Source organism: Pseudomonas sp. AC252, assembly GCF_979258105.1.
This window is the reverse complement of record NZ_OZ409837.1, coordinates 1,139,769-1,251,970: the sequence shown is the minus strand read 5'-3', so window position 1 is coordinate 1,251,970 and position 112,202 is coordinate 1,139,769. Positions and strand designations below refer to the sequence as shown.

Here is a 112,202-nt window from a genome sequence, read left to right as displayed (position 1 = left end):
AGCACGTCCCAGTTCTCGTTAACGAAGACATGGTCGGCCACAAACTGGGCGAGTTCGCCGGTACCCGCAACTATCGCGGGCACGTGGCTGACAAGAAAGCCAAGCGTTAAGGGGTAAGGAAATGGAAGTAGCCGCTAAGTTGTCGGGCGCTCGAATCTCCGCCCAGAAAGCCCGCTTGGTCGCCGACCAGATCCGCGGGAAGAAGGTGGGCGAAGCGCTCAACCTGTTGGCTTTCAGCAGTAAGAAAGCCGCCGAGATCATGAAGAAAGTGCTGGAGTCGGCCGTAGCCAACGCCGAGCATAACGAAGGCGCAGACGTTGATGACCTGAAGGTCAGCACCGTTTTCGTCAACGAAGGGCGTTCGCTGAAGCGCATCATGCCACGTGCCAAAGGCCGTGCTGATCGCATCGTCAAGCGGTCTTGCCATATCACTGTCAAGGTTGCTGACAAGTAACGGAGTCGAAGAGATGGGTCAGAAAGTACATCCCATTGGCATTCGCCTGGGAATCGTCAAGGAGCACACCTCCGTCTGGTACGCAGACGGTCGGACTTATGCGGACTACTTGTTCGCAGATCTGAAAGTGCGTGAGTATCTCCAAGACAAACTAAAAAGCGCGTCCGTAAGCCGTATCGATATCCATCGTCCGGCCCAAACTGCACGCATCACCATCCACACCGCTCGTCCAGGTATCGTTATCGGGAAGAAAGGTGAAGATGTTGAGAAACTGCGTCAGGACCTGACCAAGCAAATGGGTGTGCCTGTGCACATCAATATCGAAGAGATCCGCAAGCCGGAGCTCGACGGTATGCTGGTTGCGCAGAGCGTAGCTCAGCAGCTGGAGCGTCGTGTAATGTTCCGTCGCGCTATGAAGCGCGCTGTACAGAACGCCATGCGCATTGGTGCCAAAGGCATCAAAATCCAAGTGAGCGGTCGTCTCGGCGGTGCTGAAATCGCACGTACTGAATGGTATCGCGAAGGTCGTGTGCCACTGCACACCCTGCGTGCCGACATCGACTATGCCAACTACGAAGCTCACACCACTTACGGTGTGATCGGTGTAAAGGTTTGGATCTTCAAAGGCGAAGTTATTGGTGGTCGCCAAGAAGAACTGAAACCACAAGCACCAGCGCCTCGTAAAAAAGCTGCTAAGTAAGGGGTACGCCAAATGTTGCAACCAAAGCGTACGAAGTTCCGCAAGCAGATGACCGGCCACAACCGTGGTCTGGCACTGCGCGGTAGCAAAGTCAGCTTCGGCGAGTTCGCGCTGAAGTCTGTTGCTCGTGGTCGTCTCACCGCTCGTCAGATCGAGTCAGCGCGTCGTGCTCTGACCCGTCACGTAAAACGTGGCGGCAAGATCTGGATCCGTGTATTCCCGGACAAGCCGATCTCCAAGAAACCTCTCGAGGTTCGTATGGGTAAAGGTAAGGGTAACGTGGAGTACTGGGTTGCCCAGATTCAGCCAGGCAAAGTCCTGTATGAAATCGAGGGTGTTTCTGAAGAGCTGGCGCGTGAGGCTTTCGCCCTGGCTGCTGCAAAGCTGCCGCTCGCCACCTCCTTTGTTAAACGGACGGTGATGTGATGAAAGCGAATGAACTTCGTGAAAAATCCGCACAGCAGCTGAACGAGCAACTGCTCGGCTTGCTGCGCGACCAGTTCAATCTGCGCATGCAGAAAGCAACTGGCCAGTTGGGGCAGTCTCATCTGCTCTCGCAAGTTAAGCGTGACATCGCTCGCGTGAAGACTGTGCTCAACCAGCAGGCAGGTAAGTGATCATGGCTGAAGCCGAAAAAACTGTCCGTACGCTGACTGGCCGTGTTGTCAGCGACAAGATGGACAAAACCATCACCGTTCTGATCGAGCGTCGCGTAAAGCACCCGATCTACGGTAAATACGTTAAGCGTTCGACTAAGCTGCACGCGCACGACGAAACCAATCAGTGCCACATCGGCGACAAAGTCACTATTCGTGAAACTCGTCCGATGGCCAAGACCAAGTCTTGGGCGCTAGTTGATGTTCTCGAACGCGCTGTGGAAGTCTAAGGGCTAGGGGTCGGAGAAATTATATGATTCAGACTCAATCCATGCTCGATGTGGCCGATAACAGCGGCGCTCGCCGTGTTATGTGCATCAAGGTGCTGGGTGGCTCCCATCGTCGTTACGCTGGTATCGGTGACATCATCAAAGTTACCGTGAAGGAAGCAATTCCTCGCGGTAAGGTGAAAAAAGGCCAAGTGATGACTGCTGTTGTAGTCCGCACTCGTCACGGCGTACGTCGTGCTGATGGCTCCATTATCCGCTTTGATGGCAACGCTGCTGTTCTTCTGAACAACAAGCAAGAGCCGATCGGCACCCGTATCTTTGGGCCAGTGACCCGTGAACTTCGTACTGAGAAGTTCATGAAGATCGTCTCGCTCGCCCCAGAAGTGCTGTAAGGAGATCCGACATGCAAAAGATTCGTCGTGACGACGAGATCATCGTGATCGCCGGCAAAGACAAAGGTAAGCGCGGTAAGGTGCTGAAGGTTCTTGCTGACAACCGTCTGGTTGTTGGTGGTCTGAACCTGGTCAAGCGTCATACCAAGCCTAACCCGATGTCGGGCGTACAGGGCGGTATCGTCGAGAAAGAAGCGCCACTGCACGCTTCCAACGTCGCCATCTTCAACGGCGAAACCAACAAGGCTGACCGCGTTGGTTTCAAAGTAGAAGACGGTAAGAAAATTCGTGTCTTCAAGTCGACCCAAAAAGCGGTTGATGCTTGAACACTGCTAGGTAGAAGACCATGGCACGACTAAAAGAGATTTACCGGAAGGAAATCGCTCCGAAACTTAAGGAAGAACTTAAGCTTTCGAACGTGATGGAAGTTCCGCGCGTTACCAAAATCACCCTGAACATGGGTCTGGGCGAAGCGATCGGCGACAAAAAAGTCATCGAGCACGCTGTTGCTGACCTGGAAAAGATCACCGGCCAGAAAGTCGTTGTGACCTACGCTCGTAAATCCATCGCTGGCTTCAAAGTCCGCGAAGGATGGCCGATCGGCGTCAAAGTGACCCTGCGCCGTGAGCGTATGTACGAGTTCCTGGATCGTCTGCTGTCGATCTCCCTGCCTCGGGTTCGCGACTTCCGCGGCCTGAATGCCAAGTCCTTCGATGGTCGTGGCAACTACAGCATGGGCGTGAAAGAGCAGATCATCTTCCCGGAAATTGACTACGACAAGATCGATGCTCTCCGCGGTCTGGACATTACCCTGACCACCACTGCCAAGAACGATGATGAAGGCCGCGCTCTGCTGCGTGCTTTCAAATTCCCGTTCCGCAACTGATTGGAGTAGGAAAATGGCCAAGAAGAGCATGAAGAACCGTGAGCTGAAGCGTCAGCTCACCGTTGCCAAGTACGCCACCAAGCGTGCAGCGCTGAAAGCTATCATCGTCGATCTGAACGCAAGTCCAGAAGCGCGTTGGGAAGCTACCGTAGCACTGCAGAAGCAACCACGTGACGCAAGCGCTTCGCGCATGCGTAACCGTTGCCGCCTGACTGGTCGTCCGCACGGCGTGTACCGCAAGTTCGGCCTCGGCCGTAACATGCTGCGTCAAGCCGCAATGCGTGGTGACGTGCCAGGTCTGGTTAAAGCCAGCTGGTAATAGTTGTCAAAGTCTCGATGTTCGGGTTCGCAAGAACCTGACCATCGGTGGCCTTGAATCTGAATCAAGCCCCTTTTGGGGCTTGATTCATTTCTGGGGTGTGTCTAGAATGACCGGCTCGCCTGAGCCCGTGTTTTTCTGCCCGGAAGTTCTCGGCGACAAGTAGTAGCCGCAAGGCTAATTTTTTGTATTAGGAGCGTCTAGCCCATGAGTATGCAGGACCCGTTAGCGGACATGCTAACTCGAATCCGTAATGCCCAGATGGCTGAAAAGTCTGTCGTAAGCATGCCGTCTTCCACGTTGAAGGCAGCTGTAGCAAAAGTCCTGAAGGACGAAGGTTACATCGCGGATTTTCAGATCACCACCGACGCCAAGCCGTCGCTGTCCATCTCGCTGAAGTACTTCGAAGGCCGTCCGGTTATCGAAGAAGTGAAGCGCGTTAGTCGTCCAGGCCTGCGTCAGTACAAGTCCGTTGAAGATCTGCCGAAAGTTCGTGGCGGTCTTGGCGTGTCTATCGTCTCCACCAACAAAGGTGTGATGACGGATCGTGCTGCGCGCGCTGCCGGTGTCGGCGGCGAAGTTCTTTGCACTGTGTTCTAAGGGGGATAAGCATGTCTCGCGTCGCTAAGAACCCCGTTAAGCTGCCAGCCGGTGTCGAAGTCAAATTCGCAGGCCAACAGCTTTCGGTGAAGGGTGCCAAGGGCACTCTTGAACTGAACATCCATTCGTCCGTTGAGATCGTTGAAGAAGCTGGTGAGCTGCGTTTCGCTGCTCGCAATGGCGATCAACAAACTCGCGCAATGGCCGGTACCACGCGTGCGTTGGTAAACAACATGGTCCAGGGCGTAAGCCAAGGCTTCGAGCGCAAGCTCCAGCTGGTCGGTGTTGGTTACAAAGCGCAAGCAAAAGGTCAGGTTCTGAACCTGGCTCTTGGCTTCTCGCACCCAGTGGATTACGAACTGCCGCAAGGCATCACCGCTGAGACTCCTAGCCAGACCGATATCCTGATCAAGGGCATCGACAAGCAGCTGGTAGGTCAAGTGGCCGCCGAGATCCGCGACTTCCGTCCACCAGAGCCGTACAAAGGCAAAGGTGTGCGCTACGCGGACGAAGTCGTCCGTCGTAAAGAAGCCAAGAAGAAGTAGGGCATAGCAAATGACCGACAAAAAAGTTACTCGACTGCGTCGCGCTCGCAAAGCACGCCTGAAAATGCACGAACTCGAAGTCGTGCGTCTCTGCGTGTTCCGCTCGTCGCAGCACATCTACGCCCAGGTCATCTCGGCCGACGGCAACAAGGTCCTGGCAAGTGCCTCGACTTTGGATAAAGAACTGCGTGATGGTGCCACTGGCAACATCGACGCGGCCACAAAGGTTGGCCAGCTGGTCGCTACGCGTGCTAAGGCCGCTGGCGTATCGCAAGTGGCTTTCGACCGCTCTGGCTTCAAGTACCACGGCCGCGTTAAAGCGCTGGCTGATGCTGCTCGTGAAGCTGGGCTGGAGTTCTAAGTTATGTCAAATAACGACCAAAAGCGCGACGAAGGCTACATCGAGAAGCTGGTTCAAGTTAACCGCGTAGCCAAAACCGTTAAAGGCGGCCGTATCTTCACTTTCACCGCGTTGACCGTGGTTGGTGATGGTAAAGGGCGTGTTGGCTTCGGCCGTGGCAAGTCACGTGAAGTGCCTGCTGCGATCCAGAAGGCAATGGAAGCTGCTCGCCGCAACATGATTCAAGTTGACCTGAACGGCACCACCCTGCAGTACGCAATGAAGTCCGCTCACGGCGCTTCGAAGGTGTACATGCAGCCTGCTTCTGAAGGTACCGGTATCATCGCTGGCGGCGCTATGCGTGCTGTCCTCGAAGTTGCTGGCGTTCAGAACGTTCTGGCCAAGTGCTACGGCTCGACTAACCCGGTAAACGTGGTTCACGCCACTTTCAAGGGTCTGAAGGCTATGCAGTCTCCTGAGTCCATCGCTGCCAAGCGTGGCCTGCGTGTTGAGGAGATCAAGTAATCATGGCTACCGTTAAAGTTACGCTGATCAAAAGCATGACCGGCCGCATCCCTAACCACAAACTGTGCGTTAAGGGTCTGGGTCTGCGTCGCATCGGTCACACTGTAGAAGTCCAGGATACTCCCGAGAATCGCGGGATGATCAACAAGGCTTACTACATGCTGCGTGTCGAGGGTTAATCGATGAAACTCAATGATCTGAGTCCAGCGCCGGGTTCCCGTCGCGAAAAGCATCGTCCGGGCCGTGGTATCGGTAGTGGTTTGGGCAAGACTGGTGGCCGTGGTCACAAAGGTCAGACCTCCCGCTCCGGTGGCACCATCGCTCCAGGCTTTGAAGGCGGTCAACAGCCGCTGCATCGTCGCCTGCCTAAGTTCGGTTTCGTTTCCCTGAAAGCCATGGATCGCGCAGAAGTGCGTTTGTCCGAACTGGCCAAAGTGGAAGGCGACGTCGTTACTGTGCAGTCCCTGAAAGATGCCAACGTGATCAACGTCAACGTACAGCGTGTGAAAATCATGCTGTCCGGTGAAGTGACTCGCGCTGTCACTATCGGCAAGGGAATCGGCGCCACCAAAGGTGCGCGTGCGGCTATCGAAGCAGCTGGCGGCAAGTTCGAGGAATAAATGGCTAAGCAAGGTGCTCTCTCTGCGCTCGGCAAAGGCGGTATGTCTGAACTCTGGGCTCGTCTGCGTTTTCTGTTCCTGGCGATTATCGTCTACCGAATAGGCGCACACATCCCGGTTCCAGGTATCAACCCGGACCGACTCGCAGACCTGTTTCGACAGAATGAGGGGACCATTCTTAGCTTGTTCAACATGTTCTCCGGCGGCGCGCTGGAACGGATGAGCATCTTTGCACTGGGGATCATGCCGTACATTTCGGCATCGATCATCATGCAACTGATGACCGCCGTCAGCCCGCAGCTGGAGCAGTTGAAGAAGGAAGGTGAAGCTGGCCGTCGCAAGATTAGCCAGTACACCCGCTACCTCACCGTCGCTCTCGCTCTGGTCCAGGCTATTGGCATGTCCATTGGTCTGGCCGGGCAGGGCGTCGCGTTCACTGGTGACTTTGGCTTCCATTTCGTCGCGGTAACCACATTTGTGGCTGGTGCGATGTTCATGATGTGGCTGGGTGAGCAGATTACTGAGCGTGGTGTTGGCAACGGTATCTCGATGTTGATTTTTTCGGGTATCGTCGCCGGTCTTCCGAGAGCAATCGGGCAGTCTTTCGAGTCTGCGCGTCAGGGTGATATCAACATCTTCGCCCTGGTTGCCATCGGTTTGCTGGCAGTAGCGATTATCGGTTTCGTGGTGTTCATTGAGCGTGGCCAGCGTCGTATCGCTGTTCACTACGCCAAGCGTCAGCAGGGCCGCAAGGTTTTTGCGGCGCAGACAAGCCACTTGCCGCTGAAGGTGAACATGGCCGGTGTTATTCCGGCTATTTTCGCGAGCAGCATTTTGCTGTTTCCGGCTTCGTTGGGTGCCTGGTTCGGTCAGTCTGAAGGTATGGGCTGGTTGCAGGACATCTCGCAGTCGATCGCTCCTGGTCAGCCGTTGAATATTCTGCTGTTTAGTGCAGGGATTATTTTCTTCTGCTTCTTCTATACGGCGTTGATGTTCAATCCGAAAGACGTAGCGGAAAACCTGAAGAAGTCCGGTGCCTTTATTCCGGGCATCCGTCCAGGTGAGCAGTCTGCGCGCTATATTGATGGCGTTCTGACCCGCTTGACCCTGTTCGGTGCTCTTTACATGACGGCCGTGTGCCTGTTGCCCCAATTCCTGGTGGTTGCAGCAAACGTTCCGTTCTACCTTGGCGGGACCTCGTTGCTGATCGTGGTCGTGGTTGTGATGGACTTCATGTCCCAAGTACAATCGCACCTCGTTTCGCACCAGTACGAATCCCTGATGAAGAAAGCCAACCTGAAGGGTTACGGCAGCGGCATGTTGCGCTGAGTACCCATAAGGTTCGAGGAGTTGGTGATGAAAGTTCGTGCATCGGTGAAAAAGCTGTGCCGTAACTGCAAGATTATTCGCCGCGAAGGTGTTGTTCGAGTAATTTGCAGCGCGGAACCGCGTCACAAACAGCGCCAAGGCTGAGTGTGATTGTGCTTCAAGCCCGGTAGCTAGTGCGCTACCGGGTTGATTATTTGTTATTACAGCGATATTATCTCGCGCCCTATTTCTTGGCTTCCGGGGCGTAGGTAGCTGTCAATTGGAGTCCCACTGAATGGCCCGTATTGCAGGCGTTAACATTCCAGATAACAAGCATACTGTTATCTCGCTGACCTACATCTATGGTGTTGGTCGCACTACTGCGCAGAAGATCTGTGCAGTGACTGGGGTAAACCCAGCAGCAAAGATCAAAGATCTGAGCGACGAGCAAATTGAACAGCTGCGTGGCGAAGTGGCGAAGTTCACCACTGAAGGTGACCTGCGTCGCGAAATCAACATGAAAATCAAGCGCTTGATGGACCTCGGTTGCTATCGCGGTCTGCGTCATCGTCGTGGTCTGCCAGTACGCGGTCAGCGTACCAAGACCAACGCGCGTACCCGTAAAGGTCCGCGTAAGCCGATCCGCAAGTAATCGCCCCAGCGAATCGACAGGAATTTAATCATGGCAAAACCTGCTGCTCGTCCTCGTAAAAAAGTTAAAAAGACAGTGGTTGATGGCATCGCCCACATCCATGCATCTTTTAACAACACCATCGTGACCATTACCGACCGTCAAGGTAACGCTCTTTCCTGGGCTACCTCCGGTGGTTCGGGTTTCCGCGGTTCCCGCAAGTCCACCCCGTTCGCTGCTCAAGTAGCTGCTGAGCGTGCTGGTCAAGCTGCGCTGGAATACGGCCTGAAAAACCTCGACGTCAACGTCAAGGGTCCAGGTCCAGGTCGTGAATCCGCAGTCCGCGCTTTGAACGGCTGTGGCTACAAGATCGCCAGCATCACCGACGTGACGCCAATCCCGCACAACGGGTGCCGTCCGCCGAAGAAGCGCCGCGTGTAATCCAGGAGATTGTAAAGAATGGCTCGTTACATTGGTCCAAAATGCAAACTCGCTCGTCGCGAAGGCACCGATCTCTTCCTGAAGAGCGGCGTGCGCGCGATCGAATCGAAGTGCAACATTGAAGCAGCACCTGGTATCCACGGCCAACGCCGCGGTCGCCAGTCCGACTACGGCACCCAACTGCGTGAAAAGCAGAAGGTCCGTCGTATCTACGGCGTTCTCGAGCGCCAGTTCAGCGGCTACTACAAAGAAGCTGCTGGCAAGAAAGGTGCAACCGGTGAAAACCTGCTGCAACTGCTCGAATGCCGTCTGGACAACGTTGTATACCGTATGGGCTTTGGTTCGACTCGTGCCGAATCCCGTCAACTGGTATCGCACAAGTCGATCAGCGTTAACGGTCAGACCGTAAACGTTCCGTCGTATCAGGTTCGTGCTGGTGACGTGGTTGCAGTTCGCGAGAAAGCAAAAAACCAACTTCGCATTGTCCAAGCTCTCGATCTGTGTGCCCAACGTGGCCGCGTAGAATGGGTAGAAGTAGACACTGAGAAGAAGTCGGGCGTTTTCAAGAACGTTCCTGCTCGCAGTGATCTGTCCGCCGACATCAACGAAAGCCTGATTGTCGAGCTCTACTCCAAGTAAGGGCTAGAAAATAGGTGCATCCATGCAGATTTCGGTAAATGAGTTCCTGACACCCCGCCACATTGATGTGCAGGTTGTCAGTCCAACCCGCGCCAAGATCACTCTCGAGCCTCTCGAGCGTGGTTTTGGCCACACCCTGGGCAACGCGCTGCGCCGCATCCTGTTGTCCTCAATGCCCGGCTGCGCAGTAGTCGAGGCCGAGATTGACGGTGTGCTCCACGAGTACAGCGCCATCGAAGGTGTACAGGAAGACGTAATTGAAATCCTGTTGAACCTTAAAGGTCTGGCCATCAAGCTGCACGGTCGTGACGAAGTTACGCTGACCTTGTCGAAGAAGGGTTCGGGGGTGGTTACCGCTGCCGATATTCAGCTGGATCATGATGTCGAGATCGTTAATCCCGATCACGTAATCGCTAACCTGGCGTCTAACGGCGCCCTGAACATGAAGCTCACCGTAGCTCGTGGTCGTGGTTATGAACCAGCCGACTCGCGTCAGAGCGATGAAGACGAAAGCCGCAGCATCGGTCGCTTGCAGCTTGACTCTTCGTTCAGCCCGGTTCGCCGTATCGCTTACGTGGTGGAAAACGCCCGTGTCGAACAGCGTACCAACCTGGACAAGCTGGTTATTGATCTGGAAACCAACGGTACCCTGGATCCTGAAGAGGCTATCCGTCGCGCTGCAACCATCCTGCAACAGCAGCTGGCTGCGTTCGTCGACCTCAAAGGTGAAAGTGAGCCGCTGGTTGTCGAGCAGGAAGACGAGATCGATCCGATCCTGCTTCGCCCGGTTGACGATCTGGAACTGACTGTACGTTCGGCTAACTGCCTTAAGGCGGAAAACATCTACTACATCGGCGACCTGATTCAGCGTACCGAAGTAGAGCTGTTGAAGACTCCGAACCTGGGCAAGAAATCCTTGACTGAAATCAAGGACGTTCTGGCCTCCCGCGGTCTGTCCCTCGGCATGCGCCTCGACAACTGGCCGCCTGCAAGTCTTAAGAAGGACGACAAGGCGACTGCCTGATCGTCGTAATCACCGAACGTAGTGTTTGGTAAGGAATGAACCATGCGTCATCGTAAAAGTGGTCGTCACCTGAGCCGCACCAGCTCGCACCGCAAGGCCATGTTCCAAAACATGGCGGTGTCGCTGTTCGAGCACGAGCTGATCAAAACTACTCTGCCAAAAGCCAAAGAACTGCGCCGCGTTGCCGAGCCGCTGATCACTCTGGCCAAGACAGACAGCCTGGCTAACCGCCGTCTGGCTTTCGACCGTACTCGTTCGAAAGCTATCGTTGGTAAGCTCTTCAACGACCTGGGCAAGCGTTACGCTACCCGTGAGGGTGGCTACCTGCGCATCCTCAAGTGCGGTTTCCGCGCTGGCGACAACGCGCCTATGGCGTACGTTGAGTTGGTTGATCGTGCTACTGCTGGCGAAGCTGTATCCGCCGAGTAAGACGTCAGTCTGAAACAAAGAACCGGGCCTAGTGCCCGGTTTTTTGTGCCTGGAAGAAATGCGCCGTCCGTACAAGTTTCTGACATGGTTGAACTGCCACTATGTGCCGGGAAAACATAATTAGTAATTATCTATCGATGCCTGCAAGTTAATGAATTTGTAGCTGTAACGTCGATGATCAATACTTCCCGCCAAGCCCATTAGCCGGCAGTTCAAGACTGACAGAGGAAGAAGACCGCATGAGCCAGACCAAGACGCTTACAACCGCCAGTGGCGCGCCAGTCGCTGACAACCAGAATTCCCGTTCCGCCGGCCCACGCGGTCCGCTGCTTCTCGACGATTTCCATCTGATCGAAAAACTCGCGCACTTCAACCGTGAAAACATTCCTGAGCGCCGTGTCCACGCTAAAGGCTCGGGCGCCTACGGCACGTTCACCGTTACCCGTGACATGACTGAATACACCAGTGCGAAGTTGTTCGAGTCGGTAGGCAAACAAACGCCAACCTTTCTGCGCTTTTCCACCGTAGGTGGCGAGCGTGGTTCGGCCGACACCGAGCGCGATCCGCGCGGCTTCGCCTTGAAGTTCTACACCGAGGAAGGCAATTGGGACATCGTCGGCAACAACACGCCAGTGTTCTTCATCCGCGATCCGCTGAAATTTCCTGACTTTATCCACACGCAAAAGCGTCTGCCGCAAAGCAACCTGAAAAGCGCGCAGATGATGTGGGATTTCTGGTCGCATTCGGCTGAAGCGCTGCACCAGGTCACCATTCTGTTCTCTGATCGCGGTATTCCTGACGGCTATCGCCATATGCATGGCTTCGGCAGTCACACTTACAGCCTGATCAACGCCAAAGGCGAGCGTCACTGGGTAAAGTGGCACTACAAGACTCAGCAAGGCATCAAGAACCTGGCGCCGGCCGAGGCCGCTCGTTTGGCCGGTACCGACCCGGACTATGCGCAGCGTGACCTGTTCGAGGCCATCGAGCGCGGTGAATTCCCGAAATGGCGCGTGTGCATTCAGATCATGACCGAAGCCCAGGCGGCGGCTCATTACGAGAACCCATTCGACGTGACCAAGACTTGGTCGCAGAAGGAGTTTCCGTTGATCGAAGTTGGTGAGCTGGAGTTGAATCGCAACCCGTTGAACTACTTCGCTGAAGTTGAACAGGCTGCATTTGGCCCGAGCAACATGGTGCCAGGTGTCGGTCTGTCGCCAGACCGCATGCTGCAAGGCCGTGTATTCGCCTACGCTGACGCGCACCGCTACCGTGTGGGCACCAATCACCAGCAATTGCCGGTAAACGCTCCGCGCAGCCCGGTGAATACTTATCAGCGTGACGGCTCCATGGCTTTCGGCAGCAACGGCGGCGCGGCGCCGAACTATGAACCGAACAGCTACGTTGAGTCGCCGAAACAAGCGCCACATTACGCTGAGCCAGCGCTGGCCTTGTGCGGTGCCGCTGATCGTTATGATCACCGGGAAGACACCGACTACTACAGCCATGCCGGTGCCTTGTTCCGCTTGATGAGCGATGAGCAGAGGGCGTTGCTGGTCAGCAACATCGCTGGTGCCATGGCAGGTGTTTCCAGCGATGTCGTCGATCGCCAGCTGCAACATTTCTACAAAGCCGATCCGGCGTATGGAGAAGCAATCGCAAAGCTGCTTAACGTACAGCTTAACGAAGTCTAAACGAGAAGCAGAACCGCCCTCATTTGGGCGGTTTTTGCGTTATTTGGCCTGCTTTTCTCAGAATATCTTCGCTTTTATTGCGCTTCGTGAGTGACCTTCCGGTCATGTTGGTTCAAACTACAGACTTTCAGGAAGGGAGATGTAGGGCGATGCAAGGCCACCCAGATGTAATCGATTACCTCAATACGTTGCTGACCGGCGAACTGGCCGCGCGTGATCAATATTTCGTTCATTCGCGGATGTATGAGGACTGGGGGTTCACCAAGCTCTACGAGCGCATCAACCACGAGATGGAAGAAGAAGCCGGCCACGCCGATGCATTGATGCGGCGGATTCTGATGCTCGAAGGTACGCCGCGCATGCGTCCGGATGATCTGGATGTCGGCACCACGGTGCCTTCGATGCTCGAAGCTGATCTGCGCCTCGAATACAAAGTCCGCGCTGCGCTGTGCAAAGGCATCGAGCTTTGCGAGCAACACAAGGACTACGTCAGCCGTGAGATTCTGCGGGTTCAACTCAATGACACCGAAGAAGATCACACCTACTGGCTGGAAAAGCAGCTGGGCCTGATCAAACTGATCGGTCTCGAGAACTACCTGCAATCCCACGCGTCCTGATTGCAACGGCTATAAAAAAGCCCCTGTCACTTCAACGGTGACAGGGGCTTTTTCATGCCTGGCGGTCAGGCCCGATCGCGGATCAGCAGCGGCTTGAGATAATGGCCGGTGTGAGATTGCTTCATCTCGGCCACTTCTTCCGGCGTACCGGTGGCGATGATCTGCCCGCCCTTGGAACCGCCTTCAGGACCGAGGTCCACCAGCCAGTCAGCGGTCTTGATCACATCAAGGTTGTGCTCGATCACCACCACGGTATTGCCGTGGTCGCGCAGGCGATGCAGAACGTCGAGCAATTGCTGGATATCGGCGAAGTGCAGGCCGGTGGTCGGTTCGTCGAGGATGTACAGAGTCTTGCCGGTATCGCGTTTGGACAGTTCTCGCGACAACTTGACTCGCTGTGCTTCACCACCGGACAAGGTCGTCGCCGACTGCCCCAGCTTGATGTACGACAGGCCAACATCCATCAACGTCTGCAGCTTGCGCGCCAGTGCCGGCACCGCGTCGAAGAACTCCCGCGCTTCCTCGATGGTCATTTCGAGGGTTTCGTGGATGCTCTTGCCCTTGTATTTGATCTCAAGGGTTTCGCGGTTGTAGCGCTTGCTCTTGCACACATCACAGGGCACATAGATGTCCGGCAGGAAGTGCATTTCCACCTTGATAAGGCCATCGCCCTGGCACGCTTCGCAGCGACCGCCCTTGACGTTGAACGAGAAACGCCCCGGGCCGTAACCACGGGAGCGCGACTCGGGCACGCCGGCAAACAGTTCGCGGATCGGTGTGAACAGCCCGGTGTAGGTCGCCGGGTTGGAACGCGGCGTACGGCCGATCGGGCTCTGGTCGATGTCGACGACTTTGTCGAGATGTTCCAGACCTTTGATGCTGTCATGCGCGGCGGCTTCCAGCGTGGTCGCACCGTTGAGTGCCGTTGCGCTCAGCGGGAACAGCGTGTTGTTGATCAGTGTCGATTTGCCAGAACCGGAGACGCCAGTCACGCAGGTCAGCAGGCCGATCGGGATGTCCAGATCGACATTGCGCAAGTTGTTGCCACGCGCACCTTTAAGCGAGAGGTTGAGCTTCTTGTTGCGCGGCGTGCGTTTGGCCGGCACTTCGATCTTCACCCGCCCGGACAGGTATTTGCCGGTCAGCGAGTCCGGGTGCGCCATGACTTCGTCCGGCGTGCCCTCGGCAACGATCTGCCCGCCGTGCACACCGGCGCCCGGGCCGATATCGACGACATAGTCAGCCAGACGAATCGCGTCTTCGTCGTGCTCGACCACGATCACCGTGTTGCCGATATCGCGCAAATGCTTGAGCGTGCCGAGCAGGCGGTCATTGTCGCGCTGATGCAGGCCAATGGACGGTTCGTCGAGGATATACAGAACGCCGACCAGGCCCGCGCCAATCTGGCTCGCGAGACGAATCCGTTGCGCCTCGCCACCGGACAAGGTGTCGGCGCTGCGATCCAGCGACAAATAGTCGAGGCCGACGTTGACCAGGAACTGCAGACGCTCGCGGATTTCCTTGAGGATCTTGTCGGCGATCTCGCCGCGGCGCCCGGTCATCTTCAGCGCGCCGAAATATTCGCAGGCATCGCCAATCGGCAGGTTGGTCACTGCTGGCAAGGTTTTCTCGCCAACCCAGACGTGCCGTGCTTCGCGGCGCAGACGCGTGCCACGGCAATCCGGGCAGGCCTGATGGCTGAGGAACTTGGCCAGCTCTTCGCGCACGCTCGCCGATTCGGTTTCGCGGTAACGGCGCTCCAGGTTCGGCACGATGCCCTCGAAAGGGTGCGAGCGTTTGACGATGTCGCCACGGTCGTTCAGGTATTTGAAGTCGACGTTCTGCGAGCCGCTGCCGTGCAGGATGAACTTCTGCTGCTCGGCGCTAAGGTCGTTGAATGGCTTGTCCAGACTGAACTTGTAGTGCGAGGCAAGTGAGCCGAGCATCTGGAAGTAATAAACGTTGCGCCGGTCCCAGCCGCGTATCGCGCCCTCGGCCAGTGTTAGCTCGCCATTGACCAGACGTTTGATATCAAAGAACTGCTTCACGCCCAGACCGTCGCAGGTCGGGCAGGCGCCGGCCGGGTTGTTGAAGGAAAACAGCTTGGGTTCCAGCTCGCTGATCGCGTGGCCGCAGATCGGGCAGGCGAAGCGTGCGGAGAAGATCATTTCTTCACCCGGCTCGTCGTCCATCGGTGCGACCAGGGCAATGCCGTCGGCGAGTTTCAGCGCGGTCTCGAAAGACTCGGCCAGACGTTGCTGCAGATCAGCGCGAACCTTGAAGCGGTCAACGATCACATCGATCGAATGCTTCTTCTGTTTATCCAGCTTCGGCAGCTCGTCGAGCTCGCAAATGCGTCCGTTGACCCGGGCGCGGACGAAACCTTGCGCACGCAATTCTTCGAAAACCGACAGGTGTTCGCCTTTGCGTTCGCGGATCACCGGCGCCAGCAGCATGAGTTTGCTGCCTTCTGGCTGCGCCAGCACCAGATCGACCATTTGGCTGACGGTCTGCGCCTCCAGTGGAATGTCGTGATCCGGGCAACGCGGTGTACCGACGCGGGCATAGAGCAAGCGCAGGTAGTCGTAGATTTCGGTGATGGTGCCGACCGTGGAACGCGGGTTGTGCGAGGTCGACTTCTGTTCGATGGAGATCGCCGGCGACAGGCCTTCGATGGTGTCGACGTCGGGTTTTTCCATCATCGACAGGAACTGCCGGGCATAGGCCGACAGCGATTCGACATAGCGGCGCTGACCTTCGGCATACAGCGTGTCGAACGCCAGGGACGACTTGCCGGATCCGGACAGGCCGGTGATGACGATCAGTTTGTCCCGTGGCAGGGTCAGGTCGATGTTCTTCAGGTTGTGGGTACGGGCCCCACGTATCAGGATCTTGTCCAAAGTGGCCTCGCTCGGCGGGCGTCGAAAACGTAGGAGTATACGGGCAAATACTGGATGGATGCACACTATCAAACGAAGGGCGTTTTGCCGTTCATGAAGAGAGTTTCATCTATACGCGTCATAGCGTCGCGATATACCCCGTCTTCCGATGGGACTGGTAGAATCGCCGCCGGTTCACACGAGGTTTTTCCATGCACGATCCCCACAGCGAACGCATGAGTGGCAGCGAGACCCGCGCGGCGAGCGGTCTGGCCCTGGTGTTCGCCTTCCGTATGCTTGGCATGTTCATGGTGTTGCCGGTGCTGGCGACCTATGGCATGGATCTGGCGGGAGCGACCCCGGCCCTGATCGGGCTGGCGATTGGCGCTTACGGCCTGACCCAGGCAATTTTCCAGATTCCGTTCGGCATCATTTCTGACCGCATCGGCCGCCGGCCAGTGATTTACCTCGGCCTGATCGTCTTCGCTCTCGGCAGTGTTCTGGCTTCCCAGGCCGATTCGATCTGGGGCGTGATCGCCGGGCGGATCCTGCAGGGCGCCGGGGCGATTTCTGCAGCGGTGATGGCGCTGCTGTCCGATCTGACCCGCGAACAGCATCGCACCAAAGCCATGGCGATGATCGGCATGACCATCGGCCTGTCGTTCGCCGTGGCCATGGTGGTCGGGCCGTTACTGACCAGCGCGTTCGGGCTGTCGGGGCTGTTCCTCGCCACCGGCGCCATGGCGCTGGTCGGTATCCTGATCATCATGTTCATGGTGCCGCAGTCCACCGGGCCGTTGCAGCACCGTGAGTCCGGCGTCGCCCGGCAGGCACTGATGCCGACGCTCAAGCACCCGGATCTGCTGCGCCTCGATCTGGGCATCTTCGTCTTGCATGCCATGTTGATGTCGAGCTTCGTCGCCTTGCCCCTGGCACTGGTGGAAAAAGCCGGCTTGCCCAAGGAGCAGCACTGGTGGGTTTACCTGACCGCGCTGCTGATTTCGTTCTTCGCCATGATCCCTTTCATCATCTATGGCGAGAAGCGACGCAAAATGAAACGAGTTTTGCTCGGTGCCGTCATGACACTAATGCTGACTGAACTATTCTTCTGGCAGTTCGGCGACAGCCTGCGCACTCTGGTGATCGGCACGGTGGTGTTTTTTACCGCGTTCAATCTGCTCGAGGCCTCGTTGCCGTCGCTGATCAGCAAGGTTTCACCGGCAGGCGGCAAGGGCACGGCCATGGGCGTGTACTCCACCAGCCAGTTCCTCGGTTCGGCACTCGGCGGGATACTCGGCGGCTGGTTGTTCCAGCATGGCGGTCTGTCGGTTGTGTTCCTTGGATGCGCCGCGCTGGCTGCACTTTGGCTGGCCTTTGCTGTTACCATGCGCGAACCTCCCTACGTGACGAGCCTGCGCTTGCCGTTGTCGCCCGAAGCGATCCGCGAAGCGGGTCTGGTCGAGCGCCTCAAGGCCCTGGTAGGGGTAACAGATGCAGTGATAGTCGCGGAAGAGGCGGCTGTTTACATCAAACTGGACAAAGAATTAGTGGATCGCACCACCCTCGAACGCCTGGTCAACAACCCGGCCGGGGCTGCGTGCGACGCTTAGGAGAACGTTATGGCCCGTGGGGTTAACAAAGTCATATTGGTCGGCACTTGCGGCCAGGATCCCGAAGTTCGCTACCTGCCTAACGGTAACGCCGTGACCAACCTGAGTCTGGCCACCAGCGAACAATGGACCGACAAGCAGACCGGTCAGAAGGTCGAGAAGACCGAATGGCACCGTGTGTCGATGTTCGGCAAGGTTGCCGAGATCGCCGGTGAATACCTGCGCAAGGGTTCGCAGGTGTACATCGAAGGCAAGCTGCAGACCCGCGAGTGGGAAAAGGACGGCATCAAGCGTTACACCACTGAAATCGTGGTCGACATGCAAGGCACCATGCAATTGCTCGGCGGCCGTCCACAACAGGGCGACCAACAAGGTGGCGGCAACAACTACCAGCAGCAGGCGCCACGTCAGCAGGCTCCACGCCCGCAGCAGTCGGCTCCGCAGCAGCGTTCGGCTCCGCCAGCGCCACAGCAGGCCGCACCGCAACCGGCTCCGGATTTCGACAGCTTCGATGACGATATTCCGTTCTGATTCGCCGCTGTAACCGCTTTAAATGAAAAGGCCCGTCGCTTGAGCGACGGGCCTTTTTTGTTCAGGAAATTCCTGGCTATTCACAATCTCCTGTGGGAGCGAGCCTGCTCGCGAATGCGTCAGATCAGTCGATGCACCTGTAACTGACAGGACGCTTTCGCGAGCAGGCTCGCTCCCACAAGGTAACTTCGTCTTAATCCAGAATCAGATGCGGCAGGAAGCGGCTGGAGTCCTTGGTTATCAGGCTATTGTCCTCACGCACACCAATCCCTGCCGCCTCATCTCCAATCACCCACGAGCCAATCAGCGTGTAGCTGTCGCCAAACTTCGGCAGCGGTGCGAACTCCTGCAGGATGAATGGCGCATCGGTGTAGGGCCCGTCCTCTTTGACGATCAGCCCCTCCGCTGTTTGCAGTTCGATATTGGCGCCCTCGCGGGAAAAGTACGGCTTGCGCACCCAGCCCTTCGGCACCGCACTCTGCGGATTCGGATCAAGGTGCGCGGCGAGCAGATTCGGATGTCCCTTGTGCAATTCCCACAGCAGCGGCAGCGCACCTTTGTTCGACAGAATCGCCTTCCACGCCGGTTCGAAAAACTGCGTGTCACACTCGGCGATCGCCGCGCCGAACGGTTCATGGAAGATGAATTCCCAGGCGTGCAGCTTGAACAGATGCGGGATCCAGCGATCTTGCAGATCGACGAAACGGCCCTCAGCCGTCAGGCCGATGTCTTCGATGTCGATGTGGCGTGATTCGATGCCGACCTTTTCCGCGATCAGCCGCAGGTAGTCGGTGGTGCCTTTGTCCTCGACCGAGTCCTTCATCGAGGCAAAGTAGAACGGCCGCTTCAACTGCAATTCGGCGAAGGCCCGATGCAGCTTGGTGTCGATGCTGTTGAACTGGTCGGCATGCCGGGGCAAGGTGCCGCGTTCGATGCATTGCTCCAGCCAGCCCCACTGAAACGCCGCCGCTTCATAGAGGCTGGTCGGTGTGTCGTAGTTGAGCTCCAACAGTTTCGCCGGCCCGCTCCCGCTGTAGGAAAAGTCCATACGACCGTACAGATGCGGATGACCTTCACGCCAAGAGGTGCGGATCATGTCGTAGTACGCCGCCGGGATACTCAGGCGATCAAGCAACTCCTCGCTGTTGACCACGCGATCAACCAGGTCCATGCACATCTCGTGCAGTTCGGTGGTCGGGTCTTCCAGATCGTTTTCGATCTGCGCGAGGCTGAACTGGTAGTAGGCGCTTTCGTCCCAGTACGGTTCGTCGTCGATGGTGTGGAACAGGAAACCGAGGCTTTCGGCGGTGTGTTTCCAGTCGGGGCGCTCGGCGCAGTGGATCTTTTTCATGTCAGCTGCTCGAGCGTCCGGAACTGCTGCCCCAGCCACCCCAACCGCTGCGGGCGCTGGACTGGCTGCCGAAACCGCCGCGCGAAGTCGACGACGCAACGTTCACCGGTTTGCTCTTGCTGCTTTCGTAATCCGCCTGGCTGCGCGAGGTTGTGTCAGCTCGGCGGTACTGCGTTGAGGTGTTGTACGGCTGGCGCGTTTCGCGATCACGGTAAACGCTGCGTTCGGCGTTGTTGCTCATGGCGTTGCCGATCAGCCAACCGGTCAGCCAGCCATTGCCGCCACCACCTGAGCCACCGGAATAGTGCGAGCCGCCGTGGCTTGCACTGCTGCTGGTGGTGTCGCCCGCCGGCATCTGCGCATTGGCAATGGCATCCAGATTTTGCGGCTCATCACCCTTCTGCGGCACTTTGAAACCGCCGAGTTTCGGCACGAAACGACCATCGGAATTTTTCTGACACCAGCCAGCGGCAAAGTCTGCGTCGCACTTGGCCTTGTCGGTGTAGGCCGGGGCGATGCGCCGATGTTCGTTCAGAGCGGCGACGTAGGCGCTGGAGCAGAGATCGGCGGCCACTTCGGCGTCGACACATTGTTCAACGCTCTGGAAATTGCGCGGCTGATCCAGCGCTGCTGCTTCACCGGAGATCGCCATCGCCACCGACGCGGCGAGGGACAACTGCACGTATTTGCTGCGTTTCATCGAGAGGCTTCCTGCCGGTCAGTGGGACGGGGTCATGCACGCGGCATTGAGCATACCGACGCTGATCGCCACGGCGGCGACATAAATGCCGGCGGCGACTTCGCCGTTGGCGATGCGCTGGGACGTGCCCTTGAGCACCAGCCCGGTAGCGACGAATGCCAGCAACTGCACAACGGCAGCGATGACAGCCCACAGCACGAAATCGAGCAGGTTGACCGAGTAGGCGATCACGTTGCTCGCCGGAATGGCGAAACCGATGATCGCCCCGGACAGGGCAATGGCGGCGGCAGTGTTGCCGGCACGGATCAGTTCGAATTCCTTGTGCGCGGTAATGCGCGTGTAGACGAATTGAAACAGCATGAACAGCAACACGGCGCCGATCAGGTAGACGACAAAACCGACCAGCGCGGTTTTGTTCAGGGAAACGGCCAAGACTTCCAGCATGAAAAACTTCCTTTTTAGATGGCGCTCAAATCAGTCGTGTACAGCGAGATGCCCAGCGAGGTGCTCAGGCTGACGGTGCCTTCTTCATCCTGTTCGACGGAGAACAGCAGCAGTTCGCGGCGATCGGTCAGGCCGGTGTCGCGGGCATACAGCATGGAGTGGTGCTTGATGGTGTAGGACTCGTCCGGGTTGACTACGTGTTCGGTCATCGGCACCAGTTCGGTCTGCTGCAGTTCGGTGCCCCATTCACGGGTGTATTCAACACCGTCGTGGGTGTAGGTCGGCAGACCGATCAGACTGTTCGGCCCGGCCAGACGCTGCAGTTCCGCATCACTGTTGACCGTCACGTAGCTGAGGTAATTGAACAGGGTGACCGACTCGACCTGATCGTCGCCGGTGACGTGGATCTGCACCCAGAAATCCTCGTCGTTCATGTAATAGCGGTGCAGTTTGTTGGACTGGCCGAGATCGACCCAACCGGCGCTCCACACCGCTTGATCGAATGGCACCCGCACCGAAGTCGAGCCTTCCAGCAGCAATGCCAGGGTCGTGTCGAAGCGCACGCCTTTGCCTTGTGCCATGCCCAGTGGACCGCTGGCGCCGGTGCTCGTTGGCGCAGCGGTCTGCCAATTGCTGGTGCCGAGCAAGTCTTTAAACCATCCCATGGGTACGTTCCTTGAAGCGGGTGGAGGTGTTCGGGGGTGAAAAAGTGGCGGTAGTGTAACGGGCGAAGCGGTGAACGACACGCCGCAAACCGTGTGGGAGCGAGCCTGCTCGCGAATGGGCCGTGTCAGTCACCATCAATTTTGACTGTCACGACGCTTTCGCGAGCAGGCTCGCTCCCACAAGTTACCGTTCAGTCATTACTGCGCGGACTTCTGCTTCAGCCGCTCAAGGATCGCGTTGGCGCTGCCTTCGTTCGGCGTGATGCCGGCGTCGCGCAGTTTGCGTTCCAGGTCGTTGCCGGTAGAGGCGTCGGCCAGTTCATCTGCGGCGTTCAGTTCGGCAGCGCGTTGCTGCTGCTTGGCTTGCAGGCGGTTCAGGGTGCCGACCGCAGTTTCCAGTTTGCCGTTGGCGCCGCCGCTGGCAATCGAGGCGCTGACCTGGGCTTTCTGCACGCTGTCGCGGGCCTTGGCCATGTCCACTTGCTGGCGCAGGCTCTTGATCCGCGATTCGGCTTTGCTGATGTCTTTGCGCATGTTGTCGGCGTAGGCGCCGAATTCATCGCTCAGTTTCTTCTCGGCAGCAAGGTCGTTGGTCAGGGTTGAAATCGCTTCGGCCACTTCCAGCGCCAGGTCTTCACGGCCGGCATTCAACGCGGCTACAGCCTTGGCTTCGAGGTCCTTGATCTTGGCGTCGTATTCGCTGACGCGGTCGGCGGCGAGTTTGTGCTTGGCCATGATCGTCACCAGTTCGCGGCGGGCATTGGACAGCGCGGTGTCGGCGTCGCGGATTTCCTGATCGAGGATGCGCAGCGCCTGCTGGTCGGCGATGGCTTCGCCGACTTCATTGGCGCCGCCGCGCAGTGCGGTGAACAACTTGCTCCAGATGGACTGAGTCATTGGATATTCCCTGTTGATTACTTGAAGAAGTGTTCGAAGGCTTCGCTGGCGCGCTGCACGTTGTCGACCAGGGTTTTCACCTCGGTGACGACATTGGTCAGGCTCGAGTCGGCGCTGAGGGCGCCGAACATGTTGTAGACGGTCTGCCCGTTCGGCATCGACTCGATACCGATCGACGACAGCGGGAACATCTCGCGGCTGCGCAGCACGGCATCGTTGAACGCCTGGACGTTGCTGATCGAATCGATGTCCACCAGCACGGTGTCGACGATGATCTGCTGGCCGGCCAGGGCGATGTGAATCGGCAGGCCGCCGAATTCGTTCATTTCCAGCTTGATGCTCGGCTCGGAGCTCTGGATCAGGGACAGCGAAATCTCTTGGGAAGCCACCTCGTCCAGCGCCTTGAGGGCATTGAAGAGGCTGTCGATGGTCCAGTTGTTGCCTGCGCTCATGTATTTCTCCGACATGAAAGAGCCAGCCAGAATCGGTTGGCGTAGCTGTTGCTCCATTTGCTTGAGCAAGCTTCGGTTTTCCGGAAGCACCCAAGTTTCGTGTTTCACATAACCGGCGGCGGCCAGGCCTGCGCGCATCTGCTTCATGTAGAAGCTCGACGGTTTTTTCGCCGACGTCTTGGCACGCTCACCCCTGGGGCTGGCTGCGGCAGTCGTCTGAGTGCGGCTTGTCATGGCTGTTTTCCGGTTATGAACGTCTCACGCGTGGGCCACACTACAACCAATGCAAAGTGCCATCAATGACTCACGCGTGAGATTTTCATGACAGACGCAAAAAGGCCCGCAACGTGGCGGGCCAGTGAGTTGTGCAGTTGTTGCTAGGCGTTGCTGCTCAGGAACTGGTCAGTCGATACCACGTTGGCATAGGCGAAACCCAGCGCCGCCATGAAGGCTGCGTGCACCTGGGCGGCCGGCACCGTCAGGCCATTGAATTCCAGATCACGGCTGGCGCAGGCATCGTGAATCACTGTGACGCCGTAACCCATGTCCGCCGCCGCGCGGGTGATGCCATCGATGCACATATGGCTCATGCTGCCGGCCACCACCAGATCGGTAATGGCTTGTTCGTCGAGCACCGCTTTCAGTTCGGTCTCACGGAACGAGTTGACGAAGTGCTTGAGCACCACCGGCTCGTCGGCGCGGTTGAGCACTTTCGGATGCAGTTTCGCGCCCTCGGAGCCGGGAGTGAAAAACGGCGCATCGTCGGAGGTGAATTCATGCCGAATGTGCACCACCGGATCGCCCGCTTCGCGAAAGGCTGCGATCAGCTGAGCGGCGTTGTCGGCAGCGGCATCGGCACCGACCAGCGGCCACTTGCCTTGGGGGAAGTAGTCGTTCTGGATATCGACTACGATGAGCGCTTGCTTGGCCATGGGATTGTCCTCGAGGCAGTGATTGGTTGTGGCCTCAGTATCGGCGCTGGCCGAGGATTCGGGGATTGGCCGCACCGACAATAGACGGGGGAAAACTGACAATGGCTGCACAAAAAGCCGCGACTGCTGAACTGGGCGTGCTGATTTACCCCGGCGCGCAACTGGCGGCCGTGCACGGTCTGACTGATCTGTTCGCCGTGGCCAACCGCATCGCCGCCGACTATCAGGCAGTGCAATTGCCGTTGCTGCGAGTCAGTCACTGGCAGGTCGAGGGCGAGCAGCTGCCGACGCGGGTTTTCGACAGTCATCCCGGTGCGGAAGACGCTTTGCTCGCCGTGCTGATTCCGCCGTCCCTCGGCGGGTTCGATGCGGCGCAGATGACTCCGAGCCTGACGCAATGGCTGCGCGATCAACATGCCCGCGGCGCAACCCTTGGTGGTGTTTGCGTAGGCTCGTTGATGCTCGCTGAAAGCGGCTTGCTCGACGGTCGCAGCGCCACCACCCACTGGACCTCGGCACAGGCTTTTGCCGAGCGTTACCCGAAGATCAAACTGAAGGCCGACACGCCAATTGTCGACGACGGCGACCTGATCACCACGGCCGGGCTGATGGCCTGGTCGGAACTGGGACTGCGCCTGGTCGATCGCTTGCTCGGCCCGAGCATCGCCACCGCGACCGCGCGTTTTCTGGTGATGGAACACAGCGACAGCGCCAGTGAATGCGGGAGCAATTTCGCGCCCATCCTCAGCCATGGCGACGCGGCGATTCTCAAGGTCCAGCACTGGCTGCAAAGCACCGGGGCGACGGATGTTTCGCTGAACGCGATGGCCGAGCGCGCGGGCCTTGAAGAACGCACTTTCCTGCGCCGATTCCGCGCCGCCACAGGCTTGAAACCGACCGAGTATTGCCAGCATCTGCGGGTTGGCAAGGCGCGAGAAATGCTCGAATTCACCAATGGCACGATCGATCACATCGCCTGGACGGTGGGCTATCAGGATCCGGGTGCGTTTCGTGCGATTTTCAAGAAGATTACCGGGCTGGGGCCGAGTGAGTACCGGGGGCGGTTTGGTCTGACGCGGTAAGCTGAATCAATGAGCTTCCTGTGGGAGCGAGCTTGCTCGCGAATTCGGTGTGTCAGATGTATCAGCTTCGATTGACACCCCGCATTCGCGAGCAAGCTCGCTCCCACAATAAACTCTGCAAGGATGAGAGATCGTGCAATTTGCCGGAATTTTGCGCGCCGTCGTGCAGTTTGAAACAGGCGTGATGCCAGCACTTCAGGGGCAAACACCCGATTACCGGGCGGTCCGTGGGGATCGTTGATTGGCCTGATCTCTGCACTTTCCCTGAGTGAACCCATCGACTGATAAAAGGGGAACGCATGACCCCGACACCCAGCAAGAAAATCGTCGTTGCTCATTCGGTGCGTACCGAGGCACCGCAACATGAAGTCGAGACCAACAAGGCCCTGGCGCGCTGGCTGGCGCAAATCCTCGGTTGCAAATTCGGCGGCAGTTACGATCCGGCCAAACATCAGGGTCGCGAGCTGTATCTGCTGCCAACGCAAACCATTGTTGGCGCTGCCCACGCTCAAGCGCTGGGAATCAAAGGCCCCGATGACTTGTGGGGCGGTTACGTCGAATACGATTTCATCTGCACCAAAGCCATCAGCCACGGCTTGCGCAGCCATTTGGCGCACGCGCCGCAGGGCTGGTCGCCGCTGTTCTCGGAGCGGGTGCGCAACGTTGTGCTCGACGGTCTCAGCGTATTCGCCCTGGAAGATGCGCGGCCCGCCGCCGAGCATCTGCTGTACGCCGGGCCGATTCGCCTGAAGCCGGTTCATGCTTGCGCCGGGCGCGGTCAGGAAGTGGTCAAAAGCCTCGACGCGTTCGATGAGATCCTCGCGCGGCCCGAGGCGCAAAGCCTGTTCAGCGACGGCGTAGTGCTGGAGCAGGACTTGAGCAACGTCGTCACCCACAGCGTCGGCCAGTCGTTCATCGGCGGAAAGGTGTTGAGCTACTGCGGCGAGCAGTACTTGACCGAGGACGGCCAGGGCGAAGAGGTCTACGGCGGTTCGAATCTGCTGGTGGTGCAAGGGGGCTATGACCAATTGCTCGCGCTGGATCTGCCTGATCATGTGCGTCTGGCCATCGAACAGGCGCAGGTATTCGACAGCGCCGCCAACGAAGCCTACCCGCGCTTTTTCGCCTCGCGGCGCAATTACGATATCGCCCAAGGTCTCGACGCCAGCGGCAACCCGCGCAGCGGCGTGCTCGAACAATCCTGGCGCATGGGCGGCGCCAGCAGCGCTGAAGTGGCCGCGTTGCAAAGCTTCGTCAACGATCCACAGATGCGCGCCATCCGCGTGTCGTCGGTGGAAACCTATACCGATCAGGCGCTGCCGGCGGACGCCATCGAGGTCTATCGCGGCCCGGCGGAAAACAGCGCGTTTCTTCTCAAATACGTAACGGTCCAATCCTATGACGGCTAGAAGCGAAAGCATTCAAATCGACATCGATGACGAACAGATGAGCGGGACGTTTCTCAGTCCCAAATCGAAAGTCCCGGGGGTGTTGTTCGTTCACGGTTGGGGCGGCAGTCAGGAACGTGATCTGGAACGGGCCAAAGGCATCGCCGGCCTGGGTTGCGTTTGCCTGACCTTCGACTTGCGCGGGCACACCGGCGGCACCGGAATTCCGCTGACCCGCGTGACCCGTGAAGACAATCTGCGTGACTTGCTGGCGGCTTATGATCGCCTGTTGGCGCACCCGGCGCTGGATACCTCTGCGATCGCTGTGGTCGGCACCAGTTATGGCGGCTATCTGGCCTCGATCCTGACGTCATTGCGCCCGGTGCGCTGGCTGGCGCTGCGCGTGCCGGCGCTGTACCGCGACGAGCAATGGCACACGCCCAAGCGCGATCTGGATAAAGCCGATCTGCGTGACTACCGCAGCACGCTGGTACGCGCCGACAGCAATCGCGCCCTGCATGCCTGCTCGCAATTCACTGGCGACGTGCTGCTGGTGGAGTCGGAAACCGACGACTTCGTGCCGCACGCGACGATCATGAGTTACCGCGCCGCGTGTCAGCAGACTCACTCGTTGACGCACCGGATCATCGATGGCGCGGATCACGCCTTGAGTGATCCGGTGTCGCAGCAGGCCTATACCTCTATCCTGGTGGACTGGATTACCGAGATGGTGGTGGGGGAGCGGTTGAGCATTATCCAATCCAGATGATGTTTCGCATGTACCGGCCCCTTCGCGAGCAGGCTCGCTCCCACAGGTTGAGCGCATTTCAAATGTGGGAGCGAGCCTGCTCGCGAAAGGGCCATCAGCAGCAATGCATGGTCAGGAAGGTTTCTTCTCGATGCGCAACGCCTTGGCCTTGGCTTCCACCACCAGATACATCACCACCGTAATCAACAGCGGCAGCAGGAAATAAATCGCCCGATACGCCAGCAATCCCGCGACCAGACTGCCCCGCGATGCCTCATGTTGCAGCAACGCCACAAACACAGCTTCAAGCACACCCAGCCCCGCCGGAATGTGCGTGATGACCCCGGCAATCGCGCTGATCAACAGCACGCCCAGCACCAGCGGATAATCCAGTTTGCTTGGCAGCAGAGTGAAGATTACCGCCGCCATCAGTGACCAGTTCAACGCGCCCAAGAGCAATTGCAGGACCGCCATGCGCAGCGACGGCAGGTTGATTTCCACGCCGCGTATCGACCACTCGCGACGTTTGGAAAACTGGCACGCCGCCAGATACCCGGCGCTGACCAACAGCAACAACACACCCACCAGTTGCAGCGCATCACTGCTCAGTTTCCAGCCTGGCGGCATACGCACCAGACCGCTGCTGAACACCACGCCGGCGATGGTCATGTAGCCGAACCAGTTGGTCGCCAGGCTCAGGCCAAGAATCTTGGCGATGTTGCCCTTGCTCACGCCGAGCCGCGAATACAGGCGATAGCGCATGGCGATGCCGCCGACCCACGCGCTGAGATTGAGGTTGAAGGCGTAACTGATGATGCCCACCGGCAGGATCTGCTTCCAGGTCAGATCTTGCCGAATGTAAGTGCGGCCGATCAGGTCGAAACTGGCGTACACCAGAAAGCTCAGCAGGGTCAGGCTGGCGGCGATGATCAGTGTGCGCACTTTGAAATCGGCGAGGGTCTCCAGCACCTCGGTCCATTCGATGCGGGTGGCGAACATCGTCAACAGGACGATCAACGCGAGGAAAAACAGGAGGGTCAGCGGACGTTTCCAGCGGCTCCATTTCGACGGCGCCGCTGGTGCCGAATGGTTATCGGAGTGCACTTCGAAATGACTCATGGACGCGCACCTCGGAAAGGCTTCAGACGCGGTTTATGCGCCGGCAGCCAACCGGCCATGGCCGGGAAGTGCCGCAGGAAGTGGAACACCAGAAAGCCCACGGTCATGTGCCAGATGCGCCCACGCGGCAACAGCTTCGCGTCCATGGCTTTGCAGTGGTTCTGGCTGAGGTCTTCGAGACGCTCGTACAGGTGCTGATTGAACGCGCGATCGCGGATCAGTACGTTGGCTTCCAGATTCAAGGACAGGCTCAGCGGGTCCAGATTGCTCGAGCCGACGGTGCTCCAGTCATCGTCGACCAGCGCGACCTTGCCGTGCAGCGGGCGCTGGCAGTATTCGTGAATCTGCACGCCGGCACGCAGCAGATAATCGTAGGTCATGCGCGCTGCCAGTTTGGCGACGAGCATGTCCGGCTGGCCTTGCAGGATCAGCCGCACCTCGACGCCACGGCGCGCGGCGTTGCGGATCTCGCGCAGCAAACGGTAGCCGGGGAAGAAATAGGCGTTGGCGATGATCACCCGGCGCTTGGCCTTGCGCAGCACCTGCAGATAGACGTCTTCGATATCTGTGTTGTGTTGATCGTTGTCACGGAACACCAGGCGTACCTGGCCATCGTGATCGGTGAAGGCCATTTCCTCCAGACGCTGGCGCCGGCGTTGCCACCAGAACCGCGCGCGTCCGGGGCGACCGCTTTGCAGCAGGGCGAAGTGGTGGATATCGGCGACCACCGGGCCCTGGATTTCGACCGAGTAATCCTGCTTGGCTTCAGGGCCGAAGTCGGCCAGATGATCGCCGGAAAAATTGATCCCGCCGATGAACGCGATCAAACCGTCGACCACCACGATCTTGCGGTGCAAGCGGCGGAACCAGTTGGTGCGAATGCCCAGGTGCTTGGGCGCGGGATCGAAGATCTGCAAATGCACGCCGGCATCGCTGAGGGCCGACAGATAGCCGGTGCTCAGCTCGCCGCAGCCGAAGCCGTCGAGGCTGACCGTGGTGCGCACGCCGCGCTGGGCGGCTTCGATGAGGATCTGCTGCAACTCGGCGCCGACCTTGTCTTCGAAGACGATGAAGGTCTCCAGCAGGATCTCGCTCTTGGCCGCGCGCATCGCTTCGAACACGCGGGGGAAATATTCCTCGCCGTTCTCCAGCAGCTCTACGCGGTTGTTGCTGTGCCATTGATACTCGACGTCAACGTGGCCGGGTTCGCGCACCGGCGGGTTCAGCGTGACCGGGTCGACGGCGGATTTCTCCAGTGGCGCACTGTTCATAGTTCAATCTCCACCGATAACGGTGCGTGGTCGGAAAGATGGGACCAGGGCCGGTTGGTCAATACTTTTGGCCGGCTGGCCTTGAGGTTGCGCACGTAGATGCGGTCGAGTCGCAGCGCTGGCAGCCGCGCGGGAAAACTGCGCGCCGGTTTGCCGTGGTGTTCAGCGAACACTTCACGCAGGCCACAGGGCTTGAGCTGCGCATCGGCACGCTGGCGCCAGTCATTGAAATCACCGGCGACGATCACTGGCGCATCGTCGGGCAGTTCGGCAAGGCGTTGCATCAGCAAATCCAGTTGCGCATTGCGATGGCTCTCGCGCAGGCCCAGATGCACGCAGATCGCGTGCACTTCGGTGCCGTCACCGGGCAGGCGCAGCACGCAATGCAACAAGCCGCGGTTTTCATGGCCGCTGATCGACACGTCGAGGTTGTCGTGGCGGATGATCTGGAATTTCGACAGCAGCGCATTGCCGTGATCGCCCGCCGGGTACACCGCGTTGCGCCCGTAAGCGAACTGCGGCCAGAGGCTGTCGGCGAGGAACTCGTATTGCGGCATCGTCGGCCAGTTGTCGTAGCGTTTCGGATGCTGCTCGTGGGTGCCATGCACTTCCTGCAGAAACACCACGTCGGCGGCGACGCTGCGCACCGCCTCACGCAGCTCCGGCAGAATGAAACGCCGGTTCAGCGCAGTGAAGCCTTTGTGGGTGTTGACCGTCAGTACGGTGAAGGTGCGCACCGAGGGCGCAACCACGGAGCCTTCGTCGGTGAAACCGACCGGTTCGGGAATGCTCATGACAGAACTCCTTCTGCGGCAACTTGCCCGGGAGTCGTGGCCAGGTCTTTATCGAGGTCGAAGCGCTGCAACAGGTTGCGTGCGTCGTAGGGCGCGCGGACTTTGATGTCGTTGTCGAAGTAGCAGAACACTTCGCGCGATTTGCGTGCGCGGGGTTTCAGGCGTGGCGCTATCAGGTGGGCGTCCTCTGGCTGTTTACCGTGATGCCAGGCGTCGATACGCTCGGCCCAGCGCTTGAGCGCTTGTTCGGAATAACCGCTGGCGTAGAGCTCTTCGGCGCCGTGCAGGCGCAGGTAGACGAAGTCGCTGGTGAGGTCTTCGCGGTACGGCCATTTGCCGGCGGTGTCAGCGACCACCAGCGCCACGCTATGGCGCTTGAGCAGGCGTACGAACTCCGGGTCAATGAAACTTTCATGACGGATTTCCACTGCGTGGCGCAGCGGTTTTTTGCGCCAGACCTTGACGCTGGCGTGGCCGGGCAGATGCGAATCGTGCTGGCGGGCGAGGGCGGCTGCAGCCTCGGTATCGTGGGGCAGTTGCGCGAGAAACTGGTCGAAGCGCTCGGCGTCGAATTTGAAATTCGGCGGAAACTGCCAAAGGATCGGCCCGAGTTTTTCCTTCAGCTCCAGCACGCCCGAGGCAAAGAAATTCGCCAGCGGTTTTTCGATTTCGCGCAAACGGCGCACATGGGTGATGAAGCGCGGCGCCTTGACGCTGAACACGAAGTCATCGGGGGTTTCGGCGTACCACTGGGCGTAACGTTCAGGGCGTTGCAGGGCGTAGAACGATCCATTGATTTCGATGCTGTTGACTGCGCGGGAGGCGAACTGCAATTCGCGCTTCTGCGCCAGTCCCTTCGGGTAGAAATCCCCGCGCCACGGGGCGTAGCGCCAGCCTGAAATACCGATGTGAATCGTCGCCATCCCATCCTCCCGTAGAAAGTCCTCGTGTTGCCGATGTTCTGTGATGACTGCGGCGGGGGCGGGAAAGTTTCGGTGGTGTTACGGACGGTCGCGATTGGGAATTCCTTGCGACTCATTGTGGGAGCGAGCCTGCTCGCGAATACGGACTGTCGGTAAATGATCCGTTGACTGAGCCAGCGCTTTCGCGAGCAGGCTCGCTCCCACAGGGGCTGTGTGTGGCTCTGGTCGCTGAACTTGCCGCGCAATTACCGATCAGTTCCTTATCAGGGTCAGCCACGGGAGATCGGAGTTTTGCGCCATTTCAGGATCGCCATTGTGCTGGGAGCGCTGCTGTGCTTCAGCGTCAACATATCGCAAGCCGCCGCGCTGCCGGGCGTTCCAGCTCCCGCTGAGACGGCGGAAAAACCTGCCGAACCGGAGCCGCTGGTGCAGGGCGGTCTGCTCGGGGCGATCAGTACGAGCATTGACGATGTGCAAGAAAAACTCGATCTCAACGAACACTTGGTCGACGCCTGGCGTTTGCGCGCCGATCGCGCGGCGGATGAGGTCGACAGGCTGGTCAAGCAGCCATCGAACCGCTCGGGCTGGAGCGTGGCCGGGGATTTCCTCACGTTGTCGGGCGTCTGGCTGGGCAGTTTCGCCCTGCTGACGGTGCTCGGCAGTTTGCTGGCCAAGCGTCTGCGTGAGGGGCGCTGGCTGCGCACCCGCCAGCGCAGTCAGGATCTGCTCGGCTACGTGCTGCCGTTCACCGTGCCGGCGCTGATCTGCCTGCCGCTGACGCTGTATGTCAGCCATTTTCTGCAAGGTTCGGTGGGGCGGGCGCTGGCGCTGTGTCTGGCTTACGCCACCAGCAGCGGGATTTTTTCCACGTCGATGTTGCTGTGCGTGGTGGTGATGTTCAACGTCGGCCACAAGCGCACCGCCGCGCTAATCATCCGCGAATACTGCCCGCGCCCGCTGTTCCTGATCGGCTTTCTCGCCGCCCTAAGCGATGCCCTGACCAGCCCGCAGATCGCCCGGCAACTGGGCGGTAATATCACCAGCAGTATCGCCGTGTTCACCGGGCTGATCGCCTCGGTGATTTTCGGCTTGCTGGTGATTCGCCTGCGCCGGCCGGTGGCGCACCTGATCCGCAATCGCCCGTTGACCCAGCGTTTGAAACAACCGTCGCTGCAGGAGTCGCTGCGGATATTTTCCGGGCTGTGGTATTGGCCGATCGTGCTGATGGTGCTGGTCTCGGCGGTCAGCCTGATCGGCATCGGCGAGGACAATCAGAAAGCCCTGCGCTGCGCCTTGTTCACCACCGTGCTGCTGATCGCCACGGTGTTTCTCAGCACGGTGTTGCAGCACCTGTTCAAGTCGCGCAAGGCTGAGGCGATCCAGCGCAGCAGTGCCTACAAGGAACGCTTTCTCAGCCTGTTGCATGCGTTGCTGCGGATCGTCATGGCGATTGTGTTCATCGATATTCTCGGGCGGATCTGGGGCGTGTCGTTGCTCGATTTCGCTCAGAGCAGCACGGTCGGCCGGGCGATCAGCAATGCCTTGAGCAGCATCGGCCTGATCTTTTTGGTGACGTGGCTGCTGTGGGTGGTGCTCGACACGGCGATTCAGGAAGCGCTGAAGCCACCGGTCAGCAAACGCGGAGCACGCCAGCCGAGCACACGGGTGAAAACCATCCTGCCGCTGTTGCGCAACGCGATCAAAATCATCCTCGTGGTGATCTGCGCGATCACCACCATGGCCAATCTCGGCATCAACGTCGCGCCGCTATTGGCCGGTGCGGGGGTGGTCGGTCTGGCCATCGGCTTCGGTTCGCAGCAACTGGTGCAGGACGTGATTACAGGCCTGTTCATCATCATCGAAGACACCCTGTCGATCGGCGACTGGGTGGTGCTCGATTCCGGCCATGCCGGCACCGTGGAAGGCCTGACCATTCGCACCTTGCGCCTGCGTGACGGCAAGGGTTTTGTGCACTCGGTGCCGTTCGGCCAGATCAAGGCCGTGACCAACCAATCACGCCAGTTCGCCTTCGCATTTTTCTCGGTGCAGTTCACTTACGACACCGACGTCGACAAGGCCATCGAGCTGATCCGCGAGGCCGGCGATTCGATCCGCGAAGACCCGTTCCTCAAGTACAACCTGCAAGGGCCGCTGGATGTGTTCGGGGTGGACAAGATGGACCTCAACGGCGTGGTGTTGACGGCGCAATTTCGCACGGTGTCCGGTGGGCAATATGCGGTGAGCCGCGCGTTCAACCAGCGCTTGAAGAAGCTTGTGGATAACACCCCGAACGTGCATTTTGCGCAGACTTATCCACAGCAGGTGCTGTTGCCGAAGCGGCAGGAGGAGGGGGCGGTGGTTGCGGCGGATATGCCTCAGGAGTCGCGGACCTGATCTGAATTATGCGTGCATGTCCCGGCCTCATCGCGGGCAAGCCCGCTCCCACATTGGTTTTGTGTACAACGCAAAAAACCCTGTGGGAGCGGGCTTGCCCGCGATGAGGCCAGAACAGACACCCTCAATTGCGGATGAGTTTCCTGCCTATCTGCTCAACGATCACCTGATCCCATTCCCCCCAGATCTGCGGCTTGCCCGCAACCATCGCCGCCACCGGCACCCCATCGCGATACACCAGCCGATTGCTCGCCAGCGCCGGTACTTTCGCACCCGGCAACAACGTCCCGGCCAGGTTCAATGGATCAACCCCGCACACCGCCACCAGGCTGCCGTCCTGCGGGCGTCGGCGTACTTCGCGCAGCAAGGGAATGGCTTCGGGCAAGGCAAACTGCTCGCCAGCCAGACCACTGACAAACCGCCCGCCACGAATCTCGCCCCGCGCCTCCAGGCGATGAAAGGTGCGCAGCAATTCCCGCCAGCTCGGCAGCCAGTCCGCTTCGCGTTCCAGCAAGCGCCAGAACACCACGCCGTAGCGGCGCAGCAGGGTCATGGCGACATGTTCGAGCGTCTCGGCGGCGTCGGCTGACGAACCTCGGCGCAGCAATGCCCAGCGCCCGGCATCGTCCATACCTCCGATAAACGCGCCGCGCCCGCGACGACTGCTGCGCTGCTGGCGTTTGCTCGCCGGGGTGATCAGCGCGCGCAGGCCGGCGAAGCTGTCGGCGTTCACCAAACCTGCTGCGACCAGTTCCTGCAGGGCGATTTCCAGTTCGCTGCGCAGCAGGCGCGCTTCGTGTATCAGCTCATCAAAAAACAACGCGCCTTGCTGACTCAGCGCCTCGAAGACTTTCTGTGTTTTCGGCGATAACTCGCTTACGGGCGTCTGTTCAGACAATGCACTCCACAAACCCACTTGGCCACGCGGCAGCAGCACAATCGGTGTACTGCGCAATGCCGAGCCGCCGACCTTCTGCCGCGCGCTGATGCGCGTCCACACCAGTTTGCCGTTGCGGCACAGGTCGTCCAGCCAGCTCGGCGAATAGTCCTTGAGGCGCGCCGGCAGGATGTCGCTGTCCCACGCCGAAGCTGCCGCCGGGTAGCCTTCGAACTGGCCGACAATCGCCGGCAACACCGCGCTGCCCTGACCTTGGGTGGCTGGCGTCAGATGCTGCCAGTCGAACAGAAAGCGCATGAAGTCCTGTAATGCCACCGGTTCGATTTCCCGGCGCAGGCGCTTGACCGTATAGCGATGGATGCGCGCCAGCAGATGGCGTTCGCACCATTCTTCTATTGCGCCGTTTGGCGTGAACTGGCCGCGCAACACATAACCTTCGCGTTCCAGTTGCGCGAGGGCCTGATTGACTTGCGCGGCTGGCAAGGCCAGCGGCTCGGCGATGGCCGGCAACGGGGTTGGCCCGAACGCACCGAGGCGGGCGCGAATCACTTCGACCAGCGCCTCATCGAATGTCCACGCCTCGTCGAAGCCGGGCAGTGCCACCGCCTCAGTCAGCAGCGTGGCCTGTGGATAAAGTGCCTGCAGGCAACTCAAGCGTTCGCGAGCCAGCCACAACTGATGCTCGGCGTCGATCTGCAACAGGCAGGCGCGGCCGCTGGCCATCAGCTTTTGCAGCCAGTCCGGCCAGCCCGGGTTGGCACGCGCTTCGGCGTCGCTGATGCCGGCGAGGCTCATCAGCGCCTCGTGCATTTCATCCATGGAATCGGGCGACGGCCAGGCTTCTTCGCGCACTGCGGTGATCGCGTCGGCATCGAGCGCGCCGAGGTCATCGGTCGACTGCGGATCGCTCCAGCGTCGATTGATCACCGCTTGCGTGCGGCGTTCCTCAAGCGGCGCGTCGTCGAGAAACGTGTAGGGTCGGGCGCTGAGGATTTCTGCCGCCAGCGGCGACGGCGCCGGTAAATCCCGGGCGATCAGGCGCACCTCGCCACGCTCCATGCGCCGCAGCAGGGTCAGCCAGCCTTCGCTGTCCATCGCTTCGTGCAGGCAATCGTCGAGGGTCTGTTCCACCAAGGGATGATCGGGGACTTCGCGCTCGCCGGCGAGGTTTTCCAAGCAGGCGATTTGATCGGGGAAGACGCTGGCGATGAGGTCTTCGCTTTTCATCCGTTGCAGTTGCGGAGCGACTTTGCGCCCGCCGGTAAAACGCGGCAACGCCAGCGCCACCCCGGCATTCCAGCGCCAGCGCACGCCGAACAATGGCGCATCAAGCACCGCTTGAATGAGCGTGTGTTCAGCGCTGTTGCTGTGCAGGTAACGCCAGACTTCATCGAGCTCGAAACTGTGGCTGGTCGAGAGCGACAAGACGATCGCGTCTTCGCTGGCAGCGGCCTGCAACTCGAAGTTGAAGGTGCGGCAGAAACGCTTGCGCAGGGCCAGGCCCCAAGCGCGGTTGATGCGGCTGCCGAACGGCGTGTGAATGATCAGTTGGGTGCCGCCGGACTCGTCGAAAAACCGCTCCATCAACAGCGTGTCCTGCGAGGGCAGGGCGCCGAGGGTTTGTCGTGCGCGCGCCAGATATTCGACCAGTTGCTCGGCGCTGGCGAGGTTGAGGCCGAGTGTAGTGGTCAGCCAGTCGAGCGCCGGTTGCAGATTGCCCGGGGTTGCGCTGAGCAGCTCATCCAGCTGCGCTTGCAGGCGCGCGGCGGCGGCCGACAATTCATCACTGCGCCCCGGCGCTTCGCCGAGCCAGAACGGAATGGTCGGCGGCATGCCCTGGGCATCCTCGACGCGCACCTTACCGCTCTCCACCCGCAGGATGCGGTACGAGGTATTGCCGAGCTGGAACACATCGCCGGCGATACTTTCCACGGCGAAGTCTTCGTTGACGCTGCCGATGTTCAAACCCTGGGGTTCGAGCAGCACGCTGTAGTCGGCGTTGTCCGGGATGGTGCCGCCGCTGGTCACGGCGGTCAGTTGCGCACCACGCCGGCCGCGCAAGGTGCGACTGACGGCGTCGCGGTGCAAGTAGGCGCTGCGGATGCCTTGGCGGCCGTTGTAGCCTTCGGCGAGCATGCTCAGCAGGGCCTGATAGTGTTTTTCGTCGAGATCGCGATAGGGCCAGGCACGGCGGAACATCGCCAGCAAGGCGTCCTCCGACCATTCCTGACAACTGACCTCGGCAATGATCTGCTGCGCCAGCACGTCCAGCGGTTTTTCCGGAATGTGCAGCGTATCGAGCTCGCCCCGGCGCACGCAGTCGAGCAGGGCGGCGCACTCGATCAGGTCGTCGCGGGTGGTGGCGAACAGACGACCCTTGGGCGTGCCGCCGACCTGGTGTCCGGAGCGACCAACCCTTTGCAGAAACGCGGCAATCGAACGCGGCGAACTGATCTGGCAGACCAGGTCGACTTCACCGATATCGATGCCCAGCTCCAGCGACGCGGTGGCGATCAGTACCTGCAACTCGCCACGCTTGAGGCGCTGTTCGGCGTCGAGGCGAAACTCTTTGGCGAGGCTGCCGTGGTGCGCCGCCACCGCCTGCTTGCCGAGGCGTTCGCTCAGATGGCGGCTGAGGCGCTCGGCAAGGCGTCGGGTGTTGACGAAAATCAGCGTGGTGCGGTGCTCGCGGGCGAGTTCGGCGAGGCGGTCATATACCAGTCCCCAGACATCAGTGGCCATCACCGCCGACAACGGCACCGGCGGCACTTCAATGCCCAGGTCTCGCGGGCGGGCGTGGCCGATGTCGACGATTTCGCAGGGGCGATCGTGACCGACCAGGAACTGCGCCACGGCTTCCACCGGTTTTTGCGTGGCGGACAGGCCGATGCGGGTCAGCGGTTCGGCGCACAGCGCTTGCAGGCGTTCAAGGCTCAAGGACAGATGACTGCCGCGCTTGCCGGCGGCCATCGCGTGGATTTCGTCGATGATCACCGTGCGCGTGGTGCCGAGCATCCTGCGCCCGGATTCCGAGCCAAGCAGCACGTACAGCGATTCCGGCGTGGTCACGAGAATGTGCGGCGCGATCTTGCGCATCGCGGCGCGGTCTTTCTGCGGCGTGTCGCCAGTGCGTACGGCGGTGGTGATGGTCAGCTCCGGCAGGCCCATTTCGCGCAACTGCGCCGTGATGCCAGCGAGCGGATTCTGCAGATTGATCTGAATGTCGTTGGACAGTGCCTTTAACGGCGAGACATAGACCACCAGGGTTTCAGCGGGCAGACCGTCAGGATGCTCCAGACCTCGGTGCACGAGCTCATCGAGCACGGCGAGGAACGCGGTCAGGGTCTTGCCCGAGCCGGTGGGCGCGGCGATCAGCGTCGACCGGCGCTGGCGAATCAACGGCCACGCACGCGCCTGAGCGGCGGTGACCGCCGGGAAAGTCTTGTTGAACCAGGCGCTGACGGCGGGGTGAAAGCCGGCCAGCGCGCTGTTGGCAGGGAGGGGCAGATTCATGACGGAAGTTATGCGGGCGGAGGCGGGAAGATGCAAGTACCGCCGGAGATCTCAGAGACAGTCAGGCCCTTATCGTCGGCAAGCCAACTCCCACAGGATTAATCCCTGGCACAAAACCTGTGGGAGCTGGCTTGCCAGCGATGAGGCCGGTTGCCTCAACACAAATCCCCGCATCTACACTTTACGGATGACGGTTGCGCACTAAACCCGCAAAATGCAACGATTCCGGCAATTATCGACGACGGTTCCACGAGCTCCGTCGCTAAAGCCATCGTTCCAATCAGACTGGGCCTGCTGACTCTATGCGAATGCGCCTTATGTTACTGGGCGGCGGAAATGCCCTTGGGCAGGCGCTGATTCGCCTCGGTGCGGAAGAAGACATCGGTTTCCTCGCCCCCCGCCCGCCCGAAAACGGCTGGGATGCCGCGAGCCTCACGCAACTGCTCGACGACACCCGTCCCGATGCGTTGATCAACCTCGCCTACTATTTCGACTGGTTCCAGGCCGAAAGCGTCAGCGAAAGCCGCATGACCGGCCAGGAACGCGCCATTGAGCGTCTGGCCGAGCTGTGCCAGCACCACAACATTGTTCTCGTGCAGCCGTCGAGCTATCGCGTGTTCGACGGCTCACGTGCTACGGCCTACAGCGAAAAAGACGAACCGGTGCCGCTGGGCCTGCGCGGTCAGGCCTTGTGGCGCATCGAGCAAAGTGTGCGCGCGACCTGCCCGCAGCATGTGCTGCTGCGTTTCGGCTGGCTGCTCGATGACAGCGCGGACGGCACCCTCGGACGCTTCCTCGCCCGTGCGGAAAAACCCGAAGAGTTGTTGCTGGCCGATGATCGTCGCGGTAATCCGACTCCGGTCGATGACGCCGCGCGAGTGATCATCTCCGTGCTCAAGCAACTCGACTGCGCCGCGCCGCTGTGGGGCACTTACCATTACGCCGGCCATGAAGCGACCACACCGCTGGCGCTGGGCCAGGCGATTCTCACCGAAGCACGCAGCCTGCATCCGCTAGCGATCGAAGCACCGACCGCGCAGGCCCACGCCGCGCGCCCGGACGCCGCCGAAGAACCGCAGCACGCGGTGCTGGCCTGCAAGAAAATTCTCCACACTTTCGGGATCAAGCCGCGCGCGTGGCGTGCGGCCCTCCCAGGCTTATTGGACAGGTTTTACCGACATGGCTGAAGGAACGGTTTTAATCACCGGCGGGGCCGGATTCATCGGCTCGCACCTGAGCGATGCCTTGCTCGCCAAGGGCTATGCGGTGCGTGTGCTCGACGACCTGTCGACCGGCAAGCGCAGCAACCTGCCGCTGGACAATCCCAAGGTTAAGCTGGTGGTCGGCGATGTCGCCGATGCCGCATTGGTCGCCCGCGCCATGCAAGGCTGCAGCGCTGTTGCGCATCTGGCGGCGGTGGCCTCGGTGCAGGCCTCGGTGGACGATCCGGTGAAAACCCATCAGAGCAATTTCATCGGCACCCTGAATGTCTGCGAAGCCATGCGCCTGACCGGGGTCAAGCGTGTGGTGTACGCCTCCAGCGCGGCGGTGTACGGCAACAATGGCGAGGGCGAGTCGATCGACGAAGACACGCCGAAGGCGCCATTGACTCCGTATGCCTCGGACAAACTGGCCGGTGAACAATATTTCGATTTCTACCGTCGCCAGCATGGCCTGGAACCGGCAATTTTTCGCTTCTTCAACATCTTCGGCCCACGCCAGGATCCGTCCTCGCCGTATTCCGGGGTGATCAGCATTTTCAGCGAACGCGCGTCGAAAGGTTTACCGATCACCGTGTTTGGCGATGGCGAGCAGACCCGGGATTTTCTTTATGTCGGTGATCTGGTCGATTTGCTGGTGCAGGCGCTTGAAAAACCTGAAGTGCAGGAAGGTGCGGTCAACGTCGGTTGGAATCAGGCGATGAGTCTGAAGCAGATGCTCGAAGCGTTGAAATCGGTAGTCGGTGAGCTGCCGCCCGTGAGCTACGGGCCGGCGCGTTCGGGCGATATCCGCCACTCGCGAGCGGATAACCGACGTTTGCTGCAGCGCTTCGAAATGCCGCCGCAGACGCCGATGAGTGTGGGCTTGGCGCGCTTGCTCGGGCGCGGATGAAACAAGCTTTCGGACATGAAAAAGGCGCCCTTCATAAGGCGCCTTTTTCACGGCCGGAATATCGCTATTCCTGTGGCGAAGGAATGTTATCCCCCGATCAACTGCGTACGGTCGTCGTCAGGTCTGAGCCTGCCCGTCACCAGGCCTCATTCACCACCACGTGAACGTTCGGTCAAAGTCAGCTTAGAACTTATAGCCCAGGCCGACCATGTAGATGAACGGATCGACATCCACATTCACCCGTGCACGGGTGCCCGGCGCGACGGCGTTGTTCTCGACGGTCGCGCGGGTGTCGATATCGATGTAGCGCACCTGGGCGTTGAGCATGATGTTGTCGGTGATCATGTAGTCGGCGCCGACCTGCCAGGCCAGGCCCCAGGAGTTTTTCGCCTTGAAGTTGCTGAAACCGTTGGCGCTGGCTTCGCTGCCGACGTGTTCGTCGTAGATCCAGGTGTAGTTGATGCCACCACCCACATACGGCTGGAAGGCCGATTTCGAATCCAGCGGGTAGTAGACGACGCTGAGGGTCGGCGGCAGGTGCTTCAGGGTGCCGAGCTTGCCGTTGGCGGCGGGCAGCGCGGTGCCCTTGAGCTTGACATCATGCTCGAACGGCGTGGCTGCCAGCAGTTCGATGCCGATGTTGTTGGTGAGCATGTAAGCGAAGTTCAGACCCAGTTGGGTGTCGCTGCTCATGGTCGCCTTGCCGCCCAGATTGGTGCCACTCAGCGGACCCTGATCGACCTTGACGCTGGAGCTGTCGGCCTTCGGGTTGACGGTGATCGCGCCAGCGCGCACAAGAATGTCACCGGCTTCGTGGGCGTGGGCGAGCGGGGCTGCGAGCGCGAGGGCAAACAGCGAGGCGCTGAGCAAGGACTTGTTCATGGGGGCTCCGAAAGGACATAAAAATTCGATGTCCTAGGGTACGAAGCCGTCTGATACGGTGTTTTGACTCAGCTCAATGAAACAGTGAAGGGGCGGGGTTTTGTGGAACCTTTGAGGGCCTATTCGCGAGCAGGCTCGCTCCCACCCTGGAATGTGATCACCTGTGGGAGCGAGCCTGCTCGCGAAGACGATAGACCAGCCAATACAAAACTACCGGGACTTACTCCGGCAGTTCATACGCATAAATCTTCTCCGCCTCCATCTGATACCCGGCATCGGCCAGTTCACTGCTCGAGGCTTTCACCTGCAACGGTCCTTCAACCCAATACGGCTGATACAGCTCATCGAGCTTCACACCGAGTTCGCTTTTCACGTGGACGATCTGGTTCGACGGCGGTGGCGGTACGTGGATGCAGGCTCCGAAATACGGCACCAGCAAGAAGTCGGTGGTGCGCCCCTCCTCGCTGACTTCCAGCGGCACGATGTAGCCGGGCAGGCGAATGTTCTGCCCGTCAAGGCTCTTCACTACCGGGGCATTGGGCATGTCCTGCTTCGCCGCTGGCGCGGACTCGGCGGAAAGCGCGTCGCCCATCTTCGACAGATCGTGCAGCGGGGTCATGTTGGGTACTTCCGGCGCGGCGTCCGGCGGGATCATTTCCGACCAGGTCAGGTCTTTCGGCGCTGCTGCCCACACGGGTAGAGCGACCAGCATCAGCAGCGCAAGCAGGGCGCGGGGCATGGTGAACATCCTCATAAACGGATCGACAGGCCATCGGCCAATGATTGGCGATACGCGCGCCAGGCCGGCACGCTGCCCATCAGCAGCGCGGCCGCCAGAATGCCACCGAGCAGCGTCCATTCATACTCGCTCGGCCATGCCAGTGGCAGGTACAAACCGTAATTGGCTTGCACGTACCCTTGCGCAGCGGCGATACCGACGTACAGCAACGCCAGCCCGGCAATCACCCCGGTCAGCGCCAGGGCGAACGCTTCCAGCACCAGCAGGCTTGCGATGTTCCACGGCCGTGCGCCCACCGAACGCAGTATCGCCATCTCCCGGCGACGCTCGTTGAGGCTGGTGAGAATCGCCGTGAGCATGCCGATCAACCCGGTCAGCACAACGAAAAGCGAAACCACGAACAGCGCTTTTTCAGCGGTGCTCATCAGGCTCCACAATTCCTGCAAGGCCACGCCCGGCAGAATCGCCAGCATCGGTTCGCCGCGGTATTCGTTGATCTCCCGCTGCAAGGCGAAGGTGGAAATCTTGCTGTTGAGGCCGAGCATGAACGCGGTGATCGCTTGCGGCGTCAGGTCCATGTTGCGCGCCTGATCGGCGCTGATCCGCCCATTGCCGCGCGCCGGCACACCGTTGTGCCAATCGATGTGAATCGCCTCCATACCGCCGAGGCTGATGTGCAACGTGCGGTCCACCGGGGTACCGGTGCGCTGGAGGATGCCGACCACGGTGAAGGGTTTGTCGTCGTGCTTGACCAGGCTGATCGCCGCCACGCCGTGGGCCAGTACCAGTTTGTCGCCGAGCTTGTAGTGCAGCGCTTCGGCGACTTCGGCGCCGAGCACCACTTCAAAAGGATCGGTCGCGAACGCGCGACCGTCGGCCAATGCCAAGTGCTGCTGGCGCCCGTATTGATAGTGCTCGAAGTAGGCTTCGGTGGTGCCCATTACGCGATAGCCGCGATGGGAGTCGCCGAGGGACATCGGGATTGCCCACTTCACTTTCGGATTGTTGGCGAAGTGTTCGAAGCTGTCCCAGCGAATGTTGTTGGTAGCGTTGCCGATGCGGAACACCGAATACAGCAGCAGGTTTACCGAACCGGAGCGGGCACCGACGATCAGGTCAGTGCCGCTGATGGTGCTGGCGAAACTCGCCTTGGCTTCGGTGCGCACGCGCTCGACGGCGAGCAGTAGACACACCGACAGGGCAATGGCGAAAGCGGTGAGCAATGCGGTGAAACGGCGGTTGGCCAGGCTGGCCATGGCCAGACGAAACAGATACATCTCAGACCTCGGCGGACGTGGCGGCGCGATTGAGTTCGGCCAGGGACAGATGACGGTCGAACAGCGGCGCCAGGCTCTGGTCGTGGCTGACGAACAACAGACTCGATCCGGCGTCGCGGCACTCGGCAAACAGCAGGCGAATGAAGTTCTCGCGGGCGTCGTAATCCAGTGCCGAGGTCGGTTCGTCGGCGATCACCAGTTCCGGTTGGCCGATCAACGCACGGGCGGCGGCGACCCGTTGTTGCTGGCCGATGGACAAGGAATCGGCGCGGCGACTGAGCAGGCTTTCGTCCTTCAGACCCAAGTGCGCGAGCAGGGTGGCGGCGGCCTGATCGACGCTGCCGTGGCGCTCTTTCGCTCGTTGCGCGCGCAGTTTCGAGAAGTGACACGGCAACTCAACGTTCTCGCGCACCGAGAGAAACGGCAGCAGGTTGAATTGCTGGAAAATGTAGCCGGTGTGATCGACACGGAAGGTGTCGCGGGCGCCAGCGGAGAGTTCGGTCAGCTCTTGGCCGAGGAGGCGAATGCTGCCGCGACCGGGCTTCTGCACTCCGCCGAGCAGGCCGAGCAGGGTGGTCTTGCCGCTGCCGCTGGGGCCTTTGAGAAACAGGGTTTCGCCGGCTTCCAGACGAAACGACGGAATGTCCAGCAGCGGCGGGTGACCGGGCCAGTTGAAGCCGAGGTCGGAAAGTTCGATGAGTGCTTGGGTCATGGCACCGATTTTCATGAGGTGAACACATAACCCTGTGGGAGCGAGCCTGCTCGCGAAAGCGCTGGGTCAGACACCCACATGTCAGCTGACACGCCGCCTTCGCGAGCAGGCTCGCTCCCACAGGGGATTTCGGTGGATCCTAGAATTTCAGCGCAGCCGACTTGGCCGTGACTTCCGTACCTTGCTGGCCGCTGGCGCTGATCAGTTGTACCTGAATCTTCTGCGTCGCCGGGAAGGTTTTGAAGATGTTCGCAAGATCCAGCGTGTTCAGCGCCCCCGGTGTGGCGCAGCTGAATTGGTAATGCGCATGGATCTCGCTGTGGTCGTGGTGATGCTCGTGACCGTCCTTGTCTGCCTCATCTTCGTCGTGATCATCGGCGTCCGGCTTGTCGCCGAACAGCGGACTTTCCAGTTCCTGGCTGACCACTTTGCAACCGGCCGCAGCGGGCAGACTGAACAGGGCCAATGGTTTTTCCAGCTGCGCCCGAGCGGCAGCGACTTTGGCCTTGTCGGCGTCCGACGTGGCCGCGTGTTCAAAACCCACCAGATTCATCGCCGGGCTTTCCAGCTCCAGCTCCAGGGTCTGACCATCGAGCGCGGCGTTCAGCCGACCCACGCCATGTTCGTGAGCGCCGAGGCTGCCGTGCTCATGATCATGATCGTGCTCATCAACCGCATGGGCAGCGGCCAGCGGCAACAGGGCAAACGGCAGAGCGAGCAACAGACGACGCATGACGGACTCCGAGAAAAATGAAAAGTTTGTTATGTAATCTTATAACGAAAGTGCGCAGAGTGTGCCCGTGCGTTTGAGATTGCGCAAGACATGGCTAAGCACCGCCCGGGATGAGTTCGCGGGCGGTGCTGGGATTGGATGTCATGCTTGCAGAATCAGAAGCCTGCGCCGGGATAGTCGAACCAATAGTGTCCCGAAAGAACATCGTTGATCAGATTTGCGTCGAGCACGCTCGGGGCATCGCGACTGAAACGCTGTCGCCAAGCCGGAAGCCACCAGTAGTTGATGGCTGTTCCGCGCGGAAATACCACCAGAGTCAGCACCTCCTTATCCATTTTGCCCTGCGTGTAGAGTTGATGACTGCGATCCATCAGGGCCATGTACTGGTCGATTGGCAGTCTGAACATCAGTGCGATGGTGAAGATTTTTTCACTCTGACTGAACGCAGGACTCTGCAGTACCCGCAATGCTTCGCAAGTGTGTGAATTCGGTTGACTCGCTATGCTCTGGCCTTCGGGGGTTGAAAGTATGTCGAAACGATCATCCATGTCTCGCCAGTCGGTCCGGCTATTGCGCTCAAAGTAATCACGAATAACAAGGGTCAGTGGACCTGCAGTTTCCCCGTCAGCGGGACAAGCCGAAAGATCGGCAGGCAACCAGATGCGCCATGCCACGATGAGCAAAAACGGAATTATGAGGAGGAGCGAATAAGGGCGTTTCATTACATGGTGCTGTGAGAAAAAGAACACTGTAGATGAATGCCCGATAACCGCCACACTGGACGACTTTACTTGGCGTTGCACAAGTCCCATGGGAGCATGCAGGTCAGAAAAATGCAGGAGCGAACTTGATGTTGCGGATACGCGGAACGGTCGGCGAGTTGCCGGTGGATTTGACGGTGGAGCTGGATGACAGCGATTGGGCGAGGCTGGGTTCCGCGCTAAGCGGGCAGGCGCCCATTGCGCAGTCTGAGGCGGTTGCGCCGGCTCCGGCGGCGAAGCCAGTGAGTCAGGACGATGCGCTGTGGCAGGTGGCCAAAGACTTGTTGCGCAACGCCGGGCAACTTAGCGGGCCGGATCTGCTCGATCAGTTGGAGGCGCTCACCGGCAGTGCGGCGGCGGGCAAGCGTTTGCTCGTGCGTTTGCGCCACAGTGCCGATGTGAAAGTGGCGAGCGGCGGGGATACGCCGCTCTATAGCTGGATCGGGTGAACCGCTAAAAATCGCAGCCTTCGGCAGCGCCTACCGAATCAGCGTTCATCCACAAAAACGCGGTGAACCCGATCCGATGTAGGAGCTGCGGCATCCTGCGATCTTTTGCTCTCAATAAAGCGCAGCAAACATCTTGCGGCGATACACCGTCACCAGCGGATGATCATTGCCCAGCAGTTCGAACACCTGCAGCAAGGTCTTGTGCGGCAGGCCTTCACCGTAGCTGCGGTTGCGGATGAACAGTTTGAGCAGGGCGTCCAGCGCCGCTTCGTATTGCTGGCGTGCCAGTTGCTGGATCGCCAGTTGATACACCGCTTCATCGTCCTGCGGATTTTGCGCCAGGCGGCTCTTCAGGTCGGCGGCGTCCGGCAGGTCGCGGGCGAGGCCGAGGAACTGGATCTGCGCCTTGGCCCCAGCGAGTGCGGCTTTGTGCTCATCGCTCTTGACCGCGTCGAGCACGGTTTGCGCTTCGCCCAGCTCACCGCGTTCGGTCAGGCAGCGTGCATAGAGGATCAGCGCCTTGGCGTTGGTATTGTCTTCACTGAGCAGGGTCACCAGCAACGCTTCCGCCTCGGCGAAGTGACCGTCGTCGAACATCGCCTGAGCCTGTTCGAACGGGTCGGCGGCGGCCGGCGGCGGCATTTGCACATGCGGTTCCAGCAGCGCGCGCACGGCGGATTCCGGTTGTGCGCCAGCAAAGCCGTCGACCGGCTGACCGTCCTTGAACAGCACCACGGTCGGCAGGCTGCGAATGCCGAAGCGGGCGACGATGTCCTGCTCGATGTCGCAGTTGACCTTGGCCAGCAGCAACTCGCCCTGATAGCTCTCGGCAATGCCTTGCAGCATCGGCATCAGCGCCTTGCACGGCGCACACCATTCGGCCCAGAAATCCACCAGCACCGGTTTGTTGAAGGAGGCTTCGATCACCGACTGGTCGAAATCGGCAGTCGTGGCGTCGAAGATATACGGCGTTTGCTGACTCATGGGGGATCTCGTCGAAGAAGCTTGGAATGGGGCAACTATACGGCTTGGTGGGGGGTGGCCGGAAGCGGGGCGGGTTCGAGAGCTGTGTTGCATGGGCGGACGCCTTCGCGAGCAGGCTCGCTCCCACAGGGGATCTATGAACGACACAGATCCAGTGTGGGAGCGGGCTTGCCCGCGAAGCTTTTAGCTAGCGCCGCGCATGGTAGAGGCTGACATGTCTGAATTCCTCAGGCTCGGCCAGATCCGGCAAGGTCATCGCTTCGAGCATTTCAATTCGCTCATACAACGGATGACGAAAATCCCGCACCCGTGAATCCGCCACCAGCGCCTCGCGTCCGCGACTGAGAAACGCGTCGAGCAGCGGCAAGTTCGCCCGGTCGTACAACACGTCGGCAACCAGAATCAGATCGAAACGATCGGCCTCGGCAAAGAAATCCGTCGAATAGCTCATCTGCACATCGTTGAGTTCGGCATTCGCCCGGCATGCGGCGATTGCCAACGGATCGAGATCGCAGGCCACCACTTCCAGCGCTCCGGCCTTCACCGCCGCGATCCCGGCAATCCCGGAGCCGGCGCCGAAATCCAGCACGCGCTTGCCGCGCACCCACTCTGGAAACTGCGCCAGATAACGCGCCACGGCCAAGCCGCTGGCCCAGCAAAAACTCCAATAGGGCGGTTCATGCAGGATGCGCTGGGTTTCTTCCCGGCTGAATTCGCGGGCCATGTTGTCGCCGTCGATCAACCACAGCTGCAAATCAGTGCCGGGCAACGCGCAGGCTTTCAGTCTGGCGTCGCCGAGCAATTCCCCCAAGGCCTGCTGCAGGTCGAGCGGTGCCTTCATGGCGCTTTGATGAATTGCAGTTGGCCCAACGCCTGAGTGGTTGGTTGCGTGATGGTCTGCGACGGCAGGTGCAGGATCAGTTGCCCGGACTGGCTGGCGCGACCGCGCAGCTCAACCCGTGCGCCGGCCGGAAATGCCTCGGGGTTGAAGCGCAGGTGGAACGGCAGGATCTGGTTGTTGCCGATCAGGCTGGAACTGGCGAGCAATTGTTGCGGGCGATCCTTTTCGTCGATCACCAGCAGCGCCAGTTCGACTTCGGCGCCGGCCGGCACGCCTTGCAGGGTGCCGCTCAGTTCGCGCTGATGCGCGGGCAGCGGGCCGAGTTCGGCGGCCTCTTTGGCTTTTTTCTGCGCCTGCTGCGGGGCGGGGCCCGGGGTTGGCGGTTGCGGCTTGGGTGCGTCGCTGCCACAGGCCACCAGCAGGCTGAAAAGACTGAGCAGAACGAGCGGACGTAACGGCATTGGAGGCTCCGGCAGAATGAATTCCATGGATCAGACGATCATGCCGTTCTGTATACCGCAAAGCCTATGGCTTGTCTTGCCACGGGGATGCGCTACCATGGCCCTCCCATTTTTTGTTGCCAGCCACCATGCACTGTCCCTTCTGCGGTGCCAACGACACCAAGGTCATCGACTCGCGTCTGGTCGCCGAGGGCGAACAGGTGCGCCGCCGGCGTGAATGCCTGGCCTGCGGCGAACGTTTCACGACGTTCGAGACGGCCGAACTGGTGTTGCCGCGCCTGATCAAAACCGACGGCAGCCGCCAACCGTTCGACGAAGAAAAACTCCGCGCCGGCATGCAACGCGCGCTGGAGAAACGTCCGGTCAGCGTCGAGCGCCTCGAATCCTCTCTGGTTCACATCAAGCACAAGCTGCGCGCCACCGGCGAACGCGAGGTCAAGTCCCTCGTGGTCGGCGAACTGGTAATGGCCGAGCTGCAAAAGCTTGATGAAGTCGCCTACATCCGCTTCGCTTCGGTGTACAAACGCTTCCAGGACCTCAATGAATTCCGCGAAGAGATCGACCGCCTCGCCCGCGAACCGGTGAAAGAATGACCACCGCCGCCGAGCAGGCGATCCTCGACGCGCATTTCATGGCCCGTGCGCTGGAACTGGCGCGCAAGGGCCACTACACCACCCATCCCAATCCACGAGTCGGTTGCGTGGTGGTGCGTGACGGCCAGATTGTCGGCGAAGGCTGGCATGAGCGCGCCGGCGAACCCCATGCCGAAGTCCACGCCTTGCGTGCCGCCGGCGAGCAGGCCCGGGGCGCCACGGCGTACGTGACCCTCGAGCCTTGCAGCCATCACGGGCGCACGCCGCCGTGCGCCGACGCCTTGGTGACCGCTGGCGTTGCCCGCGTCGTGGCGGCGATGCGTGATCCCAATCCGCAGGTCGCCGGGCGCGGTTTGCAGCGCTTGGCTGATGCCGGTATCGCCACTGAAAGTGGTGTGCTGGAGGCTGAGGCACGCAAGCTCAATCAAGGTTTTCTGAAGCGCATGGAGCATGGCTTGCCATTCGTGCGGGTCAAGCTGGCCATGAGCCTCGACGGTCGCACAGCGATGGAAAGCGGCGAGAGCCAGTGGATTACCGGCCCGGCGGCGCGTTCTGCGGTACAGCGTTTGCGCGCTGAGGCGGCGGTGGTACTGACTGGCGCCGACACGGTGCTGGCCGATGGTGCACGCTTGACCGTACGCGCGGACGAGCTTGGTCTGGACGGCGAGCAAACCGCGCTGGCCATGAGTCGCCCGCCACTGCGGGTGTTGATCGACGGCCGTCTGCGGGTGCCGCTGGATGCACCGTTTTTCAAGGCCGGGCCGGCGCTGGTCGCCACCTGTGTCGCGGTCGAAGAGCAATACGCCAATGGCCCGGAATGCCTGATCGTGCCGGGTGACGACGGCCAGGTCGATCTGCATCAATTACTCATCGAACTGGCTCATCGTGGCACCAACGAGGTGCTGATCGAGGCAGGCCCGCGTCTGGCCGGAGCCTTTGCGCAACTGGGGCTGGTCGACGAATTCGTGATCTTCATTGCCGGCAAGTTTCTCGGCTCCACGGCGCGTCCGCTGCTCGACTGGCCGCTGGCGCAGATGAAAGATGCGCCGGAACTGAAAATCACTGAAATCCGCGCGGTGGGCGATGACTGGCGAGTCACTGCGATCCCTGTCCCTGCAGCCCGCGTATAATTCCCGGCCATCGCGTTAGCGCTGGCCTCGTTCTCAAGGAGAACCGCATGTTCACCGGCATCATCGAATCCATCGGCAGTATCCGCGCACTGACCCCAAAGGGTGGTGATGTGCGGGTTCACGTCGCAACCGGCAAGCTCGACCTGAGCGACGTCAAACTCGGCGACAGCATCGCGGTCAACGGCGTTTGCCTGACCGCCGTCGAATTGCCGGGCGACGGCTTTGCCGCCGACGTCAGCCGCGAAACCCTTGATTGCACCGCCATGAATGACCTGAAAAGCGGCAGCCCGGTCAATCTGGAAAAAGCCCTGACCCCGACCACTCGCCTCGGCGGGCATCTGGTCAGCGGTCATGTCGATGGTGTCGGCGAAGTGGTATCGCGCAGCGACAATGCCCGCGCCGTGGAATTTCGCATCCGTGCGCCGAAAGAGCTGGCCAAGTACATCGCCCACAAGGGCTCGATCACCGTCGACGGCACCAGCCTGACCGTGAACGAAGTCGATGGCGCCGAATTCATGCTGACGATCATTCCGCATACCCTCAGCGAAACCATCATGGCTGCGTACAAGCCGGGCCGCCGGGTGAATCTGGAAGTCGATCTGCTGGCGCGTTATCTGGAACGTCTGCTGCTGGGTGACAAGGCCGCCGAGAAGACTGCCGGCAGCACGATCACCGAAAGCTTTCTGGCCCAAAACGGCTACCTCAAATAATTCAAAAGAAGGGGGTGCCTTGTGGCGCTCAATAGCATCGAAGAACTGGTTGAAGACATCCGCCAAGGCAAGATGGTCATCCTCATGGATGACGAAGACCGCGAGAACGAAGGCGACCTGATCATGGCCGCCGAATGCTGCCAGGCCGAACACATCAACTTCATGGCCAAGCACGCCCGTGGCCTGATCTGCATGCCGATGAGCCGCGAGCGCTGCGAGCTGTTGAAGCTGCCGCTGATGGCGCCGCGCAACGGTTCCGGTTTCGGCACCAAGTTCACCGTCTCGATCGAAGCCGCCGAAGGCGTGACCACCGGCATCTCCGCCGCCGATCGCGCGCGCACCGTACAAGCGGCTGCCGCCAAAGACGCCAAGGCTGAAGACATCGTCAGCCCGGGCCACATCTTCCCGCTGATGGCCCAGGCCGGCGGTACGCTCGCTCGCGCCGGCCACACCGAAGCCGCTTGCGATCTGGCGCGCATGGCCGGTTTCGAGCCGAGCGGGGTGATCTGCGAAGTGATGAACGACGACGGCACCATGTCCCGTCGCGCTGAACTCGAAGCTTTTGCCGCTGAACACAACATCAAGATCGGCACCATCGCCGACCTGATTCACTACCGGATGATCCACGAACGTACCGTTCAGCGGATTGCCGAGCAGCCGCTGGATAGCGAACTGGGCCAATTCAACCTGGTGACCTATCGTGATTCGGTGGAAGGCGACGTGCACATGGCCCTGACGCTGGGCACTGTCTGCGCCGAAGAGCCGACTCTGGTCCGGGTGCATAACATGGACCCGCTGCGCGACCTGCTGATGGTCAAGCAACCGGGCCGCTGGAGCCTGCGCGCCGCCATGGCTGCGGTCGCCGAGGCTGGCAGCGGTGTGGTGCTGCTGCTCGGGCACCCGCTTGATGGTGACGTGCTGCTGGCGCATATCCGTGAAACCGGTGAGCAGGCAGCGCCGAAAAAGCCGACCACCTACAGCATTGTCGGGGCCGGCTCGCAGATCCTGCGTGACCTGGGCGTGCGCAAAATGCGCTTGATGTCGGCACCGATGAAGTTCAATGCGATATCCGGTTTCGATCTGGAAGTTGTAGAATACGTGCCCTCCGAATAATGACCGGCTGTTTCCGGACTCCAATTCGCGGCAAATAATCACTGAGGGACGCGTAGCAGACGCGTCCCGGCTCTTTAAGAGAACTGACGAATGACCCTGAAGACCATCGAAGGTACCTTCATCGCCCCTAAAGGCCGCTACGCTCTGGTAGTGGGCCGTTTCAACAGCTTCGTGGTTGAAAGCCTGGTCAGCGGTGCCGTTGATGCCCTGGTTCGCCACGGCGTGAGCGAAAACGACATCACCATCATCCGCGCACCGGGCGCCTTCGAAATCCCGCTGGTTGCGCAGAAAGTTGCCCAGAAAGGCGAGTTCGCAGCCATCATCGCCCTCGGCGCGGTCATTCGTGGCGGTACTCCGCACTTCGAATACGTGGCTGGCGAGTGCACCAAAGGCCTGGCCCAAGTCTCCATGGAATTCGGCGTACCGGTCGCGTTCGGCGTGCTGACCGTGGACTCTATCGAGCAAGCCATCGAACGTTCCGGCACCAAGGCCGGTAACAAAGGTGCCGAAGCTGCCCTGTCCGCTCTGGAAATGGTCAGCCTGCTGGCGCAGTTGGAGGCCAAGTGATTAGCGACGAAAGCGATCGTTTCAACCCGCGCGATCCGAAACCTGCGGATGCCGGCAAGCCGTCGAAGAGCGTCAAGCGTCGCGAAGCCCGTCAGCTCGCGACTCAGGCGCTGTACCAGTGGCACATGGCCAAGCAATCGCTGAACGAGATCGAAGCGCAGTTTCGCGTTGATAACGATTTCACCGATGTCGACGGCGCCTACTTCCGTGAAATCCTTCACGGGGTTCCGCAGTTCAAGACCGAAATCGACACTGCCCTGACGCCTTGCCTGGACCTGACGATCGAAGAGCTGGACCCGGTTGAACTGGCGGTTCTGCGCCTGTCAACCTGGGAGCTGCTCAAGCGCGTCGACGTGCCGTACCGCGTTGTGATCAACGAAGGTATCGAACTGGCCAAAGTGTTCGGTTCGACCGACGGCCACAAGTTCGTCAACGGCGTGCTCGACAAGCTGGCCCCGCGCCTGCGTGAAGCTGAAGTGAAGGCGTTCAAGCGCTGATCGGCGCTTGAATACTTTTCTCGGCCATGGGCGAGTTTGAGCTGATCCGCAATTTCTTCGCCGCCGCGCCTTGTGCGCAGGGCGGCGAAGGCGTTGCTCTGGGGATCGGCGACGACTGCGCCTTGCTGGCGGTTCCCGTTGGGGAGCAGCTGGCGGTTTCTACCGATACGCTGGTGGCCGGTGTGCACTTCGCCGACCCCTGCGATCCGTTTCTGCTCGGTCAGCGCTCGCTGGCCGTCGCGGTCAGTGACCTGGCCGCCATGGGCGCCGCGCCCGTTGCCTTTACCCTTGCCTTGACCTTGCCGACGGTAACTGCCGATTGGCTGCAAGCCTATGCCCGTGGTTTGAACCGCATGGCGCAAAGCTGCGGCGTCGCGCTGGTCGGTGGCGACACCACGCGCGGGCCGTTGAGCCTGACGGTCACCGTGTTCGGCCGCGTACCCGCTGGCCAGGCCTTGACCCGCAGCGGCGCGCAGCCCGGTGATCTGCTTTGCGTCGGCGGCGAACTGGGCAATGCCGCCGGCGCCTTGCCGCTGGTATTGGCCCAACGTGATGCCGAAGCGCATATCGCCCAGCCGCTGTTCGATCATTACTGGTCGCCACAGCCGCAACTGGCCCTCGGTCAGGCCTTGCGGGGCAAAGCCACAGCGGCGCTGGACATCTCTGACGGCCTGCTCGCCGACTGCGGTCATATCGCGCTGGCGTCGAAGGTGCGACTTGAGATTGAACGCGAGCGTGTACCGTTGTCGGATGCTTTAGTCGCGTTTCTCGGTCAGCGCGGTGCCGAGCGTGCGGCATTGAGCGGTGGTGATGATTACGTACTGGCCTTCACCTTGCCGTCCGCCGGGTTGCCGGCACTGCTGGCCGACGGCTGGCCGATCCATGTGATCGGGCGCGTGGCGTCTGGCCAGGGCGTGGTACTGCTGGACCGCGACGGGCGCGACATCACTCCGCAGATTCGCGGCTACCAACATTTTCAGGAGACACCGTGACAGATCACCCGAAACAGGTCCCTGCCGAATTCGTGCCTCCGTCGGTCTGGCGCAATCCTTGGCATTTCCTCGCGTTCGGCTTCGGCTCCGGCACCCTGCCCAAGGCGCCGGGCACGTGGGGCTCACTGGTGGCGCTGCCGTTCATTCCGTTGTGGCAGATGCTGCCCGACTGGGGCTACTGGCTGATGCTCGGCATCACCATGCTGTTCGGCTTCTGGCTGTGCGGCAAAGTCGCTGACGATTTGCGTGTGCACGACCACGAAGGCATTGTCTGGGACGAAATGGTCGGCATGTGGATCACCCTGTGGCTGGTGCCGGAAGGCTGGTACTGGCTACTCGCGGGTTTTCTGGTATTCCGCTTCTTCGATATTCTCAAGCCGTGGCCGATCCGCTGGATCGACAAGCACGTGCATGGCGGCGTCGGCATCATGCTCGACGACGTGCTGGCCGGTGTGTTCGCCTGGCTGGCGATGCAAGGGCTGGTCTGGGTATTCGCCTGATTCGACTCACGTGAGGAAACACGCAATGCTGCGACGCGGGTTGGCCCTGCTGCTTCTGGCTCTGCTGGGCACGTTCGCCCAGGCGCAGGCCGCCGCGCCTGTGCCTGCGGTCATCCATCTGGCCAGCGAAGACTGGGAGGACTACACCGCTGCCGACGGCCATGGTCTGGCTTGGGACGTGTTACGCAAAGTGTACGAACCGGCCGGTGTGAAGCTGGATATCCGCACGGTGCCGTACACCCGTTCTATCGGCCTGGTGCAGTTGAAGGAAGTCGACGCATTGGTCGGCTCCTACCGCGACGAGGCCGAGCAGGTGCTGTACCCGAAGTGGAATTTCGATTCCGATCACGTCTACGCGCTCGGCCTGGCCAGCAGCCTGCCGCCGACCCAGGCGACTTTGGGCAAATATCGTCTGGCCTGGGTGCGCGGCTACCGCTACGACAACTACCTGCCGAATATCAAACGTTTCAACCAGATCGAACGGCGCACCGGTATTTTGTTGATGCTCAAACAGGGGCGCGCGGACTATTACATCGACGCGCTGACCGAAATTCAGGCCGTCATGCGCGACGCAGCGGATCCTGCGCAGTACCGTTATTCGCATCTGGCCGAATTGCCGCTGTTTCTCGGTTTCGCCGATACCCCACAGGCTCGGGCGTTGATGGCGCTGTATGACCGGCGCATGGCCGAACTGGTGCAGAGCGGAGAGTTGAAACCGATCTTCGAGAAGTGGCAGCAGCCGTATCCGTTTGACGCTAACTGAAGCCCAACACAAATCCCCTGTAGGAGTGAACCTGCTCGCGATAGCGGACTGACATTTAACAATGATGTCGCCTGATCAACCGCTATCGCGAGTAGGCTCACTCCTACAAGGGACCGATGCAGGGCAGTCTGTCATCAAACTTTTTGATGGTTATGCCCGATAATTCAGCCTAAGCGTCTACAGGAACCTGCTGTTACAATGCCGGCCTGCGAATTTTCAGTCTTCTAGATCAGGAGCACATCGGTGCCTGTCGTCTTCGTCGCCGCTTCCAAGCTGCCAACGCCTTTTGCGCAATTCACCATGCACGGCTTTCTCGATGAGAGCACCGGGCGTGAGCACGTCGTGCTCAGCCTCGGTGAAATTGCCGACGGCGCCCCGGTACTCGGTCGCCTGCATTCCGAATGCCTGACCGGCGATGCCTTGTTCAGCCAGCGCTGCGACTGCGGCTCGCAACTGGAAGCCGCGTTGCAGGCGATTGCCCGCGAAGGCCGTGGCGTGCTGCTGTACCTGCGTCAGGAAGGGCGCGGCATCGGTTTGTTGAACAAGATCCGCGCTTACGAGTTGCAGGACGGCGGCGCCGACACCGTGGAAGCCAACGAACGTCTGGGCTTCGCCGCCGATCAGCGCGACTACGCCATGTGCCTGCCGATGCTCGAACATCTGGGCGTGAAATCCCTGCGCCTGATGACCAACAACCCGCGCAAGGTCAAAGCGCTGACCGACATGGGCATCGTCGTCGCCGAGCGCGTGCCGCTGCACACCGGGCACAATCCGCACAACAAACTCTACCTGGCGACCAAGGCCAGCAAGCTCGACCACATGATGGGCAACGAACATCAGGGCGAGGTCGACCGCGCGTGACCCGCGGCCAGGTACGGCGGCGGTTGGCGGTGGCCTGGTGGCAATACCTGGCGCTGGCCCTGTTGCCGCTGTTCGTGCTCAACGCGTTGTTTGGCGAAGGCCAAGGCCTGCTGCCAGTGCTGGCGATGCCCTTGTTCATCGCCGGCGTCGCCTCGATGTTTGTCAGCCTGAAGTATTTCTCACGTTACAAACATGCACTGATTGCCACGCAAAAAGCCCTCGATACCGCCGATGAGCCCGCTGCCTGGATCGCCCTTGCGGCGCGTCGGCGTGCGGCGTTGCTGGTGGCGTCTTTGCCGGCATGGATTGGCGCACTGGCGGTATTCGTCGGCCTCGAAGCCGTGCCGTTGATGCTGCTGGCGCTGTCCACCGCCGTGCTGTTCTACCTCTACCGTATTCCGCGTCAACTCGGTTGATGCCTCGCCTGTGGCTGGCGGTTGTGCTGCTCGCCCTGAGCGGCCCGGTGCTGGCCGCATTGCGGGTGGTCAGCCTAGCCCCGTCGCTGTCTGAAATCGTCGTTGAGCTGGATTCCGCCGACCTGCTGGTCGGCGTGCTGGATGCCGGCGAGCGGCCGGCGGCGATTGCCGATGTTCCATCAGTAGGCCGCTATGGCCAGCTCGATATGGAGCGCTTGCTTAGCCTGAAACCGGATTTGTTGTTGCTCTGGCCCGGAAGTGTTGGCGCGGGGCCGCGTGATCAGCTCAAGCGCCTGAACATTCCCACCTTCGTCGCCGAACCGCACACTTTGACGCAACTCGCCGCGCAGATCGAAGCCATTGCCGAACAGCTCGGGCGTCCTGAACGTGGGGCGGAACGAGCGGCCGAATTGCGCAAGCAGCTGAATGATCTGCGCCAGCGTTATCGTCGTGATGAACCGCTGCGGGTGTTCTATCAGGTCTGGGACAAGCCGCTGTATACCGTCGGTGGCGGGCAGATCATCAGCGATGCGCTTGAGGTGTGCGGTGCGCGCAATGTGTTTGCCGACCTGAATCTGCCAGCGCCGCAGGTGAGTATCGAGGCAGTATTGCAGCGTGATCCCGAGACGATTGTCGCCGGTGATCAGGCGCAGCTTGAAGCGTGGAAGGCATGGCCGCAGGTGGCAGCAGTCAGGCAGGGGAGACTGCTATTGGTCACTGACAAAGGCCTCGAGCGACCGAGCGGGCAGATGATCAGCGCCACCGCCAAACTATGCCAATTGATCGCGCCGGATCGGTAGACCGCATCGCCTGTATTCGCGAGCAGGCTCGCTCCCACACTGGATTTGCGGTGAAAACAAAAGGTGTGGCCGCACTCAATCTACTGTGGGAGCGAGCCTGCTCGCGAAGAGGCCTGCCAACCAACACAAATCTCAGTTCAGAGTTCAGGGGTCCACGTCACCCCAAACATCCACGCCCGACCTTCCTCGCGATAGCCATACTGCGCGCCGTCATAGCTGTAATTCGCCCGGCTGTAACCCTTGTCCAGCAGGTTATCCACCTTCAGATCCAGCTTGATCTCACGATTGAGCGCCCAACTGCTGCGCAGCCCGAGCGTGCCGTAGCCGTCCAGCGACTGGGTGTTGTTCAAGTCATCGTAACTGCCGCTGACCAATTGCCAACTGGCGCCGAGCCCCAAGCGATCAAACTGCCGGTCGACATCCCAGCTGGCCGTGCGCCGCGCCCGTCGCGCCAGGGTATGCCCGGTATCGCGATCACGTGGATCGATGATCGCCACGCCAAGATTGCTCTGCCAGCCAAACAGCTCCTGCTTCAACGCTGCTTCAAAACCGTTGATGCGCGCTGACGCAACGTTCTGCGGGCGGGAGTTGCTGCCGAAGATGATCGCGTCTTCCAGGTCGGTGCGGTAAATCGAGGCTTCCAGCCGCGCGCTGTCGCTCAACTGGCTGCGCCATTGCAGTTCGTAGCTTTTCGAAGTTTCCGGTTTCAGGTCGGGATTGCTGAAATCCGGGTAGTACAGGTCGTTGAAGGTCGGCGCGCGGAAACCTTCGCTGTAGCTCAGCAGCACGTCGTTGTCCGGGTTCAGCGGCAGGGTGAAAGTGCCGCTCCAGGTGTTCTGGCTGCCGAACTGCTGGTTGTCGTCGTGGCGCAGGCCGATCTCGGTAGAGAAGCTGTCGGCCTGGTAGCGATGCTGGATGAACGCGGCGCGATTCCAGCGGCTGTCCTCGTCAAACGCAGTGCTGCTGTTGACCCGGTCTTCGTACCAGTCGCCGCCCAGAATCAGGCTGTTGCGCGCGTCCAGCGTCAGGTCGTTCTGCCAGTTCACCGAGTCGCGATAAGTGTTGAACACCGTTCGCTCGTCGCTGAGCTTGTCGAAGGTCTTTTCGCGGTTTTCGCTGTGGCCGAATTCAATGCGGGTTTTCCAGGTTTCGTTGACCCGCGCATCGACATAACTGCTGATGCTGCTGACATTGAAATCACTGTATGGCTGCTGTTGCACCGACTCGAACGTGGCCATGTCGAAGCGGCCGAACGGGTTGTCGAATTCGCTCCGGCCACGGTTATCCAGCAGATTGGCGCCGATTTCGATGTCTTCGGTCAGCGCGTGGCTGAGGCTCAGGCTCAGGGATTTGTTGCGGTAGGCGTCATGGTCGCCGTCGCTTGGATACGACTCGTGGGTACGGTCGATCCCGGCCGTTTCGTCGAGGCTGGCGCCGAGGTTGAAGCGGGTTTTGTCGTCGCCGCCGGACAGGCCGAGGCTGCGTTCCCATGTCTGCTGACTGCCAAAGCCCAGATGCAGGCGTGGCTGCAAGCCTTGCTCGGTGCCGCGCCGGGTGAAGATCTGGATCACCCCGCCAATCGCGTCGCTGCCGTAAATCACCGAGCGCGAACCGCGCAGCACTTCGATGCGCTCGATCTGCTCGATGTTCAGATGCTGCAGGTTGCTGTCGCCGGAGGTCGAGTTGCCGATGCGCTGGCCATCGACCAGCACCAGGCTCTGCGCCGATTGTGTGCCGCGAATGTAGATCCCCGGCAGACTGCCGCGCCCGCCGGTCTGCGCCACTTGCACGCCGGGCACGCGACGCAGCAGATCGGGCACGTCGCTGGGTTGCAGGCGATCAATGTCTTCGCGGGTGAAAACGGTGTTGGCGGCGCTGCTGTCGTTGCGCGCCTCGACCTGACGATTGGCGCTGATCAGCGTGTCCGGCAGCTTCAGCGCCTGATCGCGTTCGAAGGTGTCGGCGAGGGCGCTGGCGGTTGGCAGCAGGAGGAAGGGCAGGGCGAGGCGGAGGTTCATCGGTGGTCCGTGAGAAATTGCAGATGTACACAAATTTTATGCTTCCACAAAACACTGTGGGAGCGGGCTTGCCCGCGAAGAGGCCGGTACATTCAACATCGAGGTTGAATGTGCCGAAGCCTTCGCGGGCAAGCCCGCTCCCACAGGTATTGTGTGTTCAGCGAGTTAGCGGGCGAGCAATGCCAGGCGCTGGCGAATCGACGCTTCGATTCCGGCCTCATCCAGCCCGCATTCGGCGAGCATCTGCGCCGGTTTCGCATGCTCGACATAAATATCCGGCAAGCCCAGATGCAGCATCGACTTGAGGATGTTCTCGCGGGCGAGGAATTCGCTGACCGCGCCGCCGGCGCCGCCCATGATTGCGTTCTCTTCGATGGTCACCAGCAGCTCGTGGCTACCGGCGATCTCGCGCACCAGCGCTTCATCCAGCGGTTTGACGAAACGCATGTCGACCACGGTGGCATCGAGTTTCTCGGCGACTTTCAAGGCTTCGCTCAGTTGCACGCCGAACACCAGCATGGCGACCTTGCTGCCCTGACGACGAACGATGCCCTTGCCGATTTCGATCGCTTCGAGATCTTTTTCGATGACTGCATTCGGCCCGCTGCCACGCGGGTAACGCACCGCCGCCGGGCCGTTGTAGAGGTGGCCGGTGGTGAGCATCTTGCGCAGTTCGTTTTCATCGCTCGGGGTCATGATGACCATGCCCGGGATGCAGCGCAGGTACGACAGGTCGTAGCTGCCAGCGTGGGTCGGGCCGTCTTCGCCGACCAGACCGGCACGGTCGATGGCGAACAGCACGTCGAGGTTCTGCACCGCGACATCGTGCACCAACTGGTCGTAACCGCGTTGCAGGAACGTCGAGTAGATTGCCACCACCGGTTTCGCGCCTTCGCAGGCCATGCCGGCGGCGAACGTCACCGCGTGCTGCTCGGCAATCGCCACGTCGAAATAGCGCTCGGGGAAACGCTCGCTGAACGCCACCAGATCCGAGCCTTCCTTCATCGCCGGGGTGATCCCGACCAGACGCGCATCAGCCGCGGCCATGTCGCACAGCCACTCGCCGAACACTGCCGAATACTTCGGCCCGCTGGCGACTTTCGGCGCAGCGGCCGGGGCGTCCAGAGGTTCGAGTTTGGTGATGGCGTGATAACCGATCGGGTCGACTTCCGCCGGGGCGAAGCCTTTGCCTTTCTTGGTGACGATGTGCAGGAACTGCGGGCCTTTGAGGTCACGCATGTTGCGCAGCGTGGCGATCAGGGTCGGCAAGTCGTGGCCGTCGATCGGGCCGATGTAGTTCCAGCCCAGTTCTTCGAACAGGGTGCCGGGGACCAGCATGCCCTTGGCATATTCTTCGGTGCGACGGGCGATTTCCCGGGCGCCGGGCAGGCGCGAAAGGACTTTCTTGCTGCCCTCGCGCATGCTCGCGTAGGTGCGGCTGGACAGGATCTTCGCCAGATAATTCGACAACCCGCCGACGTTGCGCGAGATCGACATATCGTTGTCGTTGAGGATCACCAGCATGTTGGCGTTGACTTCCGGCGCATGGTTGAGCGCCTCGAAAGCCATGCCGGCGGTCAACGCGCCGTCGCCGATCACGGCGATGGCTTTGCGATCGCTATCCTGCAGGCGGGCGGCAATGGCCATGCCCAGCGCGGCACTGATCGAGGTGCTGGAGTGGCCGACGCCAAAGGTGTCGTACTCGCTCTCGGAGCGGCGCGGGAAGGCGGCAATGCCGTCCTTCTGACGCAGGCTGGCCATGCGCTCGCGGCGACCGGTGAGGATCTTGTGCGGATACGCCTGATGCCCGACGTCCCACAGCAGACGGTCGTCCGGGGTGTCAAAGACGTAATGCAACGCGATGGTCAGCTCGATTACGCCCAGGCCGGCACCGAAATGCCCACCGGTCTGGCCGACCGTGTAGAGCAATTCCAGGCGCAACTCATCGGCCAGGGTTTCCAGCTCGGCTTCGCCTAACCGGCGCAGGCCGTCCGGCGTGTTCGCACGGTCGAGCAGGGGCGTGGTCGGGCGCTTGCGGGGAATCTCATGAAACGTCGTGGGCATCAGGCGAATCGTTATAGGTATAAAAGATGCGGCAGTTTACCTGATGCATCGGCCCCTGCCCACGCGTTGGTCTTTTTGGCCGATACGCCGTCAGTTGCGCCGCTCGACGATATACCGGGCCAGCTCGCGCAACGGCTCGGCGGCCGCGTCAAACGGTCGCAGCGCCTGCAAGGCCTGATCGCGCAGTTCCAGAGCGTAGGCCTTGGCGGCGTCGAGGCCGAGCAGGGCCGGGTAGGTCGGCTTGTCGCGGGCAATGTCGGCGCCCTGGCGTTTGCCGAGGGTGGCGGTATCGCTTTCCACGTCGAGGATGTCGTCCTGCACCTGAAAGGCCAGACCGATGGCCTGTGCATAAGTCTGCAGGGCCTGTAGCTGATCGGGTTGGGCGTGGCCGCTGGCCAGGGCGCCGAGCCTGACGCTGACTTCAATCAGCGCGCCGGTCTTGTGCCGGTGCATTTGTTCGAGAGCTGTTTGATCGAGCTTGACACCGACCGACCCGAGGTCGATGGCCTGGCCACCGACCATGCCGGCCGGGCCGGCTGCATGGGCCAGCGCCGTGACCATCTGCAGACGGATTTCGCTGCTGCAATCGCTCAGACGCGGGTCGAGCAGCGCGCTGAAGGCCAGGCTCTGCAAGCCGTCACCGGCGAGGATCGCGCAGGCTTCGTCGAATTTCTTGTGGGTCGTCGGCTGGCCGCGACGCAGATCGTCGTCGTCCATCGCTGGCAAATCGTCATGCACCAGCGAATAGGCGTGGATCAATTCGACCGCACACGCCGCGCCACTGGCCTGTTCAGCCTGGCCACCGAGGGCTTCGCACGCGGCGTACGCCAGCAATGGGCGCACGCGTTTGCCGCCGTTCATCACGCTGTAGCGCATCGCTTCGTAGAGCCGCGCCAGTTCCGGCAGCGGCGCGTTGAACAGCGTCTCCAGCGCCGCGTTGACCCGGGCCTGACTGCTCGCCGAATACGCCGCGATCATTCTGGCTCATCCGCGTCGAAGGGTTCCTCGGCGAGCTCGCCATCGCGCTCCAGCAGCACCTGCACTTTCTGCTCGGCCTGGGCCAGCGCCGCCTGGCAGTCACGGGTCAGACCGATGCCCTGCTCGAAAGCGGTCAGCGAGTCTTCCAGCGACAATTCACCGTTCTCCAGACGCTCGACCAGTGTTTGCAGGTCGGCGAGGGATTGTTCGAAATCCAGTGCAGCTTTTTTGCGGGCCATGGCGGCAATTTCCGGTAGACGTTAAACCGGCGCGACACTAGCAGATAGGGGGTATGGGCAAATGAGACGCCCCACCCAAAGCCGCGCACATGACCCCGTGGCGAGGGGATTTATCCCCGCTGGGTTGCGTAGCAACCCTAAAACCAGACAACCGATACTCTCAGGAAAATCGAAGTCGCCGGTTTTACGACTGCTGCGCAGCCGAGCTGGGATAAATCCCCTTGTCACAAAGTTAATGAGAAGTTTCGGGGCTGAGGCTTATTCGGCTCATTTTATGAGCCGAATAACTTCGCTATTCGGCTCACGCCCTCTCGAAAGCGCAATTCCTACAGCAATCACACATGTATCCGATTGTTAAAAAACTGCCGAATCGCTAATCTTCGCGGCTTCTACGGCCCCGACAGTTGCGGGGCATTCAGACGAAACGCAGTTCACCGCTGTGAAGTACCGAGGATCGGGTGCGAGGTTTCGTTCAAGGCATGGCAGGAGGCGTCACATGCGTTCATTTCTTTTGCTGCTGATCGGCCTCGCCTGCGCGCCTGCGCTGTGGGCGGCGCCGACTGCGCAGTTGTCCGAGCCGGTCGGCGGCTGGCGTTATCACGGTTTGCTCGATCGTTCGGAAAATCCGCAGGTCGCCTACTCGACGCCGCCGATCGATCGCGGCATCCAGCGCAATCGCACGATGATCCAGGGCCAGCTCAAGGCTCTGGGGCACATGCGTCCTCCGCACAGCCTCGCCGTCAACGGTAATCCATTGAATCTGTACACCGACGACGATGGGCGTTTCGCCCGGCCCTACGCATTCGGCGCCGGTTCCAACAGCGTCGAAGTGATCAGCGCCGAAGGCCAGTCGCTCAAGCGCGTGCAATTTTATGAAGCAAATAATCTGCGCACGCCGGCGAAGATTCGTCTTGTCTTGGGATGGGACGACCCGAAAGCCGAACTGGATCTGCATATTGTCACCCCCGACGGTCAGCATGCGTTCTGGGCGCGGCCGGCGCTGAGCAATGGCGGCGGCCTCGACCCGGATGGCGTCGACGGCCCCGGCCCGGAAATGTTCACCATGACCGCGCCGCTGCGCGGCACGTATCTGGTCTACGTCAACTATTGGGGCAACTACGGCGATGGTGGCTATAACTTCGAGGAGACCAGCAATCAGAACGAGGTGATCACCTCGCAGATCACCCTGGTGCTCAACGAAAACACCGTCGACGAAAAACGCGAAACCTTCATCGTGCCCCTGCGGGCGATCGGTGATCTGTTGCTGGTCAAGACTTTCAACTATTAAGCATCCCGCCACGGATGAACTCGGATGTTGTGAACATGAGCGATAACACTGTGACTCCAACTGCCGCGACACCGGCGGCCAAACCTTCGCGGCGCTGGCCGCTGGTATTGCTCGGCCTGTGCCTGGTGGCCGGTGTCGCGGGCGGTTTCGGCTGGCTGCTGCTCAAGCCCAAAGCGCCGCCGGCGACACTTGCCAGTGACAAGCTCGGCCTCGGCCGTCCGGATGCCTTGCTCGAAACCCGTTCACTGAGCCAGTTGCCCAAGGACCTGCTGACGGTGCCGTTCCTCAAGGCCACGCTCACCGAGGATTTCGTTTTCTATTACGAAACCCACGCCGACCGACTTGGCCTGATCGGCAGCCTGCGGCGGATCATCTACGAGCATGACCTGAAGTTGCAGGACAGCCTGATCGAACAGCTTTTTGATCAACCGGCCGATGTTGCGCTGTGGCGTGGTGCGGATGGTCGCTTGAAGGATTTCCTGCTGGTGATGGATCGCGGCGGCTTGGCCAAGCTGCTCGAGCCATTGGCGAAAGTGGCGCTGGATGACACCCAGCTCAGCGTCTTCGGCAATCTCAAGGTCGGCAGCGACGAAGTGCCGCTGTATCAACTCAGCTACAACGCCAGCAAATCGCTGCTGTTCGCGTCGCGCGGTGACAAGCTGGTGGTGCTGTCCAATCCAGCCAAGTACTACGACCCGGAGAGCGGCGTCTCGGAAGAATCCGGCCGCGTCTCAGCGCAAGCGCTGGCGGCGTTGCTCAACGGTGAAAAACTCTTTCCGGAAGCGTTCGGCCTGCCAGCGAAGAGCCCGGAAACCAAACAGCGCCTGTCGGTCAATTCCAGCGTGTTCGCCATGGGCTATCAGCGCTTCATCCCGAATTTCGCCGGCCTGCGTTTCGACATGGACGACAAGGGCTGGCACAGCTATCTGGCCATGGATGAACTGGAAAACCAGCCGGACTTCGATTTCAAACCGGTCTGGCAGGCGATGCCGCTGGGGGCGAGCGCTTGCGTGACCCTGCCGGTGGCGGCCGAGCCGCAGAAACCGATATTGATGAAACTCGGTGCCGATGAAGCTGTTGCGCAAACGCTGACCGAACACGTCGCTGGCGCGGCCGGTCTGTGCTGGTACGCCGATTCGCGGCTGTACACGCCGTTGCTGGTTGCCAGTCTCAAAGACGAAGACAGCAGCAAGCTCGACGCTGATCTGGGCAACTTGTTCGGTTCGATGGTCGGCGCGTTCGAAGCCAACGTCGCCGAAAACGTATTCCCGGTGATCGACAAGCAGGAAGGCCAAAGCCACGTCTGGCAGCGTCAGGTCAGTTCCAGTTTCGGCCCGTACGCGGCGAAGACCGCCGAGAACCCGGAGGCGATTTCCGGCAAGGCGTTCATGAAAGTCAGCCTTGCCCGTCACGGCTCGACGCTGCTGTTTTCCCTCGACGACAAACTCGTCGACAAAGCCCTCGGCACCCTCGACAAGCGCTTCCCGCCGATGGCCGACGTGCTGCCTAAAGACGTGCTGATGCCGATCTACTTCGGCCCGGACGCGATGGCGCAACTGATGCAGCGCGAAACCCTCGACAGCCTGCCGCAGGACATGGAGCCAGTGTTCTACAACGCTGCGCAAACCTACCTGATGCCGAAACTGCGCACCCTCGGCGGCTACGGCAAATATGCCCTGACCCTGCCCGAAGGCAGCGAGCCCGACGGCCACTGGCAATGGCTGCCGCTGGAATGGAAGGCGCTGTGAACGCACTGATCCGCAGCCTCGGCCTGCTCGCGTTGCTGCTGAGCGCAGGCGCCCATGCGGTTGAGGCGCTAGCACTCGATCCGGCGCAATCACAAGTGTTTCGCGCCTGGTTTGTGCGTATTGCTCAAGAGCAATTGAGCCAGGGCCCGAGCCCGCGCTGGTATCAGCAGGACTGCGCGGGGCTGGTGCGCTTTGCCGCCAACGAAGCGCTGAAAGTCCATGACGACAAATGGCTGCGCAGCAATGGTCTGTCCAATCGCTATCTGCCGCCGGAACTGGCGCTGAGCGACGCGCAACGCAAACTCGCGCAACAGTGGCAGCAGGGCGGCGGCAAGATCGGGCCGTACGTCAACGCGATCAAACTGATTCAGTTCAACAGCCATCTGGTCGGCCGCGATATGTCGCAGGCGCGGCCCGGTGACCTGATGTTTTTCGATCAGGGCGACGACCAGCACCTGATGATCTGGATGGGCCGCTACATCGCCTATCACACCGGCACCACCACCCCCACTGACAACGGCATGCGTTCGGCAAGCCTGCAGCAACTCATGACATGGAAGGACACCCGATGGATACCCGACGCAGCCAACCCCAACTTCATCGGCGTCTATCGACTGAACTTTCTCTCCCAATGACCGGTGCCCGCATGTTGCGTATCTGTTCGCGAATTTCCTTGCTGTTGGCGTTGTTGCTACCGTTTACCTGCGTCAACGCCGAAGACTCGGTGGAACCGAGCAATTACACGCCGGTGGCCGGTGAGAGTTTCTTCCTGCTCGCCGACAGCAGTTTTGCCAGCGACGAGCCGGCGATGGTCCGCCTCGAAGCCCCGGGTCGTGACTACCGGCGTTTCCGCATGGAGCCGTACGGCGGCGCCGACATCCGCGTGTATCGCATCGACAAGCCGCTGGACTTTCTCAAGCGCCAGAAGAACCTGCACCGCGTCGTCAGTGACGGCCAGTTCAAGGGTGAAGGTTTGTCCAACACCCTCGCGTATCTGTGGGACAACTGGTACCGCAAATCCCGCCGGGTGATGCAGCGTGCGTTCTCTTACGAGTCGCGCAAGCAGGTCACCGAAGAAGTGCCTGAGCTGAAAATGGGCGAGGCCATGGCCGCGCCGACGCCGTACGACGCGCAGCCACAATTTGCCTTGATTCCGGGTTTGCCGGTGGTCAGCCAGTTTCGCTATCCGCTGTGGCAGGCCAAGCCGATCCAGCCACCGGCCGGGGTCAATCTGGCTGGGTCTTCGAGTGACTTTGTCAGCGTCGCACCGGGCAACGTGTACATCCCGTTGGGTAACCTGAAACCGGGGCTGTATCTGGTTGAAGCGCTGATCGGCAAGTACCGCGCGACCACCATGGTTTTCGTCTCCAACACCGTCGCGGTGAGCAAGATTGCCGGTGATGAGCTGCTGGTCTGGGCCGCACGCAAGCATGAAGGCAGCTCGGTGCCGAAGGTCAATGTGCTGTGGACCGATGGCCTCGGCGTGATGAGCAGCGGAGCTACCGATGCCGACGGTCTGCTGCGTCTGAAACACGTCAGCCCGGAGCGCTCGTTTGTCATCGGCGAGGACGAAGAAGGCGGCGTATTCGTCTCGGAAAACTTCTACTACGACAGTGAAATATACGACACCAAACTCTATGCCTTCACCGACCGGCCGCTGTATCGCCCGGGCGATTGGGTGTCGCTGAAAATCGTCGGTCGCGAGTTCAAGAATGCCCGTGATTCGGTGCTGCCGGGCGCGGCGGATGTCGGTGTCAGCGTGCTTGATGCCACGGGGACCGAACTGCAAACCCTCGATCTGAAGCTTGATTCGAAAGCAGGAACCCAGGGCCGTTTCCAGTTACCGGATAACGCCGTGGCCGGTGGTTACGAAATCCGCTTCAACTACAAAGATCAGGCCTACAGCAGTGCTTTCCGTGTGGCTGAGTACATAAAGCCGCACTTCGAAATCTCGCTGAATCTGGCCAAGCAGGATTACCGCACCGGTGAGCCGGTGAAAGGCAGTCTGGTGTTGCTCTACCCGGACGGCAAACCGGTGGCCAACGCGAAATTGAGCCTGAGCCTGCGTGCCCAGCAACTGTCGATGGTCGACAACGAGCTGCAATACCTCGGGCAATTCCCGGTGGAGCTGACCAGCACCGAACTGACCACCGACAGCAAGGGCAACGCAACCCTCGACCTGCCAGCCGCCGACAAGCCAAGCCGCTACATGCTCACCGTATTCGCCAGCGACGGCGCGGCGTATCGGGTCAAGACCACCAAGGAAATCCTCATCGACCGTGGTGCGGCAAGTTTTCGCTTGAGCGCACCGCAGCGTTTCAGCGCGGTCGGCGACAAGGTTGCCTTCAGCTACGCCAACGAGGGTGGCACTGAACAAAGCAAAGCCGTGACGCCGAGCAGCTACGCCTGGGTGCGCCTGGAGGACCAGAGCACTGGCGAAGGCAAACTCGCCGCAACGGATAAAGGCTTCAGCCTCGCCTTCGAGCGCCCGGGCACCTACAACCTGACGCTGAAGGATCAACACGGTCGCGTCCTCGGCGCCACCGGCCATTCGGTCACCGGCGACGGTGTGAAAGCGGTGCCGGGTACCGTGGAAATCGTCCTCGACAAGCCCGAGTACAAGGCGGGCGAAGAAGCGCTGGCGCTGATCACCTTCCCTGAGCCGGTCAGCGATGCACTGCTGTCGCTGGAGCGCGACAAGGTAGAAGCGACCGCGCTGTTGGCCAAGGGCGGCGACTGGCTGAAGCTGGAAAAACTCAGCGACACCCAATACCGCGCGCGCATTGCGGTGAAGGATAACTTCGCGCCGAACCTGACCTTCTCCGTGCTCTACACCAAGGGCGGTCAGTACAGCTTCCAGAACGCCGGGATCAAAGTGGTCGCGCCGCAAATCGACGTGGCGATCAGCACCGATAAAGCTGTGTATCTGCCGGGCGACACGGTGACGGTCGACCTGACCACGCAGTTCGCTGGCAAAGCCGTTCCGGCGCATCTGACGGTCAGCGTGGTCGATGAAATGGTCTACGCGCTGCAACCGGAAGTCGCGCCGGCCATCGACCAGTTCTTCTATCACCCACGGCGCAACAACGTGCGTACCAGTGCCAGCCTGTCGTTTATTAGTTACGACGTGGCGTTGCCGGGCAGCCCCGGCGCACCCGGTAAAGCCAATCGCAGCGAACGCGGCGTGAAAGTGCTCGAGCGTCCGCGCCGTGAAGATGTCGACACCGCTGCGTGGCAGCCGGAATTGTTGACCGGCGCCGACGGCAAAACCCGTTTCACCTTCAAAATGCCGGACTCGCTGACCCGCTGGCGCATCACCGCGCGGGCGATTGCCGATGACGGTCAGGTCGGGCAGAAGAAGCAGTTTGTCCGTTCGGAAAAACCGCTGTACCTGAAGTGGAGCGGGCCGAGCAAATTCCGCAAGGGCGATCAGCCGCAACTGGGGGTGTTTGCGTTCAGCCAGGCGGAGAAACCGGTCAAGGCTGAACTGGTGACTCACTATGCCGGTAACGAACAACGTCTGCCGGTGACTCTGAACAGCGGCATCAATTACCTGCCGCTGCCGGCGTTTGCCTTGGCCTCTGGCGAGTGGACGGCGGAGCTGGTGCAGGACGGCAAAATCGTCGATGCCCTGGCTGTGCGCTTGAGTGCCACCGGCGACGGCTGGCAGGTCACTCAGACGCAAAGCCTCGACGTGGCCAGCGGCGATACGCCGTTGAGTTTGCCGGCGGATGCCACGGATATTCGCCTGCGCCTGGATGACAGTCCGCAAGCGCTGTTCCGTTCCGCCCTCGACGATCTGCTCAGCTACCCGTACGGCGGCGTCGAGCAGACCGCCAGTCGCTTGTTGCCATTGAGCATCGCTTATCCATCGCTGGCCTCGAACCCGCAGACTCGCGATCGCTTGCGTCTGATCATGCAGAACAGTCGTCTGCGCCTGGTGCAAATGGCCGGACCGTCGGCCAGCTTCACCTGGTGGGGCTACGACGGCGAGCCGGATGCATTTCTCACCGCCTATGCCTATTACGCCGACTGGAACGCCAGCCGCGTACTCGAGCTGAACCTGCCGCCTGAGCACTGGCAGCGGGTACTCGAGGTGTACGCCAAGCAAGCGCCGAACACGCCGTTGCTGCAACGGGCGCTGATCCTGTCGTTTGCCAAACAGATGCAGTTGCCAGTGAACACGCTGCTCAGCGGTTTGATCGACGATTTGGTCAAGGCCGGTGAAGGCAGTGCCGAAACCTTGCTTGATGACGGCCAGGACAGTCTGGTAATGGGCGACCCGGCCTCGGCACTCGGTCTGGCGGCGGCGCGGGTACTCACTGCATCGTTGGCCACGCAGGCGAAAGTTGCTTTGCCGGAGGCGTTCAATCGGCAACTGGGCGCAGCGCAACGACGTCTGGCGACCAGTTCGCAGCCTTTTGTCGAAGCGCTGAACCTGTCGCTGCAACCGTTTGATCAGGCTCGCGCCACGGCATTGCTGCAACGCTTGCTGCCGCAGCAATCGACGCTGGAACGCGCACTGGCGCTAACCTGGCTGCAACGCAGCATCGCTCAGGCCTCGCCAACCATCGCGTTGATGCCGGGTGAGGGCTGGAAGAAAAACTACGGCGCCAGCGGCGAGATGTACTGGACATGGCAAGGCGCAACGCCGCTGCCGAATGTGCTGAGCGTGTCCGGCACGCAAGAGCGGCCGCTGCGTGCGGCGCTGAGCTTCCAGACTCAACAGCCGCAGGTCGATCCGATGGCCGTGACCATCACCCGGCGCCTGTTGCGTCTGGTGCCGGGCGACGAAGCGTTCACCTTCAAACTCGAGCCGGTCGGCACGAAGCCGCTGTCCAGCGACAGCCTGTACCTGGACGAGGTGATCCTCACCAGCAAGGCAGCGAAACCGCTGCGCTACGGCATGCTTGAAGTGCCGCTGCCACCGGGCGCGGATGTCGAGCGCACGACGTGGGGCATCAAGTTGCAGGGCAAGGACGGCACCGAACCGACCGCGCTGGAGAAGGCGCGTTTCGAACCGGGTCAGTTGGCATACGCGGTGCCGGTCGACGCGCTGAGTGGCGAGTTGCGCCTGCGTCATCTGGTGCGCTTCTCGCAGAAGGGCCAGTTCAATCTGCCACCGGTACGCTTCAAGCAAGTGTATGCACCGCAGCACCAGGCCCAGGAGGCGAAAGCCGCCCTCGGTCAGGTCACGGTCAACTGACATGCGCCGGCCGCTGTTGTGGCTGCTGATGTGTGTGATGCCTGCGCTGGCGACAGCGCAGGACGAGCCATTGCGCGTGGCCTATCAGGGCGAGTTGTTGTCGTTGAGTCAGACGCAACTGATCAAGCGCGAACCGTTGCCAGCGTCGCTGGATGCGCCGCTGGGCAGTCTGTGGAAGTTGTTCGTCTACGCGTGGCTGGTGGATACCGGTGCACGGGAACCGGCGTATGAATGTCGCGGGCAGTCCAAAGAAGAAGTTTATTGCTGCGCGGCGGGCGGCAGGATCGAGCGGGATCACGCACTGGTGAAGTCCTGCGGTTTGTATTTCGAACCGGCGCGGTTGGGCATCGCAGCGACGGATTGGCGAGCGTATTGGCAGGCGCGGCAGGCGCCGTCGTGGTTGCTCGATTTGCCAGCCGTGCAACCGGCAACAAGGGTTTCGGTTGCCGAGTTGTTGAGCGTTCTGGCGTTGCTGCCAGCGCAGGATCAGGCGCGCCGCGTGCTGCTCGATGTCGTACTGAATGCGGCGGACGGCAATGTCGTCGGCGAGTTGGGCGGGCGCCTGCGGGTGAAAACCTGGAGCTGGCTCGGCGACCAGGATGCACAATCGCGCCAGGGTGGATTCGCTGGCTGGAGCGCCGACGGCGCGCCGATCTGGGCGGGTGGACGCGGTACCAGTCAAATGGTCCTGCGTCATTACGCTCAGGTGCTGGCCAGCGTATTACCGACGGCTTGGCCAGCGGACGCAGGGCGCTGTGTGGAAGTCGGGCTGTTCTCGAAATACCCGGTTTCGAAAGTTCTGGCCGGGGATCGTGTTGCCACGTCCGGGCCATTGCGCGGCGACTACCGCGTCGAGTTCGCCAACGGCAACGCGCTGGATATCCACAGCGACGGCGAACTGTTTCTGCTCGACGACAAACTCGTCGCAAGGCTTGATCGCGAGGAGTATGTCGCTCGCGTCCTTGAGCGCGAAGCCAAACCGCAACCCGCCGAAGCCGCCAAAGCGCTGGCCGTAGCGATCCGCACCTATCTGCTGCAAAACGCCACGCGCAACGGCGATTGCCTGAGCATCGACGACAGCAGCAATCGCCAGCGCGTCGCCCCGCGTCCTGCTTCCGCCGAGTCGCGCAACATTGCGGCGTGGACGGCGGATCTGGTACTGGCCGGCAGCACCGTCACCTATCACTCCGACCAACCCGGTCCGGACAAACTCGCTTGGCAGCAAGCCGTCGAGCAAGCGAACGCCGGCCAGCGTTACGACGCGATTCTGCTGCACGCTTATCCGCGCGCCAGCCTCAGCCGCTGGGACAACCCGGTCGCCTCCTGCGAAGCATTGCCCGCCGCGCAAGACTGGCTGCAGAAACAGCGACGCGGCTGGCGTCCGAGGCTCGAAAGCGAAACCGGCTACAACGAAGTCAGCACGTTTGCCGTATGCAAACTCGCCTTCGGCCGGCCCTTCGTCGACCGCGAACGCCAGCGCATTTACGTGCGCGGCGTGCTGACCCTGCAGGATCGCCTCGACCTGACTCATGAATATCTGCACCTGGCCTTCGAAGCACACCCCCACGGCCAGGATGAAACCTACATCGAAGGGCTCGCCCGTCACCTTTTGCTGGAATAGACCATGACACTCCGTTATCCACAGGTCTTGCTGCTGCTCTGTGCCCTCAACGTGCTGCCGCAAGCGTTCGCCGCCGAGGGCGTCAAACTCGACACCCCGGTCGCCGGCTGGCGCAGCGGCGCGCCAGAAGGCGAGGGCGAGAGCTTTCGCCAGACCATCAACTACCCGGCCTCGTCGGTCAACACACCGCTTGGTCAGGCCAATACCGCCAGAATCAGCGGTCAGATCAAAGCCGTGCCGAAGAACGACGAACCCGGACGCCTGATCGTCAACGGCGTCAGCATGCCGCTGAAAATCGATCCAACCGGCGGATTTGATCGGCCGTTCTCCTTCCCCAACGGCAGCAACAGCGTCGAAGTGCGCAGCGCCGACGGCCAGCAACGCCACCGCACGCAGTTCCTCAACGCCCGCGGCGGCGCCACCCCGGCTAAATTGCGCGTCCTGCTGGCCTGGGACAGCGATGGTACCGACCTCGACCTGCACCTGATCACCCCCGACGGCGCCCACATCTGGTACGGCAACCGCAGCGCCGCCAACGGCGCCGCCCTGGACGTCGACGTCACCACCGGCTACGGTCCCGAAATCGCCGCCATGCCCGCGCCGATCAAGGGGCAGTATCTGGTGTACGTGAATTATTACGGCGGCGGGTATCGCGGAGATGACGAAGGAGGGGATGAAGCGGTGCAGGCGCTGACCACGGCGCAGGTGACGGTGATTACTGAAGAAGGCACGCCGAGCGAGAAGATGGAGACGTTTGTAGTGCCGATGCGGACAGCGGGGGAGCTGACGTTGGTGAAGTCGTTCAGTTATCCGTGAATTCCCGGCTAATTTGGAAAAACGCCGCAAAGCGCATTGCCCTGATAACCATGCACAATCGGCCCCAGCATCATGAACGGGCCGCAGGCGTAGAACGGCGACGGCACCGTTTGTTTTGAATAGAGCAAAACGGTTTCATCTCCAGATTCGTCGCTGCCAAAGGACTGCTCGGAGTACGACGTACACACGGGCAATTTCAGCGGAACAGGAATGATCAACGCCCAAACCGTGACGCCACACCATTCTCGGGTAGGCGCTGATTGCACGGTTCGGGTAATCGCTGGCGTGAGCGAACGAGCACTTAGAGCTTTGTACTCGTCAGTTCTGAGTGTGGTTTTCTCAGGCAACGCCACGATGGCACCGACGCAGCCTGAGAGATAAAAACTTATCGCAGCGATCAGGATGACCGGTCCAAGCAGCGTGAAACGAGGGGCGAATCGCATGTTTTAACTTCCTTGTGAAGCGCTTCGGAATTGTAGTGCCCAGCTTGTTCGATTCCTTCCAAGCGAGAGGCGTATCCTTTTTGCAGGCATTAAAAAGCCGGCTTGTGGCCGGCTTCTCGGGGACTGGCTTGGTTTATTTTTGGTAAACCGCGCCAGCCTTCAAAACGTACATCCGGATCTTGCGTCCGGCTGTGGGACTTGGTCAGACGTTGGTCTGCCGCGTCGGGCGTCATCCGAGCCGCTGGGCGGGTCGATGCGCGAATGTGGGGCGCAGGATACTGAGTTTTGCTCTGGATTCCCAGCCTCAAGTGCGGTTTAGAGCGACTGAAGCGGTACAAACTCGGGATTTGTATCGGTTGTCAGGGCCTCTTCGCGTGCAAGCCCGCTCCCACAGGTTCGAGTGAACTGTCATAGAAACGGCACCACCGGCCGGCGCTTGCCCAGTGTCGACCACCAGAACACCCAGCCAAGAATGTGAATCCGCTGCTCTTCGATCTGCGCCGGCCGGAAAACCTCGTCGGGATATTCGGCGCTGTTGTGGCTGCGCATGCGCAGGCCGTTGCCGGGCATGCGGTGCAGGTATTTGATGCGCAGCATGCCGTCGTGCTCTATGGCGTAGATTTCGCCGTCGACGACCTGGGTCAGGCCGCGGTCGATGGCGACGATAGAGCCGTCTTCGATGCGATCGGCCATGCTGTTGCCGATCATGTGCGCGCAGATGGCGTTGGCGTGCTGGATGTCGAGTTGATCGAGGTGGGCGCGGGGCAGGCGCAGGGATTGGTCGGGGTCGAGAATGACGTGGGTTTTGCCATCACCATTGGCGATCGGGGTTTCCTTGAAGAAGGCCAGATCGATGTCGCTGGGGTTGATGACGGTGTAGACGCCGCAGATCGACTGGGCGTCGAACGTGTCGCCATTACTGGCGGGTGGGTGCAGGCGCGGGACCTCCTTGACGCCTTCCCCGGTTTTCAGCCATTCACTATTGACCGACAACAGGCGTGAGACTTCTTCCATGCGATACGCCGGGACGCCCCGGGTGTACCAGTTATGAACGTTTTGGGCTTCCGTGCCCCAGAACCTTGCGAAATCCGTGGTGCTGATGTTCGCTGCTTCCAGGAGTGCCTTGAATCGTGGACCGCTAGTGTTCTTTCTCATAAACACGGAGTCTACGGCCGGACCAGAGCGGTTTGAATAAACCGGGCGTTCAAAAAAAGCCTGTATTTTGCGACGGGATGTAAGACGTGCTTGTGGGAAATTAAACAGATTAAAACTGCATGTAGGAATTTAAACGGTTTGTTTAGTCGGGCTTTTTCAAGAGGCCCTTACCCCAACCCTCTCCCGGAGGGAGAGGGGCCGACCAGGGTGTATTTCGAGTGACATCGACCTGAACAACCGAGTCGATTATGCAGACGCCAATAACAAAAAACCCCGGAAGTCCGGGGTTTTTTCAAGCGTCACGCAAAGCGCAATGGCTTAGCCCTTGTAGGCGGCAACCGACTTGGTGATCGCTTCGCGGGCAGCGTCTGCACCGGCCCAGCCTTCGATCTTGACCCACTTGCCCTTCTCGAGATCCTTGTAGTTCGCGAAGAAGTGCTCGATCTGCTGGATCAGCAGGGGTGGCAGGTCGGTATATTCCTTCACATCGACGTACAGCTGTGACAGCTTGTCGTGTGGCACTGCGATGACTTTGGCATCGCCGCCGCCGTCGTCGGTCATGTTCAGGATGCCGACCGGACGGGCGCGGATTACCGAGCCTGGCGCTACCGGGTAAGGGGTCACGACCAGCACGTCGAGGGGATCACCATCGTCAGCCAGGGTGTTCGGGATGTAACCGTAGTTGGCCGGGTAGAACATTGGGGTGGCCATGAAACGGTCAACGAACAGGCAATCGCTGTCTTTGTCGATTTCGTATTTGATCGGCGCGTGGTTGGCCGGGATCTCGATCGCGACGTAGATGTCGTTCGGCAGGTCTTTGCCAGCCGGAATCTTGCTGTAGCTCATTGGGCGTTGCCCCCGTAGTTGACCAAAAACACTTGGCCGGATTGACCAAAAAGTGGCGGCGATTATAGGCACATTCCTACGTCGACGCCACGTACCAGAAGTCGTGCAGAGCTTAGTCGTGCGCCCGATAGACCGGGTCTGTGGCTTGAAGTTGCCGCAGTCTGCCCAACGGATCCTGCCGGTAGAAAAGCTGCAGCTGCAAGTAGACCTGTGGATAAGCCTCATGCAGCAGATCCGGGGCGCTGAAGAAGTATTCGCTGGTGACGGCGAAGAACTCCGCCGGGTTCTCGGCGGCGTAGGGATCGATGGCGGTTTCGGCGTCTGGATCGTGATCGAGCTGGCAGTTGAGGTCGTCGTAGGCGGCCTGCATCACCGTGGCCCAGTCGCTGACGCGCATGTCGGCATGCAGCGGCGGCAGGCCGTTGGCGTCGCCGTTGAGCATGTCGAGCTTGTGCGCCAGCTCGTGGATCACCAGGTTGTAACCTTCCCAGCCACCGCTGGCCTGTACGCCGGGCCAGGCGAGAATCACCGGCCCCTGCTGCCAGGCTTCGCCGCTGTGTTCGCCATCCCACTCATGTTCGACGCCGCTGGCATCGCGATGGCGTTGCGGGCTGAGGAAGTCATCGGGGTATAGAACGATCTCGTGGAAGCCCTGATACCAGTTCAGATCGCCGAGATGCAGCAACGGCAACTGCGCCTGGGCGGCGAGCAGCAGGCGCTGTTCCTGATGCAGTTCGACGCCGGGCAGGGCGGTCAGGTGTTTGTCGTCGAGAAACAGCACACAGGCTTCGCGCAGCCACTGGTCTTCAGCCGCGCTGATGCCGTCGAGGAAGGAGAGTTGGTGGCGCACCCGTTGCCACAGGTCGTCGGCAATCGGGTGGCTGGCCAGGATGCGCCGGCGACGCCAGGCGCTCAGAGACCACATCGGATCAGTGCGATTGCACTTTGGTGCCGCCGAAACGGCTGCGCACCACGCCGATGATCATCGGCACCAGCGACAGCAGGATGATTGCCACCACCAGCAGCGAGAGGTTTTTCTTGATGAACGGCACGTTGCCGAAGAAGTAACCCAGAGTGACCAGACCGCCGACCCAGAGGATGGTGCCGAGCACGCTGAAGCCGAAGAAACGCGGGTACGGCATCCGCGCCACACCGGCAACGAACGGCGCGAAGGTGCGGATGATCGGCAGGAAGCGCGCCATGGTCACGGTCTTGCCGCCGTGCTTGTCATAGAAGTCGTGGGTTTTTTGCAGGTAATCGCGACGGAAGATTTTCGAGTTCGGGTTGCTGAACAGCTTCTCCCCGGCCGTGCGTCCGATCACGTAATTGGTGCTGTCGCCCATGATCGCCGCCAGCATCAGCAGGCCACCGAGCAGCACTGGATCCATGCCGCCGCCGGCCGCCACCGCGCCCGCGATGAACAGCAGCGAGTCGCCCGGCAGGAACGGCATCACCACCAGACCGGTTTCACAGAAGATCACCAGAAACAGGATGGCGTAAATCCATGGCCCATAGTTGTTCACCAGCAAATCGAGGTACACGTCGAGATGCAGGATAAGGTCGAGCGGGTTGAAATCCATGGGGGCACCTGTATGACGGCCCGACTCGGCAGGCCTGTGCGGATGACTTCGTGTAAGCCTACAGCGGGGTGTAGTTTTTCTTACAAGCCGGAAAGATCGGGATTATACGGTCTGACCGCTGAAAAGCGCGCCGGTTTTGTAGCGGGGAGTGTCGCGAAGTGAGCAATTGTCAGGGAAGGGGCGGCCGTGGCGAGGGAGCGAACTCCCTCATCACCGAAGCCGTTGGAGTCAGAGCTCGTCGCTGATCGGCAGTACGTAGTTCTTGAACTCGGTGTCTTCCTTGAAGCCGATCGATTCGTAGGTTTTCTGCGCCACTTCGTTGTTCGCGCTGGTCGAGACGCGCATGCGCACGGCCTGGGTTTCCTTGGCCATTTTCTTCGCAGTGCGGATCAGGTTGTCGGCGACCAGTTGCCGGCGCGCGTCTTCAGCAACGTAGATATCGTTGAGAATCCACACGCGTTTGAGAGACAGCGACGAAAAGCTCGGATATAGCTGGCAGAAGCCCATGAGTTTCTTGTCGTCATCGTCGGCCAGGGCCAGATAGATCACCGACTCTTTGCGGCGCAGGCGTTTTTCGAGGAACGCGCGGGAGGAATCCGGGTAAGGCAGGGAGCCGTAGAACTCGCGATATTTGACGAACAAAGGAGTCAGCAAATCCAGATGTTCGAGGGTCGCTTGAATAATCCGCATGATAGGTCTCGTCTTCAAGTGGCTGTCTTCAACTGCTCTGACGGCGATGGGAAACCCGGGCGGCCGTGCGTCGATCCTGCCTGAAAGCAGCGCAGAAAGGCAATGCGGAAACGGTTCAGGCTGGGGGTGGATCGAGCAGGAAGTTGCCTTTCATGTCGACAGCGTCGTCGGCCTCCAATGTGTGCAACTGAGCTTCATCCTTCAGATTGACCCCCGACAGCTGCCGCCGACAGGCCTCGCGCATCAGATACAGCAAGCGATGCGCCGCCATGCCGTAGCTCAAGCCTTCAAGCCGGACATTGGAAATGCAGTTGCGATACGCGTCGGTGAGGCCGACCTTCGGCGCATAGGTGAAATACAGCCCGAGGCTGTCCGGCGAACTCAGGCCCGGACGCTCGCCGATCAGCATCACCACCATTTTCGCCCCGAGCAACTGGCCGATCTCGTCACCGATGGCGACGCGACCCTGCTCGACCAGCACCACCGGCGCCACGGACCAGCCGTCGCCGCTCATCTGTTCTTCCAGGCGCGTCAGGAATGGCAGGGTGTGGCGGTGCACCGCCAGTGCCGACAGACCATCGGCGACGATCATCACTAGGTCGACCCCGCCTGGGTGGGCGCTGGCGTAGTCGCGCAAGGTCTGCGCCGACTCATCGCTGAGCTTGCGCCCCAGGTCCGGGCGTTGCAGATAGGTGTGTCGGTCCGGCGCGGCGCTTTGCAGCGCCAGGGTTTTCCGCCCGCGCTCGCTCAGTTGTGCGCTGATTTCGCTGTGATCGAAGGCCAGGTGCACGGCATCGCGGGCCTGGGCGTGGGCAAACTGAAAATCCAGCTGCGCCCGCGTCGGCAGACTGGTGCCGGTGCGGCCCAGGGCAATGCGCGCCGGGGTCAGGCGGCGCAGTTCCAGCCAGGGGTTTTGCGGATCGACCGGTGGTTTTTCCATAAGACTCATCCCAAGTGCGCCAAGGCCTGGCGGAACGCCGGCGGCAGGTTGTTGCCGAAGCGAACCTTGCCGTCCGCCTGCGTGAAGATGCCCATGTTCGCCAGCCACTGCTCGAACTCCGGCGCCGGTTTCAGGCCCAGGGTCTGGCGGGCGTACAAGGCGTCGTGAAACGAAGTGGTCTGGTAATTGAGCATGATGTCGTCGGAGCCGGGGATGCCCATGATGAAGTTGATCCCGGCGACGCCGAGCAACGTCAGCAGGGTGTCCATATCGTCCTGGTCGGCTTCGGCGTGGTTGGTGTAGCAGATGTCGCAGCCCATCGGCACGCCGAGCAACTTGCCGCAGAAATGATCTTCAAGGCCGGCGCGGATGATCTGCTTACCGTTGTAGAGATACTCCGGGCCGATAAATCCTACGACGGTGTTCACCAGGAACGGTTTGAAATGTCGCGCTACGGCGTAGGCCCTTGTCTCGCAGGTCTGTTGATCGACGCCGTGGTGGGCGTTGGCCGACAGCGCGCTGCCCTGACCGGTTTCGAAATACATCAGGTTCTGCCCGAGGGTGCCGCGCTTGAGACTGAGGCCGGCGTCGTAGCCTTCCTGCAAGACGTTGAGGTTGATGCCGAAACTGGCATTGGCAGCCTCAGTGCCGGCAATCGACTGGAACACCAGATCCAGCGGCACGCCACGGTTGATCGCCTCGATAGAAGTGGTGACGTGGGTCAGCACGCAGGCCTGGGTGGGAATATCGTAGCGCTGGATGATCGCGTCGAGCATCTCCAGCATCGCGCAGATCGAAGCGATGCTGTCGGTGGCCGGGTTGACCCCGATCATTGCATCGCCGTTGCCGTAGAGCAGGCCGTCGAGAATACTCGCGGCAATGCCGGACGGCTCGTCAGTCGGATGGTTGGGTTGCAGGCGGGTCGACAGGCGCCCGCGTAAACCGAGGGTGCCGCGAAATTGGGTGACCACGCGGATTTTCTGCGCGACCAGCACCAGGTCCTGCACGCGCATGATCTTCGACACGGCGGCGACCATTTCCGGGGTCAGGCCGGGGGCGAGGGCGCGCAGGCTGGTTTCTTCCGCCGCATCACTGAGCAGCCAGTCGCGAAAGCCGCCAACGGTGAGGTGGCTGACCACGGCGAAGGCTTGTTTGTCGTGGGTGTCGATGATCAGCCGAGTCACTTCATCGGCTTCGTAGGGAATCAGCGCTTCTTGCAGGAAGTGGGTGAGCGGGATGTCCGCCAGGGCCATTTGCGCGGCTACCCGTTCGCCGTCGTTGAGCGCGGCGATCTCGGCGAGAAAATCCCCGAGCGGGCGGGGCTGGCCTTGGCCATGACATCTTTGAGGCTGTCGAAGCGGTAAGTCTGCGCGCCGACCGTGTGAGCAAAACTGGCCATTCAGCGTTCTCCGTGACGGCGCAGAATGCGTCTGCGCCGTGGTTTTCGACAATCAGTGCAAGGCTTGTTCAGCTTTTTGAATCGCCGCGAATTCCTCTTCCGGCGTGCCTGCTACCAAGTGATGCCGACTGTAGAAAGCAAAGTAAGCAATTAACACTCCATAGATGATCGCGGCGCCGATCACCACCCGTGGATCGACCAGGAAGCCCGCCACCACGGCGATACAGGCCAATACCAGCGCGACACCCGAGGTGAAAATGCCGCCCGGCGTGCGGTACGGCCGGTCCATTTTGGGGCGACGGATGCGCAGGGTGATGTGCGCGGCCATCATCAGCACATAGGAAATGGTAGCCCCGAACACCGCGACCAGAATCAGCAGATCGCCTTGGCCAGTCAGCGATAGACCGAAGCCGATGATCCCGGGAATCACCAGGGCCAGCACCGGCGCCTTGCTCTTGTTGGTCTGCGACAGTTTGCGCGGCAGGTAACCGGCCCGCGACAGCGCGAAGATCTGCCGCGAGTAGGCGTAGATGATCGAGAAGAAGCTGGCGATCAGTCCGGCCAGACCGACGAGATTGACGAAGCTGCCCATCCACGTCGAGCCACCGTAGGCCTTGCTCAGTGCTTCGACCAGCGGGTTACCCGAAGTCAGCAGCGAATTCGCACCGGCGCCGCCGGGGCCGACGATCAGAATCAGCAGTGCGAACATCAGCAGCACCAGCATCGCCCCGATCAGCCCGCGCGGCAGGTCGCGCTTGGGGTTTTTGGTTTCTTCCGCCGCCAGCGGCACGCCTTCGACGGCGAGGAAAAACCAGATCGCATAGGGAATCGCCGCCCAGACGCCGACATAGCCGAACGGCAGAAACGGACTGGCACCGACCGCAGTGGTCACCGGGATGTCGAGCAGATTGGCGACGTCGAAGTGCGGCACCATCGCCACCAGAAACACCCCCAGCGCCAGCGCGGCGACGGCGGTAATGATGAACATCAGCTTGAGCGCTTCGCCGACGCCGAAAATGTGGATGGCGATGAAGATGATGTAGAACGCCAGATAGATCATCCAGCCGCCAATGCCGAACAGCGACTCGCAGTAGGCGCCGATGAACACCGCGATGGCAGCGGGGGCGATGGCGTACTCGATGAGGATCGCGGTGCCGGTGAGAAACCCGCCCCACGGCCCGAACGCACTGCGGGCGAAACCGTAGCCGCCGCCAGCGGTGGGAATCATCGAGGACAATTCGGCCAGGGAAAAGCACATGCACAGGTACATCGTCGCCATCAGCAGCGTGGCGAGAAACATGCCGCCCCAGCCACCCTGGGCGAGGCCGAAATTCCAGCCGGCGTAGTCGCCGGAAATCACATAAGCGACGCCGAGGCCCACCAGCAGGACCCAGCCAGCGGCGCCTTTTTTCAGTTCGCGTTGTTGGAAGTAGTCGGAGCCGACTTTTTCGAAGTCGACGGAGGAGCCGGTCGCCGGAGCGCCGGCCGGGGATTCGCTTGGCATAGGGTTCACCATTTTTATTGTTTTATTGGCCCGGCTACAGCCAGGAACCTGATCGTTCCCACGCTCTGCGTGGGAATGCAGCCCTAGACGCTCCGCGTCCCTTCGAAACCGAACGCGGAGCGTCCGTTGAGGCGTTCCCACGCGGAGCGTGGGAACGATCAGCATCGCAGGATCAGAAGAATCCCAACGGATTGATGTCGTAGCTCACCAGCAGGTTCTTGGTCTGCTGATAATGGTCGAGCATCATTTTGTGCGTTTCACGCCCGACGCCGGACTTCTTGTAACCGCCGAATGCGGCATGCGCCGGATACAGGTGGTAGCAGTTGGTCCACACCCGACCGGCCTTGATCGCCCGGCCCATGCGGTAGGCGCGGTTGATGTCGCGGGTCCACAGGCCGGCGCCGAGGCCGAACTCGGTGTCGTTGGCAATCGCCAGGGCTTCGGCTTCGTCCTTGAAGGTGGTGATGCTCACCACCGGGCCGAAGATTTCTTCCTGGAACACGCGCATCTTGTTGGTGCCCTTGAGGAGGGTCGGCTGGATGTAATAACCGGTGGCCAGGCTGCCCTCGAGTTTTTCCACCTTGCCGCCGGTCAGCAACTCCGCGCCTTCGCCCTTGGCGATTTCCAGGTACGAGAGGATCTTGTCGAATTGCTGCTCGGATGCCTGGGCGCCGACCATGGTGTCGGTGTCCAGCGGGTCGCCACGTTTGATCTGGCTGACTTTCTTCATCACGGCCTGCATGAATTCGTCATAGATCGATTCCTGCACCAGTGCGCGGGAAGGGCAGGTGCACACTTCGCCCTGATTGAAGAACGCCAGCACCAGACCTTCGGCGGCCTTTTCGATGAAGCTCGGCTCGGCCTGCATGATGTCTTCGAAGAAGATGTTCGGCGACTTGCCGCCCAGTTCCACGGTCGACGGAATGATGTTTTCCGCTGCGCATTTCATGATGTGCGAGCCGACCGGGGTCGAGCCGGTGAAGGCAATTTTGGCGATGCGCTTGCTGGTCGCCAGCGCCTCGCCAGCTTCTTTGCCGAAGCCTTGCACGACATTGAGCACGCCCGGCGGCAGCAGGTCGCCGATCAGCTCCATCAGTACGCACATGCCCAGCGGGGTTTGCTCGGCAGGCTTGAGCACCACGCAGTTACCGGCGGCCAGCGCTGGCGCAAGTTTCCACGCGGCCATCAGCAGCGGGAAGTTCCACGGGATGATCTGGCCGACTACGCCCAGCGGTTCATGAATGTGGTAGGCCACGGTGTTGCCGTCGATTTCCGCAGCGCTGCCTTCCTGAGCGCGCAGGCAACCGGCGAAGTAGCGGAAGTGGTCCGCGGCCAGGGGGATGTCGGCGTTGAGGGTTTCGCGGATGGCTTTGCCGTTGTCCCAGGTTTCGGTGATCGCCAGCAATTCGAGGTTTTCTTCGATGCGGTCGGCGATTTTCAGCAGGATCAGTGAGCGCGCCTGCACGGAAGTGGCGCCCCACGCATCGGCGGCGGCGTGGGCAGCGTCCAGCGCCTTGTCGATGTCTTCGGCGGTGGAGCGGGGGAATTCGGCAATTGGCTGGCCATTGACCGGCGAGGTGTTGGTGAAGTACTGACCTTTGACCGGTGCGACGAACTCGCCGCCGATGTAGTTACCGTACTTGCTCTTGAACGAGACTTTGGCGCCGTCAGTACCGGGGTGGGCGTAACGCATGATGATGTTCTCCTTGGCTTTGTACTTATTAGAGAAACGCGCAAGTGCGCTTGCTATAAGCGTAGAGCAAGGGCCGGGCCACTGCCGTGCAGCGCAGGCAAATCAAGGGCTTGGCCGGTTTGTCTCGGACGAACGGAGAGGCGCTGTGACGGATTCGGTACAGCGCGGGTGACAGTTTGTACCGCTTGCGACACAGCCCGTGACCGGACGGTCTTGCCAGCATTGCATTGCCGGAGCCGCTGGAGGATGCTGGGCGTCACCTCATGCTTTGGGCCATCGCGCCCCGGGGAGAACAATAAAAAATGCACGACAACCATTTGAGTCGCCATGCCCGTCAGGTTCTCACCGTCACCCAGGGCAAACCGCACCTGCACGGCCCCGGCGCCGATCCATCGATCGCCCGTTCGTGGCTGCGTTGCCTTGAGGACTATCACCTCGATCCTTCTGTGACCATGGCGCCGACCGTGCTCGAGCATGGCCGAGTGCTGGAAAGCCGCGAACGTCTGCAGCAAGTGCTGCAAATCGCCGGCGCGGAAATGAGCAGCCTGCATCAGCAACTCTCCGGCGCCGGCCACGCGGTGCTGCTGACCGACGCGCGCGGTGTGGTTCTCAATTGCGTCACCGCGCCGGCTGAACGGAAGATTTTCGAGCGCGCCGGTCTCTGGCTCGGCGCCGACTGGAGCGAGGCCTGCGAAGGCACCAACGGCATCGGTACCTGCCTGGTCGAACGGCAGGCGCTGACCATTCACCAGGATGAACACTTTCGCGGTCGCCATACCGGGCTGACCTGCTCGGCCAGCCCGGTATTCGACCCGCACGGTGAATTGCTCGCGGTACTCGATGTGTCCTCGGCCCGTCCGGATGTTTCGCGACAGAGCCAGTTCCACACCATGGCGCTGGTCAATCTGTCGGCGAAGATGATCGAGAGCTGCTATTTCCTGCGCTGTTTCGACAATCAATGGTTGCTGCGTTTTCATCTGCAGGCCGAGTCCGTCGGCCTGTTCAGCGAAGGGTTGCTGGCGTTCGACGGCGAAGGGCGGATCAGTGCGGTGAATCAGAGTGCGCTGAACCTGCTCGGGCATATTCGCGGTGGTTTGCTCGGGCAACCGGTGGACGCGTTTTTCGATTGTTCGCTGGATGACCTGCTAGGGCGGGCGAGTGCCAACGCCAGCGCCAGTTGGCCGCTGCGAACCCGTGATGGCCGGCATCTGTTTGCCGTGTTGCGCGGCGAATCGCGCAAGCCGACAGCCATCGTTCCAACGCCAATCGCTGCACCTGCGCCACGCCTGTCCGGCATCTGCCTCGGTGACGAAGCGTTGCAGGCGGAATTTCGCAAAGCCCTGCGCGTGTTCGAGCGCGACGTGCCGCTGTTGATCAACGGCGAAACCGGCTCGGGCAAAGAGGCGTTTGCCAAGGCTGTGCATCAGGCCAGCCAGCGCTGCGGCAATGCCTTCGTCGCACTCAATTGCGCAGCCATTCCGGAAAGCCTGATCGAGAGCGAACTGTTCGGCTATCGCGGGGGCAGCTTCACTGGCGCGCGCAAGGACGGCATGCGCGGCAAGCTGCAACAGGCCGATGGCGGCACGTTGTTCCTCGATGAAATCGGCGACATGCCACTGGCCTTGCAGACGCGCTTGCTGCGTGTGCTGGAAGATCGGCAAGTGGTGCCGATTGGCGGTGAACCGCAAGCGGTGGACGTGCGCATCATCAGTGCGACGCATCGCAATCTGCTCGAGCGGGTCGAGGACGGCAGCTTTCGCGAGGATCTGTATTACCGCTTGAACGGCCTGGAAGTGGCGCTGCCGGCGTTGCGTGAGCGCAGTGATAAATCGCAGCTACTGGATTTCCTGTTGGCCGAGGAGGCTGGCGGCGAAACGATTCTGATCGACGAACCGGCACGGCAGGCGCTGCTGGCGTTCAATTGGCCGGGTAATGTGCGGCAGATGCGCAATGTCCTGCGTACGCTGGCGGCGTTGTGTGATGGCGGGCGGGTCGGCGTTGAGGATTTGCCGGTGATGATTCGGCAGGCGCGGCCGGCGGTTGTGCCTGCGCAGACTGCCGCGCAGCCATTGGATGACGCCGAGCGCTTGGCATTGCTTGGCGCGCTGGAGCAGGCGCGGTGGCATATGAGTCGTACGGCAGAGCAACTGGGGGTCAGTCGCAATACGCTGTACAGAAAGCTGCGCAAGCACGGTATTGCCCGCTCTGCCTGACCGACCTGATCGTTCCCACGCTCCGCGTGGTAACGCCTCTCCGGACGCTCCGCGTCCGCTTTGGGACGCAGAGCGTCCGGTGCTGCATTCCCACGCAGAGCGTGGGAACGATCAGGTCGAACAGGCCCACCCCTCAGCTAAAGAGTGCCATTTCCCCCTCCCTACGCTAACCTGCGGCCATGTTTTACGAGGTCGACTATGCACATTCATATTCTGGGTATCTGCGGGACTTTCATGGGCTCGATGGCCGTATTGGCCAAAGAGCTGGGCCATCACGTCACCGGCTCCGACGCCAACGTCTATCCGCCGATGAGCACGCAGCTCGAGGCCCAGGGCATTCAGCTGACGCAGGGCTATGACCCGGCGCAGCTCGATCCGGCGCCGGATCTGGTGGTGATCGGCAATGCCATGTCCCGTGGCAACCCGGCGGTGGAATATGTGCTGAACAAAGGCCTGCCGTACGTCTCCGGCCCGCAGTGGCTGGCTGACCATGTGCTGCAAGGTCGCTGGGTGCTGGCCGTGGCCGGTACGCACGGCAAGACCACCACCAGCAGCATGCTCGCCTGGGTGCTGGAACACGCCGGCATGAGCCCGGGTTTCCTCATCGGCGGCGTGCCGCAAAATTTCTCGGTATCGGCGCGCCTGGGCGGTACGCCGTTTTTTGTGATCGAGGCTGACGAATACGACAGCGCCTTTTTCGACAAACGCTCGAAGTTTGTCCATTACCGTCCGCGCACCGCCATCCTCAACAACCTTGAGTTCGATCATGCGGACATCTTCCCCGATCTGCCGGCCATCGAACGTCAGTTCCACCACTTGGTGCGGACCATCCCGAGCGAAGGGCTGGTCATCCACCCGACCACCGAGCCGGCCTTGCAACGGGTGATTGAAATGGGCTGCTGGACCCCGGTGCAAACCACCGGCGCCGGCGGTCAGTGGCAGGTCAAGCTGCTCAGCGAAGACGGTTCGGCGTTCGAAGTGATGTTCGAAGGCGTGTCGCAAGGCACCGTCGAGTGGGAATTGACCGGTCAACACAACGTCGCCAACGCCCTTGCCGCTCTGGCCGCAGCGCGTCACGTTGGCGTCGTGCCGTCGATGGGCATTGCTGGGTTGAGCGCGTTCAAGAACGTCAAACGGCGTATGGAGAAAGTCGCCGAAGTGCGCGGCATCACCATTTACGACGACTTTGCTCATCACCCGACCGCCATCGCTACCACCCTCGACGGCCTGCGCAAACGCATCGGCGACGCACCACTGATTGCGATCATCGAGCCGCGTTCCAATTCGATGAAGCTCGGCGCGCACCGTGACGGTCTGCCGGACAGCGTGGTCGATGCCGATCAGGTGATCTGGTATGCCCCGGCCAACCTCGGTTGGGACCTGGGCGCCACCGCAGCGTTATGCACCGTGCCCTCCATCGTCAGCGATTCCTTGGAAGGCATCATCGAACGCGTGAAGAGCCAGGCCCAACCCGGCACGCACGTGGTGATCATGAGCAACGGCGGCTTCGGCGGCCTGCACGGCAAACTCGCCGAGGCACTGCAATGAACACTTTTTCTCAGGCCGGCGGTCCGGAACGCATCACCCTGGCGATGACCGGCGCCTCCGGCGCGCAGTACGGCTTGCGCCTGCTCGATTGCCTGGTGCGCGAAGATCGCGAAGTGCACTTCCTGATCTCCAAGGCTGCGCAATTGGTCATGGCCACCGAGACTGACGTGTCGCTGCCGAACAAACCGCAGATGATGCAGGCGTTTCTCACTGAATACACCGGCGCCGCAGCCGGGCAGATTCGCGTGTACGGCAAGGAAGACTGGATGTCGCCGGTAGCCTCCGGCTCCGGCGCGCCGGCGGCCATGGTGGTAGTGCCGTGTTCGACCGGCACGCTGTCGGCGATTGCCACCGGCGCCTGCAATAACCTGATCGAACGCGCGGCGGACGTTACGCTGAAAGAGCGCCGTCAGTTGATACTGGTGCCGCGCGAGGCGCCGTATTCGAGCATTCATCTGGAGCACATGCTCAAGCTGTCGAATCTGGGCGTGACCATTCTGCCGGCCTCGCCGGGCTTCTATCACCAGCCTCAAACCATCGATGATCTGATCGACTTCGTTGTGGCGCGGATTCTCAATCTGCTCGGCATCCCGCAGGACATGCTGCCGCGCTGGGGCGAGCATCACCTGAGCAGCGATGAATAAGCTGCTGGTGCTTGTGCTGGCGCTGCAATTGGGCGGCTGCGCGACGGCGCGCACGCTGGATGCGGCGAAACCCGGCGCACCGGTGGTGTACGCCGGGACGCGGCTGGATTTGTATGCGTTGAACGGCGGATGTTGTGCAAAGGACAGGTTCGGTGCCGAGGCGCCGAGCTACCCGGGAGTGGACCTGCCGGCCAGTGCGCTGCTCGATACGTTGCTGTTGCCGTTGTCGTTGCTGACGGTGATTGGCGTGGGCTTTCAGGCGACTGGCGGATTGTAGGGGGCGGACAACCTCTGTGGCGAGGGGATTTATCCCCGCTGGGGTGCGAAGCGCCCCCCAAAAAAATTGTAAAAGCGACGACTGCTGCGCAGCCGAACGGGGATAAATCCCCTCACCACAAAGTCCCGGAGTTATTTGCCTAACTTGCGCAGCTCATCCGATTCAATCACCCGCACGCCATCCTGTTCTTCCAGCGCCAGCCGCCACATCGCTCGCGCCAACTGGCACGCTTCGATGCCGTGATATTTCCCCGGAATCAGCTTCGACAACGGCCCGGCCAGTTGCTCGACCAGACGCGGTTCGGTGCGTTCGCCGAGCAACAGCGAAGGTCGGCAAATGGTCAGCTGCGGCCAGTTCTGCGCGCGCAGGGCCTGTTCCATTTCGCCTTTGACGCGGTTGTAGAACACCGAGGAATTCGGATCGGCACCAATCGCACTGATCACGATCAGATGCCGCGCGCCCATCTCCCGCGCGCGTTTGGCAAACGCCACGACCATGTCCAGATCGACTGCGCGAAAGGCTTCTTCGGAACCGGCCTGCTTGATCGTCGTGCCGAGGCAGCAGTAGGCGATATCGACCCGGCCGCTGAGCTGCGGCAGAAACGCCTGCGGGTCGCCGACCGGGTTTTCCAGGTGCGGATGCTCGGCCAGCGGCCGGCGTGAAGGGGCGAGGACACGGGTAATCGTTGGCTCGTTGAGCAAACGGTCGAGCAGATGTTCACCGGTCAGTCCGGTGGCTCCGGCAAGCAATACGTGCTGAGGCGTCAAGTACATAGTGTCTCTCCCTTGATACTGTTCAGCTTAGTTGCCTTTTTTCGCCGCGTCGTTCAATGCGCTGCTTTGCAAAGCTTTGCGCGCCTGCTGTTTTCGCAGCATCTGCCAGTGCGACAGCACGGTTTTCGGCGCCCAGATCTGCGGCTCCGAGGCTTCAAAACCGTCGGCCAGTTCGCGCTCGGCGACGGTGGCCTTGGCCAGTTTGAATGCCTGCTCCAGATCATCAGTCTGGTTCAGCGCCTGGGCGAACAGCGCATCGCCGAAGTAGGTGAAGTTGGCTTCTTCCGAGCAACCGAACGACACCCGATCCGCGCGTGAGGCGGTCATGATCAGCGTGCGTTCGTCTTTCAGCGCCGGGATGAAACCGCCGGAATAGCACGAGGAAATCACGATGACCTTGTCGCGATGCTTCAGCGGCGCGAGCACGGCGGCGAGTTCATCGGCGGGCAGGTCTGCCAGTTCCATGCGCGGCTGATCGAGCACCAGTTCATGCTCGGCGGTGCCGTGGCTGGTCAGATAGATGAACAGCAGATCTTCCGGCCCGCTGCGTTCGGCAAGGGCTTGCGCGGCGCGGCGCAGGTTTTCCCGGGTGGCCATCGGCCGGTCGCCGAGATGATCGCGGTGATTGACCAAGCGGATCTGGCCGAAGGCGCCGAAGCGCGTATTGAGCATGTTGGCGACGTAATCGGATTCGCGCAGGAATACGCTTTGCTTGCCGTCGCCGCCAAGGGTCAGGGTGTACAACTCGACGGCCGGAGTCGAAGCAGGGATCGCCGCCAGCGCCTCGTCGAGCAAACGACCTTGGGCGAGCAAGCCGAGCTCGAGGGTGTCGGGCAGCAATTTGCCGTCGGCGTCGCGCACGCGTTGGCCGTTGATCCAGGTGCCACTGAGCACGCTGCCATCGGTCAGCACCAGCGTGCCGCGTCCTGAATAGCTGTCGTTGTCGAAGCCGCCGATGTAGAAGCTGCCATCGGCGAGGTTCAAGCGGCCCTGACCGGTGAAGCGCCAGTCATTGAATACACCGATGTAATGGCTGCCATCGGCACCGATCAATTCGCCCTTGCCAGTCAGCGCGCCTTCCTTGAACTGGCCGAGCCAGACGTCGCCGTCGGCGTTCTCGTAGCGGCCCTTGCCGTGCAGTTGATTGTTCTTGAAGCCGCCGACGTAGATATCACCGTCGGCGCTGGTGTAAGTGCCGTTGCCTTCCAGTTGGCCGTTGACGAAATGCCCGCTGAACGAATTGCCGCTGGCATCGCCGCGCTGGCCTTCGCCGTTGGGTTTGCCGTGGGCGAACTGGCCTTGATAGGAGCTGCCGTCGTCCATTTCCAGGCGGCCGAGGCCGGAATACTGGTCAGCCTTGAACTCGCCGCGATAGGTCATGCCGTTTTCTTTCAGCGTGCCTTCGCCCTCGCGCCGGCCCTGCTTGAAACCACCGGTGTAGCTGCTGGCATTGGTGCTCAGGCTGCCCTGACCATCAAACAGACCTTGCTGGAACTGGCCGCGATAGACCTCGCCATTGCTGCCGTGCCATTCGCCTTGGCCGTGCCACTGACCCTTATCGAATTCCCCGGCGTACCAGCTGCCGTTGGGGTAATCGACGCGGCCCTGACCTTGCAGCAAGCCGTCGACCAGTTCCCCGCGATAGCGACCGCCATCGGGCAGGCGCGCATCCGGCGGCAACAGCGATTCGCCGTCGCCGCAAGCGGTAAGCATCAGGGTCAGGGCAAGGGGTGCAAGTCGAGCGATTGAGCGCATAGCGGGATCCGGGCAATTAGGCGACCGAGTATGCCGCAGCTATGCGTCGCATATATACAGACGTGACGCGAAACAGCGTGCGCTGCTTCGCATCCGGGATGATCAGACGAAGCAGAGCGACAGTGGCTCGGCGATGTAAGCCGGTTTGTCCGAGCCTTCTATCTCCAGTGTCGCGGTAGCCTTGAGCAACCACTGGCCGGGTTTTTTCTCGGTGACTTCGACCATGTCGACCTTCAGTCGGACTTTCGAGTTGACCTTGACCGGCTGGATGAAGCGCACGCTGTCCAGGCCATAGTTGACGACCATCTTCACGCCTTCGGGCAGCACGAGGATGTCTTCCATCAGTTTCGGCATCAGCGACAGCGACAGGAAACCATGGGCAATCGTGCTGCCAAACGGCGTTTGCGCAGCCTTGACCGGATCGACGTGAATGAACTGAAAATCACCGGTGGCTTCGGCGAACAGGTTGATGCGCTCCTGATCGATGGTGAGCCATTCGGAACGTCCAAGTTCCTTGCCGACATAATCTTTGAGCTCTGCAACGGGAACATAGGGCATTGAGACTCTCCTTGGGTTCATCGGTTTTATAGTTTTTCAGGGCGGATTTGACCGGCCTGCGAACCACTGTAGATCATCATGGCGATTTGCTCAGGTCAACCGACCATGCTTTTGGCGAATGCCGGTCCATAGCGCCGGCATGCTTATAATGCCGAGGTCTGCTGGCTGAAAATGTAAGACGGAGATGTCGGATGTTGTTACGTGGCCTGACCCTGCTGGTGCTGTTCCAATTGCTCGGCACCGCGCTCAATCATTTGCTGTTGCCGATATTGCCGGGGCCGATCATCGGACTGCTGCTGTTGCTGGTGTTCCTGATCATTCGCGGTGAAGTGGGCGAGCCGCTGAACCAGGCGGCGGGCAGCCTGCTGCGGTATCTGCCGTTGCTGCTGGTGCCGCCTGCGGTAGGCGTGATGGTGTATGCCACGGCGATTGCCGCCGATTTCTGGGCGATCGTCGGCGCGCTGGTGGTCTCGCTGATCGTGTCGATGGCCTTTGCCGGCGTGCTCATGCAACGGCTGGTCAAACGTCACGCGCCGCCGGCGGAGGAGTCCTGATGCTGTTCGACTGGCAAGGCGCGTGGGCCTCGGTGATTCATCATCCGCTGTTCGGCATTGGCATCACCCTCGGCGCCTATCAACTGGTGCTGGCGGCGTTCGAGAAAACCCGCTGGATCTTTCTGCAACCGGTGCTGGTCTCCATGTTGTTGGTGATCGGTGTGCTGGTCGGCTGCGGCCTGACTTACGCGGAGTACCGCAAGAGCACCGAGATCCTCAGCATTCTGCTGGGGCCGGCCACGGTGGCGCTGGCGGTGCCGCTCTACTTGAACCTGCGGCGCATCCGCCAATTGTTCTGGCCGATTTTTACTACGCTGGTGATAGGCGGGGTGGTCGCAACGGGCATGGGTGTGGCGCTGGGCTGGTGGTTCGGTGCCGATCACATGATCCTGATGACCATGGCGCCGAAATCGGTGACCTCGCCGATCGCCATGCTGGTCGCCGAGCAGATCGGCGGCGTGGCGGCGCTGGCCGCGGTGTTCGTGCTGATCACCGGGGTGATTGGCGCGATCTTCGGCCCGGCGCTGCTGACCCGCCTCGGCGTGCACAGCCCCGAAGCGCGCGGCATGGCGCTGGGCATGACCGCGCATGCGGTCGGCACGGCGGTGGCGATGCAGGAAAACGACGAGTGCGGCGCGTTCGCCGCGCTGGCAATGAGTCTGATGGGCGTGGCCACGGCGGTGTTCCTGCCGTTGGCGGTGTCGATGGTGGTGTAAGGAAAATGTCTATGAGTCTGCCGCTTTTCCCGCTGAACACGGTGCTGTTCCCCGGCTGCAACCTCGACTTGCAGATCTTCGAGGCGCGCTATCTCGACATGATCGGCCGTTGCATGAAGCAGGGCGTCGGTTTCGGTGTGGTGTGCATCCTTGAGGGCAGCGAAGTCGGTGTGGCACCAGAAGGTTTCGCAATGGTCGGCTGCGAGGCGCGGATCACCGATTTCCAGCAACAGGACAACGGCCTGCTCGGCATTCGCGTGCAAGGCGGACGGCGTTTCACGGTGTTGCGCACCGAAGTGCAGCGCGACCAGTTGATTCTGGCCGATGTCGAATGGCTCGACGACGAGCCCGAGCAACCGTTGCAGGAGGAGGATGCCGATCTGGTAGCGCTGCTCAAGGCACTGGCCGAGCACCCGATGGTCGAAGCGCTGGACATGGGCACCGAAGCCGGCGGGCAGCAATCGCTGGCCAATCAGCTTGCCTACCTGTTGCCTTTCGCTGAAGAAGACAAGATCGACCTGTTGCAACTCGATGATCCGCAGCAGCGGCTGGATGCGATTCAGGCGTTGCTTGATGAGTTGCAGGGGGAGTTGTTCGCCTAGTTTTACTTTGAATCAACTACTGCCACCTGCCAGCATTGTGTTGCTTTTGTCTTTGTCTTAATTTCGAGTTGCCCGCAGGACGCGGGTAATTCGATAACAAGGATGAAGTGATGACGTTATATGAAGATGAACGGGCGTTCTGGGACGATATTGCCGGCAAGTATATTTTGAAACACGCCGGCGCCGACCAGAACGTCAGTAAGCATATCGATGCTGCCACAACTTATGCCGACCGTATGGTCATCGCGCGACGTAAACGAAAGATAGAAAAAGTTCCGGTCAGCGATATTCCGCAGATGTCGGCTACTGCCAGCAAGACAGTAACCGCGAGCGCAGTTTAATTCATTCCCTTTTTTACTTTGCCTGCCGTTGCGGTTGAGCGGCGGAGCGTTTACAGGTGGGCGAGCCCATGTCTACAGCAATAATCAACAATGAAGAATTCACGGCAAATCTTTATCTGGATGGCCGGCCGTTAGTACTCAATCAGTACCGATTGCAAAAAATTGTGCGCGACCCGCGTATCACTCAACGCGAAAAGCTGGATGCAGAGGTAGGACTTGCGAGTCTGCGCCTCGCCAGCTTCATCACGCTGGCCGACCACGAAGATCACAAGCCGCTGCTATTCAGGTTCGTTTCTCACACGGATGGCTATGCGATCAGCGTGGTCCATTCTGGAAAGTTTGGAGGCGCACGGTTATTCATTGAAGACAAAACCCATAATTTGTTGGTGAGTACCGATGCGCCGCTCCAGCATTTCTCAATGAGCACGCTGGGCGCGACCAAAACCTCTCTCAGTCACATCGAGGCCGGGCCGGCCTATATTGAGTTGTGCAGTGAGCCGAAAAGCAAACCCATGTATCGAAATATCAGTGACGGCATGAGCACGTTTCTGGACGCCGACCCTAATCTCACGACGCACAACGCGTTCAATAACAAACCCGCTCAATTGGTGATCAAGGTGATCAAAGCCAGTCCTTCGGCTGCGTGACCAGAGGCGCCATTCACTCTGGAGTGAATGGCGCCGCGCCGTGTGTCAGGGCCTGTAATGTTCGGGGACTGGCCAGACGATGTCGTTGGCATCGGTGTCCGTGCCTTTGGGCAGTGTCAATACCACCCCGCCCGAGTGAGCGACGCCAGCGATGAGACCATCGTAGGGGGTCGATCGAGACCACACATCGAGATCGGTGCCTTCCCAGGTCGACGTCTCGATAGCCACGGCATCCTCACCGGCTTGTCGGAACACATCCTCGACACGCGCCGCGAGACTGTGATCCGAATTCACCAGCCAGATCCGTTCTGCACTGATCCCACGGGTCGGCATGGAGATCCGGCCTTCCAGGCTGTCTCCATCAAAATCTCTGTTGATGAGGTAAAGATTTTCCACGCGAGGGACTACTTCGATATTGCGAGTATCGATGATGTAGAGGAAGCCATTTATCTGTTTGCGCCGCAGCAACGGATAGTCGCGCGAGTTATCCATTTCAAACGATGTATCCGATTCTCCGTCGGTACTGTGCCGATGCCCGCTGGAGGAGTCACTGTCGGAAAAGTGCCCGGGATATCGATTGGCCTGACTGTTGTAATGCCGCGGGTTGGAATAGTAATCGAACCCCATGTAGTTCAAGGCGTCGGACAGAGCAAACGTCGCGCTGAACGCGCGTTTGCTGGTGGAATCCGAAGGGTTGCCGCGAAGTTTGACGAGCCGTTTGTCGCGGGCCAGTTCAAAAGGCGTGCGTAAATCGGCGCGAAACATGGCAGGGATGTCCGTGCGATAAAGATAGTCATGCCTGTTGCGTTTATAACCGGCATGCGCCAGATAACCTTGCAGAAAATCGTCTTCATAACGCTGATTGACTGGCGGTAAGTCGCCCTCATGGCCCTCGCCGTGATTGCGCAGTTTCAGCGTGAAAGGGCCGAGCTCCTCGGCGATATGCTCGAACCGTTTGGTGTCCAGTGCATTTCGGGAGAGTTCTTTGTGCGTTTCGGCCCATTCCGGGAAGCCGTTTTCCATCTCCGGGCGCAAGCGTTTCTGCTGAGCGATGCTCAGGTTGTAAGTACGTAACAGTTCGGCGCATTCGCTGCGGGATTTCTGCGGGTGAGACCACTTCATGGAGTCCAGAAGAAACTTGTGGTCATCCTCGGTATTTCTGCGCCTTGCCCAGGCCGGCGGACCGCCTCGGACCTCGGCCTCGGCACGAAAGGTGAGGATCTCTGCATCGCGCAGGTGGTAAACATCCCAGATTTCGGCATCGGTCCAGTGCGCCAGCTTTAACGGCACTGAAGTGTCCCCGCGAGCTTCGCTCGGGTCGACTTTGATCATGCGACCGTATTTGCCCTGAAATGCGAAACCGACATTTGGCCGGGCAATCATTGGTTCCCGATTTGTCGTTTCCTTCCATTCATGTACCGCGTAATAGCCTTGCTCATCTGGTACGGGGGTGGAACGCGCCTTGGCCCACCCCAAGTCGTGCAGGGTGTAGCGATCCGGTGGGTACATCTCGATGGGCTTGTTCAAGCTCCACAAATCAGTGTCGGCGACTCGATAAAGCGGTGGGCCCGATGGCACTCGCTCGCTGGACAGTCTGGCCCGGTAGGCCTTGGTCAGGTCGTGGTAGGCAACCATCACCGTCAGCCCGGCGGCAGAACCGTCATCGTTGGCCATATCGGCGAACTGTCGCCCCTTGTAAGTCCTGAGACCTTGCGCATCGTGCCTCAAGTCGGCACTGACGCTTTGTACATAAGGTTCAAGGGGCGATTTTGCTGGACCTCGCGGCGGCTTCTGCATATCAGGCATGCGGGTGACCGTGATGCCGGGCCGTAATGTCGCGTGGCTGGCGGCAGGAGCGATGGTTTCGATGCCCGCCAAGGCATTCGAGCCATCCTCTCGAATCCGACCGGGCAGGCGCAGATCCAGATCGATCGGACGATCAGGGAGGCCGGTCGCGCTGTCGAGCTGCCGGGCGTTTCGGTGGTTGGTGAAGGGCGCAAAGGCCCGGGTTTTTGGCGCATGAATAAACTCCTTCTTTATGAATCAGCCTGTCCATCGGCTGAGGTGATCGAGTGCCAGCGCGGTGTTTGTCCGCGCTGGCAAGGGGTTGCAGGCGCGCTGAGCGCACTCAGCTATCTGTCGGGATATGCAAATCCTTTGGATTGATTCGCACCTGCGGGTCGTCAGTCAGTCCCCAATGCTGGCGCATCGAGTGATAAACCACGGTACTGACGGTGTCCTTGTATCCAATGTGGGTCACGTAAATCCGTGCCGCCAGTTCATTGCGCTGTCTGTGTTGTTCGATGTCGCTGTGCAGCGCCGCGACGCTGGCGTAGCGGCGAGCGTCGATGACGTACAACTGCAACACTTCGAACAGCAGCGAAACCTCATAGATATGGCCGGCCGAAGTCACCACACTCACCGATTCCACCGGCGTGTCCTCGTCAATGTCCGGCAGTTCGACGGTGACGCTAGCGATGCGCAGGCGATTGCCATCAAGGTGGATATCTTCGCGCTTCACCGTTTCGCTCAAGGCGCGAGTGAACAGATTCCACGTCGAGGCGTTAGCTGTTTTTGCAGCCGCAGCGGGTGTTGACAGGCGCACGATGCAGTTGCTGACCAGATGGATATCGTAAGTCGAGCTTTTGCCTTCCAGCAGATAAATCCCTGTGTGGGGTCTGGACTCGATCACCACTTTGCAGGGGCGGTCGGTCAGCTCGGGCTTTTCGCTGACCACGGGGCGCGTGAACGGATACGTTCCGTTGCGCTGCTTCAGCCAGCTTCGGTTGCTGACCAGTCGTGTGCCGGGGGCCTTGGCGTCGGCTGCGTAATCCAGCTGCGGCAGTTGCAGGCGGTAGGAGACTTCGTCCCGCATGATCAGCACCAGATCTTGCGTCAGCAGCGGTGTGGTCACTTTCAGACTGTTGCGGCCGCCGTAACCGGTGGCGGCGGCGCTCGTCTTGATCACGTCTTTGAACGCAACCACTTTGGAGGGCAGTAGCAACGACAGGCAGATATCCTTGTAGGTCAGGTGCGTATTGCCCGATACACCCTGGCGAACTTCGACGTCATAGGTGATCACGACATCGACAATCTCGCTGGCCAGGTAATCGAGGTAGACACTCCCTTGCGTGGCAGTTTCGCTACGCTCGGCGGCAAACTCGACCCTGTGCGGCGTGCGTGACACAAAGTGTCGCGACGCTGCTTGCGCCTGCAAGGCCACCGTGCCGCTATTGACGATGGCAGGGGCCTGAGCGGGCTGACCGTTAACGGTGATGGCGACCTCGATATCCTGAATCAGCGCCTGGCCTGGCTGATTGGGCAGCAGAGCCAGCAGTTCATAACCATCCTGCGTGCGAAACAGCCACTGTGCATTCTTCAGGTGGCGCTGGCCGTCGATCGTCTGGTAGACGTTTCTCAGAGTCAGCACGTGTTCGGGATCACTGCCATCCTTGCCGCGCAACGAGGTGATCACCAGTGAAGTGTCGATGATTTGCCAGCGTTGAATGAGGGCCCGCGGCCAGCCGAACTCGACCCGGCTCGAGTGCTCGTCATTTTCGATGATCGTTGTGCGGGCGTTGGTATTGGCGATGTAATAACGGTCTTCACCGCTGCCACCATCCACCTCGCATTCGGTGCCGAAAATGGCAATGGTGTCGTTGCCGCCACCGACGCTGATGCGATCATAGCCATTGGCAGATATCTGGTTGGCCGCGTCGGTACCGGTAACGTGGCTGGTGCCCTTGCGCAGCGTCGAAGCGTTCTCGATCGAAGTCAGATGGGCGATTTCCAGCCCTTCGGCCGCCGGATCCAGACCGCGCAACGAGACCTTGCCGGTCTGCAGATTGATGTCATGGCCGACGTAGCGAGTGTCTCCGGTCGAGCGGCTGCCTTCGAACGCCACGGTGTCGGCGCCAGCGCCGCCGTCCAGAATGTTGATGTGCGCGGGTTTGGCGGAGCGGTCGAGCTCCTGGTCCGAAATTTCTTGATAGAACGCATCGGTCTGGTCGCCACCGGTCAGGGCTTTGTGCCCTTCTCGGTAAGTGAACAGATTGGACTGCGCCTTGACGCCAGCGACCCGGTCGTTGCCATCACCCAGGCGCCAGAACACCCCTTTGCCTTCTCCGGCGCTGCCGCTGACCTTGCCTTTGAGATCTGCCGGCAAGCCATCGGCAGCATCGATCACATCGTCTGCGCCGACGATCACAGCCTGGCTGTCGCGTTTGAACGGTTCCTGGCCGGCGCTTTCATCCCACTGATAGCGCCACAGTTCGACCGATTGCAGTTCGGTGCGGAAGGCGCCGTTGACTACGTGTTCAATGGAGTTCTTATAGGCGCCTTCAAGCAGGTCTCTGGCCGACAGTTCGAGGCGTTTTTCGTGATCGCTATAGCCTTTGGTCAGCTTGAAGCGATCCATCACTTGGTTATCCAGTTCCTGGCCGGTGAAGGCGAACCAGCCTGAGCGCAAGCGTTCCAGTGCGGTCAGTTCGATGTAGTCATCGATATCGTCCACGACCCGAGCGGCCTGGTAAATCATCGAGCCGGCGATCAGCACAGCCGCCGCCGCGAGGCCGACCGGCCCGGCGACGCTGCCGAAACCGGCCAGTGCCGCGACGCCGAGCACCAGGCTGATGCCCGCTCCCGCCACGCTCAGGGCGCCGCTGACGTAATGATCCTGCGCGATTTTTCCCGACGAAGCGGCGGCAGCGTTGAACGATTTGACCGCATCGATGATGTCGAACGGCAGGGTGATCGCGCTGGCGAACATACCGGCGCCCCGGCTCATGTATTTGCCCACCGAGGTCAGCGGGAAATATTTGAAAAGATTGCCGCCGTTGGTGAGCATCGCCTCGCCTGTCCTGGTCAAGCCGCGTTCGATGATCAGAGAGCCGAACTCGGCGGCAATGGAGCCACCCTGGAAGACCGCTTCGAGTTTTTCCCCTTTGCTGATCGCATCGATCATGGCCATGTAACCACTGTAGATGCCGAAGGCTTGCAGACCGACGCCGGCGCCGCTCATCAGGTAGCTTTTGCTTTTGTTGACCCAGCCGGGTGCGTTTTCAAAAGCGTCTACCTGATGAATGTCCAGCTTCTGCGCGGCTTTGCCCAACTGGTTGAGCCGGTCTACCGCACTGCCAGGGTCGATTGGTAGAGGGCTGACAAACATGGGGCCGGCGTCGACCGAGCGCTGGCAGGCAATTTCATAAAACAGCATCGCGGCCGTGCCGTTGTCGGCAACCTCAGCGGATCTCAAGTGGTTTTCAACGGCCGCTGATTCGAAATGCAGACCATCGAGAAACATCTGATCCGGGACTTTCAGATCGGCATTCGCCGGACCGATCGGTTGACCGTTGACCGCAGCACCCAGTCTTTGCAGCTCGACCCGACTGACTTTGACTTCCCCGATGGACAAGGGCCCGAAATGCTTGTCGAGCGATGCCAGCGTTTGTCGATGCCTGGCTTCAGCGCCCTTGCCGGCCGAGGGTGCAGGCATATGAGAGAGATTGGCTGTAGAGGGCGCATGGTCATTGGCCGAGGCATCAAGCGGCGTGACCTGAAGCAGGCGCACATTGGAAACATGCGCGGAAGGTAAGATGAGTTTCGACACGTCTTAATCCCTTAACGTTGTGTATGAACACCGGTTTCCTTACCGATGGTGCGGGCAATCCCGGGGTTTCACGGCCAGACAATGTCATGACCAAATTCGTTTCTATTGCCGGACAGTCTGAGAATGGGCAGACCTGCTGCCTCGACATGGTCGATCAACGTGTCGTACTCGAAGTGGTTGGCATGCCCGGCGTGGGTGGCAGCTTCGATGCGTTCGGCACGGGCACCTGCCATGTCCTTGATGTCCGTTACTTTGGCGCCTTTGGTCTGGTCGGCGTTGAGCAACCAGATGCGCTCGGCGTCCAGTCCGCTGCGGGTAACTGAAATCAGCCCTTCAAAATCGTCGGAGGGAAACCAGGTAGGCGGCGTGTCGCGGGCGGTCGAATTGAACATCATGTTTTCTTCATGGGGTACGACCTCCAGATGGCGGGTGTCCAGGGCGTACAGGAACATGACCGTCTGTCGAGTGCGCTCGGATCGATAGCCGCGCTCGTGATCCCAGGCAATCGGCCGGTCGCCATCCGACCAGTCGGAGGAGGCGCTGCTGCTGGAATCGCTGGCGTCGCTCGCACCACTCTCCGAGCTGCTGTCACTGGCGTCGCGGCCGGGATATTTGTGGGTCTGGCTGTTGAATCGCAGGTATTCGGGATCAGGCGCGCTGGCATACGTCTGGCCTTCATTGAGGCTGAACGTCGCGCTGATGGGTTTGTGCGTGGTGGCGCCGGGTTCATGGTGGTAGCGCGGCAGCATGGTGCCGTCGTTGGCCAATTCGAAAGGTGTGCGTTCGTCACCGCGAAACAGTGCCGGAATATCGGTGCGATACAGGCAGTTGTTTTTGTTGCGCAGATAGCCGAGTTTTTTCAACAGTGCTTCACGCACCTCGAACGTCAGGCTGTTTTCAGGGTGATACCAATCGTGGCGGGCGTTGCGCTTGAGATTGAGTTGCTCGACGGCGTCCCTGGCAAATTGCTCGAGGCGTTGCGGGTTGTCGAGTTCGTCGAGCAGGCGCTTGTGCGCTTGCGCCCACGGCGGAATAGCCAATTGATTTTGCAGGTCCTGCTGTAATCGCGTCAGTTGGTTCGGCAGCAGGTTATAAGACTGTAGAAACGTTTCGCGCTCCTTCAAGGTCATGGCCGGGTGCAACCAGCGCAGGGTGTTGCGCAGCAAGTCGGTGACAGGGTTGCCGGTATTGGCCGCCTCGGCCCATTGCGGTGGGCGGCCGGTGGCCTGTGCTTCCGCCCGGAAGCGAGTGATGTCCTGGCCATGCAAGCCGTAGAGTTGCCAGATCTGTTGGTCAGTCCATTGTCGCAAGTGCGCAGGCTGCGCGCCGAACCCGCCCTGCGGTGCGTCGACTTGCATCAAATTGCCGAACTCATCGCGCAGCGCGAAACGGGTATCGGTGTCCTTCGTACCCGGCCGGGGTGTCATTTCGTGATACCCCTGAGAGTCCGGGGACCGCCACGAAGGGCGATAACGGCGTTGATCCACCGGCACCGCTGCAGCAACCGGACGCGGGCGTTTGGCTGCCGATGCCTGGTCGGGTTGTTCGCTTGCGCTCACGGCCGGGCGTTTCGGCGCGACCTGTTCTGTCAGACGCCAAGTCGGGCTGTCGGCGTTTTTGTACAAGCGCGGGCCTGAGGGCAATCGCTCGGTCAGCAGCTTGCTGCGCCAGGCTCCGGATTCATCCTGGCCGACGTGGGTCGTTTGCAATCGGCCGTCTACTTCTACGTCGGCAAATTTTCTGCCGACCACCCAGCGAAACCCGTCGGCATCGGCCGGCTTCATGCCGTGCAGAAAAGCCTCCGACAGCCAGTAGTTATTTACCCTGTCAGGTTGCAGCGCAGCGGCGCCCGTTGCCGGCATGCGTGAGATTTCCACGGCCTGTATTGCCGACGATGGTCCGGGCACGTGAATATCCGCAGTACGGTTTGGCACTGCCAGATCGGTAAGAGTGGGAGGGCGAAAATAGTCGGAAACGCCATCAAGCGGTAAGTTCTCGTTCCGGCGCGGTGCAGTATTGCTCGAATCAAATGGATGGGTAATCGTCGCAGTTGGCTTGCGAGGTATTTTGGGGCTCATTGAATGCTCTGAACTAGCGAAGTTTCATGAATTTAATTTCGATGTCAATTTGTAACTGGCTGAAGCAACATTGAAATTAATTGGCTAGTTCAATCTAACGTTTTTTAAATGATATGAAAGTCGATATTGGTGCGGTTTCAATTGTTTGTGTAACGTCAGTTTTATATTTGTTGCGGGCAGGGAATTATGCCGGTTTCAGTGTGGAAGTTTAACCGGGCAGGAGAAAGATCAAGTAGGCAACTAACGCCGCTCTTGTCGGAGTTTTCCGAAAGAGCGGCGCGAAACAAACAGTGCTTGCATGTCGATGTTCAGTAGGCGTAGCGCAACAGCGTATGAGGCAAATGACGCAGCACGAAGAAACCGAACAGCGCGATCATCGAAGGCAGGATCAGCCACCAGATCTTGAATGGCATCGGGTTGAGGGACGTCTGTCGTTGGCTCAACCACAGCATCCCGGCGCAGACGCAACTGGCGAGCATCGCGCCGGCGAGGATGTCGGTCGGCCAGTGCGCGCCGAGATAGACCCGCGACAAGGCAATCGCCAGTGCCGGGATGCAGGCAATCAACAGCCAGGTCAGGCGCATGCGCGGCGGCTGCCCACGGCCGGCGAGCACGCCCAGCGTCAGGAACAAGGCAAACGCGCCGGAGGCATGGCCGCTTGGCATGCTGAAAGTGGTCAAGGGATCACTGAGCACTTCCGGGCGCACTCGGGCGAAAAAGTATTTGGTTGCGGTGTTGGCCATGGCGGTGATCAGCATGGTGGCGCCGGCGAACACCGCCTGGCGCCACTGCTTGCACAGCAACAACAGCACGACGAGCAGGGCGCTGAACAGCAACATGTTGCGGAATTCGCCGATCAGGGTCAGCGTCACGGCGATTTCATCCAGCGCTGGCTGGCGATGTTCCTGCACCAGAGTCATCACGCCATTGTCGAGCGCGGTCAGGTAGGGATAGCCGATGAACAGACTGATCAGGATCAACAGACTCATGCTGCCGATCCAGATCGTCGCGCGACGATGGCGACGCACGCTGCTGTTGACGCTCAGGCCGACCATCACCGCGAGGCTGGCGGCGACGATCCCCGCCTCCAGCCAGAACCCTTCAGGCAATGGCAGGCGGAACGCTGCGCCCGTGGCCCAGCCCGGCAACAGATAAGCCAGGCTCCAGCCAGCGGCGGCGAGCAAGCTGACGGCGAAGAAACGCGGGAAGGGCATGTCGCACATCCCGGCGACCATCGGCAGCATCGGTCGCAGCGGGCCGATGAAGCGCCCGACCAATAGGCTGGCGATGCCGTAGCGCTGGAAGTACGACTCGGCGCGGGCCATCCATTCCGGGTGATGGCGTAGCCCGGGCAGGCGGCGTATGTTCTGGTGAAAATGGCGGCCGAGGAAATACGAAATCAGATCACCGAGGATGCCACCGAGAAAGCCCAGCAGCAGCGTTTCGCTCAAGGACAACGCGCCGCTGCCGGCCAGTACCGCCACGGCAAACAACAGCACCGTGCCCGGCACGATCAGCCCGGCAATCGCCAGACATTCCACGCAGGCAACGATGAACACCGCTGCGGCCAGCCACTGTGGATTGGCGCCGAGCCATCCGGTGATGCTATCGAGCCATGGGCCCATACAGAAAAACTCCAGACTATTGATAATCCCGGTAGGAGCTGCCGCAGGCTGCGATCTTTTGATCTTGTCTCTTTAAAGCAGAATCAAAAGATCGCAGCCTGCGGCAGCTCCTACAGGGGTAAGCGTTTACAGAAGAATATAATCCCGGCCTTCGACCTGACCCCGTCGCAGCGGGTTCCGCGTGCACCATTGCGCATACGCGGCGTCAACGAAGCGATACATCAAGTGTTCATCGCGACCCAGTGGAATCCCCAGCCGGGTGGTTTGAATAACGTGAGAAGGGGCCGGCCCCGTATCTTCGACCAGCAGCAATTCATGATCGAAACGCTTGGCGTCCCACATCGGTACTTTCAAACCGAGTGCCTTGCACAGCAAGGTCTGCCCGGCGCACAACTTCTGCGTCGAACGCGGCCGTCCCTGGGCATCGGGATTGTTCAGCAGCATTTGCGCCAGACTCGCCGGACCGCTGACTTCATCGACCCACGGATAGGCGGATTTGATCAGCACCGCATTGCCCGGACCTTGCGCGCTGAAATTCAGCGAATCACCGCCGCGGGCGTAGTACATATAGATGTGCCCGCCGTCCAGAAACAAAGCCTTACGCTTTTCTGTGTAACCGAGCGAGGCATGGCTGCCTTTTTCCGCGAAGTAATAGGCCTCGGTCTCGATAATTCGCGCGCTCAACCATAAGTCGCCGACGCGATGGCGGATGACTTTGCCAAGCAACGCCTGCGCCAGTACTTGGGCGTCGCGGTCGAAAAAACTGTCCGGCAGGCCCACGGGCAGGCGCGCGGACTCGGGGCAAAGGGGCACGTTGGTCATGATGGGCAGGGTTTATCCAGGCTCAAGAGGCCGTGATGATAACAACGCTCAGCTTAATTACGTCTGAACGATGGCCAAACGCAGTTCATTTCGACCATCCGCCCGTCACCGCTGTTAGTCCCGGGACGCGACAGCTATAATCTGCCGCTTTCCTCTTTGCCAAGACCCCAGCAGACCATGACTGAGTCCGTTCTTGACTACATGACCCGATTGGGTCGCGCCGCCCGCGCTGCCTCCAAGGTCATCGGTCGCGCCAGCACCGCGCAGAAAAACCGCGCCTTGCAGGCTGCCGCCAATGCGCTGGACGCCGCGCGCGCCGAGCTGGCCGCAGCCAATGAGCTGGATCTGGCCGCCGGTCGCGCCAATGGTCTGGAGCCGGCGCTGCTGGAACGTCTGGAACTGACCCCGGCACGCATCGACGGCATGATCGTCGGCCTGCGTCAGGTTGCTGCACTGGCGGATCCGGTCGGCGCGATCCGCGACATGAGCTTCCGTCCGTCGGGCATTCAGGTCGGCAAGATGCGTGTACCGCTGGGCGTGATCGGGATCATCTACGAATCCCGGCCGAACGTGACCATCGATGCCGCCAGCCTGTGTCTGAAGTCCGGCAACGCGACCATTCTGCGCGGTGGCTCCGAGGCGATTCATTCCAACCGCGCGATTGCCGCGTGCATTCAGCGCGGTCTGGCCGAGGCCGAACTGCCCGCTGCCGTGGTGCAAGTGGTCGAAACCACCGACCGTGCCGCTGTCGGCGCGCTGATCAGCATGCCGGAATACGTCGACGTCATCGTGCCCCGTGGTGGCCGTGGCCTGATCGAGCGCATCAGCCGCGATGCCCGCGTGCCGGTGATCAAGCACCTGGACGGCATCTGCCACGTCTACGTCAGCGAACACGCCGACCTGGCCAAAGCCCAGCGCATTGCCTTCAACGCCAAGACTTACCGTTATGGTATCTGCGGCGCGATGGAAACCCTGCTGGTCGATCAGGCTGTCGCCGGGGATTTCCTGCCGTCGATGGCTACGCAGTTCCGCGAAAAAGGCGTCGAGCTGCGCGGTTGCGAACGCACCCGGGCGATCATCGAAGCGGTCGCGGCCAGCGAAGACGACTGGCACACCGAGTACCTGGCGCCGATTCTGTCGATCCGCGTGGTCGACGGTCTGGAGCAGGCGATCGAGCACATCAACCATTACGGCTCCCATCACACCGACTCGATCGTTAGCGAAAACCTCGCCGACACCCGCCGGTTCGTGGCGGAAGTCGACTCGGCCTCGGTGATGATCAACACCCCGACCTGCTTCGCCGATGGATTTGAATACGGACTGGGTGCCGAAATCGGCATTTCTACTGATAAGCTGCACGCCCGCGGCCCGGTAGGGCTTGAGGGGTTGACCTGCGAGAAGTACATCGTGGTCGGCGATGGCCAGTTGCGCGGCCAGGCGACGGTCTGACTTGACCGACCTCGACCTGACAGCGCCGCACACCGGCAGCGAGTCGCGCCCGCAGCGCATTGGCGTGCTGGGCGGTACGTTCGACCCGGTGCACATCGGTCATTTGCGTGGCGCGCTGGAAGTTGTCGAAGCGCTGGCGCTGGACGAGTTGCGCCTGATGCCGAACGCGCGCCCGCCACATCGCGGGACGCCGCAGGTGTCGGCGCAGGATCGGCTGGCGATGGTCGAGTGCGCGGTGGCCGGATTGCCGCCGTTGGTGGTGGACGCCCGCGAATTGCAGCGGGACAAGCCGTCCTGGACCATCGATACCCTGGAGTCGCTGCGCGCAGAGATGCCCGCCGAGACCCAGGTTTTTCTGCTTTTGGGCTGGGACGCATTTTGCGGCCTGCCCACTTGGCACCGCTGGGAAGAGTTGCTCCAGCATTGCCACATCCTGGTGCTACAGCGCCCGGACGCCGACAGCGAACCGCCGGATGCCTTGCGCAACCTGCTGGCAGCGCGTTCGGTGAGCGACCCGCTGGCCCTGAAAGGGCCGAGCGGACAGATTGCATTCGTCTGGCAGACACCGCTCGCGGTTTCCGCCACCCAGATCCGTCAACTGCTGGCCAGCGGTAAGTCGGTACGTTTCCTGGTGCCCGACGCGGTCCTGGCCTACATCGATGCGCACGGTCTGTACCGTGCGTCGAACTGAACAAGGCGTGCTTCACTGATACGAATCACCGTATCCCCAAGCCGCCGAATACATGAGCAAAACGAGTTTCATATGACTGATAAAGATCTACCGAAAGTAAAGCGCAAAGGCACGTTCAAGAGCGCGCCACTGCCGGAAGCCGTCAACACCAACGAGCCGCTCAAGGGCGACGAACTGGTCAAGATTGCCGTCGCTGCGCTGGAAGACGTCAAGGCCCAGGACATCCAGATCATCGATGTGCGCGACAAGCAGAGCATCACTGACTACATGATCATCGCCACCGGTACCTCCAATCGCCAGATCAACGCGATGCTCGACAAGGTTCGCGAGGAAGTGAAAAAGCAGGGCGCCAAGCCGCTGGGCGAAGAAGGCAAGGGCGACAGCGACTGGGTACTGCTCGACCTCGATCTGGTGATCGTGCACATGATGACCGCCTCGGCGCGTCAGTTCTACGATCTGGAGCGCCTGTGGGCCGGTGCCGAACAAAGCCGTGCTGCTGACGCCAAGCACCACAGCCCGGAGAATACCCACGAGCATTTCACCAAGCTCAACAAAGACCAGTTCTAAGGGATTGCTGTGCGACTGCGCCTGATCGCCGTCGGTTCACGCATGCCCAAGTGGGTGGAAGAAGGCTGGCATGAATATGCCAAGCGTCTTCCGTCCGAGCTGGCGCTGGAACTGGTGGAAATTCCGCTCAATACCCGTGGCAAGAATGCCGACGTGGCCCGTTTCATCCGCCAGGAAGGCGAAGCCATGCTGGCCAAGGTCGGGCACAACGAGCGGATCGTCACGCTGGAAGTTCACGGCAAGCCCTGGAGCACCGAGCAACTGGCGGTCGAACTCGATCGCTGGCGCCTGGATTCGCGCACGGTCAACTTCATGGTCGGCGGCCCGGAAGGGCTGGCACCGGAAGTCTGTGCCCGCGCTGACCAGCGCTGGTCGTTGTCGCCGCTGACCTTGCCGCACCCGCTGGTGCGAATCCTGATCGGCGAACAGTTGTACCGTGCCTGGACCGTGTTGTCCGGCCACCCTTACCACAAGTAAGCCTGCCCTCATGTCTCAGCCGATCCGCATCAAGGACCACGAAAAGGACGCCCGTCTGGTGCGTAGCCGTGTCGTGTTCGGCGCGATCGTGATCGTGACGCTGATCTGTGTGCTGATCGCGCGTTTGTATTACCTGCAGGTGATCCAGTACGAGTACCACTCGACCCTGTCGGAAAACAACCGCGTCCACGTGCAGCCGATTCCGCCGACGCGCGGGCTGATTTTCGACCGCAACGGCGTGGTTGTGGCCGACAACCGGCCGAGCTTCAGCCTGAGCATGACCCGCGAGCGCTCCGGCGACTGGCAGCAGGTGCTCGACGTTATCGTCGAGGTGCTGGAGCTGACGCCCGAGGACCGGGTGATCTTCGAGAAACGCATGCGGCAGGGGCGTCGGCCGTTCGAGCCGGTGCCGATCCTGTTCGAGCTGACCGAAGAGCAGATCGCCCGCATCGCGGTGAACCAGTTCCGCCTGCCCGGGGTGGAAGTGGTCGCGCAACTGGTCCGGCATTACCCGCAGGGCGCGCACTTTGCGCACTCGGTGGGCTACATGGGGCGGATCAACGAGAAAGAGCTGAAGTCGCTGGATCCGGTCAACTACAGCGGCACCCACCACATCGGCAAGACCGGCATCGAGCGTTTCTACGAGCCGGAATTGCACGGGCAGGTCGGTTACGAAGAAGTCGAGACCAACGCCCGTGGCCGCGTATTGCGCGTGCTCAAACGCACCGATCCGATTCCCGGCAAGGACATCGTCCTGAGCCTCGACATCAAGTTGCAGGAAGCCGCCGAGGCCGCGCTGGGCGGGCGACGTGGTGCGGTGGTGGCGCTCGATCCGAAAACCGGCGAAGTGCTGGCGATGGTCAGTCAGCCGAGTTTTGACCCGAACCTGTTCGTCACCGGCATCAGCTTCAAGGCCTACGCCGAGTTGCGCGACTCCATCGACCGGCCGCTGTTCAACCGCGTGCTGCGCGGTCTGTACCCGCCGGGCTCGACGATCAAACCGGCGGTGGCGATTGCCGGTCTTGACGCCGGGGTGGTCACGGCGTCGAGCCGGGTGTTCGACCCGGGCTATTACATGCTGCCCAACTACGACCACAAATACCGCAACTGGAACCGTACCGGTGACGGCTTCGTCGACCTCGACACGGCGATCATGCGGTCCAACGACACCTACTTCTATGACCTGGCGCACAAGCTCGGCATCGATCGGCTGTCGACCTATATGAACAAGTTCGGTATCGGTCAGAAGGTCTCGCTGGACATGTTCGAAGAATCCCCCGGCCTGATGCCATCGCGCGAATGGAAGCGAGCAACGCGCAAACAGGCGTGGTTTCCCGGCGAAACCCTGATTCTCGGGATCGGCCAGGGCTACATGCAATCGACGCCGCTGCAATTGGCCCAGGCCACGGCGCTGGTGGCCAACAAAGGCATCTGGAACCGTCCACACCTGGCCAAATCTCTCGACGGGGTGAAACCGGTGGATGAGAACCCGATGCCAAACATCGTCCTGCGCGACCCGTCCGACTGGAACAAGGTCAACCACGGCATGCAGCAAGTGATGCACGGTGCCCGGGGTACCGCGCGCAAAGCGGCGATCGGCGCGCAATACCGCATCGCCGGCAAGTCCGGTACCGCGCAGGTGGTGGCGATCAAGCAGGGCGAGAAATACGACCGCTCCAAGGTCCAGGAACGCCACCGCGACCACGCCTTGTTCGTCGGCTTCGCCCCGGCCGATGATCCGAAAATCGTCGTGTCGGTGATGGTCGAGAACGGTGAGTCCGGTTCCGGCGTTGCCGCGCCAGTGGTGCGCCAGGTCATGGACGCCTGGTTGCTCGACCAGGACGGCCATCTCAAAGCCGAGTACGCCAGCCCAATCACTGCGGAGGCCACGGCCCGTGATGAATAACTTCGATCGCATGCTCTCCAGCGAGGATGTGATGCGTCGCCGCGCGACGTTGCTGCAAAGACTGCATATCGATGGCCCGCTGTTGATCCTGTTGCTGATTCTCGCCGCCGGCAGCCTGTTCGTGCTGTATTCGGCCAGCGGCAAGAGCTGGGATCTGCTCGGCAAGCAGGCCACATCGTTCGGTATCGGTCTGGTGGCGATGATCGTCATCGCCCAGTTCGAGCCGCGTTTCATGGCGCGTTGGGTACCGCTCGGTTACGTGATCGGCGTGGTCTTGCTGATCGTCGTCGACATCATGGGCCACAACGCCATGGGCGCCACGCGCTGGATCAACATTCCCGGGGTGATCCGCTTCCAGCCCTCGGAATTCATGAAGATCCTGATGCCGGCGACCATCGCCTGGTACCTGTCCAAACGCACCTTGCCGCCACAGCTCAAGCACGTCGGCATCAGCCTGATGCTGATTGGTGTGCCGTTCATTCTGATTGTGCGCCAGCCGGACCTCGGTACCTCGTTGCTGATTTTAGCCGGTGGCGCCTTCGTGCTGTTCATGGGCGGCTTGCGCTGGCGCTGGATTCTCAGCGTGCTGGCGGCGGCGGTGCCGGTATCGGTGGCGATGTGGTTTTTCGTCATGCACGACTACCAGAAGCAGCGGGTCCTGACCTTTCTCGACCCGGAAAGTGATCCGCTGGGCACCGGCTGGAACATCATCCAGTCGAAAGCCGCGATCGGTTCCGGTGGCGTATTCGGCAAAGGCTGGTTGCTCGGTACCCAGTCGCACCTGGACTTTCTCCCGGAAAGCCACACCGACTTCATTATCGCCGTGCTTGGCGAAGAGTTCGGTCTGGTGGGGATTTGCGCGCTGCTGCTGATCTATCTGTTGTTGATCGGTCGTGGGCTGGTGATCACTGCCCAGGCACAAACGCTGTTCGGCAAATTGCTCGCCGGTGCGTTGACCATGACTTTTTTTGTTTACGTTTTCGTCAACATCGGTATGGTCAGTGGCCTGTTGCCGGTCGTGGGGGTGCCGTTGCCGTTCATTAGCTACGGAGGAACTTCGCTGGTGACGCTGCTGTCAGCGTTTGGGGTTTTGATGTCGATCCATACCCATCGCAAGTGGATCGCACAGGTTTGAATAAGGTGAAGAGTGCAATGCAAGTAATGCGTGGCTGGGCGACTCGATGCGCGCCGCTGGTTGGCCTGGTGGGCCTGCTGGGAAGCGTGCAGGAAGCGCTGGCCGGCGACTATGAAGGCTCGCCGCAGGTGGCCGAATTCGTCGGCGAAATGACCCGCGACTACGGTTTCGCCGGTGAACAACTGATGGGTGTGTTCCGCGAGGCGCAACGCAAGCAGTCGATTCTCGACGCCATCTCCAAACCCGCCGAACGGGTCAAGCAGTGGAACGAATATCGACCGATGTTCATCACCGACGCGCGCATCGCCCGGGGTGTCGACTTCTGGCGTCAGCACGAGGCGACCCTGGCCCGCGCCGAGCAAGAATACGGCGTGCCGGCACAAGTCATCGTGTCGATCATCGGCGTCGAGACCTTTTTCGGACGTAATACCGGTAATTTCCGCGTGATCGATGCTTTATCGACCCTGGGCTTCGACTATCCTCCCCGTGCCGAATTTTTCCGCAAGGAACTGCGTGAGTTCCTCCTGCTGGCCCGTGAAGAGCAGGTCGATCCACTGACCCTCAAAGGCTCTTACGCCGGGGCAATGGGGCTGCCGCAATTCATGCCGAGCAGCTTCCGCGCCTACGCGGTGGACTTCGACGGCGACGGTCACATCAATATCTGGAACAACCCGGACGATGCCATTGGCAGCGTCGCCAGCTATTTCAAGCGCCATGGCTGGGTCGCCGGTGAGCCGGTGGTCAGCCGCGCCGATGTACGCGGCGAGCAGGCTGATGAAGGCCTGACCAGCGGTATCGAACCGGTGAAAACGGTCGCAGAGTTGCGGGCGCTGGGCTGGTCGAGTCATGATGCGCTGCGCGATGATATGCCGGTTACCGCATTTCGCCTCGAAGGCGACAACGGCCCTGAATACTGGATGGGCCTGCAGAATTTCTACGCGATCACGCGTTATAACCGCAGCGTGATGTACGCCATGGCCGTACATCAACTGTCTGAACAGCTGGTACAAGCACGGGGCGTCAAGTAATGCAGGCATTGCCTAACAATAAACCCCTGAAGCTGGTGGCTTTCGCTGCGTTGGCAGTCCTGGTTGCCAGTTGCACGACCAGCCGCACGCCGACGCAGAAATCCCCGTCCACCGCTGTCCGCGCCCAACCGGGCCTGGACATCAATCGCGCGCACAAAGACGGCGCGCCTTGGTGGGATGTCGATGTTTCGCGCATCCCCGATGCGACACCGACCCTGCACACCGGCCCGTACAAGGCCAACCCTTACACCGTGCTGGGCAAGACCTATTTCCCGTTGCAGGAATCCAAGACCTACGTGGCCTCAGGTACGGCGTCCTGGTACGGCACCAAGTTCCATGGCCAGAACACCGCCAACGGCGAAGTGTATGACCTGTACGGCATGAGCGCTGCGCACAAGACCTTGCCGCTGCCAAGCTACGTCCGGGTGACCAACCTGGACAACAACAAGACGGTGATCCTGCGCGTCAACGACCGTGGGCCGTTCTATTCCGATCGCATCATCGATTTGTCCTACGCGGCGGCGAAGAAACTCGGCTATGCCGAAACCGGCACCGCGCGGGTCAAGGTCGAAGGCATCGATCCGCAACAGTGGTGGGCAGCCAAGGGCCGTCCGGCGCCGCTGATGCTCAACGAGCCGCAAGTAGCGCAGAATAGCGCGCCAGCGATTACAGCGTCGGCCGGCACCGTCGAGCAATGGACACCGCCACCGCAGCAACACGCGGCGGCCGTGGTGCCGGTGCAGATCGATGCAAAAAAACGCTTCTGCACCAGCGTCTGGCCAGTATCTGCAGGTGGGCGCGTTCGCCAACCCGGACGCTGCCGAGCTGCTGAGGTCGAAGCTCAGCGGGATGGTGAGCGCGCCGGTGTTCATCAGTTCGATCGTGCGCAATCAGCAGACCCTGCACCGGGTACGCCTGGGGCCGATCGGCTCGTCGGGTGAGATCGCCCAGGTGCAGAACAGTGTGCGTCTGGCCAATCTGGGTTCGCCCAGCGTGGTCAGCGAGTAATACGTAGACCTTGATTGACGGTTCACTTGCGGTATTCGGGGGTGAACCAGGTTGTTGGCTCTTCGAAGAACAAAAGCCCGGCAAGGGTGACTGGAGTGAGCAACTGAACACGCGATGGCCCGTTAGAAGGCTGTCTGAATAAGTTTTGCCTTCGGGCAAGTTTCCATTAGCGATTTCGAGAGACGGATGAACATCACCACCTTTGCCAAACGCCTGTGTCTGCTAGTCCCGCTGCTCCTCTCGCCAGCCGCCTTCGCGGCCGAGATGATGCCGTCGCCACCACAACTGGCCGCCAAGGCCTATGTTCTGATGGACGCCAGCAGCGGCAACGTGCTGGTCGAAAACAACGGCGACCAGCGTCTGCCACCGGCCAGCCTGACCAAGCTGATGACCGCGTACATTGCGACCCTGGAAATCC

At 60.6% G+C, this 112,202-nt stretch carries 111 protein-coding genes and 3 pseudogenes (2 of these 114 cut by a window edge); 70 read left to right on the top strand and 44 right to left on the bottom strand.

What is annotated here, in order from left to right; all coding sequences use genetic code 11:
• The 25 genes and pseudogenes from rpsS to bfr form a co-directional block, all read left to right on the top strand.
• Positions 1–110 (top strand): annotated as a pseudogene (rpsS, locus tag ACZZZ4_RS05890) (30S ribosomal protein S19) (it extends 165 nt beyond the left edge of the window).
• Between the two features lie 11 nt (positions 111–121).
• Complete coding sequence (gene rplV, locus ACZZZ4_RS05885; protein WP_003103908.1) at positions 122–454, top strand: 50S ribosomal protein L22; 333 nt, start codon at positions 122–124, stop codon at positions 452–454.
• Between the two features lie 13 nt (positions 455–467).
• Positions 468–1,154: a 30S ribosomal protein S3 gene (gene rpsC, locus ACZZZ4_RS05880; RefSeq protein ID WP_003176422.1), complete on the top strand. Its 687-nt coding sequence runs from the start codon at positions 468–470 to the stop codon at positions 1,152–1,154.
• A 12-nt stretch (positions 1,155–1,166) separates the two neighbouring features.
• Entirely contained in the window at positions 1,167–1,580 is a 414-nt protein-coding gene (gene rplP, locus ACZZZ4_RS05875; RefSeq protein ID WP_003228729.1) for a 50S ribosomal protein L16, read from the top strand.
• Positions 1,580–1,771 carry a 50S ribosomal protein L29 gene (rpmC, locus tag ACZZZ4_RS05870; protein WP_002555481.1) on the top strand — a complete coding sequence of 64 codons (192 nt, stop codon included), beginning with the start codon at positions 1,580–1,582 and terminating at the stop codon, positions 1,769–1,771. Before rplP ends, rpmC begins: the two co-directional genes overlap by 1 nt.
• A 2-nt stretch (positions 1,772–1,773) precedes the next feature.
• Positions 1,774–2,040 (top strand): 30S ribosomal protein S17, encoded by a 267-nt coding sequence (rpsQ, locus tag ACZZZ4_RS05865; protein ID WP_003194644.1) that lies wholly within the window; start codon positions 1,774–1,776, stop codon positions 2,038–2,040.
• Positions 2,041–2,063: 23 nt separating this feature from the next.
• Entirely contained in the window at positions 2,064–2,432 is a 369-nt protein-coding gene (gene rplN, locus ACZZZ4_RS05860) for a 50S ribosomal protein L14 (protein WP_002555479.1), read from the top strand.
• An 11-nt stretch (positions 2,433–2,443) separates the two neighbouring features.
• Entirely contained in the window at positions 2,444–2,758 is a 315-nt protein-coding gene (gene rplX / locus ACZZZ4_RS05855; protein ID WP_003186046.1) for a 50S ribosomal protein L24, read from the top strand.
• 20 nt (positions 2,759–2,778) lie between these two features.
• Positions 2,779–3,318, top strand: a complete 540-nt coding sequence (gene rplE / locus ACZZZ4_RS05850) for a 50S ribosomal protein L5 (protein WP_003210069.1) — start codon at positions 2,779–2,781, stop codon at positions 3,316–3,318.
• 13 nt (positions 3,319–3,331) lie between these two features.
• The gene (gene rpsN / locus ACZZZ4_RS05845; RefSeq protein ID WP_003186042.1) at positions 3,332–3,637 is read left to right on the top strand and encodes a 30S ribosomal protein S14; all 306 of its coding nucleotides are present in this window, start codon (positions 3,332–3,334) and stop codon (positions 3,635–3,637) included.
• Between the two features lie 207 nt (positions 3,638–3,844).
• A complete protein-coding gene (gene rpsH / locus ACZZZ4_RS05840) occupies positions 3,845–4,237 on the top strand; it encodes a 30S ribosomal protein S8 (protein ID WP_016772944.1) in 393 nt (130 codons plus the stop codon).
• 11 nt (positions 4,238–4,248) lie between these two features.
• On the top strand, positions 4,249–4,782 hold the full coding sequence (gene rplF, locus ACZZZ4_RS05835) for a 50S ribosomal protein L6 (RefSeq protein WP_007966176.1): 534 nt from the start codon (positions 4,249–4,251) through the stop codon (positions 4,780–4,782).
• A 10-nt stretch (positions 4,783–4,792) separates the two neighbouring features.
• Entirely contained in the window at positions 4,793–5,143 is a 351-nt protein-coding gene (gene rplR / locus ACZZZ4_RS05830; RefSeq protein WP_003186037.1) for a 50S ribosomal protein L18, read from the top strand.
• Between the two features lie 3 nt (positions 5,144–5,146).
• A complete protein-coding gene (gene rpsE / locus ACZZZ4_RS05825) occupies positions 5,147–5,647 on the top strand; it encodes a 30S ribosomal protein S5 (RefSeq protein ID WP_007955637.1) in 501 nt (166 codons plus the stop codon).
• A 2-nt stretch (positions 5,648–5,649) separates the two neighbouring features.
• The gene (rpmD, locus tag ACZZZ4_RS05820; RefSeq protein WP_003176408.1) at positions 5,650–5,826 is read left to right on the top strand and encodes a 50S ribosomal protein L30; all 177 of its coding nucleotides are present in this window, start codon (positions 5,650–5,652) and stop codon (positions 5,824–5,826) included.
• Between the two features lie 3 nt (positions 5,827–5,829).
• The gene (gene rplO, locus ACZZZ4_RS05815; protein ID WP_039761942.1) at positions 5,830–6,267 is read left to right on the top strand and encodes a 50S ribosomal protein L15; all 438 of its coding nucleotides are present in this window, start codon (positions 5,830–5,832) and stop codon (positions 6,265–6,267) included.
• Positions 6,268–7,596 carry a preprotein translocase subunit SecY gene (secY, locus tag ACZZZ4_RS05810; RefSeq protein WP_016772945.1) on the top strand — a complete coding sequence of 443 codons (1,329 nt, stop codon included), beginning with the start codon at positions 6,268–6,270 and terminating at the stop codon, positions 7,594–7,596.
• Positions 7,597–7,623: 27 nt separating this feature from the next.
• Complete coding sequence (rpmJ, locus tag ACZZZ4_RS05805) at positions 7,624–7,740, top strand: 50S ribosomal protein L36 (protein ID WP_002555468.1); 117 nt, start codon at positions 7,624–7,626, stop codon at positions 7,738–7,740.
• A gap of 130 nt (positions 7,741–7,870) precedes the next feature.
• Positions 7,871–8,227, top strand: a complete 357-nt coding sequence (gene rpsM, locus ACZZZ4_RS05800) for a 30S ribosomal protein S13 (protein WP_003186020.1) — start codon at positions 7,871–7,873, stop codon at positions 8,225–8,227.
• Positions 8,228–8,257: 30 nt separating this feature from the next.
• The gene (rpsK, locus tag ACZZZ4_RS05795) at positions 8,258–8,647 is read left to right on the top strand and encodes a 30S ribosomal protein S11 (RefSeq protein ID WP_002555466.1); all 390 of its coding nucleotides are present in this window, start codon (positions 8,258–8,260) and stop codon (positions 8,645–8,647) included.
• Positions 8,648–8,665: 18 nt separating this feature from the next.
• Positions 8,666–9,286 carry a 30S ribosomal protein S4 gene (gene rpsD / locus ACZZZ4_RS05790; RefSeq protein WP_003176404.1) on the top strand — a complete coding sequence of 207 codons (621 nt, stop codon included), beginning with the start codon at positions 8,666–8,668 and terminating at the stop codon, positions 9,284–9,286.
• Positions 9,287–9,308: 22 nt separating this feature from the next.
• Positions 9,309–10,310 carry a DNA-directed RNA polymerase subunit alpha gene (locus ACZZZ4_RS05785; protein WP_016772946.1) on the top strand — a complete coding sequence of 334 codons (1,002 nt, stop codon included), beginning with the start codon at positions 9,309–9,311 and terminating at the stop codon, positions 10,308–10,310.
• Between the two features lie 42 nt (positions 10,311–10,352).
• On the top strand, positions 10,353–10,739 hold the full coding sequence (gene rplQ / locus ACZZZ4_RS05780; RefSeq protein ID WP_003176402.1) for a 50S ribosomal protein L17: 387 nt from the start codon (positions 10,353–10,355) through the stop codon (positions 10,737–10,739).
• Positions 10,740–10,978: 239 nt separating this feature from the next.
• Entirely contained in the window at positions 10,979–12,433 is a 1,455-nt protein-coding gene (locus tag ACZZZ4_RS05775) for a catalase (protein ID WP_463547422.1), read from the top strand.
• A gap of 149 nt (positions 12,434–12,582) precedes the next feature.
• On the top strand, positions 12,583–13,050 hold the full coding sequence (bfr, locus tag ACZZZ4_RS05770) for a bacterioferritin (protein ID WP_122599871.1): 468 nt from the start codon (positions 12,583–12,585) through the stop codon (positions 13,048–13,050).
• 65 nt (positions 13,051–13,115) lie between these two features.
• Here the strand turns inward: bfr and uvrA are convergent, their stop codons facing one another.
• Positions 13,116–15,950 carry an excinuclease ABC subunit UvrA gene (gene uvrA / locus ACZZZ4_RS05765; protein ID WP_039761937.1) on the bottom strand — a complete coding sequence of 945 codons (2,835 nt, stop codon included), beginning with the start codon at positions 15,948–15,950 and terminating at the stop codon, positions 13,116–13,118.
• Positions 15,951–16,141: 191 nt separating this feature from the next.
• Between uvrA and ACZZZ4_RS05760 the strand changes: the two genes are divergently transcribed.
• Together ACZZZ4_RS05760 and ACZZZ4_RS05755 are read left to right on the top strand one after the other, a co-directional pair.
• A complete protein-coding gene (locus ACZZZ4_RS05760) occupies positions 16,142–17,539 on the top strand; it encodes an MFS transporter (protein ID WP_039761936.1) in 1,398 nt (465 codons plus the stop codon).
• Positions 17,540–17,548: 9 nt separating this feature from the next.
• Complete coding sequence (locus ACZZZ4_RS05755; RefSeq protein WP_042610650.1) at positions 17,549–18,070, top strand: single-stranded DNA-binding protein; 522 nt, start codon at positions 17,549–17,551, stop codon at positions 18,068–18,070.
• 193 nt (positions 18,071–18,263) lie between these two features.
• Here ACZZZ4_RS05755 and ACZZZ4_RS05750 read toward each other — a convergent pair whose 3' ends face one another.
• The 7 genes from ACZZZ4_RS05750 to ACZZZ4_RS05720 all read right to left on the bottom strand — a co-directional run bounded on the left by ACZZZ4_RS05750 (position 18,264) and on the right by ACZZZ4_RS05720 (position 23,511).
• Positions 18,264–19,421 carry a glutathionylspermidine synthase family protein gene (locus ACZZZ4_RS05750; RefSeq protein WP_463537072.1) on the bottom strand — a complete coding sequence of 386 codons (1,158 nt, stop codon included), beginning with the start codon at positions 19,419–19,421 and terminating at the stop codon, positions 18,264–18,266.
• 1 nt (position 19,422) lies between these two features.
• Positions 19,423–20,121 (bottom strand): DUF1190 domain-containing protein, encoded by a 699-nt coding sequence (locus tag ACZZZ4_RS05745; protein ID WP_129999705.1) that lies wholly within the window; start codon positions 20,119–20,121, stop codon positions 19,423–19,425.
• Between the two features lie 18 nt (positions 20,122–20,139).
• Positions 20,140–20,565 carry a DUF350 domain-containing protein gene (locus tag ACZZZ4_RS05740; RefSeq protein WP_129999706.1) on the bottom strand — a complete coding sequence of 142 codons (426 nt, stop codon included), beginning with the start codon at positions 20,563–20,565 and terminating at the stop codon, positions 20,140–20,142.
• A 14-nt stretch (positions 20,566–20,579) separates the two neighbouring features.
• Positions 20,580–21,230: a DUF2491 family protein gene (locus ACZZZ4_RS05735; protein WP_463547421.1), complete on the bottom strand. Its 651-nt coding sequence runs from the start codon at positions 21,228–21,230 to the stop codon at positions 20,580–20,582.
• 198 nt (positions 21,231–21,428) lie between these two features.
• Positions 21,429–22,127 carry a PspA/IM30 family protein gene (locus tag ACZZZ4_RS05730; RefSeq protein WP_016772954.1) on the bottom strand — a complete coding sequence of 233 codons (699 nt, stop codon included), beginning with the start codon at positions 22,125–22,127 and terminating at the stop codon, positions 21,429–21,431.
• Between the two features lie 17 nt (positions 22,128–22,144).
• On the bottom strand, positions 22,145–22,726 hold the full coding sequence (locus ACZZZ4_RS05725) for a YjfI family protein (RefSeq protein WP_225914461.1): 582 nt from the start codon (positions 22,724–22,726) through the stop codon (positions 22,145–22,147).
• Between the two features lie 230 nt (positions 22,727–22,956).
• Positions 22,957–23,511 (bottom strand): cysteine hydrolase family protein, encoded by a 555-nt coding sequence (locus ACZZZ4_RS05720; protein ID WP_463547420.1) that lies wholly within the window; start codon positions 23,509–23,511, stop codon positions 22,957–22,959.
• A gap of 101 nt (positions 23,512–23,612) precedes the next feature.
• Here ACZZZ4_RS05720 and ACZZZ4_RS05715 point away from each other — a divergent pair, with 101 nt between their 5' ends.
• From ACZZZ4_RS05715 to ACZZZ4_RS05705, 3 genes are all read left to right on the top strand, one after another.
• A complete protein-coding gene (locus tag ACZZZ4_RS05715; protein WP_463547419.1) occupies positions 23,613–24,593 on the top strand; it encodes a GlxA family transcriptional regulator in 981 nt (326 codons plus the stop codon).
• Positions 24,594–24,892: 299 nt separating this feature from the next.
• Positions 24,893–26,002 carry a DUF3182 family protein gene (locus tag ACZZZ4_RS05710; RefSeq protein WP_463547418.1) on the top strand — a complete coding sequence of 370 codons (1,110 nt, stop codon included), beginning with the start codon at positions 24,893–24,895 and terminating at the stop codon, positions 26,000–26,002.
• Entirely contained in the window at positions 25,992–26,750 is a 759-nt protein-coding gene (locus tag ACZZZ4_RS05705; RefSeq protein WP_039761927.1) for an alpha/beta hydrolase family protein, read from the top strand. The genes ACZZZ4_RS05710 and ACZZZ4_RS05705 overlap by 11 nt, the downstream gene beginning before the upstream one ends.
• A gap of 111 nt (positions 26,751–26,861) precedes the next feature.
• Here ACZZZ4_RS05705 and ACZZZ4_RS05700 read toward each other — a convergent pair whose 3' ends face one another.
• From ACZZZ4_RS05700 to ACZZZ4_RS05685, 4 genes are read right to left on the bottom strand one after another with little or no spacing between them, the layout of a single operon-like run.
• Positions 26,862–27,848: a lysylphosphatidylglycerol synthase domain-containing protein gene (locus ACZZZ4_RS05700; protein ID WP_463547417.1), complete on the bottom strand. Its 987-nt coding sequence runs from the start codon at positions 27,846–27,848 to the stop codon at positions 26,862–26,864.
• Complete coding sequence (gene clsB / locus ACZZZ4_RS05695) at positions 27,845–29,119, bottom strand: cardiolipin synthase ClsB (RefSeq protein ID WP_415761285.1); 1,275 nt, start codon at positions 29,117–29,119, stop codon at positions 27,845–27,847. The genes ACZZZ4_RS05700 and clsB overlap by 4 nt, the downstream gene beginning before the upstream one ends.
• Positions 29,116–29,913, bottom strand: coding sequence for an endonuclease/exonuclease/phosphatase family protein (locus ACZZZ4_RS05690; protein ID WP_310409112.1), 798 nt, complete (start codon positions 29,911–29,913; stop codon positions 29,116–29,118). Before ACZZZ4_RS05690 ends, clsB begins: the two co-directional genes overlap by 4 nt.
• Entirely contained in the window at positions 29,910–30,836 is a 927-nt protein-coding gene (locus ACZZZ4_RS05685) for a DUF72 domain-containing protein (RefSeq protein ID WP_463547416.1), read from the bottom strand. Before ACZZZ4_RS05685 ends, ACZZZ4_RS05690 begins: the two co-directional genes overlap by 4 nt.
• Before the next feature lie 291 nt (positions 30,837–31,127).
• On the opposite strand from ACZZZ4_RS05685, the gene ACZZZ4_RS05680 reads away from it, so the two are divergent.
• On the top strand, positions 31,128–33,230 hold the full coding sequence (locus ACZZZ4_RS05680; protein ID WP_463547415.1) for a mechanosensitive ion channel family protein: 2,103 nt from the start codon (positions 31,128–31,130) through the stop codon (positions 33,228–33,230).
• A gap of 124 nt (positions 33,231–33,354) precedes the next feature.
• On the opposite strand, the gene ACZZZ4_RS05675 is transcribed toward ACZZZ4_RS05680, so the two are convergent.
• Positions 33,355–37,641 carry a DEAD/DEAH box helicase gene (locus ACZZZ4_RS05675; protein ID WP_463547414.1) on the bottom strand — a complete coding sequence of 1,429 codons (4,287 nt, stop codon included), beginning with the start codon at positions 37,639–37,641 and terminating at the stop codon, positions 33,355–33,357.
• 302 nt (positions 37,642–37,943) lie between these two features.
• Here ACZZZ4_RS05675 and ACZZZ4_RS05670 point away from each other — a divergent pair, with 302 nt between their 5' ends.
• Both ACZZZ4_RS05670 and ACZZZ4_RS05665 read left to right on the top strand, forming a co-directional pair.
• Positions 37,944–38,828 (top strand): sugar nucleotide-binding protein, encoded by an 885-nt coding sequence (locus tag ACZZZ4_RS05670; RefSeq protein WP_039761912.1) that lies wholly within the window; start codon positions 37,944–37,946, stop codon positions 38,826–38,828.
• A complete protein-coding gene (locus tag ACZZZ4_RS05665) occupies positions 38,821–39,753 on the top strand; it encodes an NAD-dependent epimerase/dehydratase family protein (RefSeq protein ID WP_463547413.1) in 933 nt (310 codons plus the stop codon). Before ACZZZ4_RS05670 ends, ACZZZ4_RS05665 begins: the two co-directional genes overlap by 8 nt.
• Positions 39,754–39,936: 183 nt before the next feature.
• Here the strand turns inward: ACZZZ4_RS05665 and ACZZZ4_RS05660 are convergent, their stop codons facing one another.
• The 6 genes from ACZZZ4_RS05660 to ACZZZ4_RS05635 all read right to left on the bottom strand — a co-directional run bounded on the left by ACZZZ4_RS05660 (position 39,937) and on the right by ACZZZ4_RS05635 (position 44,818).
• Positions 39,937–40,635, bottom strand: a complete 699-nt coding sequence (locus ACZZZ4_RS05660) for an OmpW/AlkL family protein (protein WP_016772968.1) — start codon at positions 40,633–40,635, stop codon at positions 39,937–39,939.
• A gap of 220 nt (positions 40,636–40,855) precedes the next feature.
• On the bottom strand, positions 40,856–41,374 hold the full coding sequence (locus ACZZZ4_RS05655) for a DUF3299 domain-containing protein (RefSeq protein WP_024014502.1): 519 nt from the start codon (positions 41,372–41,374) through the stop codon (positions 40,856–40,858).
• An 11-nt stretch (positions 41,375–41,385) separates the two neighbouring features.
• The gene (locus ACZZZ4_RS05650) at positions 41,386–42,651 is read right to left on the bottom strand and encodes an ABC transporter permease (RefSeq protein WP_463547412.1); all 1,266 of its coding nucleotides are present in this window, start codon (positions 42,649–42,651) and stop codon (positions 41,386–41,388) included.
• 1 nt (position 42,652) lies between these two features.
• Positions 42,653–43,363 (bottom strand): ABC transporter ATP-binding protein, encoded by a 711-nt coding sequence (locus ACZZZ4_RS05645; protein WP_463547411.1) that lies wholly within the window; start codon positions 43,361–43,363, stop codon positions 42,653–42,655.
• A 139-nt stretch (positions 43,364–43,502) separates the two neighbouring features.
• Positions 43,503–44,096 (bottom strand): DUF2796 domain-containing protein, encoded by a 594-nt coding sequence (locus tag ACZZZ4_RS05640; protein WP_463547410.1) that lies wholly within the window; start codon positions 44,094–44,096, stop codon positions 43,503–43,505.
• 155 nt (positions 44,097–44,251) lie between these two features.
• A complete protein-coding gene (locus ACZZZ4_RS05635) occupies positions 44,252–44,818 on the bottom strand; it encodes a hypothetical protein (RefSeq protein ID WP_463547409.1) in 567 nt (188 codons plus the stop codon).
• A gap of 128 nt (positions 44,819–44,946) precedes the next feature.
• Between ACZZZ4_RS05635 and ACZZZ4_RS05630 the strand changes: the two genes are divergently transcribed.
• Entirely contained in the window at positions 44,947–45,306 is a 360-nt protein-coding gene (locus ACZZZ4_RS05630) for a hypothetical protein (protein ID WP_415761297.1), read from the top strand.
• Positions 45,307–45,417: 111 nt separating this feature from the next.
• Here ACZZZ4_RS05630 and trxA read toward each other — a convergent pair whose 3' ends face one another.
• From trxA to ACZZZ4_RS05615, 3 genes are all read right to left on the bottom strand, one after another.
• Positions 45,418–46,290, bottom strand: a complete 873-nt coding sequence (gene trxA, locus ACZZZ4_RS05625; protein WP_463547408.1) for a thioredoxin — start codon at positions 46,288–46,290, stop codon at positions 45,418–45,420.
• Between the two features lie 187 nt (positions 46,291–46,477).
• Positions 46,478–47,131, bottom strand: a complete 654-nt coding sequence (locus tag ACZZZ4_RS05620; protein WP_463547407.1) for a class I SAM-dependent methyltransferase — start codon at positions 47,129–47,131, stop codon at positions 46,478–46,480.
• On the bottom strand, positions 47,128–47,592 hold the full coding sequence (locus ACZZZ4_RS05615) for a YbaY family lipoprotein (protein WP_463547406.1): 465 nt from the start codon (positions 47,590–47,592) through the stop codon (positions 47,128–47,130). The genes ACZZZ4_RS05620 and ACZZZ4_RS05615 overlap by 4 nt, the downstream gene beginning before the upstream one ends.
• A 128-nt stretch (positions 47,593–47,720) precedes the next feature.
• Here ACZZZ4_RS05615 and nrdR point away from each other — a divergent pair, with 128 nt between their 5' ends.
• The 12 genes from nrdR (at position 47,721) to ACZZZ4_RS05555 (ending at position 56,534) form a co-directional block, all read left to right on the top strand.
• Entirely contained in the window at positions 47,721–48,185 is a 465-nt protein-coding gene (gene nrdR, locus ACZZZ4_RS05610) for a transcriptional regulator NrdR (RefSeq protein ID WP_007910946.1), read from the top strand.
• A complete protein-coding gene (ribD, locus tag ACZZZ4_RS05605) occupies positions 48,182–49,315 on the top strand; it encodes a bifunctional diaminohydroxyphosphoribosylaminopyrimidine deaminase/5-amino-6-(5-phosphoribosylamino)uracil reductase RibD (RefSeq protein ID WP_463547405.1) in 1,134 nt (377 codons plus the stop codon). The genes nrdR and ribD overlap by 4 nt, the downstream gene beginning before the upstream one ends.
• Positions 49,316–49,362: 47 nt before the next feature.
• On the top strand, positions 49,363–50,025 hold the full coding sequence (locus ACZZZ4_RS05600) for a riboflavin synthase (RefSeq protein ID WP_039761896.1): 663 nt from the start codon (positions 49,363–49,365) through the stop codon (positions 50,023–50,025).
• A 21-nt stretch (positions 50,026–50,046) separates the two neighbouring features.
• Positions 50,047–51,138 (top strand): bifunctional 3,4-dihydroxy-2-butanone-4-phosphate synthase/GTP cyclohydrolase II, encoded by a 1,092-nt coding sequence (gene ribBA, locus ACZZZ4_RS05595; protein ID WP_039761895.1) that lies wholly within the window; start codon positions 50,047–50,049, stop codon positions 51,136–51,138.
• Between the two features lie 90 nt (positions 51,139–51,228).
• On the top strand, positions 51,229–51,705 hold the full coding sequence (gene ribH, locus ACZZZ4_RS05590; protein WP_258447870.1) for a 6,7-dimethyl-8-ribityllumazine synthase: 477 nt from the start codon (positions 51,229–51,231) through the stop codon (positions 51,703–51,705).
• Entirely contained in the window at positions 51,702–52,202 is a 501-nt protein-coding gene (gene nusB / locus ACZZZ4_RS05585; RefSeq protein ID WP_008053839.1) for a transcription antitermination factor NusB, read from the top strand. The genes ribH and nusB overlap by 4 nt, the downstream gene beginning before the upstream one ends.
• Positions 52,203–52,228: 26 nt before the next feature.
• On the top strand, positions 52,229–53,194 hold the full coding sequence (gene thiL, locus ACZZZ4_RS05580; RefSeq protein ID WP_463547404.1) for a thiamine-phosphate kinase: 966 nt from the start codon (positions 52,229–52,231) through the stop codon (positions 53,192–53,194).
• A complete protein-coding gene (locus ACZZZ4_RS05575; protein ID WP_039761886.1) occupies positions 53,191–53,694 on the top strand; it encodes a phosphatidylglycerophosphatase A family protein in 504 nt (167 codons plus the stop codon). The genes thiL and ACZZZ4_RS05575 overlap by 4 nt, the downstream gene beginning before the upstream one ends.
• Before the next feature lie 25 nt (positions 53,695–53,719).
• Positions 53,720–54,457: a substrate-binding periplasmic protein gene (locus ACZZZ4_RS05570; protein ID WP_463547403.1), complete on the top strand. Its 738-nt coding sequence runs from the start codon at positions 53,720–53,722 to the stop codon at positions 54,455–54,457.
• Between the two features lie 243 nt (positions 54,458–54,700).
• A complete protein-coding gene (gene ribA / locus ACZZZ4_RS05565) occupies positions 54,701–55,318 on the top strand; it encodes a GTP cyclohydrolase II (RefSeq protein ID WP_024014485.1) in 618 nt (205 codons plus the stop codon).
• Positions 55,315–55,734, top strand: coding sequence for an MFS transporter (locus ACZZZ4_RS05560; RefSeq protein ID WP_434766858.1), 420 nt, complete (start codon positions 55,315–55,317; stop codon positions 55,732–55,734). The genes ribA and ACZZZ4_RS05560 overlap by 4 nt, the downstream gene beginning before the upstream one ends.
• Complete coding sequence (locus tag ACZZZ4_RS05555) at positions 55,734–56,534, top strand: cobalamin-binding protein (protein WP_463547402.1); 801 nt, start codon at positions 55,734–55,736, stop codon at positions 56,532–56,534. The genes ACZZZ4_RS05560 and ACZZZ4_RS05555 overlap by 1 nt, the downstream gene beginning before the upstream one ends.
• A 137-nt stretch (positions 56,535–56,671) precedes the next feature.
• On the opposite strand, the gene ACZZZ4_RS05550 is transcribed toward ACZZZ4_RS05555, so the two are convergent.
• The 4 genes from ACZZZ4_RS05550 to ACZZZ4_RS05535 form a co-directional block, all read right to left on the bottom strand.
• Positions 56,672–58,552: a TonB-dependent receptor domain-containing protein gene (locus tag ACZZZ4_RS05550; protein WP_463547401.1), complete on the bottom strand. Its 1,881-nt coding sequence runs from the start codon at positions 58,550–58,552 to the stop codon at positions 56,672–56,674.
• A 165-nt stretch (positions 58,553–58,717) separates the two neighbouring features.
• Positions 58,718–60,616: a 1-deoxy-D-xylulose-5-phosphate synthase gene (dxs, locus tag ACZZZ4_RS05545; RefSeq protein ID WP_463547400.1), complete on the bottom strand. Its 1,899-nt coding sequence runs from the start codon at positions 60,614–60,616 to the stop codon at positions 58,718–58,720.
• Positions 60,617–60,706: 90 nt separating this feature from the next.
• A complete protein-coding gene (gene ispA / locus ACZZZ4_RS05540) occupies positions 60,707–61,594 on the bottom strand; it encodes a (2E,6E)-farnesyl diphosphate synthase (protein ID WP_039761874.1) in 888 nt (295 codons plus the stop codon).
• Complete coding sequence (locus ACZZZ4_RS05535) at positions 61,591–61,833, bottom strand: exodeoxyribonuclease VII small subunit (protein ID WP_016772991.1); 243 nt, start codon at positions 61,831–61,833, stop codon at positions 61,591–61,593. The genes ispA and ACZZZ4_RS05535 overlap by 4 nt, the downstream gene beginning before the upstream one ends.
• Positions 61,834–62,329: 496 nt before the next feature.
• Here ACZZZ4_RS05535 and ACZZZ4_RS05530 point away from each other — a divergent pair, with 496 nt between their 5' ends.
• From ACZZZ4_RS05530 to ACZZZ4_RS05505, 6 genes are read left to right on the top strand one after another with little or no spacing between them, the layout of a single operon-like run.
• Positions 62,330–63,121, top strand: coding sequence for a YfaP family protein (locus tag ACZZZ4_RS05530; protein ID WP_463547399.1), 792 nt, complete (start codon positions 62,330–62,332; stop codon positions 63,119–63,121).
• Between the two features lie 35 nt (positions 63,122–63,156).
• Positions 63,157–64,869, top strand: a complete 1,713-nt coding sequence (locus ACZZZ4_RS05525; protein ID WP_463547398.1) for a DUF2138 domain-containing protein — start codon at positions 63,157–63,159, stop codon at positions 64,867–64,869.
• Positions 64,854–65,504, top strand: coding sequence for a DUF1175 domain-containing protein (locus ACZZZ4_RS05520; RefSeq protein WP_463549256.1), 651 nt, complete (start codon positions 64,854–64,856; stop codon positions 65,502–65,504). Before ACZZZ4_RS05525 ends, ACZZZ4_RS05520 begins: the two co-directional genes overlap by 16 nt.
• Positions 65,501–70,075 carry an alpha-2-macroglobulin family protein gene (locus ACZZZ4_RS05515; RefSeq protein ID WP_463547397.1) on the top strand — a complete coding sequence of 1,525 codons (4,575 nt, stop codon included), beginning with the start codon at positions 65,501–65,503 and terminating at the stop codon, positions 70,073–70,075. Before ACZZZ4_RS05520 ends, ACZZZ4_RS05515 begins: the two co-directional genes overlap by 4 nt.
• Before the next feature lies 1 nt (position 70,076).
• On the top strand, positions 70,077–71,696 hold the full coding sequence (locus ACZZZ4_RS05510) for a DUF2300 domain-containing protein (protein ID WP_463547396.1): 1,620 nt from the start codon (positions 70,077–70,079) through the stop codon (positions 71,694–71,696).
• 3 nt (positions 71,697–71,699) lie between these two features.
• Positions 71,700–72,512, top strand: a complete 813-nt coding sequence (locus tag ACZZZ4_RS05505; RefSeq protein WP_463547395.1) for a YfaP family protein — start codon at positions 71,700–71,702, stop codon at positions 72,510–72,512.
• Positions 72,513–72,520: 8 nt separating this feature from the next.
• Here ACZZZ4_RS05505 and ACZZZ4_RS05500 read toward each other — a convergent pair whose 3' ends face one another.
• From ACZZZ4_RS05500 to exaC, 10 genes and pseudogenes are all read right to left on the bottom strand, one after another.
• Positions 72,521–72,955: a hypothetical protein gene (locus tag ACZZZ4_RS05500; protein WP_310409166.1), complete on the bottom strand. Its 435-nt coding sequence runs from the start codon at positions 72,953–72,955 to the stop codon at positions 72,521–72,523.
• A gap of 408 nt (positions 72,956–73,363) precedes the next feature.
• On the bottom strand, positions 73,364–74,110 hold the full coding sequence (locus ACZZZ4_RS05495; protein WP_415761312.1) for a S24 family peptidase: 747 nt from the start codon (positions 74,108–74,110) through the stop codon (positions 73,364–73,366).
• Positions 74,111–74,428: 318 nt separating this feature from the next.
• Positions 74,429–74,956 (bottom strand): inorganic diphosphatase, encoded by a 528-nt coding sequence (gene ppa, locus ACZZZ4_RS05490; RefSeq protein WP_003205933.1) that lies wholly within the window; start codon positions 74,954–74,956, stop codon positions 74,429–74,431.
• Positions 74,957–75,068: 112 nt separating this feature from the next.
• A complete protein-coding gene (locus ACZZZ4_RS05485; RefSeq protein ID WP_463547394.1) occupies positions 75,069–75,881 on the bottom strand; it encodes a M90 family metallopeptidase in 813 nt (270 codons plus the stop codon).
• A gap of 4 nt (positions 75,882–75,885) precedes the next feature.
• A complete protein-coding gene (locus ACZZZ4_RS05480) occupies positions 75,886–76,536 on the bottom strand; it encodes a DedA family protein (RefSeq protein ID WP_016773001.1) in 651 nt (216 codons plus the stop codon).
• Between the two features lie 228 nt (positions 76,537–76,764).
• Positions 76,765–77,226 carry a GNAT family N-acetyltransferase gene (locus ACZZZ4_RS05475; protein ID WP_016773002.1) on the bottom strand — a complete coding sequence of 154 codons (462 nt, stop codon included), beginning with the start codon at positions 77,224–77,226 and terminating at the stop codon, positions 76,765–76,767.
• 115 nt (positions 77,227–77,341) lie between these two features.
• Positions 77,342–78,166: an ethanolamine ammonia-lyase subunit EutC gene (gene eutC, locus ACZZZ4_RS05470; protein WP_463547393.1), complete on the bottom strand. Its 825-nt coding sequence runs from the start codon at positions 78,164–78,166 to the stop codon at positions 77,342–77,344.
• 5 nt (positions 78,167–78,171) lie between these two features.
• Positions 78,172–79,565 (bottom strand): annotated as a pseudogene (locus ACZZZ4_RS05465) (ethanolamine ammonia-lyase subunit EutB).
• A gap of 52 nt (positions 79,566–79,617) precedes the next feature.
• The gene (eat, locus tag ACZZZ4_RS05460) at positions 79,618–81,069 is read right to left on the bottom strand and encodes an ethanolamine permease (protein ID WP_039761854.1); all 1,452 of its coding nucleotides are present in this window, start codon (positions 81,067–81,069) and stop codon (positions 79,618–79,620) included.
• Between the two features lie 172 nt (positions 81,070–81,241).
• Complete coding sequence (gene exaC / locus ACZZZ4_RS05455) at positions 81,242–82,762, bottom strand: acetaldehyde dehydrogenase ExaC (RefSeq protein WP_463547392.1); 1,521 nt, start codon at positions 82,760–82,762, stop codon at positions 81,242–81,244.
• A gap of 302 nt (positions 82,763–83,064) precedes the next feature.
• On the opposite strand from exaC, the gene ACZZZ4_RS05450 reads away from it, so the two are divergent.
• The 4 genes from ACZZZ4_RS05450 (at position 83,065) to ACZZZ4_RS05435 (ending at position 87,444) form a co-directional block, all read left to right on the top strand.
• Positions 83,065–84,975, top strand: a complete 1,911-nt coding sequence (locus ACZZZ4_RS05450; protein ID WP_463547391.1) for a sigma-54-dependent Fis family transcriptional regulator — start codon at positions 83,065–83,067, stop codon at positions 84,973–84,975.
• A 198-nt stretch (positions 84,976–85,173) separates the two neighbouring features.
• Positions 85,174–86,523, top strand: a complete 1,350-nt coding sequence (gene mpl, locus ACZZZ4_RS05445; RefSeq protein WP_016773007.1) for a UDP-N-acetylmuramate:L-alanyl-gamma-D-glutamyl-meso-diaminopimelate ligase — start codon at positions 85,174–85,176, stop codon at positions 86,521–86,523.
• Complete coding sequence (gene ubiX, locus ACZZZ4_RS05440; protein WP_024014462.1) at positions 86,520–87,167, top strand: flavin prenyltransferase UbiX; 648 nt, start codon at positions 86,520–86,522, stop codon at positions 87,165–87,167. Before mpl ends, ubiX begins: the two co-directional genes overlap by 4 nt.
• Positions 87,160–87,444 carry a YceK/YidQ family lipoprotein gene (locus ACZZZ4_RS05435; RefSeq protein WP_039761850.1) on the top strand — a complete coding sequence of 95 codons (285 nt, stop codon included), beginning with the start codon at positions 87,160–87,162 and terminating at the stop codon, positions 87,442–87,444. The genes ubiX and ACZZZ4_RS05435 overlap by 8 nt, the downstream gene beginning before the upstream one ends.
• 131 nt (positions 87,445–87,575) lie before the next feature.
• Here ACZZZ4_RS05435 and ACZZZ4_RS05430 read toward each other — a convergent pair whose 3' ends face one another.
• The 3 genes from ACZZZ4_RS05430 to ACZZZ4_RS05420 all read right to left on the bottom strand — a co-directional run bounded on the left by ACZZZ4_RS05430 (position 87,576) and on the right by ACZZZ4_RS05420 (position 90,530).
• Entirely contained in the window at positions 87,576–88,217 is a 642-nt protein-coding gene (locus ACZZZ4_RS05430; RefSeq protein ID WP_016773010.1) for an oxidoreductase, read from the bottom strand.
• A 27-nt stretch (positions 88,218–88,244) separates the two neighbouring features.
• Positions 88,245–89,972, bottom strand: coding sequence for a C13 family peptidase (locus ACZZZ4_RS05425; protein WP_463547390.1), 1,728 nt, complete (start codon positions 89,970–89,972; stop codon positions 88,245–88,247).
• A gap of 102 nt (positions 89,973–90,074) precedes the next feature.
• The gene (locus ACZZZ4_RS05420; protein WP_016773011.1) at positions 90,075–90,530 is read right to left on the bottom strand and encodes a MaoC family dehydratase; all 456 of its coding nucleotides are present in this window, start codon (positions 90,528–90,530) and stop codon (positions 90,075–90,077) included.
• Positions 90,531–90,721: 191 nt separating this feature from the next.
• Between ACZZZ4_RS05420 and ACZZZ4_RS05415 the strand changes: the two genes are divergently transcribed.
• The 5 genes from ACZZZ4_RS05415 to ACZZZ4_RS05395 all read left to right on the top strand — a co-directional run bounded on the left by ACZZZ4_RS05415 (position 90,722) and on the right by ACZZZ4_RS05395 (position 93,390).
• The gene (locus ACZZZ4_RS05415) at positions 90,722–91,084 is read left to right on the top strand and encodes a CidA/LrgA family protein (RefSeq protein ID WP_129999737.1); all 363 of its coding nucleotides are present in this window, start codon (positions 90,722–90,724) and stop codon (positions 91,082–91,084) included.
• Entirely contained in the window at positions 91,084–91,800 is a 717-nt protein-coding gene (locus ACZZZ4_RS05410) for an LrgB family protein (protein WP_016773013.1), read from the top strand. The genes ACZZZ4_RS05415 and ACZZZ4_RS05410 overlap by 1 nt, the downstream gene beginning before the upstream one ends.
• Before the next feature lie 11 nt (positions 91,801–91,811).
• Positions 91,812–92,402, top strand: coding sequence for an LON peptidase substrate-binding domain-containing protein (locus ACZZZ4_RS05405; RefSeq protein WP_415761320.1), 591 nt, complete (start codon positions 91,812–91,814; stop codon positions 92,400–92,402).
• A 110-nt stretch (positions 92,403–92,512) separates the two neighbouring features.
• Entirely contained in the window at positions 92,513–92,743 is a 231-nt protein-coding gene (locus tag ACZZZ4_RS05400; RefSeq protein ID WP_415761321.1) for a hypothetical protein, read from the top strand.
• A gap of 68 nt (positions 92,744–92,811) precedes the next feature.
• A complete protein-coding gene (locus tag ACZZZ4_RS05395; protein WP_463547389.1) occupies positions 92,812–93,390 on the top strand; it encodes a hypothetical protein in 579 nt (192 codons plus the stop codon).
• A gap of 45 nt (positions 93,391–93,435) precedes the next feature.
• Here ACZZZ4_RS05395 and ACZZZ4_RS05390 read toward each other — a convergent pair whose 3' ends face one another.
• The 5 genes from ACZZZ4_RS05390 to ACZZZ4_RS05370 form a co-directional block, all read right to left on the bottom strand.
• On the bottom strand, positions 93,436–95,268 hold the full coding sequence (locus ACZZZ4_RS05390) for a hypothetical protein (protein WP_463547388.1): 1,833 nt from the start codon (positions 95,266–95,268) through the stop codon (positions 93,436–93,438).
• 250 nt (positions 95,269–95,518) lie between these two features.
• Positions 95,519–98,998, bottom strand: coding sequence for a calcium-binding protein (locus ACZZZ4_RS05385; protein WP_463547387.1), 3,480 nt, complete (start codon positions 98,996–98,998; stop codon positions 95,519–95,521).
• A gap of 68 nt (positions 98,999–99,066) precedes the next feature.
• Positions 99,067–100,860, bottom strand: a complete 1,794-nt coding sequence (locus ACZZZ4_RS05380; protein ID WP_463547386.1) for a hypothetical protein — start codon at positions 100,858–100,860, stop codon at positions 99,067–99,069.
• 524 nt (positions 100,861–101,384) lie between these two features.
• Positions 101,385–102,701: a bifunctional DedA family/phosphatase PAP2 family protein gene (locus ACZZZ4_RS05375; RefSeq protein ID WP_463547385.1), complete on the bottom strand. Its 1,317-nt coding sequence runs from the start codon at positions 102,699–102,701 to the stop codon at positions 101,385–101,387.
• A gap of 126 nt (positions 102,702–102,827) precedes the next feature.
• Positions 102,828–103,523, bottom strand: a complete 696-nt coding sequence (locus ACZZZ4_RS05370) for a DNA-3-methyladenine glycosylase (RefSeq protein ID WP_463547384.1) — start codon at positions 103,521–103,523, stop codon at positions 102,828–102,830.
• Positions 103,524–103,700: 177 nt separating this feature from the next.
• Between ACZZZ4_RS05370 and ACZZZ4_RS05365 the strand changes: the two genes are divergently transcribed.
• The 9 genes and pseudogenes from ACZZZ4_RS05365 to ACZZZ4_RS05325 form a co-directional block, all read left to right on the top strand.
• The gene (locus ACZZZ4_RS05365; RefSeq protein ID WP_463547383.1) at positions 103,701–104,972 is read left to right on the top strand and encodes a glutamate-5-semialdehyde dehydrogenase; all 1,272 of its coding nucleotides are present in this window, start codon (positions 103,701–103,703) and stop codon (positions 104,970–104,972) included.
• Positions 104,941–105,663, top strand: a complete 723-nt coding sequence (gene nadD / locus ACZZZ4_RS05360) for a nicotinate-nucleotide adenylyltransferase (protein ID WP_024014451.1) — start codon at positions 104,941–104,943, stop codon at positions 105,661–105,663. The genes ACZZZ4_RS05365 and nadD overlap by 32 nt, the downstream gene beginning before the upstream one ends.
• A 72-nt stretch (positions 105,664–105,735) precedes the next feature.
• The gene (gene rsfS / locus ACZZZ4_RS05355) at positions 105,736–106,230 is read left to right on the top strand and encodes a ribosome silencing factor (RefSeq protein WP_016773024.1); all 495 of its coding nucleotides are present in this window, start codon (positions 105,736–105,738) and stop codon (positions 106,228–106,230) included.
• A 9-nt stretch (positions 106,231–106,239) separates the two neighbouring features.
• Positions 106,240–106,707: a 23S rRNA (pseudouridine(1915)-N(3))-methyltransferase RlmH gene (gene rlmH / locus ACZZZ4_RS05350; RefSeq protein ID WP_011063671.1), complete on the top strand. Its 468-nt coding sequence runs from the start codon at positions 106,240–106,242 to the stop codon at positions 106,705–106,707.
• 10 nt (positions 106,708–106,717) lie between these two features.
• The gene (mrdA, locus tag ACZZZ4_RS05345; protein WP_434766831.1) at positions 106,718–108,613 is read left to right on the top strand and encodes a penicillin-binding protein 2; all 1,896 of its coding nucleotides are present in this window, start codon (positions 106,718–106,720) and stop codon (positions 108,611–108,613) included.
• Positions 108,614–108,644: 31 nt separating this feature from the next.
• Positions 108,645–109,748, top strand: a complete 1,104-nt coding sequence (gene rodA, locus ACZZZ4_RS05340) for a rod shape-determining protein RodA (protein ID WP_051600793.1) — start codon at positions 108,645–108,647, stop codon at positions 109,746–109,748.
• A gap of 17 nt (positions 109,749–109,765) precedes the next feature.
• On the top strand, positions 109,766–110,776 hold the full coding sequence (gene mltB, locus ACZZZ4_RS05335; RefSeq protein ID WP_039761819.1) for a lytic murein transglycosylase B: 1,011 nt from the start codon (positions 109,766–109,768) through the stop codon (positions 110,774–110,776).
• Positions 110,776–111,784: pseudogene (locus ACZZZ4_RS05330) on the top strand (septal ring lytic transglycosylase RlpA family protein). Before mltB ends, ACZZZ4_RS05330 begins: the two are co-directional and overlap by 1 nt.
• Positions 111,785–111,970: 186 nt before the next feature.
• On the top strand, positions 111,971–112,202 hold the start of the coding sequence (locus ACZZZ4_RS05325; RefSeq protein WP_016773028.1) for a D-alanyl-D-alanine carboxypeptidase family protein. It continues 926 nt past the right edge of the window; the window shows 232 of its 1,158 coding nt (coding positions 1–232); the start codon lies at positions 111,971–111,973; its stop codon lies off the right edge, out of view.

Coding starts and splice junctions, on each gene's coding strand:
- rpsE (WP_007955637.1), top strand. CDS start 5,147: ATGTCAAATAACGACCAAAAGCGCGACGAAGGCTACATCGAGAAGCTG.
- ACZZZ4_RS05675 (WP_463547414.1), bottom strand. CDS start 37,641: ATGAATCTGCCCCTCCCTGCCAACAGCGCGCTGGCCGGCTTTCACCCC.
- ACZZZ4_RS05450 (WP_463547391.1), top strand. CDS start 83,065: ATGCACGACAACCATTTGAGTCGCCATGCCCGTCAGGTTCTCACCGTC.
- ACZZZ4_RS05410 (WP_016773013.1), top strand. CDS start 91,084: ATGCTGTTCGACTGGCAAGGCGCGTGGGCCTCGGTGATTCATCATCCG.
- ACZZZ4_RS05570 (WP_463547403.1), top strand. CDS start 53,720: ATGCTGCGACGCGGGTTGGCCCTGCTGCTTCTGGCTCTGCTGGGCACG.
- ACZZZ4_RS05535 (WP_016772991.1), bottom strand. CDS start 61,833: ATGGCCCGCAAAAAAGCTGCACTGGATTTCGAACAATCCCTCGCCGAC.
- eat (WP_039761854.1), bottom strand. CDS start 81,069: ATGCCAAGCGAATCCCCGGCCGGCGCTCCGGCGACCGGCTCCTCCGTC.
- ACZZZ4_RS05505 (WP_463547395.1), top strand. CDS start 71,700: ATGACACTCCGTTATCCACAGGTCTTGCTGCTGCTCTGTGCCCTCAAC.
- ACZZZ4_RS05685 (WP_463547416.1), bottom strand. CDS start 30,836: ATGGCGACGATTCACATCGGTATTTCAGGCTGGCGCTACGCCCCGTGG.
- rpmJ (WP_002555468.1), top strand. CDS start 7,624: ATGAAAGTTCGTGCATCGGTGAAAAAGCTGTGCCGTAACTGCAAGATT.
- ribH (WP_258447870.1), top strand. CDS start 51,229: ATGACCCTGAAGACCATCGAAGGTACCTTCATCGCCCCTAAAGGCCGC.
- ACZZZ4_RS05515 (WP_463547397.1), top strand. CDS start 65,501: ATGACCGGTGCCCGCATGTTGCGTATCTGTTCGCGAATTTCCTTGCTG.
- ACZZZ4_RS05755 (WP_042610650.1), top strand. CDS start 17,549: ATGGCCCGTGGGGTTAACAAAGTCATATTGGTCGGCACTTGCGGCCAG.
- rplF (WP_007966176.1), top strand. CDS start 4,249: ATGTCTCGCGTCGCTAAGAACCCCGTTAAGCTGCCAGCCGGTGTCGAA.
- rplR (WP_003186037.1), top strand. CDS start 4,793: ATGACCGACAAAAAAGTTACTCGACTGCGTCGCGCTCGCAAAGCACGC.
- rplX (WP_003186046.1), top strand. CDS start 2,444: ATGCAAAAGATTCGTCGTGACGACGAGATCATCGTGATCGCCGGCAAA.
- ACZZZ4_RS05400 (WP_415761321.1), top strand. CDS start 92,513: ATGACGTTATATGAAGATGAACGGGCGTTCTGGGACGATATTGCCGGC.
- ACZZZ4_RS05645 (WP_463547411.1), bottom strand. CDS start 43,363: ATGACCCAAGCACTCATCGAACTTTCCGACCTCGGCTTCAACTGGCCC.
- exaC (WP_463547392.1), bottom strand. CDS start 82,762: ATGCGTTACGCCCACCCCGGTACTGACGGCGCCAAAGTCTCGTTCAAG.
- ACZZZ4_RS05635 (WP_463547409.1), bottom strand. CDS start 44,818: ATGAAACGCCCTTATTCGCTCCTCCTCATAATTCCGTTTTTGCTCATC.
- ribD (WP_463547405.1), top strand. CDS start 48,182: ATGACCACCGCCGCCGAGCAGGCGATCCTCGACGCGCATTTCATGGCC.
- ACZZZ4_RS05485 (WP_463547394.1), bottom strand. CDS start 75,881: ATGTGGTCTCTGAGCGCCTGGCGTCGCCGGCGCATCCTGGCCAGCCAC.
- dxs (WP_463547400.1), bottom strand. CDS start 60,616: ATGCCCACGACGTTTCATGAGATTCCCCGCAAGCGCCCGACCACGCCC.
- ACZZZ4_RS05775 (WP_463547422.1), top strand. CDS start 10,979: ATGAGCCAGACCAAGACGCTTACAACCGCCAGTGGCGCGCCAGTCGCT.
- ACZZZ4_RS05405 (WP_415761320.1), top strand. CDS start 91,812: ATGAGTCTGCCGCTTTTCCCGCTGAACACGGTGCTGTTCCCCGGCTGC.
- ACZZZ4_RS05520 (WP_463549256.1), top strand. CDS start 64,854: ATGGAAGGCGCTGTGAACGCACTGATCCGCAGCCTCGGCCTGCTCGCG.
- ACZZZ4_RS05670 (WP_039761912.1), top strand. CDS start 37,944: ATGCGAATGCGCCTTATGTTACTGGGCGGCGGAAATGCCCTTGGGCAG.
- ACZZZ4_RS05615 (WP_463547406.1), bottom strand. CDS start 47,592: ATGCCGTTACGTCCGCTCGTTCTGCTCAGTCTTTTCAGCCTGCTGGTG.
- ACZZZ4_RS05690 (WP_310409112.1), bottom strand. CDS start 29,913: ATGAGCATTCCCGAACCGGTCGGTTTCACCGACGAAGGCTCCGTGGTT.
- rplN (WP_002555479.1), top strand. CDS start 2,064: ATGATTCAGACTCAATCCATGCTCGATGTGGCCGATAACAGCGGCGCT.
- ACZZZ4_RS05370 (WP_463547384.1), bottom strand. CDS start 103,523: ATGACCAACGTGCCCCTTTGCCCCGAGTCCGCGCGCCTGCCCGTGGGC.
- ACZZZ4_RS05700 (WP_463547417.1), bottom strand. CDS start 27,848: ATGAGTCATTTCGAAGTGCACTCCGATAACCATTCGGCACCAGCGGCG.
- ACZZZ4_RS05435 (WP_039761850.1), top strand. CDS start 87,160: ATGAATAAGCTGCTGGTGCTTGTGCTGGCGCTGCAATTGGGCGGCTGC.
- rsfS (WP_016773024.1), top strand. CDS start 105,736: ATGACTGATAAAGATCTACCGAAAGTAAAGCGCAAAGGCACGTTCAAG.
- ACZZZ4_RS05720 (WP_463547420.1), bottom strand. CDS start 23,511: ATGGCCAAGCAAGCGCTCATCGTAGTCGATATCCAGAACGACTACTTC.
- ACZZZ4_RS05660 (WP_016772968.1), bottom strand. CDS start 40,635: ATGAACAAGTCCTTGCTCAGCGCCTCGCTGTTTGCCCTCGCGCTCGCA.
- ACZZZ4_RS05705 (WP_039761927.1), top strand. CDS start 25,992: ATGACGGCTAGAAGCGAAAGCATTCAAATCGACATCGATGACGAACAG.
- ACZZZ4_RS05500 (WP_310409166.1), bottom strand. CDS start 72,955: ATGCGATTCGCCCCTCGTTTCACGCTGCTTGGACCGGTCATCCTGATC.
- rpmC (WP_002555481.1), top strand. CDS start 1,580: ATGAAAGCGAATGAACTTCGTGAAAAATCCGCACAGCAGCTGAACGAG.
- ACZZZ4_RS05640 (WP_463547410.1), bottom strand. CDS start 44,096: ATGCGTCGTCTGTTGCTCGCTCTGCCGTTTGCCCTGTTGCCGCTGGCC.
- ACZZZ4_RS05495 (WP_415761312.1), bottom strand. CDS start 74,110: ATGAGAAAGAACACTAGCGGTCCACGATTCAAGGCACTCCTGGAAGCA.
- rpsN (WP_003186042.1), top strand. CDS start 3,332: ATGGCCAAGAAGAGCATGAAGAACCGTGAGCTGAAGCGTCAGCTCACC.
- ACZZZ4_RS05415 (WP_129999737.1), top strand. CDS start 90,722: ATGTTGTTACGTGGCCTGACCCTGCTGGTGCTGTTCCAATTGCTCGGC.
- nadD (WP_024014451.1), top strand. CDS start 104,941: ATGGCCAGTTGCGCGGCCAGGCGACGGTCTGACTTGACCGACCTCGAC.
- ACZZZ4_RS05730 (WP_016772954.1), bottom strand. CDS start 22,127: ATGACTCAGTCCATCTGGAGCAAGTTGTTCACCGCACTGCGCGGCGGC.
- ACZZZ4_RS05375 (WP_463547385.1), bottom strand. CDS start 102,701: ATGGGCCCATGGCTCGATAGCATCACCGGATGGCTCGGCGCCAATCCA.
- rpsC (WP_003176422.1), top strand. CDS start 468: ATGGGTCAGAAAGTACATCCCATTGGCATTCGCCTGGGAATCGTCAAG.
- ACZZZ4_RS05785 (WP_016772946.1), top strand. CDS start 9,309: ATGCAGATTTCGGTAAATGAGTTCCTGACACCCCGCCACATTGATGTG.
- mrdA (WP_434766831.1), top strand. CDS start 106,718: ATGTCTCAGCCGATCCGCATCAAGGACCACGAAAAGGACGCCCGTCTG.
- secY (WP_016772945.1), top strand. CDS start 6,268: ATGGCTAAGCAAGGTGCTCTCTCTGCGCTCGGCAAAGGCGGTATGTCT.
- rpsQ (WP_003194644.1), top strand. CDS start 1,774: ATGGCTGAAGCCGAAAAAACTGTCCGTACGCTGACTGGCCGTGTTGTC.
- ACZZZ4_RS05480 (WP_016773001.1), bottom strand. CDS start 76,536: ATGGATTTCAACCCGCTCGACCTTATCCTGCATCTCGACGTGTACCTC.
- ACZZZ4_RS05525 (WP_463547398.1), top strand. CDS start 63,157: ATGAGCGATAACACTGTGACTCCAACTGCCGCGACACCGGCGGCCAAA.
- ACZZZ4_RS05600 (WP_039761896.1), top strand. CDS start 49,363: ATGTTCACCGGCATCATCGAATCCATCGGCAGTATCCGCGCACTGACC.
- mpl (WP_016773007.1), top strand. CDS start 85,174: ATGCACATTCATATTCTGGGTATCTGCGGGACTTTCATGGGCTCGATG.
- bfr (WP_122599871.1), top strand. CDS start 12,583: ATGCAAGGCCACCCAGATGTAATCGATTACCTCAATACGTTGCTGACC.
- ispA (WP_039761874.1), bottom strand. CDS start 61,594: ATGATCGCGGCGTATTCGGCGAGCAGTCAGGCCCGGGTCAACGCGGCG.
- thiL (WP_463547404.1), top strand. CDS start 52,229: ATGGGCGAGTTTGAGCTGATCCGCAATTTCTTCGCCGCCGCGCCTTGT.
- nrdR (WP_007910946.1), top strand. CDS start 47,721: ATGCACTGTCCCTTCTGCGGTGCCAACGACACCAAGGTCATCGACTCG.
- ACZZZ4_RS05725 (WP_225914461.1), bottom strand. CDS start 22,726: ATGAAGCAGATGCGCGCAGGCCTGGCCGCCGCCGGTTATGTGAAACAC.
- ACZZZ4_RS05395 (WP_463547389.1), top strand. CDS start 92,812: ATGTCTACAGCAATAATCAACAATGAAGAATTCACGGCAAATCTTTAT.
- ACZZZ4_RS05430 (WP_016773010.1), bottom strand. CDS start 88,217: ATGTACTTGACGCCTCAGCACGTATTGCTTGCCGGAGCCACCGGACTG.
- ACZZZ4_RS05665 (WP_463547413.1), top strand. CDS start 38,821: ATGGCTGAAGGAACGGTTTTAATCACCGGCGGGGCCGGATTCATCGGC.
- rplO (WP_039761942.1), top strand. CDS start 5,830: ATGAAACTCAATGATCTGAGTCCAGCGCCGGGTTCCCGTCGCGAAAAG.
- ACZZZ4_RS05380 (WP_463547386.1), bottom strand. CDS start 100,860: ATGCCGGCAACGGGCGCCGCTGCGCTGCAACCTGACAGGGTAAATAAC.
- ACZZZ4_RS05745 (WP_129999705.1), bottom strand. CDS start 20,121: ATGAAACGCAGCAAATACGTGCAGTTGTCCCTCGCCGCGTCGGTGGCG.
- ubiX (WP_024014462.1), top strand. CDS start 86,520: ATGAACACTTTTTCTCAGGCCGGCGGTCCGGAACGCATCACCCTGGCG.
- rplP (WP_003228729.1), top strand. CDS start 1,167: ATGTTGCAACCAAAGCGTACGAAGTTCCGCAAGCAGATGACCGGCCAC.
- ACZZZ4_RS05750 (WP_463537072.1), bottom strand. CDS start 19,421: ATGAAAAAGATCCACTGCGCCGAGCGCCCCGACTGGAAACACACCGCC.
- ACZZZ4_RS05365 (WP_463547383.1), top strand. CDS start 103,701: ATGACTGAGTCCGTTCTTGACTACATGACCCGATTGGGTCGCGCCGCC.
- rpmD (WP_003176408.1), top strand. CDS start 5,650: ATGGCTACCGTTAAAGTTACGCTGATCAAAAGCATGACCGGCCGCATC.
- rodA (WP_051600793.1), top strand. CDS start 108,645: ATGCGTCGCCGCGCGACGTTGCTGCAAAGACTGCATATCGATGGCCCG.
- ACZZZ4_RS05555 (WP_463547402.1), top strand. CDS start 55,734: ATGCCTCGCCTGTGGCTGGCGGTTGTGCTGCTCGCCCTGAGCGGCCCG.
- trxA (WP_463547408.1), bottom strand. CDS start 46,290: ATGAGTCAGCAAACGCCGTATATCTTCGACGCCACGACTGCCGATTTC.
- ACZZZ4_RS05510 (WP_463547396.1), top strand. CDS start 70,077: ATGCGCCGGCCGCTGTTGTGGCTGCTGATGTGTGTGATGCCTGCGCTG.
- ACZZZ4_RS05550 (WP_463547401.1), bottom strand. CDS start 58,552: ATGAACCTCCGCCTCGCCCTGCCCTTCCTCCTGCTGCCAACCGCCAGC.
- ACZZZ4_RS05475 (WP_016773002.1), bottom strand. CDS start 77,226: ATGCGGATTATTCAAGCGACCCTCGAACATCTGGATTTGCTGACTCCT.
- ACZZZ4_RS05735 (WP_463547421.1), bottom strand. CDS start 21,230: ATGGGATGGTTTAAAGACTTGCTCGGCACCAGCAATTGGCAGACCGCT.
- rplV (WP_003103908.1), top strand. CDS start 122: ATGGAAGTAGCCGCTAAGTTGTCGGGCGCTCGAATCTCCGCCCAGAAA.
- ACZZZ4_RS05715 (WP_463547419.1), top strand. CDS start 23,613: ATGGCTGCACAAAAAGCCGCGACTGCTGAACTGGGCGTGCTGATTTAC.
- ACZZZ4_RS05530 (WP_463547399.1), top strand. CDS start 62,330: ATGCGTTCATTTCTTTTGCTGCTGATCGGCCTCGCCTGCGCGCCTGCG.
- rplE (WP_003210069.1), top strand. CDS start 2,779: ATGGCACGACTAAAAGAGATTTACCGGAAGGAAATCGCTCCGAAACTT.
- rpsK (WP_002555466.1), top strand. CDS start 8,258: ATGGCAAAACCTGCTGCTCGTCCTCGTAAAAAAGTTAAAAAGACAGTG.
- eutC (WP_463547393.1), bottom strand. CDS start 78,166: ATGGAAAAACCACCGGTCGATCCGCAAAACCCCTGGCTGGAACTGCGC.
- rplQ (WP_003176402.1), top strand. CDS start 10,353: ATGCGTCATCGTAAAAGTGGTCGTCACCTGAGCCGCACCAGCTCGCAC.
- mltB (WP_039761819.1), top strand. CDS start 109,766: ATGCAAGTAATGCGTGGCTGGGCGACTCGATGCGCGCCGCTGGTTGGC.
- clsB (WP_415761285.1), bottom strand. CDS start 29,119: ATGAACAGTGCGCCACTGGAGAAATCCGCCGTCGACCCGGTCACGCTG.
- ACZZZ4_RS05655 (WP_024014502.1), bottom strand. CDS start 41,374: ATGCCCCGCGCCCTGCTTGCGCTGCTGATGCTGGTCGCTCTACCCGTG.
- ACZZZ4_RS05630 (WP_415761297.1), top strand. CDS start 44,947: ATGTTGCGGATACGCGGAACGGTCGGCGAGTTGCCGGTGGATTTGACG.
- rpsD (WP_003176404.1), top strand. CDS start 8,666: ATGGCTCGTTACATTGGTCCAAAATGCAAACTCGCTCGTCGCGAAGGC.
- ACZZZ4_RS05425 (WP_463547390.1), bottom strand. CDS start 89,972: ATGCGCTCAATCGCTCGACTTGCACCCCTTGCCCTGACCCTGATGCTT.
- ACZZZ4_RS05650 (WP_463547412.1), bottom strand. CDS start 42,651: ATGTATCTGTTTCGTCTGGCCATGGCCAGCCTGGCCAACCGCCGTTTC.
- ACZZZ4_RS05710 (WP_463547418.1), top strand. CDS start 24,893: ATGACCCCGACACCCAGCAAGAAAATCGTCGTTGCTCATTCGGTGCGT.
- ACZZZ4_RS05740 (WP_129999706.1), bottom strand. CDS start 20,565: ATGCTGGAAGTCTTGGCCGTTTCCCTGAACAAAACCGCGCTGGTCGGT.
- rpsH (WP_016772944.1), top strand. CDS start 3,845: ATGAGTATGCAGGACCCGTTAGCGGACATGCTAACTCGAATCCGTAAT.
- ACZZZ4_RS05620 (WP_463547407.1), bottom strand. CDS start 47,131: ATGAAGGCACCGCTCGACCTGCAGCAGGCCTTGGGGGAATTGCTCGGC.
- ACZZZ4_RS05420 (WP_016773011.1), bottom strand. CDS start 90,530: ATGCCCTATGTTCCCGTTGCAGAGCTCAAAGATTATGTCGGCAAGGAA.
- ppa (WP_003205933.1), bottom strand. CDS start 74,956: ATGAGCTACAGCAAGATTCCGGCTGGCAAAGACCTGCCGAACGACATC.
- rpsM (WP_003186020.1), top strand. CDS start 7,871: ATGGCCCGTATTGCAGGCGTTAACATTCCAGATAACAAGCATACTGTT.
- ACZZZ4_RS05760 (WP_039761936.1), top strand. CDS start 16,142: ATGCACGATCCCCACAGCGAACGCATGAGTGGCAGCGAGACCCGCGCG.